Annotated in this window: 112 protein-coding genes and 1 other annotated feature (2 of these 113 running past the window's edge); of the genes, 77 read left to right on the top strand and 35 right to left on the bottom strand. The window is 42.1% G+C overall.

Translation table 11 applies throughout. The annotated features are described in order from the left end of the window. The 6 genes from MHB79_RS13645 to MHB79_RS13620 all read left to right on the top strand — a co-directional run. Nucleotides 1-74: the final stretch of a glycoside hydrolase family 88/105 protein gene (locus MHB79_RS13645; RefSeq protein ID WP_339160363.1), read on the top strand. It extends 1,039 nt beyond the left edge of the window; 74 of the gene's 1,113 nt are visible here — the last part of the coding sequence; its start codon lies beyond the left edge, outside the window; the stop codon is at nucleotides 72-74. Beyond that, nucleotides 71-595, top strand: a complete 525-nt coding sequence (locus MHB79_RS13640) for a lipoprotein YteS (protein WP_339160362.1) — start codon at nucleotides 71-73, stop codon at nucleotides 593-595. The genes MHB79_RS13645 and MHB79_RS13640 overlap by 4 nt, the downstream gene beginning before the upstream one ends. Before the next feature lie 17 nt (nucleotides 596-612). Next, nucleotides 613-1,905 (top strand): Gfo/Idh/MocA family protein, encoded by a 1,293-nt coding sequence (locus MHB79_RS13635; RefSeq protein WP_340989979.1) that lies wholly within the window; start codon nucleotides 613-615, stop codon nucleotides 1,903-1,905. Nucleotides 1,906-1,926: 21 nt separating this feature from the next. Then, nucleotides 1,927-2,610 (top strand): YesL family protein, encoded by a 684-nt coding sequence (locus MHB79_RS13630; RefSeq protein ID WP_340989977.1) that lies wholly within the window; start codon nucleotides 1,927-1,929, stop codon nucleotides 2,608-2,610. A 54-nt stretch (nucleotides 2,611-2,664) separates the two neighbouring features. After that, on the top strand, nucleotides 2,665-2,976 hold the full coding sequence (locus MHB79_RS13625; protein WP_003217560.1) for a rhodanese-like domain-containing protein: 312 nt from the start codon (nucleotides 2,665-2,667) through the stop codon (nucleotides 2,974-2,976). 101 nt (nucleotides 2,977-3,077) lie between these two features. After that, nucleotides 3,078-3,260 carry a sporulation protein Cse60 gene (locus MHB79_RS13620; RefSeq protein WP_003217582.1) on the top strand — a complete coding sequence of 61 codons (183 nt, stop codon included), beginning with the start codon at nucleotides 3,078-3,080 and terminating at the stop codon, nucleotides 3,258-3,260. Nucleotides 3,261-3,289: 29 nt separating this feature from the next. Here MHB79_RS13620 and MHB79_RS13615 read toward each other — a convergent pair whose 3' ends face one another. The 4 genes from MHB79_RS13615 to MHB79_RS13600 form a co-directional block, all read right to left on the bottom strand. Further along, complete coding sequence (locus MHB79_RS13615; protein WP_340989975.1) at nucleotides 3,290-3,814, bottom strand: CbrC family protein; 525 nt, start codon at nucleotides 3,812-3,814, stop codon at nucleotides 3,290-3,292. 326 nt (nucleotides 3,815-4,140) lie between these two features. After that, nucleotides 4,141-5,673 carry a glycine betaine transporter OpuD gene (gene opuD, locus MHB79_RS13610; protein WP_003217541.1) on the bottom strand — a complete coding sequence of 511 codons (1,533 nt, stop codon included), beginning with the start codon at nucleotides 5,671-5,673 and terminating at the stop codon, nucleotides 4,141-4,143. A gap of 139 nt (nucleotides 5,674-5,812) precedes the next feature. Next, complete coding sequence (locus tag MHB79_RS13605; RefSeq protein ID WP_050943538.1) at nucleotides 5,813-6,010, bottom strand: hypothetical protein; 198 nt, start codon at nucleotides 6,008-6,010, stop codon at nucleotides 5,813-5,815. Next, nucleotides 6,007-7,278, bottom strand: a complete 1,272-nt coding sequence (locus MHB79_RS13600; RefSeq protein ID WP_050943539.1) for a BaiN/RdsA family NAD(P)/FAD-dependent oxidoreductase — start codon at nucleotides 7,276-7,278, stop codon at nucleotides 6,007-6,009. Before MHB79_RS13600 ends, MHB79_RS13605 begins: the two co-directional genes overlap by 4 nt. Nucleotides 7,279-7,453: 175 nt before the next feature. On the opposite strand from MHB79_RS13600, the gene MHB79_RS13595 reads away from it, so the two are divergent. Together MHB79_RS13595 and MHB79_RS13590 are read left to right on the top strand one after the other, a co-directional pair. After that, the gene (locus tag MHB79_RS13595; RefSeq protein WP_340989973.1) at nucleotides 7,454-9,076 is read left to right on the top strand and encodes a putative polysaccharide biosynthesis protein; all 1,623 of its coding nucleotides are present in this window, start codon (nucleotides 7,454-7,456) and stop codon (nucleotides 9,074-9,076) included. A 16-nt stretch (nucleotides 9,077-9,092) separates the two neighbouring features. After that, nucleotides 9,093-9,809, top strand: a complete 717-nt coding sequence (locus MHB79_RS13590; protein WP_050943540.1) for a pseudouridine synthase — start codon at nucleotides 9,093-9,095, stop codon at nucleotides 9,807-9,809. An 84-nt stretch (nucleotides 9,810-9,893) separates the two neighbouring features. Here MHB79_RS13590 and MHB79_RS13585 read toward each other — a convergent pair whose 3' ends face one another. Both MHB79_RS13585 and MHB79_RS13580 read right to left on the bottom strand, forming a co-directional pair. Then, entirely contained in the window at nucleotides 9,894-10,115 is a 222-nt protein-coding gene (locus MHB79_RS13585; protein ID WP_008356419.1) for a DeoR family transcriptional regulator, read from the bottom strand. A 371-nt stretch (nucleotides 10,116-10,486) separates the two neighbouring features. Next, a complete protein-coding gene (locus MHB79_RS13580; protein ID WP_050943541.1) occupies nucleotides 10,487-11,785 on the bottom strand; it encodes an NCS2 family permease in 1,299 nt (432 codons plus the stop codon). A 94-nt stretch (nucleotides 11,786-11,879) separates the two neighbouring features. On the opposite strand from MHB79_RS13580, the gene pepV reads away from it, so the two are divergent. Both pepV and MHB79_RS13570 read left to right on the top strand, forming a co-directional pair. After that, nucleotides 11,880-13,280 (top strand): dipeptidase PepV, encoded by a 1,401-nt coding sequence (gene pepV / locus MHB79_RS13575; RefSeq protein ID WP_340989971.1) that lies wholly within the window; start codon nucleotides 11,880-11,882, stop codon nucleotides 13,278-13,280. Between the two features lie 22 nt (nucleotides 13,281-13,302). Next, a complete protein-coding gene (locus MHB79_RS13570; RefSeq protein ID WP_321999464.1) occupies nucleotides 13,303-13,929 on the top strand; it encodes a Type 1 glutamine amidotransferase-like domain-containing protein in 627 nt (208 codons plus the stop codon). A 217-nt stretch (nucleotides 13,930-14,146) separates the two neighbouring features. Here MHB79_RS13570 and cysK read toward each other — a convergent pair whose 3' ends face one another. Then, on the bottom strand, nucleotides 14,147-15,076 hold the full coding sequence (cysK, locus tag MHB79_RS13565) for a cysteine synthase A (RefSeq protein WP_412056545.1): 930 nt from the start codon (nucleotides 15,074-15,076) through the stop codon (nucleotides 14,147-14,149). A gap of 94 nt (nucleotides 15,077-15,170) precedes the next feature. Here cysK and thpR point away from each other — a divergent pair, with 94 nt between their 5' ends. From thpR to MHB79_RS13545, 4 genes are all read left to right on the top strand, one after another. After that, nucleotides 15,171-15,722 carry an RNA 2',3'-cyclic phosphodiesterase gene (thpR, locus tag MHB79_RS13560; RefSeq protein ID WP_340989968.1) on the top strand — a complete coding sequence of 184 codons (552 nt, stop codon included), beginning with the start codon at nucleotides 15,171-15,173 and terminating at the stop codon, nucleotides 15,720-15,722. Nucleotides 15,723-15,747: 25 nt separating this feature from the next. Next, nucleotides 15,748-16,683: a hypothetical protein gene (locus tag MHB79_RS13555; RefSeq protein WP_106033037.1), complete on the top strand. Its 936-nt coding sequence runs from the start codon at nucleotides 15,748-15,750 to the stop codon at nucleotides 16,681-16,683. Nucleotides 16,684-16,731: 48 nt separating this feature from the next. Next, nucleotides 16,732-17,661, top strand: coding sequence for a YegS/Rv2252/BmrU family lipid kinase (locus tag MHB79_RS13550; protein WP_340989966.1), 930 nt, complete (start codon nucleotides 16,732-16,734; stop codon nucleotides 17,659-17,661). Between the two features lie 285 nt (nucleotides 17,662-17,946). Beyond that, on the top strand, nucleotides 17,947-18,747 hold the full coding sequence (locus MHB79_RS13545; protein WP_340989964.1) for a phosphotransferase family protein: 801 nt from the start codon (nucleotides 17,947-17,949) through the stop codon (nucleotides 18,745-18,747). Here MHB79_RS13545 and MHB79_RS13540 read toward each other — a convergent pair. Continuing rightward, nucleotides 18,744-19,019, bottom strand: coding sequence for a YtzH-like family protein (locus MHB79_RS13540; protein WP_126740821.1), 276 nt, complete (start codon nucleotides 19,017-19,019; stop codon nucleotides 18,744-18,746). The two genes, MHB79_RS13545 and MHB79_RS13540, sit on opposite strands and share 4 nt — an antisense overlap. A gap of 188 nt (nucleotides 19,020-19,207) precedes the next feature. Here MHB79_RS13540 and trmB point away from each other — a divergent pair, with 188 nt between their 5' ends. The 3 genes from trmB (at nucleotide 19,208) to MHB79_RS13525 (ending at nucleotide 22,584) form a co-directional block, all read left to right on the top strand. After that, nucleotides 19,208-19,849: a tRNA (guanosine(46)-N7)-methyltransferase TrmB gene (trmB, locus tag MHB79_RS13535; RefSeq protein WP_050943547.1), complete on the top strand. Its 642-nt coding sequence runs from the start codon at nucleotides 19,208-19,210 to the stop codon at nucleotides 19,847-19,849. A gap of 115 nt (nucleotides 19,850-19,964) precedes the next feature. Then, nucleotides 19,965-20,813 (top strand): YtnP family quorum-quenching lactonase, encoded by an 849-nt coding sequence (locus MHB79_RS13530; protein WP_340989963.1) that lies wholly within the window; start codon nucleotides 19,965-19,967, stop codon nucleotides 20,811-20,813. A gap of 73 nt (nucleotides 20,814-20,886) precedes the next feature. Further along, nucleotides 20,887-22,584 carry an NAD-dependent malic enzyme gene (locus MHB79_RS13525; protein WP_340989962.1) on the top strand — a complete coding sequence of 566 codons (1,698 nt, stop codon included), beginning with the start codon at nucleotides 20,887-20,889 and terminating at the stop codon, nucleotides 22,582-22,584. Nucleotides 22,585-22,627: 43 nt separating this feature from the next. On the opposite strand, the gene MHB79_RS13520 is transcribed toward MHB79_RS13525, so the two are convergent. Then, on the bottom strand, nucleotides 22,628-22,942 hold the full coding sequence (locus MHB79_RS13520) for a PepSY domain-containing protein (RefSeq protein WP_003217759.1): 315 nt from the start codon (nucleotides 22,940-22,942) through the stop codon (nucleotides 22,628-22,630). Nucleotides 22,943-23,141: 199 nt separating this feature from the next. On the opposite strand from MHB79_RS13520, the gene MHB79_RS13515 reads away from it, so the two are divergent. Beyond that, nucleotides 23,142-24,215: a M42 family metallopeptidase gene (locus tag MHB79_RS13515; RefSeq protein WP_106029015.1), complete on the top strand. Its 1,074-nt coding sequence runs from the start codon at nucleotides 23,142-23,144 to the stop codon at nucleotides 24,213-24,215. A 42-nt stretch (nucleotides 24,216-24,257) separates the two neighbouring features. On the opposite strand, the gene MHB79_RS13510 is transcribed toward MHB79_RS13515, so the two are convergent. Beyond that, a complete protein-coding gene (locus tag MHB79_RS13510; protein ID WP_003217634.1) occupies nucleotides 24,258-24,704 on the bottom strand; it encodes a YtoQ family protein in 447 nt (148 codons plus the stop codon). A 200-nt stretch (nucleotides 24,705-24,904) separates the two neighbouring features. Between MHB79_RS13510 and MHB79_RS13505 the strand changes: the two genes are divergently transcribed. The 11 genes from MHB79_RS13505 to ccpA all read left to right on the top strand — a co-directional run bounded on the left by MHB79_RS13505 (nucleotide 24,905) and on the right by ccpA (nucleotide 36,688). Beyond that, on the top strand, nucleotides 24,905-25,933 hold the full coding sequence (locus MHB79_RS13505) for a PTS transporter subunit IIC (RefSeq protein ID WP_340866448.1): 1,029 nt from the start codon (nucleotides 24,905-24,907) through the stop codon (nucleotides 25,931-25,933). Beyond that, nucleotides 25,920-26,240: a thioredoxin family protein gene (locus tag MHB79_RS13500; RefSeq protein WP_003217665.1), complete on the top strand. Its 321-nt coding sequence runs from the start codon at nucleotides 25,920-25,922 to the stop codon at nucleotides 26,238-26,240. Before MHB79_RS13505 ends, MHB79_RS13500 begins: the two co-directional genes overlap by 14 nt. A 19-nt stretch (nucleotides 26,241-26,259) precedes the next feature. Beyond that, nucleotides 26,260-27,072 (top strand): DUF1444 domain-containing protein, encoded by an 813-nt coding sequence (locus MHB79_RS13495; RefSeq protein ID WP_340989959.1) that lies wholly within the window; start codon nucleotides 26,260-26,262, stop codon nucleotides 27,070-27,072. 16 nt (nucleotides 27,073-27,088) lie between these two features. Continuing rightward, nucleotides 27,089-27,694, top strand: coding sequence for a YtpR family tRNA-binding protein (gene ytpR, locus MHB79_RS13490; protein WP_212046410.1), 606 nt, complete (start codon nucleotides 27,089-27,091; stop codon nucleotides 27,692-27,694). A 196-nt stretch (nucleotides 27,695-27,890) separates the two neighbouring features. Next, complete coding sequence (locus MHB79_RS13485) at nucleotides 27,891-30,647, top strand: DNA translocase FtsK (RefSeq protein WP_284906101.1); 2,757 nt, start codon at nucleotides 27,891-27,893, stop codon at nucleotides 30,645-30,647. A 302-nt stretch (nucleotides 30,648-30,949) separates the two neighbouring features. Then, nucleotides 30,950-32,248: a UDP-N-acetylmuramate--L-alanine ligase gene (murC, locus tag MHB79_RS13480; protein ID WP_003217748.1), complete on the top strand. Its 1,299-nt coding sequence runs from the start codon at nucleotides 30,950-30,952 to the stop codon at nucleotides 32,246-32,248. A 225-nt stretch (nucleotides 32,249-32,473) separates the two neighbouring features. Beyond that, complete coding sequence (locus tag MHB79_RS13475) at nucleotides 32,474-32,893, top strand: DUF948 domain-containing protein (protein ID WP_024424855.1); 420 nt, start codon at nucleotides 32,474-32,476, stop codon at nucleotides 32,891-32,893. A 26-nt stretch (nucleotides 32,894-32,919) separates the two neighbouring features. After that, nucleotides 32,920-33,390, top strand: coding sequence for a YtxH domain-containing protein (locus tag MHB79_RS13470; RefSeq protein ID WP_003217681.1), 471 nt, complete (start codon nucleotides 32,920-32,922; stop codon nucleotides 33,388-33,390). Nucleotides 33,391-33,423: 33 nt separating this feature from the next. Continuing rightward, on the top strand, nucleotides 33,424-33,747 hold the full coding sequence (ytxJ, locus tag MHB79_RS13465) for a bacillithiol system redox-active protein YtxJ (RefSeq protein ID WP_003217729.1): 324 nt from the start codon (nucleotides 33,424-33,426) through the stop codon (nucleotides 33,745-33,747). 412 nt (nucleotides 33,748-34,159) lie between these two features. Next, on the top strand, nucleotides 34,160-35,236 hold the full coding sequence (locus MHB79_RS13460; RefSeq protein WP_003217626.1) for a bifunctional 3-deoxy-7-phosphoheptulonate synthase/chorismate mutase: 1,077 nt from the start codon (nucleotides 34,160-34,162) through the stop codon (nucleotides 35,234-35,236). A gap of 450 nt (nucleotides 35,237-35,686) precedes the next feature. After that, a complete protein-coding gene (ccpA, locus tag MHB79_RS13455) occupies nucleotides 35,687-36,688 on the top strand; it encodes a catabolite control protein A (RefSeq protein WP_003217727.1) in 1,002 nt (333 codons plus the stop codon). Nucleotides 36,689-36,730: 42 nt separating this feature from the next. On the opposite strand, the gene MHB79_RS13450 is transcribed toward ccpA, so the two are convergent. Genes MHB79_RS13450 through MHB79_RS13440 form a run of 3 tightly spaced genes read right to left on the bottom strand, consistent with a single transcriptional unit; the run spans nucleotide 36,731 to nucleotide 39,201 of the window. Beyond that, nucleotides 36,731-37,891, bottom strand: coding sequence for an acetoin utilization protein AcuC (locus tag MHB79_RS13450; RefSeq protein WP_003217659.1), 1,161 nt, complete (start codon nucleotides 37,889-37,891; stop codon nucleotides 36,731-36,733). Further along, a complete protein-coding gene (locus MHB79_RS13445; protein WP_003217690.1) occupies nucleotides 37,888-38,529 on the bottom strand; it encodes a CBS and ACT domain-containing protein in 642 nt (213 codons plus the stop codon). The genes MHB79_RS13450 and MHB79_RS13445 overlap by 4 nt, the downstream gene beginning before the upstream one ends. A gap of 39 nt (nucleotides 38,530-38,568) precedes the next feature. Then, nucleotides 38,569-39,201 (bottom strand): GNAT family N-acetyltransferase, encoded by a 633-nt coding sequence (locus MHB79_RS13440; RefSeq protein ID WP_003217598.1) that lies wholly within the window; start codon nucleotides 39,199-39,201, stop codon nucleotides 38,569-38,571. Nucleotides 39,202-39,356: 155 nt separating this feature from the next. On the opposite strand from MHB79_RS13440, the gene acsA reads away from it, so the two are divergent. Together acsA and tyrS are read left to right on the top strand one after the other, a co-directional pair. Next, nucleotides 39,357-41,081: an acetate--CoA ligase gene (acsA, locus tag MHB79_RS13435; protein WP_340989956.1), complete on the top strand. Its 1,725-nt coding sequence runs from the start codon at nucleotides 39,357-39,359 to the stop codon at nucleotides 41,079-41,081. A gap of 58 nt (nucleotides 41,082-41,139) precedes the next feature. Beyond that, nucleotides 41,140-41,378, top strand: a binding site (T-box leader). 53 nt (nucleotides 41,379-41,431) lie between these two features. Beyond that, on the top strand, nucleotides 41,432-42,700 hold the full coding sequence (tyrS, locus tag MHB79_RS13430) for a tyrosine--tRNA ligase (protein WP_340989954.1): 1,269 nt from the start codon (nucleotides 41,432-41,434) through the stop codon (nucleotides 42,698-42,700). A 190-nt stretch (nucleotides 42,701-42,890) separates the two neighbouring features. Here tyrS and MHB79_RS13425 read toward each other — a convergent pair whose 3' ends face one another. Next, a complete protein-coding gene (locus MHB79_RS13425) occupies nucleotides 42,891-43,247 on the bottom strand; it encodes an antibiotic biosynthesis monooxygenase family protein (RefSeq protein WP_003217612.1) in 357 nt (118 codons plus the stop codon). 271 nt (nucleotides 43,248-43,518) lie between these two features. On the opposite strand from MHB79_RS13425, the gene MHB79_RS13420 reads away from it, so the two are divergent. From MHB79_RS13420 to MHB79_RS13405, 4 genes are all read left to right on the top strand, one after another. Continuing rightward, nucleotides 43,519-44,097, top strand: a complete 579-nt coding sequence (locus MHB79_RS13420) for an esterase/lipase family protein (RefSeq protein WP_372706108.1) — start codon at nucleotides 43,519-43,521, stop codon at nucleotides 44,095-44,097. Nucleotides 44,098-44,375: 278 nt separating this feature from the next. After that, nucleotides 44,376-44,939 carry a cysteine hydrolase family protein gene (locus MHB79_RS13415; RefSeq protein ID WP_003217596.1) on the top strand — a complete coding sequence of 188 codons (564 nt, stop codon included), beginning with the start codon at nucleotides 44,376-44,378 and terminating at the stop codon, nucleotides 44,937-44,939. Between the two features lie 276 nt (nucleotides 44,940-45,215). After that, nucleotides 45,216-47,009, top strand: coding sequence for a hypothetical protein (locus MHB79_RS13410; protein ID WP_340989951.1), 1,794 nt, complete (start codon nucleotides 45,216-45,218; stop codon nucleotides 47,007-47,009). 52 nt (nucleotides 47,010-47,061) lie between these two features. Further along, nucleotides 47,062-47,409, top strand: coding sequence for a BclA C-terminal domain-containing protein (locus tag MHB79_RS13405; protein ID WP_185847302.1), 348 nt, complete (start codon nucleotides 47,062-47,064; stop codon nucleotides 47,407-47,409). Between the two features lie 180 nt (nucleotides 47,410-47,589). Here MHB79_RS13405 and rpsD read toward each other — a convergent pair whose 3' ends face one another. Further along, the gene (rpsD, locus tag MHB79_RS13400; protein ID WP_003216816.1) at nucleotides 47,590-48,192 is read right to left on the bottom strand and encodes a 30S ribosomal protein S4; all 603 of its coding nucleotides are present in this window, start codon (nucleotides 48,190-48,192) and stop codon (nucleotides 47,590-47,592) included. Nucleotides 48,193-48,491: 299 nt separating this feature from the next. Further along, the gene (locus tag MHB79_RS13395; protein WP_003216603.1) at nucleotides 48,492-48,989 is read right to left on the bottom strand and encodes a GAF domain-containing protein; all 498 of its coding nucleotides are present in this window, start codon (nucleotides 48,987-48,989) and stop codon (nucleotides 48,492-48,494) included. Nucleotides 48,990-49,115: 126 nt separating this feature from the next. Here MHB79_RS13395 and refZ point away from each other — a divergent pair, with 126 nt between their 5' ends. Beyond that, on the top strand, nucleotides 49,116-49,781 hold the full coding sequence (refZ, locus tag MHB79_RS13390) for a forespore capture DNA-binding protein RefZ (RefSeq protein WP_003216407.1): 666 nt from the start codon (nucleotides 49,116-49,118) through the stop codon (nucleotides 49,779-49,781). Here the strand turns inward: refZ and hisJ are convergent. Then, nucleotides 49,751-50,566, bottom strand: coding sequence for a histidinol-phosphatase HisJ (hisJ, locus tag MHB79_RS13385; protein WP_003216431.1), 816 nt, complete (start codon nucleotides 50,564-50,566; stop codon nucleotides 49,751-49,753). The genes refZ and hisJ overlap by 31 nt on opposite strands. A 340-nt stretch (nucleotides 50,567-50,906) precedes the next feature. On the opposite strand from hisJ, the gene ezrA reads away from it, so the two are divergent. Then, a complete protein-coding gene (gene ezrA / locus MHB79_RS13380) occupies nucleotides 50,907-52,610 on the top strand; it encodes a septation ring formation regulator EzrA (protein WP_340989949.1) in 1,704 nt (567 codons plus the stop codon). Between the two features lie 41 nt (nucleotides 52,611-52,651). Here ezrA and brnQ (MHB79_RS13375) read toward each other — a convergent pair whose 3' ends face one another. Next, nucleotides 52,652-53,995: a branched-chain amino acid transport system II carrier protein gene (brnQ, locus tag MHB79_RS13375; protein ID WP_003216733.1), complete on the bottom strand. Its 1,344-nt coding sequence runs from the start codon at nucleotides 53,993-53,995 to the stop codon at nucleotides 52,652-52,654. Nucleotides 53,996-54,205: 210 nt separating this feature from the next. After that, entirely contained in the window at nucleotides 54,206-55,549 is a 1,344-nt protein-coding gene (gene brnQ, locus MHB79_RS13370; RefSeq protein WP_050943561.1) for a branched-chain amino acid transport system II carrier protein, read from the bottom strand. 200 nt (nucleotides 55,550-55,749) lie between these two features. Here brnQ (MHB79_RS13370) and MHB79_RS13365 point away from each other — a divergent pair, with 200 nt between their 5' ends. The 5 genes from MHB79_RS13365 (at nucleotide 55,750) to MHB79_RS13345 (ending at nucleotide 60,955) form a co-directional block, all read left to right on the top strand. Beyond that, the gene (locus tag MHB79_RS13365) at nucleotides 55,750-56,892 is read left to right on the top strand and encodes a cysteine desulfurase family protein (RefSeq protein ID WP_340989947.1); all 1,143 of its coding nucleotides are present in this window, start codon (nucleotides 55,750-55,752) and stop codon (nucleotides 56,890-56,892) included. 4 nt (nucleotides 56,893-56,896) lie between these two features. Next, nucleotides 56,897-58,102 carry a tRNA uracil 4-sulfurtransferase ThiI gene (gene thiI / locus MHB79_RS13360; RefSeq protein ID WP_340989946.1) on the top strand — a complete coding sequence of 402 codons (1,206 nt, stop codon included), beginning with the start codon at nucleotides 56,897-56,899 and terminating at the stop codon, nucleotides 58,100-58,102. Nucleotides 58,103-58,191: 89 nt separating this feature from the next. Next, a complete protein-coding gene (locus MHB79_RS13355) occupies nucleotides 58,192-58,404 on the top strand; it encodes an alpha/beta-type small acid-soluble spore protein (RefSeq protein WP_003216385.1) in 213 nt (70 codons plus the stop codon). A gap of 225 nt (nucleotides 58,405-58,629) precedes the next feature. Then, complete coding sequence (mbcS, locus tag MHB79_RS13350) at nucleotides 58,630-60,210, top strand: acyl-CoA synthetase MbcS (RefSeq protein WP_003216281.1); 1,581 nt, start codon at nucleotides 58,630-58,632, stop codon at nucleotides 60,208-60,210. A 130-nt stretch (nucleotides 60,211-60,340) separates the two neighbouring features. Then, nucleotides 60,341-60,955 (top strand): LysE/ArgO family amino acid transporter, encoded by a 615-nt coding sequence (locus MHB79_RS13345; protein WP_310024154.1) that lies wholly within the window; start codon nucleotides 60,341-60,343, stop codon nucleotides 60,953-60,955. 111 nt (nucleotides 60,956-61,066) lie between these two features. Here the strand turns inward: MHB79_RS13345 and MHB79_RS13340 are convergent, their stop codons facing one another. Continuing rightward, the gene (locus MHB79_RS13340; RefSeq protein WP_340989945.1) at nucleotides 61,067-61,498 is read right to left on the bottom strand and encodes a MarR family winged helix-turn-helix transcriptional regulator; all 432 of its coding nucleotides are present in this window, start codon (nucleotides 61,496-61,498) and stop codon (nucleotides 61,067-61,069) included. Nucleotides 61,499-61,615: 117 nt separating this feature from the next. Between MHB79_RS13340 and MHB79_RS13335 the strand changes: the two genes are divergently transcribed. Both MHB79_RS13335 and MHB79_RS13330 read left to right on the top strand, forming a co-directional pair. After that, on the top strand, nucleotides 61,616-62,203 hold the full coding sequence (locus tag MHB79_RS13335) for an NAD(P)H-dependent oxidoreductase (RefSeq protein WP_050943566.1): 588 nt from the start codon (nucleotides 61,616-61,618) through the stop codon (nucleotides 62,201-62,203). A 104-nt stretch (nucleotides 62,204-62,307) separates the two neighbouring features. Continuing rightward, nucleotides 62,308-63,660 (top strand): amidohydrolase family protein, encoded by a 1,353-nt coding sequence (locus MHB79_RS13330; RefSeq protein ID WP_340989943.1) that lies wholly within the window; start codon nucleotides 62,308-62,310, stop codon nucleotides 63,658-63,660. 40 nt (nucleotides 63,661-63,700) lie between these two features. Here the strand turns inward: MHB79_RS13330 and MHB79_RS13325 are convergent, their stop codons facing one another. Both MHB79_RS13325 and MHB79_RS13320 read right to left on the bottom strand, forming a co-directional pair. Then, entirely contained in the window at nucleotides 63,701-65,638 is a 1,938-nt protein-coding gene (locus tag MHB79_RS13325) for an ABC transporter permease (RefSeq protein ID WP_137055343.1), read from the bottom strand. After that, complete coding sequence (locus MHB79_RS13320; RefSeq protein WP_003216695.1) at nucleotides 65,628-66,389, bottom strand: ABC transporter ATP-binding protein; 762 nt, start codon at nucleotides 66,387-66,389, stop codon at nucleotides 65,628-65,630. The genes MHB79_RS13325 and MHB79_RS13320 overlap by 11 nt, the downstream gene beginning before the upstream one ends. Before the next feature lie 322 nt (nucleotides 66,390-66,711). Between MHB79_RS13320 and MHB79_RS13315 the strand changes: the two genes are divergently transcribed. From MHB79_RS13315 to MHB79_RS13305, 3 genes are read left to right on the top strand one after another with little or no spacing between them, the layout of a single operon-like run. Beyond that, nucleotides 66,712-67,056, top strand: coding sequence for a PadR family transcriptional regulator (locus MHB79_RS13315; protein WP_003216467.1), 345 nt, complete (start codon nucleotides 66,712-66,714; stop codon nucleotides 67,054-67,056). Beyond that, complete coding sequence (locus tag MHB79_RS13310) at nucleotides 67,047-67,670, top strand: permease prefix domain 1-containing protein (protein WP_340989941.1); 624 nt, start codon at nucleotides 67,047-67,049, stop codon at nucleotides 67,668-67,670. Before MHB79_RS13315 ends, MHB79_RS13310 begins: the two co-directional genes overlap by 10 nt. A 15-nt stretch (nucleotides 67,671-67,685) precedes the next feature. Beyond that, a complete protein-coding gene (locus MHB79_RS13305) occupies nucleotides 67,686-68,294 on the top strand; it encodes an FtsW/RodA/SpoVE family cell cycle protein (RefSeq protein ID WP_340989940.1) in 609 nt (202 codons plus the stop codon). 69 nt (nucleotides 68,295-68,363) lie between these two features. Here MHB79_RS13305 and MHB79_RS13300 read toward each other — a convergent pair whose 3' ends face one another. The 8 genes from MHB79_RS13300 to MHB79_RS13265 all read right to left on the bottom strand — a co-directional run bounded on the left by MHB79_RS13300 (nucleotide 68,364) and on the right by MHB79_RS13265 (nucleotide 76,731). Continuing rightward, nucleotides 68,364-69,368 (bottom strand): sensor histidine kinase, encoded by a 1,005-nt coding sequence (locus MHB79_RS13300; RefSeq protein WP_251190223.1) that lies wholly within the window; start codon nucleotides 69,366-69,368, stop codon nucleotides 68,364-68,366. Next, on the bottom strand, nucleotides 69,368-70,057 hold the full coding sequence (locus tag MHB79_RS13295; RefSeq protein WP_226805363.1) for a response regulator transcription factor: 690 nt from the start codon (nucleotides 70,055-70,057) through the stop codon (nucleotides 69,368-69,370). Before MHB79_RS13295 ends, MHB79_RS13300 begins: the two co-directional genes overlap by 1 nt. A gap of 110 nt (nucleotides 70,058-70,167) precedes the next feature. Further along, nucleotides 70,168-71,088, bottom strand: coding sequence for an iron-hydroxamate ABC transporter substrate-binding protein (locus MHB79_RS13290; RefSeq protein WP_137055339.1), 921 nt, complete (start codon nucleotides 71,086-71,088; stop codon nucleotides 70,168-70,170). A gap of 202 nt (nucleotides 71,089-71,290) precedes the next feature. Further along, on the bottom strand, nucleotides 71,291-71,890 hold the full coding sequence (locus tag MHB79_RS13285) for a response regulator transcription factor (protein WP_050943572.1): 600 nt from the start codon (nucleotides 71,888-71,890) through the stop codon (nucleotides 71,291-71,293). Beyond that, the gene (locus MHB79_RS13280) at nucleotides 71,887-73,023 is read right to left on the bottom strand and encodes a sensor histidine kinase (protein ID WP_003216252.1); all 1,137 of its coding nucleotides are present in this window, start codon (nucleotides 73,021-73,023) and stop codon (nucleotides 71,887-71,889) included. Before MHB79_RS13280 ends, MHB79_RS13285 begins: the two co-directional genes overlap by 4 nt. A gap of 116 nt (nucleotides 73,024-73,139) precedes the next feature. Beyond that, nucleotides 73,140-74,195, bottom strand: a complete 1,056-nt coding sequence (locus MHB79_RS13275; RefSeq protein WP_050943573.1) for a fatty acid desaturase — start codon at nucleotides 74,193-74,195, stop codon at nucleotides 73,140-73,142. A 189-nt stretch (nucleotides 74,196-74,384) separates the two neighbouring features. Then, a complete protein-coding gene (locus tag MHB79_RS13270; RefSeq protein ID WP_340989939.1) occupies nucleotides 74,385-75,827 on the bottom strand; it encodes a DEAD/DEAH box helicase in 1,443 nt (480 codons plus the stop codon). Nucleotides 75,828-75,927: 100 nt separating this feature from the next. Continuing rightward, a complete protein-coding gene (locus MHB79_RS13265; protein WP_003216672.1) occupies nucleotides 75,928-76,731 on the bottom strand; it encodes an NAD kinase in 804 nt (267 codons plus the stop codon). A gap of 445 nt (nucleotides 76,732-77,176) precedes the next feature. Here MHB79_RS13265 and sppA point away from each other — a divergent pair, with 445 nt between their 5' ends. The 14 genes from sppA to MHB79_RS13195 all read left to right on the top strand — a co-directional run bounded on the left by sppA (nucleotide 77,177) and on the right by MHB79_RS13195 (nucleotide 90,755). Beyond that, nucleotides 77,177-78,178, top strand: coding sequence for a signal peptide peptidase SppA (sppA, locus tag MHB79_RS13260; RefSeq protein ID WP_012010881.1), 1,002 nt, complete (start codon nucleotides 77,177-77,179; stop codon nucleotides 78,176-78,178). A gap of 14 nt (nucleotides 78,179-78,192) precedes the next feature. Continuing rightward, nucleotides 78,193-78,714 (top strand): RDD family protein, encoded by a 522-nt coding sequence (locus MHB79_RS13255; RefSeq protein ID WP_137055335.1) that lies wholly within the window; start codon nucleotides 78,193-78,195, stop codon nucleotides 78,712-78,714. A 99-nt stretch (nucleotides 78,715-78,813) separates the two neighbouring features. Continuing rightward, nucleotides 78,814-79,521, top strand: coding sequence for a DUF2953 domain-containing protein (locus MHB79_RS13250; protein WP_106032619.1), 708 nt, complete (start codon nucleotides 78,814-78,816; stop codon nucleotides 79,519-79,521). 14 nt (nucleotides 79,522-79,535) lie between these two features. Continuing rightward, nucleotides 79,536-79,988, top strand: coding sequence for a GerW family sporulation protein (ytfJ, locus tag MHB79_RS13245; RefSeq protein WP_003216488.1), 453 nt, complete (start codon nucleotides 79,536-79,538; stop codon nucleotides 79,986-79,988). Between the two features lie 112 nt (nucleotides 79,989-80,100). Continuing rightward, a complete protein-coding gene (tpx, locus tag MHB79_RS13240; RefSeq protein ID WP_003216787.1) occupies nucleotides 80,101-80,601 on the top strand; it encodes a thiol peroxidase in 501 nt (166 codons plus the stop codon). A gap of 88 nt (nucleotides 80,602-80,689) precedes the next feature. After that, on the top strand, nucleotides 80,690-81,664 hold the full coding sequence (locus MHB79_RS13235) for a class I SAM-dependent methyltransferase (RefSeq protein ID WP_003216620.1): 975 nt from the start codon (nucleotides 80,690-80,692) through the stop codon (nucleotides 81,662-81,664). Nucleotides 81,665-81,893: 229 nt separating this feature from the next. Next, nucleotides 81,894-83,078, top strand: coding sequence for an acetate kinase (locus MHB79_RS13230; protein WP_003216471.1), 1,185 nt, complete (start codon nucleotides 81,894-81,896; stop codon nucleotides 83,076-83,078). A gap of 104 nt (nucleotides 83,079-83,182) precedes the next feature. Next, nucleotides 83,183-83,698 (top strand): MogA/MoaB family molybdenum cofactor biosynthesis protein, encoded by a 516-nt coding sequence (locus tag MHB79_RS13225; protein WP_340866680.1) that lies wholly within the window; start codon nucleotides 83,183-83,185, stop codon nucleotides 83,696-83,698. A gap of 173 nt (nucleotides 83,699-83,871) precedes the next feature. Next, nucleotides 83,872-85,083: an argininosuccinate synthase gene (locus MHB79_RS13220; RefSeq protein WP_340989936.1), complete on the top strand. Its 1,212-nt coding sequence runs from the start codon at nucleotides 83,872-83,874 to the stop codon at nucleotides 85,081-85,083. Beyond that, nucleotides 85,080-86,453, top strand: a complete 1,374-nt coding sequence (gene argH, locus MHB79_RS13215) for an argininosuccinate lyase (RefSeq protein WP_003216440.1) — start codon at nucleotides 85,080-85,082, stop codon at nucleotides 86,451-86,453. Before MHB79_RS13220 ends, argH begins: the two co-directional genes overlap by 4 nt. A 118-nt stretch (nucleotides 86,454-86,571) precedes the next feature. Further along, nucleotides 86,572-87,474: an aminoglycoside phosphotransferase family protein gene (locus MHB79_RS13210; RefSeq protein WP_340989934.1), complete on the top strand. Its 903-nt coding sequence runs from the start codon at nucleotides 86,572-86,574 to the stop codon at nucleotides 87,472-87,474. Between the two features lie 106 nt (nucleotides 87,475-87,580). Further along, nucleotides 87,581-88,336 (top strand): SDR family oxidoreductase, encoded by a 756-nt coding sequence (locus MHB79_RS13205; protein ID WP_050943582.1) that lies wholly within the window; start codon nucleotides 87,581-87,583, stop codon nucleotides 88,334-88,336. A gap of 66 nt (nucleotides 88,337-88,402) precedes the next feature. Next, nucleotides 88,403-89,086: a metal-dependent hydrolase gene (locus tag MHB79_RS13200; protein WP_321999455.1), complete on the top strand. Its 684-nt coding sequence runs from the start codon at nucleotides 88,403-88,405 to the stop codon at nucleotides 89,084-89,086. 346 nt (nucleotides 89,087-89,432) lie between these two features. Continuing rightward, nucleotides 89,433-90,755, top strand: coding sequence for a CBS domain-containing protein (locus tag MHB79_RS13195; RefSeq protein WP_003216834.1), 1,323 nt, complete (start codon nucleotides 89,433-89,435; stop codon nucleotides 90,753-90,755). Between the two features lie 55 nt (nucleotides 90,756-90,810). Here MHB79_RS13195 and MHB79_RS13190 read toward each other — a convergent pair whose 3' ends face one another. Further along, nucleotides 90,811-91,113, bottom strand: coding sequence for a YtpI family protein (locus tag MHB79_RS13190; RefSeq protein WP_003216665.1), 303 nt, complete (start codon nucleotides 91,111-91,113; stop codon nucleotides 90,811-90,813). Nucleotides 91,114-91,260: 147 nt separating this feature from the next. Between MHB79_RS13190 and MHB79_RS13185 the strand changes: the two genes are divergently transcribed. Further along, nucleotides 91,261-92,202 (top strand): DHH family phosphoesterase, encoded by a 942-nt coding sequence (locus MHB79_RS13185; protein ID WP_044139298.1) that lies wholly within the window; start codon nucleotides 91,261-91,263, stop codon nucleotides 92,200-92,202. 51 nt (nucleotides 92,203-92,253) lie between these two features. Here MHB79_RS13185 and MHB79_RS13180 read toward each other — a convergent pair whose 3' ends face one another. The 3 genes from MHB79_RS13180 to MHB79_RS13170 all read right to left on the bottom strand — a co-directional run bounded on the left by MHB79_RS13180 (nucleotide 92,254) and on the right by MHB79_RS13170 (nucleotide 93,390). Beyond that, nucleotides 92,254-92,439, bottom strand: coding sequence for a hypothetical protein (locus MHB79_RS13180; RefSeq protein ID WP_003216400.1), 186 nt, complete (start codon nucleotides 92,437-92,439; stop codon nucleotides 92,254-92,256). 109 nt (nucleotides 92,440-92,548) lie between these two features. Then, nucleotides 92,549-93,052, bottom strand: coding sequence for a sporulation membrane protein YtrI (gene ytrI, locus MHB79_RS13175; RefSeq protein ID WP_003216226.1), 504 nt, complete (start codon nucleotides 93,050-93,052; stop codon nucleotides 92,549-92,551). Continuing rightward, complete coding sequence (locus MHB79_RS13170; protein ID WP_034661856.1) at nucleotides 93,049-93,390, bottom strand: YtrH family sporulation protein; 342 nt, start codon at nucleotides 93,388-93,390, stop codon at nucleotides 93,049-93,051. The genes ytrI and MHB79_RS13170 overlap by 4 nt, the downstream gene beginning before the upstream one ends. Before the next feature lie 137 nt (nucleotides 93,391-93,527). On the opposite strand from MHB79_RS13170, the gene dnaE reads away from it, so the two are divergent. The 7 genes from dnaE (at nucleotide 93,528) to MHB79_RS13135 (ending at nucleotide 103,962) form a co-directional block, all read left to right on the top strand. Continuing rightward, the gene (dnaE, locus tag MHB79_RS13165; protein ID WP_340989932.1) at nucleotides 93,528-96,863 is read left to right on the top strand and encodes a DNA polymerase III subunit alpha; all 3,336 of its coding nucleotides are present in this window, start codon (nucleotides 93,528-93,530) and stop codon (nucleotides 96,861-96,863) included. Nucleotides 96,864-97,004: 141 nt separating this feature from the next. Then, nucleotides 97,005-98,237 carry an NAD(P)-dependent malic enzyme gene (locus MHB79_RS13160; protein WP_050943586.1) on the top strand — a complete coding sequence of 411 codons (1,233 nt, stop codon included), beginning with the start codon at nucleotides 97,005-97,007 and terminating at the stop codon, nucleotides 98,235-98,237. A 304-nt stretch (nucleotides 98,238-98,541) separates the two neighbouring features. Continuing rightward, nucleotides 98,542-99,417: an acetyl-CoA carboxylase, carboxyltransferase subunit beta gene (gene accD / locus MHB79_RS13155; protein ID WP_034661853.1), complete on the top strand. Its 876-nt coding sequence runs from the start codon at nucleotides 98,542-98,544 to the stop codon at nucleotides 99,415-99,417. Continuing rightward, the gene (accA, locus tag MHB79_RS13150) at nucleotides 99,402-100,379 is read left to right on the top strand and encodes an acetyl-CoA carboxylase carboxyl transferase subunit alpha (protein WP_003216264.1); all 978 of its coding nucleotides are present in this window, start codon (nucleotides 99,402-99,404) and stop codon (nucleotides 100,377-100,379) included. Before accD ends, accA begins: the two co-directional genes overlap by 16 nt. Nucleotides 100,380-100,721: 342 nt before the next feature. Then, nucleotides 100,722-101,681 carry a 6-phosphofructokinase gene (pfkA, locus tag MHB79_RS13145; RefSeq protein ID WP_012010865.1) on the top strand — a complete coding sequence of 320 codons (960 nt, stop codon included), beginning with the start codon at nucleotides 100,722-100,724 and terminating at the stop codon, nucleotides 101,679-101,681. 27 nt (nucleotides 101,682-101,708) lie between these two features. Beyond that, the gene (pyk, locus tag MHB79_RS13140; RefSeq protein WP_003216573.1) at nucleotides 101,709-103,469 is read left to right on the top strand and encodes a pyruvate kinase; all 1,761 of its coding nucleotides are present in this window, start codon (nucleotides 101,709-101,711) and stop codon (nucleotides 103,467-103,469) included. Nucleotides 103,470-103,572: 103 nt separating this feature from the next. Continuing rightward, a complete protein-coding gene (locus tag MHB79_RS13135) occupies nucleotides 103,573-103,962 on the top strand; it encodes an FxsA family protein (RefSeq protein WP_003216718.1) in 390 nt (129 codons plus the stop codon). A gap of 25 nt (nucleotides 103,963-103,987) precedes the next feature. Here MHB79_RS13135 and ytvI read toward each other — a convergent pair whose 3' ends face one another. Then, nucleotides 103,988-105,106 (bottom strand): sporulation integral membrane protein YtvI, encoded by a 1,119-nt coding sequence (gene ytvI, locus MHB79_RS13130; protein ID WP_212046207.1) that lies wholly within the window; start codon nucleotides 105,104-105,106, stop codon nucleotides 103,988-103,990. A gap of 100 nt (nucleotides 105,107-105,206) precedes the next feature. Here ytvI and MHB79_RS13125 point away from each other — a divergent pair, with 100 nt between their 5' ends. The 8 genes from MHB79_RS13125 to mutM all read left to right on the top strand — a co-directional run. Then, nucleotides 105,207-105,671 (top strand): DUF441 domain-containing protein, encoded by a 465-nt coding sequence (locus tag MHB79_RS13125; RefSeq protein ID WP_044139290.1) that lies wholly within the window; start codon nucleotides 105,207-105,209, stop codon nucleotides 105,669-105,671. 375 nt (nucleotides 105,672-106,046) lie between these two features. Then, nucleotides 106,047-107,165 (top strand): citrate synthase, encoded by a 1,119-nt coding sequence (gene citZ / locus MHB79_RS13120; RefSeq protein WP_008346063.1) that lies wholly within the window; start codon nucleotides 106,047-106,049, stop codon nucleotides 107,163-107,165. Between the two features lie 149 nt (nucleotides 107,166-107,314). Further along, nucleotides 107,315-108,586, top strand: a complete 1,272-nt coding sequence (icd, locus tag MHB79_RS13115) for an NADP-dependent isocitrate dehydrogenase (protein ID WP_003216780.1) — start codon at nucleotides 107,315-107,317, stop codon at nucleotides 108,584-108,586. Nucleotides 108,587-108,620: 34 nt separating this feature from the next. Further along, nucleotides 108,621-109,559 carry a malate dehydrogenase gene (gene mdh, locus MHB79_RS13110; RefSeq protein ID WP_003216833.1) on the top strand — a complete coding sequence of 313 codons (939 nt, stop codon included), beginning with the start codon at nucleotides 108,621-108,623 and terminating at the stop codon, nucleotides 109,557-109,559. Between the two features lie 187 nt (nucleotides 109,560-109,746). After that, a complete protein-coding gene (locus MHB79_RS13105; protein WP_050943592.1) occupies nucleotides 109,747-110,475 on the top strand; it encodes a response regulator transcription factor in 729 nt (242 codons plus the stop codon). Further along, nucleotides 110,468-112,210, top strand: a complete 1,743-nt coding sequence (gene pnpS / locus MHB79_RS13100; RefSeq protein ID WP_106029038.1) for a two-component system histidine kinase PnpS — start codon at nucleotides 110,468-110,470, stop codon at nucleotides 112,208-112,210. Before MHB79_RS13105 ends, pnpS begins: the two co-directional genes overlap by 8 nt. A gap of 254 nt (nucleotides 112,211-112,464) precedes the next feature. Continuing rightward, the gene (gene polA / locus MHB79_RS13095; RefSeq protein ID WP_050943594.1) at nucleotides 112,465-115,104 is read left to right on the top strand and encodes a DNA polymerase I; all 2,640 of its coding nucleotides are present in this window, start codon (nucleotides 112,465-112,467) and stop codon (nucleotides 115,102-115,104) included. A 28-nt stretch (nucleotides 115,105-115,132) separates the two neighbouring features. After that, nucleotides 115,133-115,343, top strand: the start of a protein-coding gene (mutM, locus tag MHB79_RS13090) for a DNA-formamidopyrimidine glycosylase (RefSeq protein WP_003216358.1). It continues 623 nt past the right edge of the window; the window shows 211 of its 834 coding nt (coding positions 1-211); it begins with the start codon at nucleotides 115,133-115,135; its stop codon lies off the right edge, out of view.

The following is a 115,343-nucleotide window of genomic DNA, read 5'->3' as shown; positions in this document are numbered from 1 at the left end:
ATTTACACGGGGCAGGCGCTTTTATTATGGCGTTAACTGAGCTAGAGAAGCTGCCTGTTTTTCAAAAGGCATGAAGAGGCAAAAAAGGGCTACAGCATGGCTCCTCAGCTTTATCGCTGCCTTTTGTTTGTCAGCCTGTCATGGGAAAACAAACGGTATCGATGTTCTGATTTTTTCTGACATGTCAAAGGGGATGAAGGATCAATTAGTCGAGAAGGCTTTTCAAACGGAACAAGAAACGTATAGCGTCCACATCTTCCCGGCGATTCCCGAAAAGCTTCTTGTTGAAATTACCGCCAAAGAGGGGGACATCATGCTTGTCCCGGAAGAAATGTTTCGAACATATGATGATCCTGAAAGCTTTCAGCTGCTTGAAGAGATGGGTATTGATGATCAAGCGGCAGGGCCATATACGATCGAGGATCAAAGGACAGGTGAAACGGTTGATTATGCGGTTCAAGTTAGTAAAGGCACGAAGAAGCTAAACGGCTATACCTTTCGATTACATCGAGATATGGTCGCTTTTATTCCCGTGTATGCAGACAAGTCCAAAGAGGCGCTGTCTCTCATGAAACAGCTTCGTGAAAATCGATAGAAATAGGGGTGGGGACTGTGAAACGGGTCGTAATTTGCGGACTCAGTCATCGTGCGTTCAATATGTTTATTAAACCGCTCACAGAGGATTTCAATGAGCATTACAGGATTACAGGGCTTTTAGATATAGATCATCATCGGTATACACTTTGTCAGGAGCGTTTTCCATCACTGCGGGGCGTCTCGTTTTTTCATGAAGAGGCATTTGACCAAATGGTGAAGGAAGCAAAGCCAGATATCGTCATTGTGGCAGGCAGGGATGACACACATGTCACCTATATTTTGCAAGCACTTGGCCATGATCTCGATGTCATCACTGAAAAGCCAATGGTCACAACAGCAAAAGACGCCAAAAAAGTAATGGAAAAAGAAAAGGAAAGTAAAGGAAAGGTCACAGTCACTTTCAATTATCGCTACAATCCATTTCATCGAAAGATCAAAGAACTCATTTTAGAAGGAAAGATTGGTAGGGTCACATCTGTTGAACTGAGCTGGCTCATTGATACGTATCATGGCGCTAGTTATTTCAAAAGGTGGAACCGCACGCGGCAATTCTCTGGCGGACTATCCATTCATAAATCGACGCATCATTTTGATTTGGTCAATTGGTGGATCAATCAAAAGCCGAAGCAAGTATTTGCCTACGGGGCGCTGAACTATTACGGAGATAAAAGTCCTTGGAATCCTTTGCAGGGGGAAGAAAACAGGTATTGCGGAACATGTCATGTGAAGGATACATGTCATTATGAAGCAAGGTGGAATCCGAGGGTAGTACGCTCAAATGTCGAGGACGATCATATTGAATCCGGTCAGGAGCAAACGCAGCAATACACCAATTATCGCCCAGACGCCTGTATTTTTGATGAGGAAATTGACATTGAGGATACATATGTGGCATCAGTGGCGTATGACCAAGGGGCTCTCTTCAGCTATTCGATTCAATTCTCAGCACCCTACGAAGGATACCGGCTTGCTATAAATGGGACGAAGGGGCGTATTGAAACAAATGAGTTTCATGTGCCATCCAGAATTCCTTTTCAATTCCCAGAACAGACGATTTCTTATTATCCGATGTTTGGGGCAAAAGAGACGATTGAAGTCGTGAAGCAGCCAGGAGGACATGGCGGCGGAGATCCTCTGCTTTTGGCCGATTTATTTATCGGGAAAGATCCTTTAATTCACTATGACATATCAGCAGGGGCAGAGGCTGGTGCTTATTCAATTGCACTTGGGGAAGGCATGTGGCGGTCTGTTGCAGAGAAGCGCCCAATTGACATAGAAGAGTTGCTTCAGAAAGAGACGGTGTCATAAAAAAGAGAGGAGGGGAAAGAGATGGATCATGATGGTTCAATGAGCAGAATGCTTCGAATGTGTGAGTGGGTGATGCGACTCGCCTATACAAATTTGCTATGGTTGCTGTTCACCATGCTGGGACTTGGGATCTTTGGATTGATGCCTGCGACCACTGCGTTATTTTCGGTGATGAGAAAGTGGATACAAGGGCATGAGCAAGTGAGCGTTTTCCGGACTTTTTGGAAGGTGTACCGTGAGGAGTTTGTACGCTCTAACTTGATTGGATTGGCGCTATTGATCATAGGAACGATTATATATGTAGACCTTGCGTATATTTATCCAACGAGCTGGTTTTTGCATGTGCTTCGTTTTGCCATTTATATCTTTGGATTTCTCTTTGTTGTGAGCTTGTTTTATATTTTTCCGCTGCTGGCTCATTATGATTGGAAAAAACGTCTCTATCTGAAATTCTCTCTTTTGCTTGGTATCTCATATTTGCAATATACACTCTGTATGCTCGTTTTCTCGGCTCTGCTGTTTGTTCTCTTTGCTTATTTGCCGGGAGTTGTGCCGTTCTTTAGTGTGAGTATACTCGCCTATGGTCATATGTGGCTCGCCTATCAAGTATTCAAAAAAGTAGAGTTTGAAAGTGAGCAGCAGACAGCCGAAGTAAAGAAACGCCTGCCGTCTTTCCTGCAATCGAAGCGGGTGAATACACAGTAATGGGGTTCATTTGCTATAATGGTGTCACTGTGATTAAAAGGAGAGATGAGCGTCGTGTCAGTAAAAGAAATCTCAATAGAAGAATTAAAACAAAAGCTAGAGCAAGAAGAAGCCATTCAGCTTGTTGATGTGCGTGAGGACGAGGAAGTAGCAGAAGGAATGATTCCAGAAGCTGTCCACATCCGAATGGGAGATATCCCTGAGAAACTGGATGCATTCGATCAAACGCAGGAGTATTATATTATTTGCCGCTCTGGTAAACGTAGTGAAAATGTCTGCTATTTCCTAGAAGACCAAGGCTATCAAGCGACCAATGTCGTTGGCGGAATGCTTGCTTGGACAGGAGAAACAAAACCGAAGCTGTAAACAGAAGTCCTTTCATCTCATAGATGAAAGGCTTTTTTTGTTCATATGTCCGCCCTCATGTGCATAAAGATAGAGTAGCGAGAGAAGGGAGAGTGGCATATGTGCTAAAGGTAGCTGTATTTGATGAAGAGCACGAAAAAGATTTGCAGAGCGAAATCAATCTTTTTTTAAAAGGAATGGATGACGACCAAATCATTGACATCAAGTACAATGTAGCAGTGATCTGTGAGCAAGGAGGAGAACAGCTCTACTGTTTTTCTGCCCTCATTTTATATAAAAAATAGGACCTATTTGAAGGGTCCTTTTACTTTGTTTAACTAGCGTCAATATATAAACGATGCTTGTTGCAGTGAACACATTGAAAGAGATAGCCTTGCAGATCTCCGCCGTTGACGAGCCATTGTTTTAGGTTTTCTTTCGTTAATCCTCCGCCGCTGCAAATGTCTTCGATATCTTCTGTGAGCTCTTCCTCTAAATGTTCTATCTCTTTCCAACCGACATACTGGACGATCGCGCAAAAATCTCCGCAATGGCTTAACCAATATTCCTGCTGCCAGCCGCGATAACCTGGCGTTCTAAAGATCAGTTCATCTATATATTCCTCTTGCTCAACGTCATCACAACTTGCATCGTCTTGAAAGGTGCCATCGTATTTTTTAGCGGCTGAACCATCTTTAATGCACCAAGGACAAATTCCTTTCACATCTTCAACAGAATAAAATGGACCATGATACACATATTCTCTTTCTTTTTCACAAACAGGACATGTCGTAGGCTCTTTTTTGATCACGTTTAACGAAACTGGATCTGGGTTGTACTTGAATGTAGGCAGCGTCATATAAACCTCCATTGTAGAAATGATTTCATTATTATTTTACAGGAATCCTCCTGCTTGCAACAATCTTAAATTGTCTATATAGAAAAAAGCCGTTCTTATGAGGAACGGCTTTCAGCGTGTAGACAAACCCTCGCATTCGGTGTCAGTCCTGCGCGTCGGTACTCACGAATGTTAAATTCGCTCCGTTCCGGTGCTCGTCCTTCCTAGACTGCAAAGGTTTTCTATCACGCTGAAAAGGAGACAAAGGGCTAAAATAAACATCATTTTAGCCCTTTGTCAACAATCTGAAAGCCGTTCTTATGAGGAACGGCTTTTTTCGCTTGAGATTATGCTTTTTTTACTCTTGGACTTCGTGGTTTACTGACTTTATTGGCTTGCTTGATGGCTCTTCGTTCATCATTCAATGACTTGTACAGTGAGACAATCATCAAAATAATGACAACGGAGAACGGCAAGGCTGCGAGCTTGGCTGTATTTTGCAGGGCTTCAAGTCCCCCTGAAAATAAAAGTACGGCAGCAACAGAAGATTGGATAATACCCCAGCTAACTTTGACACTGCCAGAAGGGTTCAATGATCCATAGGTTGTCTGCATTCCAAGCACAAATGTAGCTGAATCAGCCGATGTAATAAAGAATATAGCGATTAAAATAAGTGCTAGAATCGATGTGATCATCGCCAGCGGATATTCATTTAGTACACCGAAGAGCATTGTTTCTGTTGATAGACCCGCAACATCGACAATATTCTTTTGCTGTAAATCCATCGCAGATACACCGAAAATCGAGAACCATAGAAATACTAGGATAGAAGGAGCCACTAAGACACCTACTAAAAATTCTCGAATCGTTCGTCCGCGTGACACCCTTGCGATAAAGATTCCGACAAATGGTGCCCAAGAAATCCACCATGCCCAATAAAAGATTGTCCATCCATTAATCCATTCTCTCTTCTCAGGATCATTTGGAGATAGACGGAAGCTCATTTGAACGATGTTGGATAAGTATTGCCCAATTGAGTCAGTAAATGAATTTAAGATAAAAACAGTTGGACCTACCAAAAGTAAGAAAAACATCAGAACAGCTGCTAATACCATGTTGATATTACTTAAATATTTAATGCCTTTTCCAATTCCGCTTAGAGCAGATGCAAGGAAAAGCACCGTCACAATCATGATAATGATCAATTGTGTGCTAAAAGCATTCGGAATGTGAAACAGGTAATTCAATCCACCGTTTATTTGTGCTGCGCCTAATCCTAGGCTTGTCGCAACACCAACTACAGTTGCAAATACCGCAATACAATCGATGGTTTTTCCGATCCATCCATTCGTTTTATTTCCTAAAACCGGCTGCAACGTTGCACTGATTAAGCCAGGTGCATCTTTTCTAAATTTAAAGTAAGCAATACAAAGTGCAACAATGGCATAAATAGCCCATGCATGAAGCCCCCAATGGAAAAAAGTATATCGAAGGGAATCTCGGAATGCCTGCGCCGTTTCAGTATCACCCGTTGGTGACTGGATGGCATAGTGGCTGATCGGTTCAGCTGCTCCGTAAAAAACAAGACCAATTCCCATACCGGCACTAAATAGCATCGCAAACCAAGAAAATAAGCCGAATTCAGGCTCTTCCCCAGGTTTTCCTAGCGTAATCTTACCGATTGGGCTAAAAATAAAGAATAGACAAAAGCCGACGAGTAGTGACACCACTAACAAGTAATACCAGCCAAAGTCATTTGTAATGTATGTTTGAATTTGATCTGTGACATTTTGCAGTGTTTCTGGAGAAAAAGCTCCCCATATGACGGCAACAAATGTGATCGCAATCACAATCCAAAATACACTTGATACGTTTTTCACACCATCTCACTCTCCTGTTGTTCTACACGTTTAAGCAGAGGATTTACTTAATATCCCCTAACTCAACTAATTTCAAACAAAAAGAGGCGAGCTTCTCACTCGACCTCTACTTTACCGTAACATGTTTTGCTTCCATTAATCAACTATCGATATGTGAAGATGATTTTTCTTCAATACGTTTACGAAGACGGTAGACGTATTCTTTTAAACAAACAGCGAAGATGGTAAATGCCAACACAATGGCAACTTTTAATGGGGTAATGGACAGCTTTAAGAAAACAGCGGCTGTCAAACTAATCACAACTGCTAGGATAATCGGAAGTGCACGTCTTATCATGAAAATCTCTCCTTTGCTTCGAGTGCAGCATTCATGCCGGCAAGCCTGCCAGTCACAAGTGCTGACGTGATATTGTATCCGCCTGTATAACCATGAATGTCTAGAATTTCTCCGCAGAAATAAAGACCGGGCATTTTTTTAGACGCCATTTTCTTCGGTTCAATTTCTTTCACAGAAACGCCGCCTCCTGTAACAAACGCTTTGTCCAAGGAGAGCGTACCATTGGCATGAACGATAAAATGTTTGCAATCATGGGCGAATGCGCGCAGTTTGTCTTTAGCAAGACCAGAAAAAGTGTCTTGCGGATCTATACCGTTCCTCTCTAACAAAAACAATAAATAGCGTTCTTGCATCCAAGACTTTAGGACATTTTTAATGGCTTTTTTTGGTTCATCTTTTAGGTCTCGATGAAGCTTTTGGAAAAGCTCTTCGTCATTAAGCTTCGGATATAAGTCTATTTGCAGACGGACGACCTGCTGCTTTTTCAATTCTTTCACCACAAATCCGCTGCATCTAAGAACAGCTGGGCCGGATAAGCCAAAGTGTGTAAAGATCATATCCATGACATGTGTGACGACGGGTTTTCCTTTTTTATTTAAAACACTGACAGCCACACTTCTTAAAGAAAGCCCTTGGAGCACTTTTTCTTTTATAAAACGTTCATCCGATGTGACCGGTACTTCTGTTGGGAAGAGCTCTGTAATCGTATGACCAGCGGCTTCTGCCCATGCGTAGCCGTCACCAGTAGAACCAGTATGCGGCACACTTTTTCCGCCAACAGCAATCACAACGGATTTACTTGAAATTTTTTCATCATTATTTGTAACAATTCCGGCTGCTTGTCCGTCTTGATACAGAACTGTTTTAATCTTCTCATTCGTTCGAATGGTCACATTGAGGTTACGGAGCCTGTCTAAAAGGGCATCCACAACAGATTGTGCTTTGTTTGAGACAGGGAACATACGTCCATGGTCTTCTTCTTTAAGTTCAATGCCGAGGTTTTCAAAAAACGAAATAATATCCTCGTTATTGAACTCAGAAAATGCACTATATAAAAAACGGCCGTTTCCGGGAATATGCTTGATGATTTCTTCTACTGGAAGGCGATTGGTGACGTTACAGCGTCCACCGCCAGAAATGGCGAGCTTTCTGCCAAGCTTGGTTCCTTTGTCAATTAACAGAACAGTTGCACCGTGCTCTGCTGATGCAATAGCGGCCATCAGTCCAGAAGGTCCACCGCCAATGACAATGACATCATAATGTTTCATGTTACATTCCTCTTTCTACTTTCAGTCATTTATCTATTATAACGAAAATTGGGGAAGGCTGAAATATGAATTGATTGGTTTTGTGCCTTCTGTATTGGATTTGTTACCTGTGCGTCGAAATGATGTGGTAAAATAGTTGAGTTGAATATTCATTAGAAAAATGGTGGTTAAGCGCATGTCTAATAAACTGCTTCGTGGTACGTTGGTTTTAACGATAGGGACTTATCTCTCTCGTATTCTTGGTATGATTTATTTAATTCCATTTAGCGCAATGGTTGGAGCTACTGGTGGAGCGCTATTTCAATATGGATACAATCAGTATACGATCTTTTTAAGTATTGCTACGCTTGGTTTTCCAACAGCGGTATCAAAATTTGTTTCTAAATATAATGCAATTGGCGATTATGAGACAACGAGAAAAATGTTCAGGGCGGGTATGTCGGTCATGCTTGTCACCGGGATTATCGCTTTTTCTCTTTTATATTTGAGTGCACCAATTTTCGCCAAGATTCAGCTTGGCGGATCAAATGAAACAGGCGGTTTGACCGTCGACCAAGTGGTATATGTGATTCGGATGGTCAGTTTAGGTCTTTTGGTTGTACCAATTATGAGTCTCGTGCGAGGGTTCTTCCAAGGACACTCTATGATGGGACCGACAGCTGTTTCCCAAGTCATCGAGCAGCTTGTCAGAATCATCTTCCTATTAACAGCAACGTTTATTATTTTAAAAGTGCTTGACGGCGGTCTTGTCATCGCTGTCGGATATGCTACATTTGCAGCACTTATCGGCGCATTTGGCGGCTTATTCACGCTTTATTTATATTGGCTGAAGCGCAAGGATCGGCTCTTATCCATGCAGCCGAATACAGGTGCTTCCTCTGACTTATCTTATAAGCAAATGTTTACAGAGCTATTTAGCTATGCCGCACCGTATGTGTTTGTTGGACTGGCGATTCCAATTTATTCTTATATAGATACAAACACGATTAACAGAGCCATGATTGCATCAGGCCATCAGGATATTAGTACAGCGGTATTGTCTATTGTGACGTTATATTTACCGAAGCTCGTGATGATTCCTGTGTCCCTTGCAACAGCGTTTGGCTTAACCTTGATTCCAACGATTACGGAATCATTTACAGCTCGTAACTACAAGCTGCTCAATAGACAAATTGATCAGACGATGCAGGTCATATTATTTTTCGTGCTGCCTGCTTCATTTGGTATCTCGGCATTAGCTGGACCGGTTTATTGGTTTTTCTATCCGTCTGTTCATCCTGAGATTGGGATGTCAATTTTGTTCTGGTATGCACCTGTTGCGTTATTGTTTTCTTTATTCACCATTAATGCAGCGATTTTGCAGGGAATTAACAAACAAAAATTTGCCATCGTCAGTCTGTTGTTAGGGATCATCATTAAAACGGTTCTGAACATTCCGCTAATCAGCTGGCTGCAAGGAAATGGTTCTGTGCTTGCGACTGCGTTAGGCTATAGTGCGTCCATCTTGTATATGTTTATCATGATTAAGCGCCATGCCGGCTATTCGTTCCGCAGGATTTTCAAACGATTTATTCTCATTGGTATTTTGACTGCGATTATGGCTGTAGTGGCGTATACGACATGTCAGCTTGTGAGCCAAGTGATTTCGTATGAAGGTGGAATTATTAACGCGGGTATCGTCATTTTGATTTCAATGATCACTGGCGGCGGTGTGTATCTGTTCTTGTCATATAAGGTAGGATTACTTGAGCGTGTACTCGGCAGCCGTATGCCGAAATTTTTAAGAAAAAAGAGTTAAGAAGAGGTGGAGTTTCATGAGGCTTGATAAATTGCTTGCTAGCAGCGGCTTTGGTTCAAGAAAAGATGTAAAGAAGCTGGTCAAGGCACGGGCAGTCACCGTGAATGGAGAACTGGCGAAGCAGGTGAAAGATCATGTTGATCCATCGAATGATGAAGTGCTCGTACACGGAGAGCGTGTAGAATATAAAGAATTCATTTACTTAATGATGAACAAACCGGATGGGGTCATCTCAGCTACTGAAGATTTGCGGGATGAAACGGTCGTCGATTTACTTGAGCCGGAGGATATCGCAAGGGAGCCATTTCCTGTCGGGAGACTAGACAAGGATACAGTCGGTCTTCTCCTCCTCACAAATGATGGACAGCTTGCTCATCAATTACTTTCTCCAAAAAAGCATGTGCCAAAAACGTACGAGGTTCATTTGAAATATCCATTAGGAGATCAAGACATCAAGCGTCTTGAAGAGGGTGTTGTCATTTTAGATGATTACCGCACGAAGCCGGCAAAGGTTGAAGTAGATGCGAATGAAAGTGAAGATACACGCATCCGTTTAACAATTACTGAAGGAAAGTACCATCAAGTGAAGCTGATGGCGCAAGCAGTGGGAAATGAAGTCATCTTTTTAAAAAGACGCTCGATGGGAGCTATCTCTTTAGATGAAGATCTAGCGCCAGGGGAGTACCGTGAATTGACGGACGAAGAATTAGACAGCTTAATCAATCGACCATAAATGTAGAACAAAAGAAAAGAAGACAAAAGAAAAGAACCGGCATGTCGCCGGTTCTTTTTGTTATATGGACAGTTCATTATACGCTTAAGATGATATTTTTACTTTTTTTCTCGTTGTTTCCCATTTGCCTCTGCTTGGACTATGAACAAGATCGTTATAGGCAAGCACGTTTAAGTCTCTTTGAATGGTTCTAGGTGTGATCCCGAATTCATCAACCAGCTCTTGTGTCGTCACAAGACCTTTCTCTTGAATGAACATATAGACTGATTTTATTCGAGTCATCATACGGTTTGTTGAAGGTTTCAAAAAACCACTCCCTATCAATAAGATCGGATGGACTTGACTAACCACAACTTACTACACTAAAACTGCGAAATAAGGACATGCAACAATGGTAAATGTTCGTGTTTCTTAATGTTTTATTCTATTATACACGTTATTATGCATCTAGTTCCACCAAAAAGTCAACTTTACATGTTATTTAACTTGTCTTCATGAATCGAAACATGGTATATACCATGTTTTGAATTCGGTTACAACCCAATGGGCGTAAGGCGTATGGAGAATACTGTCACATTCAAACGTCCAAAAATGAAACACAGAAAATTTACAAAATAAAAAATTCACTCATCTTAAAAAGACACATCCCTTGTTAGAATGTGCCTTTATTGTTTCTGTTATCCTTCTAAGAAAAAGAGCTGAATGAAAAATAAAATGGCAAAGATGAGAACAAGTACATGTACTTCTCTCCATTTCCCTTTTGCCAGTTTCACAAGTGGATATGAAATAAATCCAAGTGAAATTCCGGTTGAAATACTAGATGTCAGCGGCATGGAAAGGATCACTAGAAAAGCAGGGAATGCTTCGTCTAGCTCGTTCCAGCGAATGCGTGACACGGAGTTCATCATCAAGCACCCGACAATGATGAGAACAGGTGATGTGATGGATGGTAAAGAAGAAATGGCCTGAACGAGCGGACCGAAAAACAATGCCACAATAAACAGTGCAGCGACCGTTAAAGAAGTGAGTCCAGTTCTTCCGCCAGCAGCAACCCCAGATGATGATTCAATATAAGCTGTCGTTGGGCTTGTTCCAAACATAGAACCGATCGTCGTTGCAGCAGAGTCAGCGAGCAGGGCTCTGCGTACCTTTGGCAGCTGCCCATTTTTCATGAGTCCTGCTTGTTCGGCCACTCCGATCATTGTGCCCGTTGTATCAAAAATCGTCACTAGTAAGAAGGAGAAGACGACAGCGTATAAATGATGAGAGAATACATCGCCGAAGGCAGCGAATGGGTTTGTAATCAGCATGCCTTCTGGTAGTGCAGGGATGTCCATCAGCATTTTCGGAAAATGAAGCTGGCCTGTTACGACCGCAATCAGTGTCGTCGCTAACATGCCGATAAACAGAGCGCCATTTACTTGAAGTACCATTAAAATAACAGAGATCATTAAGCCGACAAGCGTTAAAATGACAACAGGCGAGCTTAAGTTGCCAAGCTTCACTAAATTTTCCGGGTCAGCTGCGATAATCCCAGACTGACGGAGGCCGATAAATGCAATAAAAAGCCCGATTCCGGCTGTAATGCCGTATTTTAAATTATCTGGAATGGCTTGAATCAGTTGTTTTCTAAGGGATGTTAACGATAAAATAATAAAGAGTATTCCAGCAACAAATACCGCACTGAACGCTGTTTGATAGCTGATGCCGCCACCACCGACAACTGTAAAGGTGAAATAGACATTCAGCCCCATGCCTGGTGCAATCGCAATCGGATAGTTTGCAAATAGTGCCATCCAGAGCGTACCGACGACAGCAGCGATAATTGTTGCAGTAAAGACTTGGTCAAAAGGAATGCCTGCTTTTGAAAGAATTCCTGGGTTAACGGCAACAATATATACCATAGTAAAGAATGTCGTCATACCAGCGATTAATTCTCTCTTTATGTTGGTTTGGTTTTCTTTTAACTGAAACATAAAATCCTCCATTTACGAACATTATTACAAAACAATTAATATAATATTCGTTTTAAGGGTGGATTGCAACCTTTTTTCAAGGAGGAATGGAAAAATGAATTGGGAAGCTGAAGTCATACGAAAAAAAGACGATTTGATTGAGGACACACAATCTTTTTTACAAATTGAAAGTGTCCTTGATGAAGAAGGTGGAAAAGAAGGAAAGCCATTTGGTGAAAAAGTCGATCAGGCCCTTCAGTATATGCTGAAAAAAGGGGAAGACGAAGGATTCACAGTCAAGAATGTGGATGGCTATGCTGGTCATATTGAATATGGAGAAGGCGAAGACATTGTAGGTGTGCTATGCCATGTGGACGTTGTGCCTGCTGGTGACGGCTGGACAACCCCGCCATTTTCAGCGGACATAAGAGAAAATAAAATATTTGCACGAGGCGCCATTGATGATAAAGGGCCAACCATGGCGGCTTTCTACGCACTGAAGATGTTAAAAGATACAGGGATGAAGCTGTCAAAAAAGATTCGAATGATCATTGGAACAGATGAAGAAAGTGATTGGCGCTGTGTGGACCATTATTTCAAGCACGAGGCGATGCCGCAAATTGGATTTGCACCAGATGCTGATTTTCCGATTATTCATGCTGAAAAAGGGATCATTGATGCCATTGTGTCATTTACATATCAACATACAGAACAACATCAGCGCTATACGCTCAAGCAATTCACATCGGGTATGCGGCTGAATATGGTGCCGGATGAGGCAACTGCCACTGTGACAGCGGCACAAGAACACGATGCTGAATCATTAAAAACAACTTTTGAAGCTTATCTTGCTGACAATCAATTATCAGGTGAGGTAAAGAATGTAGCGGATGGACTGCATTTCACATTAAAAGGTGAATCAGTTCATGCTATGGAGCCGGCGCATGGCATCAATGCGGGCATTCATATGGCCAATTTCCTATGTGGACAAGAATTAGATGAAGACGGGCTTGCTTTTACCTCTCAAATCAATGCTTTATTTGATCAGGATACAAGAGGGAAAAAGCTGGGGATTGCTTGCAAAGATGACATTAGCGGAGATTTGACCTTGAATGTTGGCACGATCCGCTATACACAAAGCGAGGAAGCGAAGCTAGGATTAAATGTCCGCTATCCAGTGACAGCAGACGGCAAGGACGTTAAAAAAGGGATCGAAGGCATCAAAGGGGCTACCCTTCTAAAATTTGATGACAGCCCCCCGCATCACGTCTCAAAAGATCACCCACTTGTCAAAACATTGCAGCGGGTATATGAGGAACAAACGGGAGATCCAGCTCACCTGATTGCCATTGGTGGAGGAACGTATGCGAGATCTTTAGAAGCAGGCGTTGCCTTTGGTCCTCTCTTCCCTGGCAGACCAGATTGCGCACACCAGAAGGATGAATATATCGAAATCGATGATCTACTAAGAGCAACCGCTCTATATGCACAAGCCATGTATGAATTGGCAAAATAGAAAAAGAGAAGAGGGATTCACAGTGAAAAAAATGTTCTTATGCTCTTCATTCAAAGACAGCTATTCTCTCTTATCTGACTTTACGGGTGAATCATTAAAAGGAAAACGTGTGACATTTTTTCCAACAGCAAGTGCTGTGGAAGAAGTCACTCACTATGTGGAGGCAGCGAAAGAAGCCTTTCATCAACTCGGTATGCAGCTAGAAATCGTTCAAATAGCTGAGCAGTCTGCCGAAGAAATCATAAAGATGATAAAACAAAATGATGTGGTGTACGTATCAGGAGGCAACACCTTCTATTTGCTGCAGGAATTGAGAAATCACGGTCTCGATGACGTGCTAAAAGAAGAAATCAATAAAGGCAAGTTGTACATTGGCGAATCCGCAGGGAGTATCATCATGGCGCCAAGCATTGAATATATCTCCGTGATGGATGATCGGCAGAAGGCACCAGAGCTTTCATCTTATCAAGGATTCAATGAGATAAGCTACTGTCCGGTACCGCATATGTACAATACCTATTTAGGCGAGGCTGCGCAGCAAATCATGGAGCAGTATGAGCAGACGCTCGATTTATGCCCGCTTACTGATGAGCAGGCTTTACTCATCACAGGGGAGCAGGCTGAGGTGAAGTCCGACAAATCGTCCTAACCTTGAAACAGCATGTAGACAAACCCTCGCATTCGGTGTCAGTCCTGCGCACCGGTACTCACGAATGTCAAATTCGCTCCGTTCCGGTGCTCGTCCTTCCTAGGGCTGCAAAGGTTTTCTATCACGCTGAAAAGAAGACAAAGGGCTAAAATCAAGATCATTTTAGCCCTTTGTCAACAATCTGAAAGGAACAGGGATTCATGACCCTGTTCCTTTTTTAATCTTGAAAAACATCACTTGATAAGTATCGTTCGCCTGTATCTGCTGTCATACAGATCACAATTTGATCTACCGGCAATTGCTTGGCTGTTTCAATCGCAGCATAGCAGGCTGCTCCAGAGGATGGACCAACTAAAATTCCTTCAAGACGGGCAAGCTGACGTGTGATATTGTACGCATCTTCATCGCTTACTTGCACGATCTCATCATAGACATGCTCGTTTAAAATTTTGGGAATAAATCCTGGGCTTGTGCCAACAAGTTTATGTTTGCCAGGTGTCCCGCCAGATAAGACTGGAGATCCCTTCGGCTCTGCCACACGTATGGTCATATGAGGGAAAGCCTTCTTTAATTCCTCTCCAGTGCCTGTAATGGTTCCGCCAGTTCCTGCTGTTGCGACAAAGGCTCCAAGGGGCTTTCCAAGTTGTTTGACAGCTTCCATGATTTCAACAGCCGTTGTGCCTCTATGGGCATCTGGATTCGCTCTATTATCAAATTGCATCGGGATAAAGCTATGAGGAATTTGAGCTGCCAGCTCCTCTGCCTTGCGAATACAGCCTGGCATTTTTTCTTCTCCTGGGGTTAAAACGACCTGCGCCCCGTAAGCCTTCAAAATATTGATTCGTTCCTTTGTCATCGTATCAGGCATCACAAGGATGGCTTGATACCCTCTAGCTGCTGCATTCATAGCTAAACCAATCCCTGTATTCCCACTCGTCGGTTCAATAATGGTCGCTCCTTTTGTAAGCTTCCCTTGCCTTTCAGCCTCGACGATCATATTGTAAGCAGCGCGGTCCTTCACACTGCCGCTAGGATTAAACGATTCCAGCTTTAAATAAACAGCTGCCGCATTGTCTGGCTGAAGCCGCTGTAATTGAACAAGTGGTGTATCGCCAATCAGCTCCGCTATATTTTGTGCAACCTTCATCATGTGACACCCTTTCTTCTCATTCCGCATTTCTTTAGTTATACTATCATCAATGGGGATTCGTAAAGTTTGTTATAAAAGGACAGGTGATATTGTGTTAGAAAACCGTCATTATTTTATTGGGGTTCACATCCCTGAACAACTTGCGCATCAAATCAAAAAAGACATTGATCAAAGAAGCGGACTGTCTTTTCAAAAGTGGACAGCACCACATGATTATCATGTGACCTTGATCTTTTTAGGTGCCATTCCAGATGAGCGCTTAAAGAAGATCATCGAGCTGCTTGAGATCCTCTCAAAGGAAGCCACTGCATTTTCACTAGAGCTGAATGAGGTCGGACAGTTTGGCACGAAGGAACGCCCGAGAGTCTTTTTTGCAAAACCTGATGAAAGTGAACCACTCATGCAATTAAGAGAAAAGGTGAGAGAAGCCGTATTGTCAACAGGACATCCTGTTGAAAAGAGACCGTTTCATCCGCATATGACGATTGCGCGCAAATGGAACGCGGACCACTCTTTTGCAGAACAAGCGCCTTTACGCAAAGAGCCATACGTGATAGAGGTTTCTTGTATGACTCTATATGAAATACGCCCGAGAGAAACCCCGCGTTATCACGCAATCAAACAATTTGCACTACATAAATGATTCTAAAAGTTGGAGTGAGCAGCAGATGGCGCAAATTATCAAAATTCAAGATTATATATCACGATATGAACAAGACCCGCATCACTACATCAATCAATTCATTCGATTGAAAAAGCAAAGGTGGGACGAGTTAAAAAAAGCTTCAAAAGAGAAGACGCAGCATTCATTTGACCAAATCTCTGAACAAGCGCCTGAACAAGAGGAGGAAAAGAGAAAGAAATTCTCCTTAAAGAGAAAGCAAAAAGAAGCCGATATGAAGAAGGAACGGGACCTGAGTCTTTTTAACGAGCCGACAGATATAGAGCAAGGTGTCTTTACAAACGTTCCTACAGATGAAACGAAGCTCATTCATTTTTTTAAGGATCATCTATATGATGTTCAATTAAAATGGGCGAGCTCGACGATTTCCAACATTTCGACCGTTTCCCACCACATTCGGTATGACGAAAAGCTGCGCATGCTTGCTAGGCAGCTTCCGGATTCATATTTTGTGATGTACAAACCGGTGCTGCTCATTCAAAAAGCAGAGATGGAATTATGTCCAGTCCTCATTACGCCGCTGGAAGTGATTTGTTTATCCTTCTTAGAGGCAGAGCCTGACAGTGTATATATCGGAACGAAGGAACGTTTTTGGGAAAAGCGGGCGAATGGGAAAGCGGTTCAGTCCGTTTTGAATCCTTGCGCAAGCCTTCTACGCTCTGGCACCGTCGTGTCAAAAATCTTACAGCAAAGCGGTGTCCATCTTCCTGTGAAAAAAATCCTGATCAGCCGTACCTCTTATATTGACTTACCGGAAGTTCCATACGGGATGGAGGTTGTCGATAAGAAGAAGGCGGAAGATTGGTTTGAAAAGCAGCGGAAAAATACTGCGCCGACAAAGCATCAGCAATTTAAGGCGACAAAAGCATTGCTTGCTTATGGTGAATCAGACAGCAAAAGAAGGCAGGAATGGCTCGATTAAAGGCATAATGGAAGGTCACGAAAAATGAGACCTGAGTGGAGCTAATATATGAATGAATGGTACTTTATCGTTAATCCAGCAGCAGGACATGGAAAAGGACTTCGTACATGGAAGAGTATAGAGAAAGAACTACAAAGGATGGAGATCTCATATCGATCGTTTCTCACCCAGCATGAAGGTCATGCAGAAGTATTGGCAAGACAAATTAGCGCCATGCAAGATGACAGGCTAAAGCGCCTGATTGTCATTGGCGGTGACGGAACCATTCATGAAGTCCTAAATGGCTTAAAGGAAATGGATCATGTGCAGCTAAGCTTTGTCCCCGCCGGTCATTGGAATGATGCGGCGAAGGGCCTTGGCATCCATCGTCAAGATGTCCTAAAAGAAGTGAGAAAGCAAAAAAGAATGCTCACCAAAACATTTTCACTCGGCTCCTTTCAAGATCACGCAGAAAGCGCACAATCCGTTCTCTTTATCAATCATATCGGTGCTGGGTTTGATGCGCATGTGCTAAGGAAAACAGTGCATTTCAGAGGAAAAAAGTGGCTGAAACGACTGGGGCTTGGGTTTATCATCTACCCGCTGTCATTTCTCCATTCTTTATGGTCCTTTAAGCCGTTCGACCTTGCACTGTTTATTGAAAACGAGAAGAAGGTCTTTCGCCAAGTGTGGTTTGTGATTGTTTGTAATCAACCCTATTACGGAGGTGGGCTGGAAGCAGCGCCAGAAGTAAGCGCAAGGCAGCCAGGCTTTCAAACACTCGTTGTCACAGATTTGAATCCATTTAAAGTGCTCTTGTTTCTAAGTGCGATGGTGTTTCGCAAGCACCTTGGAATGAAGGGCGTTACCCTGTTTCAGCACGAAGAAGCGTACTTGGAGGCAGATGGAAAAATCTTATTTCATGCAGATGGAGAAGTGATCGGCGCAACGCCTGTTTTTGTGAAGGCGAGTGAATACTCCTTAAAATTACGTGCTTAAATCACTTATCGTGAATGTCTTAGTCAAAGAACCATGAAAAAAGCCTTTCTTTTCATAAGGTTCTTGTCCTGATTTTCTAGTTTTGCTTGACGAGTATAAGAAGGTAACGATAAAATCTATAGGACGGCTATTGTTTAGCATCTCATTCTCAATAGCTGTCCTTTTTGTTTTTATGATCATATAAATAAAAAAAGAAACAGCCTATTGACCTTCAATCGGCTGAATTTTGTCGACTAAAAAAGCACGATTTAAAATATTTTAAGAAATGATGGGTTGAAAATTGATATGAACTGGTTGGGACAAATATTAGGTAGCGAATGGCACATCTCTCCTGCTGGAGGCGCTACGGGAGATGCGTACTTCGCAACACACAATGACCAAAAGCTATTTTTAAAACGCAATACGTCACCGTTTCTTGCGGTTTTGTCAGCTGAAGGCATTGTGCCGAAGCTTGTCTGGACAAAACGGATGGAAAATGGGGATGTCATCACTGCGCAGCACTGGCTGAGCGGCAGAGAGCTGAAGCCAAAGGACATGAATGACCGTCCTGTCGCAGAGCAGCTAAGAAAAATTCATACATCGAAAGAATTGCTTGATATGCTGAAACGATTAGAGAAGCACTCTCTAGACCCAGCATCCATTCTGAAGCATTTAAAACAGTCCATATTTAAAGAGCAAATTGATTCGCGCGACGTCACACGTGCTATCCAGTACTTAGAGAAGCATGTGGAGGCAGTTCAATTTGAAGACAAGGTCGTGTGTCATTGTGACCTGAATCATAATAATTGGCTGCTGACAGATGAAAACCAGCTTTACTTGATCGATTGGGATGGGGCGATGATTGCTGACCCAGCCATTGATCTTGGACCACTTTTATACCATTATGTTGAAGAAGAGAACTGGGAAAGCTGGCTCTCAATGTACGGTGCCCAGCTGACGGACAATTTGCGAAAACGCATGGCTTGGTACGTCCTCGCTGAAACCGTATCGTTTGTCGTGTGGCATAAAAGAAAAGGGAATGAAAAAGCGCAGCAAGAAGTGCAAGCGGAGCTGTGCGCACTCTTACAGCGGTTAAATATTCATTAAGACAGAGGAATATTCTCGACCCACTCTGACAAATGCGATTGATGCGCCTCAATATGTGCATCGATTGAACTGACAGAAGTGCCCTTTTGGCTGTAATCATAAATATCAGTTAATAATTGACGAATGTCGGCATCAAGGTCTTCTTTTGCCAGCATGAATTGAATCACGCGTCCCACCTGTTCATATTCTGCAACAGTCCCGCAGCAATCCAACTGGTGATCGGTTAAAATATCTTTGATTAATTGAAGCTGATGTTGACGGTTTAATCCCATACGTATGCTCCTTTTCTGCGTGTCATTTATGTGGTTAAACTGTGCATTCAGCACCCAATTTATACATGCGGCAGACCAGCTCAAGCGAAGGGCTGGTCTTTTTCATATGCGCATAAAGATGCTGTCTTGCGGGTCTTTATGTTTCATGGTATCTTGATAAAATGTAAAGAAAATAGAGGTGTATCAAATTGAGAATGCGACATAAACCATGGGCTGATGATTACTTAGCTGAAAATGCTCATATTGCCTTAGCTAACCCAGAGCAATATAAAGGGAAATGGCATGAGCTGTTTGGAAATGATCATCCAATCCATATTGAAGTTGGCACAGGAAAAGGGAGCTTTATCGCTGGAATGGGCAAGCTTCATCCTGATACCAACTATATTGGCATTGAATTATTTAAAAGTGTCATTGTGACAGCAGTAGATAAAATCAAAGAGACAGATGTTGAAAATGTAAAGCTCTTGAACATTAATGCGGAAACGCTGACAGATGTGTTTGCGGAAAATGAGATTGACCGAGTGTATTTGAATTTCTCTGATCCGTGGCCAAAAGCAAGACATGAAAAGCGCAGATTGACGTTTAAGGCCTTTTTAGAGCGATATGAACATATTCTCCGTCCAGGCGGTGAATTGCATTTCAAAACAGATAACCGCGGGTTATTTGAATATTCCTTAAAGAGCTTTTCTGCATATGGCCTTCTTTTAACGTATGTAAGCTTAGATTTACATAAGGACGGACTAGAAGGAAATGTGATGACGGAATACGAAGAGAAATTCTCGTCTATGGGACAACCTATCTATCGATCAGAAGTGAAATTTTCAGAATAACAAGTGACATCAAGCTGGCTGCAAAAAGAATTGCAGTCAGCTTTTTTCATGAAAAGATTGATGCATGCGATTTTCAGCTGTATTTGCTACGATAGAAAAAGGAGGGATGACAGCAATGGAGACAATGAACATAGGTGACATGGAACTTTTCTGGTTAAACGGGGGAGATACACACATGGACGGCGGTGCGATGTTTGGTGTGGTGCCAAAGCCGTTATGGTCAAAAAAATACCCGGTGAACGATCGCAATCAAATTGAACTGCGGTGTGACCCAATCCTCATACGGTGGAATGGTCTCCATTTTTTAGTGGATTCTGGCATCGGATCAGGGAAGCTGACGGATAAACAAAAACGCAATTACGGCGTAACAGAAGAGACAAAATTGGAAGAGTCACTCGCGGCACTCGGCCTGCAAACAGCAGATATTGATTACGTCTTAATGACGCATCTTCACTTTGATCATGCAAGCGGATTAACAAAACTCGAAGGAGAAAAGCTCGTGTCTGTTTTTCCGCAAGCAAAAATCATCACATCCAAAATCGAATGGGATGAAATGAGGGCGCCTAACATCCGCTCAAGAAATACATATTGGAAAGAAAACTGGGAGCCTGTAGCAGATCAAGTGGTGCCATTTGAAAAAAGCATCGAAGTAATAGAAGGCATTGAGCTGCATCATACAGGCGGTCATAGCAATGGTCATAGCATCTTAACGCTCACAAGTCAGGGTGAAACAGCGATTCATTTAGCTGACATTATGCCAACGCACGCTCATAAAAATCCATTATGGGTCTTGGCATATGATGATTATCCAATGACCTCAATTCCAGCTAAGCAAAAATGGCAGGCATTTGCAGAAGAAAAAAATGCGTGGTACTTGTTTTATCATGATGCGATTTACCGCGCTGTTAAGTGGGATGAAGATGGGCAAATCACACATGAAGTCAAAAGAGAAACAGGAAGATAAAAGATCATCTGCATGTTTTTTCGCCTTTCACACAAAATAACGACAAAATGAACTTGTGAAAGGAAGAGTGCAGGTGAACCAATTTTATCGTGTACATGGTGATGTCATTGAAACACCATTAAGAGGGATGGAAGTCATGTCCGTCCCTTATTTAAACAAAGGGGTTGCATTTACGAAGGAAGAGCGGGAAGAGCTTGGTTTAAAGGGCTTTCTACCACCTAAGGTTTTAACATTAGAGGATCAGGCAAAGCGTGCATATGAGCAGTTCAAGGCACAGCCAGATGAACTGGGGAAAAATGTGTATTTAACATCACTTCATGACAGAAACGAAGTGCTTTTTTACAAATTACTAAATGAGCACTTGGCAGAGATGCTGCCGATTGTCTATACACCGACGGTTGGAACAGCCATTCAGCGTTATAGCCACGAGTATCGAAAGCCAAGGGGGCTTTATTTATCAATTGATGACTTGGAAGGCATGGAAGAGATCTTTGCCTCTTACGGTGTGGATGAATCCATTGACTTAATCGTTGCGACAGATGCAGAAGGTATTTTAGGTATTGGAGACTGGGGTGTTGGCGGTATTGCCATTTCAGTCGGGAAACTTGCTGTTTATACAGCCGCAGCAGGCATTGATCCTAGCCGCGTGCTGGCCGTAGTACTTGATGCGGGGACGAACCAAGAAAGTCTCTTGAATGATCCGCTTTATGTTGGAAATCAGCATTCTCGCGTTCGAGGCGAGCGTTATGATCAGTTTATCGATCAATATGTAGAGCTTGCCCGCGCAACCTTTCCAAATGCCCTCCTTCACTGGGAAGACTTTGGGACAAAAAATGCACGAGCCATATTGGAAAAATATAAGGAACGGATTTGTACATTTAATGATGACATTCAAGGGACTGGAGCTGTTTCACTTGCTGCGGTTATGGCATGTGCAAAAGCTTCGAAGGTTCCGCTGAAAGATCACCGAATCGTCATTTTCGGAGCGGGTACGGCAGGGATTGGCATAGCGGAGCAGATCCGTGATGCGATTGTCAGAGACGGAGTCAAAGAAGAGGAATCATATGATCATTTCTGGTGTATTGATAAAACAGGTTTACTTACAGATGATTCGCCTGACATTCAGCCATTTCAAAAGCCATATGCAAGACGTTCTGACGAAGTAAAGGATTATGCCCGTAATGGTCCTAGGCATTCCATTGATTTATTAGAGGTCGTCAAACAGGCTAAACCAACCATCTTAATTGGCACCTCGACAGTAGGAGGAGCATTTACAGAGGAAATTGTGAAAGAAATGGCGTCACACGTAGAGCGCCCAGCGATTTTACCGATGTCGAACCCGACACCTCTTTCAGAAGCAAAGCCTGAAGATCTCATTGAGTGGACAGAAGGACGCGCCCTCGTGACAACAGGAAGCCCATTTGATCCTGTCGAATATGGCGGCGTCACATATGAAATTGGGCAAGCAAATAATGCTCTTGTGTTCCCAGGGCTTGGCCTTGGAACGATTGTGTCTAAAGCACGCCTCATGACAGACAGCATGTTTGTTGCGAGTGCTGAAGCGATTGCCAGCATGGTCAATGTCGGAAAGCCGGGTGCAGCGATGCTGCCAAGTGTTGATCAGCTTCGAACCGTTTCAGCAACAGTAGCTGTTCGTGTGGCGCAAGCAGCGATCGATGAAGGAATTGCAGAGGAAACGCCTGAGGACCTTATTCAGGCTGTACAGGACGCTATGTGGCATCCTGTGTACAAAAAAATCAAAGCCATATAAAAAAGAAGCTTCGCAAGGACACAACTTTGCGAAGCTTTCTTTATCAAGCCACAGAATCAATGACATCCACAATCATGCCTGTTTTGGCATCAATCATGACTTCGTACTGTTCAAGCTCGCCAAAGGCTGAGCGAGTAATGCCAGATTTGTACACATCAATCGTTTCACCATTTACGGTATACGGTTCTGGTACAGTATAAATCCAAGAGCCATCAATCGGGCCGCGCTGTTTAAAAGCGGATTTCACAATTTTTAATGCTTTTTCAGACGAGATATACGTAGGGAAAAATACTTTCTTTGCAACAATTGCAGCGGCTACGCCAATACTCGCACCAATCAGAACATGTTTTAACTTCAACGTGCTGCACCTCCGTATTGCTGTTTTTTCCATTATACAAAACTTGTCCATTGATGTTAAGGAATCCGAATAGTTGAAAGCATATTCAAAATTTCTGGAGAGATACTTGGAAAACCGAAAGAATTCTTATAGTATAAAGTGAGTGTTATTTTTATAGGAATATATATGGTCATTACATAGAAACGAGGTAAATCGTAGAATGAATGAAGAAACATTGTCGCTTTTCCGAAATTTAACAGAATTACAAGGCACCCCAGGTAATGAACACCATGTGCGTGCTTTTATGAAAAAGGAACTTGAGAAATATTCTGACGAACTCATTCAGGATCGTCTTGGCGGTGTGTTTGGGGTACGCAAGGGACCAGAGAACGCACCTAAAATCATGGTGGCTGGTCATATGGATGAAGTGGGATTCATGGTTTCATCCATTACGAAAAACGGGATGATCCGCTTCCAAACACTCGGCGGCTGGTGGAGTCAAGTCATGCTGGCGCAGCGTGTCGATGTTCATACCGATCACGGGCCAATTCCTGGTGTCGTCTCTAGTACACCACCTCATCTTCTAACACCAGAACAAAAAAGCAAACCTGTTAAACCATCAGACATGCTCATTGATATTGGGGCAGACAGTGAAGAAGAGGCAAAAGAGCTTGGCATTCGTCCAGGACAGCAAATCGTGCCTGCAACAGTCTTTACCCCAATGGCGAATCCTAAAAAGATTTTAGCGAAGGCTTGGGATAACCGCTATGGCTGCGGACTTGCGATTGAATTATTAAAAGAAATAAAAGACGAACCACTTTCATGTCATCTGTATTCTGGTGCAACGGTTCAGGAAGAAGTAGGTCTTAGAGGGGCAGAAGTAGCTGCGAATATGATTCAGCCAGATCTGTTCTTTGCTTTAGATGCAAGCCCTGCAAACGATGTGACAGGTGACAAAACCCAATTCGGCCAGCTAGGAAAAGGTGCACTTCTGCGTATTTTTGATCGAACCATGATTACGCACCGCGGCATGAGAGATTTTGTGCTCGATACAGCTGAGTCAAACAGTATTCCATACCAATACTTCGTATCACCAGGTGGTACGGACGCTGGACGTGTGCATATTTCAAACCAAGGCGTGCCTTCTGCTGTCATTGGAGTGTGTGCTCGCTACATTCACACAAGTCATTCAGTATTGCATGTGGATGACTATGCAGCGGCAAAAGAATTAATCGTCCGTCTTGTGAAAAGCTGTGATCAAAGTACAGTGGATTCTATTTATCAACAGGTGTAAATGTAAACAAAAGGCTGCCTCTTTCAAGAGAGCAGCCTTTTTTTATTGCTGTTCAAACACGTAAGATAACGCTTTGATCGCTTGGTTTACGGTTTCCACAGTGATATTCGCTTTGTTTGATAGCTCCTTTAACGGATGGTGCAGTTCTTTTGGGCGGATCAAAATGAGAGGTTTCCCTTTAGCGATGGCAGCAGATGCATCCATTGCCGTGTTCCACTGTTTATATTTCTCACCAAAGCGGGCAATGACGACGTCTGCTTTGTTTAATAGGATCTCAGTACGGAAATTATTCAAATCAGAAGCAGCATCATCTTTGAAAATGGCATTTGGCTGCTCACCTAAAATGTCCTCACCAATGTGATCGGAGCGGTCATGATTCTCCATTGGACCAACAAATGTTACTGGCAGTTTCAATGATTGGCTTTTCTCCTTGATTTCATCGCGCCACTGGCTATGAATTTCTCCTGCTAAATAGACGGTTAGTTGCATAACAATCTCCTCCTTTTGTACAAACTTAGTAAAGGTTTGCCCTGTTTCTTTTCATGTTACACAAGAAGTGCTTGATAAAGCAAAAAAAATATGATTATGATATTCATGGTAGAGACTATTTTTCATCGTAAGAATACTACATATAATGGGAAGGACAGGCCTCTTCGTCTTTCCTATGAGAAAGCAGGAAGACGACGTTGATGACTTATTTGAAAAGAAAGGGAATCTCCCTTTCGCCAAAAGTGTACTTCATTGATGCACTCTCTTATATGGCTTTAGGTCTATTTGCTACACTAGTAGTAGGTCTGATTTTAAAAACAGCAGGCGGTCTGTTATCACTTCCGCTCATCATCAAAATGGGAACACTCGCCATGGGGCTCATGGGACCAGCGATCGGTGTAGCCGTTGCGTACCGGTTACAGGCATCTCCTTTGATCATTTTTGCAAGTGTTGTCTCAGGTGCTGCAGGAGCAGAGCTTGGTGGACCTGCTGGAAGCTTTGCCGCAGCATTAATTGGTGTGGAAATCGGTAAGCTGGTCAGTGGTGAGACAAAAATTGATATCATTTTGACACCGCTTGTTACTATCATCACTGGTTTTTCCACCGCCGCTTTGATCGGTCCTGGGATTGAAGCCATGATGACAGGGCTTGGCAGGCTCATTATGTGGGGGACTGACCAAAGTCCGCTCATCATGGGCATGCTAGTAGCAACCATTGTTGGACTTGCTCTCAGCTCACCGATTTCAAGTGCTGCGCTTGCGCTCATGCTTGACTTAAGCGGAACAGCTGCTGGTGCTGCAACGATTGGCTGCTGCGCTCAAATGGTCGGTTTTGCCGCTGCAGGCTTTAGAGAAAATCGTTTTGGCGGACTTGCCGCTGTCGGTATTGGCACGTCAAAATTGCAGCTGCCGAACATTGTGAAAAATCCCCTTATCCTTATTCCGCCGACGATAGCGGGCCTCATTCTCGCGCCAATTGGTATTATTGGCTTTGGGATGGTCAATAATGCGGCAGGGGCAGGAATGGGAACGAGTGGCCTTGTTGGACAGCTCATGACACTGACCGTTATGGGATTTCATCCATCCGTTTTTCTGGCGATTGCTCTTTTGCATATCGTTGGCCCGGCAGTGATTAGTTTGGTAGTATCAGAATGGATGAGAAAGAAAGGCTATATACAATTCGGAGATTTAACCATACAAACTGGAGGAATGAAACATGAAAAAAATTGAATCTAACGAAGAATTACAAAAAGTAATTCAAGAAGACTTAACAGTATTGCTATTTTCAGCGGACTGGTGCCCGGACTGCACCTTTATCGAACCATTCTTACCAGAGCTTGAAGCAAACTACCCAGAATTTGAGTACTTCTATGTGGATAGAGATCAATTTATTGACACTTGCGCAGAGTGGGAAATTTACGGCATTCCAAGCTTTTTAGTTTTTAAAAATGGGCAAGAGATTAACCGCTTTGTCAGCAAGGATCGTAAAACGAAGGAAGAGATTGAAGCATTTTTAACAGATTCTCTTTCTAAATAATGAAAGGAGAGTCTAAATCATGGCAAAAATGACATCAAGACAGCTTGCGAACGAACTCAAAAGCCGTCTGACAAATGACAGCTGGTCACACCAGTTTGACCGAGAAAAAGATACGCTTCGTATTGAAGATAAACAAACAGGCAAAGGGATCACACTAGAGCTCCCGCCAATCATTGCAAAGTGGGAAGTAAAGCCTGATGAAACATTGGATGAGATCGTTTATTATGTGAAAGAGGCGCTAAGTGCTATGAAAGGCGAAGCGCAGCACATCTCAGGAAAAGAAAAGCAAATTTATCCGGTCATTCGATCCACTTCCTTTCCTAAGACATCAAGTGACGAGATTCCGCTTGTTTTTGATGAGCATACAGCTGAAACGAGAATCTACTATGCACTTGACCTTGGAAGCACCTACAGATTAATTGATGAAAAGATGCTTCAAAAGGAAAACTGGACAAAAGAACGAATCAGGGAAACTGCAAGCTTCAATGTCCGCTCACTTGAAACTGTAGTGAAAATGGATGAAGTGGCAGGCAACCGGTTTTATTTCTTCCGTGCAAATGACGGATATGATGCCAGCAGACTTTTAAATGAATCGATTTTACAAGAATACGCGCAAAAAATAGAAGGACAGATGGCCATCTCTGTCCCCCATCAAGATGTATTCATCATTGCAGATGTTCGCAATGAATCAGGCTATGATATTTTAGGACAGATGTCGATGAGCTTCTTCGCCAGCGGCACGGTTCCGATTACCGCATTGTCATTTTTATATGATGAAGGCAAGCTTGAACCGATCTTTATTCTTGCTAAAAGCAGACCAAAACAGCAGTAGAAGGGAATTTTGAAGAATGAACGTTTTTTATAATGCAGAAGGTGTAGGCGACACACTCCTTATTTCATTGAAAGATGTGACGAGAGAAGAAGTAGGTCATGAGACGTTTGGAGATGTCGTAAGAATCTTCAATCAAGAAACAAAAGAAACAACAGGCTTTAATATCTTCAACGCATCCACTTACATGAAAATTGAAGAAAACGGATCTGTACCGCTTTCTGAAACACTTGTTCAAGATATGAACGAAATTTTAAACCGCAACGGTGTCAGTGAAACGTTGACTGTCGATCTATCACCAAAATTTGTTGTCGGTTATGTAAAGGAAAAAGAAAAGCATCCGAATGCAGATAAATTAAACATTTGCCAAGTGGATGTTGGCGATGAAACATTACAAATCGTGTGCGGTGCACCAAATGTTGATCAAGGGCAATATGTCGTGGTTGCGAAGGTTGGGGCAGTGATGCCAAGCGGTTTAATCATCAAAGATGCTGAGCTAAGAGGTGTTCCATCAAGCGGAATGATTTGTTCAGCAAAAGAACTAGATCTTCCAGACGCGCCTGCTGAAAAAGGGATTCTTGTTCTAGAAGGAAGCCATCAAGCTGGCGAAGCCTTTCAAGCATAACCTCCCATAAACGGGCACATCAGAGCGAAGATTGTGTTATACCAAAAGTCACTAAGTACGTACTTAGTGACTTTTTTTCATCTACAGACAGCACAAATAGCAAAGAGCGGCACTTTTCTCGCTTTTCTGCATGAAAAAGCAATGGTATACTAAAAATCGCCCAAGAAAACGTAAGGGGAGTTAAAGTGAGTGATAAATGATGAGTTGGTTAGATAAATTTTTTAGTGTATTTTTAGGAGAAGAAAAGAAAGAAGAAAAAGCTGTGAGACCTGAGGAAGGTCCAGTTGCACCAAAGCAGCCAGTTTTTGAACAGCATAAAGAATATAAAAAAATTGAAGATACAAAAGTCTATTATGAATATCCGACAGGCAACTTCCGCTTTCCGCTCGTTCCAGATGAACCTCAGCGTGACGGAGTAAAGCAGGAAAGAAGACGCCCGAAGCAAGGCCAGCCAAAGGCTAAGCAGAAGACCTATGAGTCAAAACAAACGGTTCAGCCTGACATTCATAAAAAGCCATTCAAACCAGAGCAAATTCCATCACCGATCTATGGCTATCATCAGGATATGCGTCCGAAACGAACAGAGTCGAAAGAAGAATCATCTTCTGTTCAAATGAAAGCAGCAGAAACAGCGCAGCGCGTCACCCTGTTATCAGAAGAGGCAGAGCGTGAACGAAATGTCAGACAGCAAATGAACATTCCATCAATACGGAAAGAAAATCGTATGGAAGAAACAGTTTCAGCGCCAGCAGAAGAAAGAGTGGACATGCAAACAGACGTGACCCCGCTTACTTTGCAAGAGGAGCTCGCTTATCACGATCACGTTCAATCAACGATGGAGCGTTTAAATGACGAGCCTTTCATTCAAACAGAGGAAAAAGAGCCAGCCTTTTCTGAGCCTCAAGACCATATTGAAGCTGACTTACATCATCAGCAAGCCGAAGTATATCACAAGCCGCCGGTAGAGTCTGAGCCTGTACCTGTACAGGATGTTTCCAGTGAAAACGAAGAAATACAGGACGAGCCGGTAGAACAGTTTGTAGATCATACGAAGGAAATAGAACCGTTGACATTCGAAACAGCGGAAGACACGCATTTCGCAATTGAAATGGAAGTAGACATGCCGGCAGAAGAAGTAGAGGTACTAGACGTCATCTCAGCAGAACCAGTCGAGGAAATAGAAGCTGATTCCTTAGAAGACCATCAAGAAGAAGAGCCAGCGGCGGCAGCATTAGAAGAAACAGAGCCAGTTGCCGAGCTTGATCTGCAAGAAGAGCAATCGATAGAAGAAGCGGAAATAGTAGAAGATCAAGTGATGCCAATAGAACAAGTAGCAGACGAACAGACCGCTACTGAACGAGTAGAACCTGTCATAGAGCAGCAAGAAAAGCAAGAACAAGTGCATGAAGTGATCGAAGAAAAACCGAAACAGGTATCTCCTCAGCCACAACGTGCAAGTGGACAAACCTCAACGGTTCCTTTTAACGTCATGATGTTAAAAAGTGATCAGCGCGTGCAAGGACAAAAGAAAGCAGCAGATGCCCAAGGATATGTGTTTCCAAGCCTCGCCCTTTTAGACGTACCTCCAGCTCAAAAAGAAGAGGACGGGACATGGGTGAAAGAGCGAGCAGAGCTACTCAATGCCACGCTGAAAAATTTCAATGTCAGAGCAAGTGTGGTTCATGTCACGCAAGGCCCTTCTGTGACAAGGTTTGAAGTACATCCAGAACCAGGGGTCAAAGTGAACAAAATCACGAACCTGTCAGATGATATTAAACTTAGTTTGTCCGCAAAGGATATTCGAATTGAAGCACCGATACCAGGAAAGAACACGATCGGGATCGAAGTGCCGAACCTTCACAGCAAAATGGTTTTCTTACGAGAGATGATCAGAAGCAGTGCATTTAGAGATAATCCATCTCCTTTAACAGCAGCACTCGGATTAGATATCTCAGGACAACCTGTTGTCGTTGATTTGCAAAAAATGCCGCATGGCTTAATTGCTGGAGCAACAGGTTCAGGAAAAAGTGTCTGCATCAATACCATTTTAGTGAGCTTAATGTTTAAAGCATCACCAGATGAAGTGAAAATGCTTTTAATCGACCCTAAAATGGTCGAATTAGCGCCGTATAATCATATTCCGCATCTCGTGAGTCCTGTTATTACCGATGCGAAGACAGCGACAGCTGCTCTGAAATGGGTAGTGGATGAAATGGAAAGACGCTACGAGCTGTTTGCGCACTCTGGTGTGAGAGAAATCAAACGATTCAATGAGCTTGTCAAAGAAAAACAAATGGGTGAAAAACTACCTTATCTTGTCGTGGTGATCGATGAGCTTGCTGATTTAATGATGGTCGCACCAAATGAAGTCGAAGAAAGCATTTGCCGAATCGCGCAAAAAGCAAGAGCGTGCGGCATTCACTTATTGATTGCCACACAAAGACCTTCTGTTGATGTCATCACAGGTCTGATTAAAGCCAATATTCCAACAAGAATTGCATTCTCTGTCTCAAGTCAGGTAGATTCTAGAACGATCATCGACATGGCAGGTGCAGAAAAGCTTCTCGGAAAAGGAGACATGCTTTTCTTAGAAAATGGCTCCGGCAAGCCGACGAGGCTGCAAGGGAACTTTGTATCAGACCGCGAGATCGATCAAGTGGTGGCACATGTTAGAAAACAGCGTAAGCCGGTGTTCCTTTTCGAACAGGAGGAATTAATGCTCCAAGGCTCTGCGATTACAGATGAAGACGAATTGTTTATGGATGCCTGCCGTTTTGCCATTGAGCAGAATAGCGCTAGTACATCAAGTTTGCAGAGAAGATTTAGAATTGGCTACAATCGTGCAGCCAGATTGATCGACATGATGGAACGCGAGGGCATGATCTCTGGTGCAAAAGGCAGTAAGCCAAGGGAAGTCCTCATGACACTGAGTGACTTAGAACAGCTGATCTAAACAAACCACTTCATTTTTTTCATAAACATGGTATGATAGCACATAGGTGCAATTTTGGAATTGGACGCTTTTCGCATGCCTGTCAGAACGCTTTTTTATGTAAAATGAGCGAAAGCAGGTGTTAGAAATAGGAAAGTTGTCGGATACTAATCATAGTTAATATTGATTAGAATAGGAAGATCGGAAAAAATCTTTATTTGGAGCTGCGATCTGTGAGCCGCTAGAGGCGAAAATCACAAGTTGCAAATTGAAATGAGCGTCATATACTGTAAGTCAGATAGACGTTTGTTGGAGGTACAATTATGACTGTTTATCATTTTGTTGGAATAAAAGGGACAGGTATGAGTCCACTGGCCCAAATTCTTCATGATACTGGGTATACTGTCCAAGGATCGGATATCGAAAAACATATCTTTACACAAAAAGCATTAGAAGAACGAAATATTAAAATTCTTCCATTTGACCCAGATAATATTCAGCCAGGGATGACCGTCATTGCAGGTAATGCATTTCCTGATACACACCCTGAGATTGAACGTGCCCTTTCTGAAGGGATTCCTGTCATTCGTTACCATAAATTCCTTGGAGAATACATGGATACATTCACAAACGTTGCGATTACTGGTGCTCATGGTAAAACGTCAACAACAGGACTGCTTGCCCATGTGATGCAATCAGCGAAACCAACTTCATACTTAATCGGTGATGGATCTGGTATGGGGAAAGAAAACAGCGAGTATTTTGTATTTGAAGCATGCGAATACCGCAGACACTTCCTCAGCTATCATCCAGACTATGCGATCATGACCAATATTGATTTTGATCATCCTGATTACTTCTCGGATATTGACGACGTGTTTGATGCGTTTCAAAACATGGCGCTACAAGTGAAAAAGGCCATTATCGCTTGCGGTGATGACGAGCATCTGCCTAAAATTCAAGCGAAGGTACCTGTTGTATACTACGGTTTCAATGAAGAAAATGATTTCCAAGCACGCAATGTTGTGAAGAACACGGAAGGCACTACATTTGATGTATTTGTACGTAATACGTTTTATGATACCTTCTACATTCCTGCCTACGGAAATCACAATGTCCTTAATTCATTAGCTGTGATTGCATTATGTCACTATGAAGCCATTGATGTAGAGCTCATCAAAGGGGCACTAACGACATTTGGTGGAGTCAAACGCCGCTTTAATGAAAAAGTAGTCGGTGAGCAGGTTTTAATTGACGACTATGCCCATCACCCAACGGAGATTGAAGTCACAATTGAAGCAGCACGCCAAAAGTATCCAGACCGTGAGATTGTCGCTGTCTTCCAGCCGCATACCTTCACACGTACACAGCAATTCTTAAGTGAATTTGCTGACAGTTTGAAAAAAGCGGACTATGTATACCTATGTGATATTTTCGGTTCAGCCCGTGAAAACATCGGGAAGCTGAGTATCGAAGACTTACGAGAAAAAATCCCGCAGGCCCAATTGATTGCAGAAGAAGATACATCTGTGCTGAAAGCGCACAAAGATGGGATTCTGGTCTTTATGGGAGCAGGAGACATTCAAAAATATTTGCGTGCTTATGAAAAAGTCGCTGTATAAATACTTAAACGAAAAGTGCCGTTTTGATCGGCACTTTTTTTATTTTGAATAAAATGTGACAAAGCGGCTAATTGTGTCAACATCTTCCGCTTTTTTTCGTTCGCTGTGGACAGGAATCAGCGAATAAGTGTAGAATTATTATTCAATCGGTCATTCTACGCGATGTTTGAATGATACAACGAGAGGGTAATGAATTGAATATGCCCGCAGCAAAGGAGGTATCAGATGATTATTATTCTATATCTAAGCGTTGCACTGATTGCAATTGCTTTCCTCATTCTTGTCATCTACTTGTCCAAAACATTAAAATCCTTACAGCTGACATTAAAGAATGTCGCATCAACTTTAGAAGGTCTTGAAGGTCAGATGCAGGGGATCACCACAGAGACAGCACAGTTGCTACATAAGACGAATCAGCTTGCTGAAGATATTCAAGACAAATCGGCAAAACTCAACACAGTTGTGGATGCGGTGCAGGGAATTGGCGGCTCGATCAACCAATTTAATACAAGCATAAAGCAGGCAGCTGGTGCGGTTTCTTCATCCGTTGAACGAAATCAAGAAAAAGTCACGGATGTGGTAAGCTGGAGTAACGCAGCACTTGAAATTTATAAAAAATGGAAACAACGAAAACACCAAAAATAAACCATTTTCGCATAGGAGGAATAATCATGAGCAAAGACGGAATCAATAGCAAAGACTTTTTGATCGGAACACTTATTGGTGGAATTGTGGGTGCAACAACAGCTTTATTTTTAGCACCGAAGTCAGGGAAAGAGCTTCGCGATGATTTGAACACCCAAGCGAATGTTTTAAAAGAAAAAACAGATCGACTCACAACAGATGCAAAAGAAAGAGGCACTGAATATGTGACGATTGCGAAAGATAAAACGTCTGAATTGTCTCAAATGGTGGCAGAACAGTCAAACCAAATTTTAGACAAAGTGAAAGACATAAAAGAACGTGCAGCTGGAAAAGCTAATCATGTGAAAAGTGAAGCAGAAGATGCGGCAGCTGACATAGCAAGTGAAGCATCAGATGTAGCGGATGAAGCCAAAGTACGAGCACAAGAAGCGAAATCAGAAATTGAAGATGGCATTAAAGATGTCAAAGAAAAAGTAGAACAATCGACTAAAGGCTAACTCTTACTGCACAGAGTGAAGAAGGAGAACATCATGTCAAAACAACTCATTGAAACAGAAGAACAGTTTGATCAACTAACGAATCAAGATGGGACCTTTGTCTTTTTTAAGCACAGTTTGACATGTCCGATCAGTCAAGCGGCTTTTCAAGAGTTTGAAGCATTTGCGTCTGCACATGAAGACGTGCCAACTTATTTCTTGCAAATTCAAAACACAAGAGAGCTTTCATCCTATGTGACAGAAAAGTCAGGGGTAAAGCACGAAAGTCCCCAGGCACTCGTCTTTAGCGGTGGAAAAGTAAAATGGCATGCATCCCACTCAAGCATTACAAAAGAAGCGCTTGAACATAATGTGTAAAAGAAACGTCAGCAACTGCTGACGTTTCAGCGTGTAGACAAACCCTCGCATTCTTTGTCAGGACTGTGCTCCGGTGCTCACGAATGTCAAATTCGCTCCGCTCCTGTGCTCGCCCTTCCTAGACTGCAAAGGTTTTCTATCACGCTGAAAAGAAGACAAAGGGCTAAAATAAAGATCATTTTAGCCCTTTGTCAACAATCTGAACGTCAGCAACTGCTGACGTTTTTTTTATAAAAAAGGTTTACTTCAATCAAAACTATGCTATAATCTTACACATAATACTTTATCGCTTAAAAGCGTTTGGGTAATAAAGAAAATTTTCGTGACAATTCCGAAATCTTTGTTTATAATAAACCCTATCATGAGAGAATGAAAAAAAAAGCGAGAACAGGCAGAGGAAAGGATGACAAAAATGAGCAACAATGAACTAGAACAATTGAGACAGCAGGCAGATGAACTAAATCTTCAAATCTTAAAACTGATCAATGAAAGAGGAAGCATTGTAAAAGAAATTGGAAAGGCGAAAGAAGCGCAAGGTGTCAACCGTTATGATCCTGTCAGAGAGCGCACAATGCTGAACCAAATTCTTGAAGCAAATGATGGACCATTCGAAAACTCAACAATTCAGCATATTTTCAAAGAGATTTTCAAAGCAGGCCTAGAGCTTCAAGAAGATGACCACAGCAAAGCACTTCTTGTTTCTCGTAAGAAAAAATCGGAAAATACAATCGTGAACATCAATGGAGAAGCGATCGGTGATGGGAAACAGCGCTTCATCGTTGGACCATGTGCTGTTGAAAGCTACGAGCAAGTCGCAGAAGTGGCGGCAGCAGCGAAACAGCAAGGACTAAAACTACTTCGCGGAGGTGCATTTAAACCTCGCACAAGTCCATACGATTTCCAAGGACTCGGTGTAGACGGTCTTAAAATTCTAAAGCGTGTAGCGGATGAATACGGTCTTGCTGTCATTAGTGAAATCGTCAATCCTGCTCATATTGAAGAAGCGATTGAGCATATCGATGTCATCCAAATTGGTGCACGGAACATGCAAAACTTCGAGCTATTAAAAGCAGCCGGATCTGTGAAGAAACCAGTTCTTTTAAAACGTGGTCTTGCAGCGACTATTTCAGAATTCATCAATGCAGCTGAATACATCATCGCCCAAGGAAATGACCAAATCATCCTTTGCGAGCGCGGTATCCGCACATATGAAACAGCGACAAGAAATACACTAGATATTTCTGCTGTGCCAATCTTGAAACAAGAAACACATTTACCAGTCTTTGTTGATGTGACGCACTCAACTGGACGTAGAGATCTTCTCCTTCCAACAGCGAAAGCAGCTCTTGCGATTGGAGCAGACGGTGTCATGGCAGAAGTGCATCCAGATCCATCTGTTGCTCTATCTGACTCAGCGCAGCAAATGGACATTCCTCAATTCGAAAAATGGTTAGATGCGTTAAGACCACTTGTTAACATTCACGCGTAATCATAGATAGAAAGCCGCCGGATGACTGCCCGGCGGTTTTTCTATGGATAAAACATGATGGATATTGGGAATGAAAGGAAAAGAGCACATTGCAAGCTTTAAAAGTGCTTGTTCACAATGTTTTCATTTTTAAAATTCAATAGAATCTGCTAAGATCATTGTCATAGCTGACGTTCTCGACGGTTTTTCATGAAATATGATTCAATTTACAGGTAACAAGCTCATTAAAGTTTGTTTAATTTAGTTATAAAAAGAAAGGGAACGTTTTCATATGGTGAAAAAACGTGTATAATTTCATAAAAGAATGTCATTTTGATGTAGATTGAAAAATTATGTGTCTCTTTTCATCGTTTTAATGACAAATAGGATATTATTTTCCTCGTATCTGACATGTCTCTATCCAATTGGTGAATGCTATAGATATGAAGTGTATTTGAAGGAGTGATTTATGTGAATAATGTTACAATATATGATGTAGCAAGAGAAGCAAATGTAAGTATGGCAACGGTATCACGCGTAGTGAATGGGAATCCGAATGTAAAACCAACAACAAGAAAAAAGGTACTTGAAGCGATTGATCGCCTTGGCTATCGCCCGAATGCTGTGGCACGAGGCCTTGCAAGTAAAAAAACAACGACGGTTGGGGTTATCATCCCTGATATTTCGAGTATCTTCTATTCAGAGCTTGCTCGCGGAATTGAAGATATCGCCACGATGTATAAGTACAACATCATTTTGAGCAACTCAGATCAAAATACCGATAAAGAGCTTCATCTTTTAAATACAATGCTAGGTAAACAAGTAGATGGGATTGTCTTTATGGGTGGAAATATCACAGATGTGCTTGTTGAAGAATTTAAGCGCTCTCCTGTGCCAATTGTTCTTGCTGCATCTGTTGAAGAGCAAGCTCAAACACCGTCTGTCAACATCAACTACGAGCAAGCGATTTATGATTCAGTTCAGCTTTTAGTTGAAAAAGGACATAAGCGAATTGCCTTCGTATCTGGCCCAATGTCAGAACCGATTAACTCTATGAGAAAGCTTGCAGGCTATAAGCGTGCGCTCGAAGAAGCGGGCATCGCATTTGACGATGCGCTCGTCGCTGAAGGCGATTATTCGTATGATTCTGGAATTGAATCACTTGCTCACTTGCTTGAGCAGTCTGACAAGCCGACAGCTGTTATTGCGGCTACGGATGAAATGGCGCTAGGTGTCATTCATGGAGCACAAGATAGAGGCGTATCCATTCCTGATGATTTAGAAGTGATTGGCTTTGATAACACGAGACTTTCTCTCATGGTGCGTCCTCAGCTGACAACTGTTGTTCAGCCGACGTATGATATTGGTGCTGTCGCAATGAGACTGCTGACAAAGCTGATGAACAAAGAACAAGTAGATGACCAAATTGTGGAACTTCCACACAGAATTGAAGAAAGACAATCAACAAAATAAAACGAAAAAGCAGGCTTACACATCAGTGAATGCCTGCTTTTCTTATGCATTTTTCTTTTCTCTTCTAACGGGCATCAGTGCTTTTTCTACAGTTTGAGCATTTTTTTCTGTGATTTCTGCTTTTCTTGGGATCGGTGGATATAAATCGTCAGGGTCTCTCCATGTGGATGGCAGGGTGACAGGAGATTGTTTATGCCAAGCCTGAACCCAGTCCTGAGGCAGTTCATTAGGCGGTGTAATACCTTTCATTTCAAGCCAAATTCGGCTCCACGCCCTTGGCACGACACGCCAAATATCATATCCTCCTCCGCCGACAGCGATCCATTTGCCATCACAATATTGATGCGCTAATTCATGGGCAAGTCTAGGAATTTCCTCATATATTTTCATGGTGGCAGATAAATGGGTTAACGGATCATAGTAGTGTGCGTCTGCGCCGTTTTGCGTCAAAATCACATCTGGTTTAAAAAAAGCAGCAATTTCCGTCACTGCTGTTCGGTATGCTTCAAGGAACGATTCGTCTTCTGTAAATGCATCAAGCGGAATATTGTAGGCGTAGCCATAGCCTTTATCATGACCTCTTTCCTGTACTTGTCCAGTTCCAGGGAACAAATAGCGTCCCGTTTCATGAATCGAGACCGTACATACCTCAGGGTCGTCATAGAAGCTGAATTGTACACCATCTCCATGATGGGCATCCGTATCAATATATAAAATTCTTGCACCATATGTCTTTTGAATATATTGAATCGCCACTGAGCTGTCATTATAAATACAGAAGCCAGATGCACGCCCTTTAAACCCGTGATGAAGTCCACCGCCAAGATTCAGTGCATGCTGCGAGTGTCCCATCATTACTTGGTCAACGGCTGTGAGTGTCCCGCCAACAAGGAGAGAAGCTGCCTCATGCATACCTGCAAACATCGGTGTATCCTCCGTGCCAAGACCGTAGCGTTCCCCCTCTGCTGTAGAGAGCTTTCCTTGACTAGCCCGCTGCACAGCTTGAATATAATCGGCTGTATGGACGAGCTTTAATTCCTCGAGGGTCGCCATACGCGGTGCGACGATCTCATCATCTGTTAACGCCTTCATTTTTTGAAGCAGGTCATATGTTAAGTAGACACGAAGCTGATTGAAGGGATGGTCTTGGTGAAACTGGTACGTTTGAAAAGAGGGTGAAAAAACAAAGGTCGCTTCCTTCATTTGATCGTCTGCTCCATAGGCCACAGCACCTTATAGCCTTTTGCACGAATCAGCTTCGTCACATGATCTGCATGCATGGTTTGAAGGCGGAAGACGAGCACTTTAGACGATTCATTTGCATGCGGATACACAAGCACACTCAGCATTTGAATATGCTGCTCTTTTAAAATGGTCGTAATGTCTGCAAGACCTTCTGTCATTTGGTCCACTTCAACCTCTAAGTGTGACCCAGGCTGATCTGCACCTGTCAGTCTGACAAACGTACGAAGCAAATCAGTCTTTGTGATAATGCCTACAAGCTTGCCGCGTCTCACCACTGGAAGGCAGCCAATTCCGTGTTCAAAAAAGACACTAGAAATCTCTTCAACGAAATCAAGCGGATGAGCAGTAATCGTCTCTAATACCATGATCTCTTCAACAGGCCGCTGAATAAAGAGCTTCCTTTTTTCTGTTTCAAATATACTTGGACTGGCATTTTTAATATCTCGATCTGTCACCATCCCAATGACAGAATCTTGATCAGATACGATTGGAATATGCCGAATGTGATGTGCACTCATTTTTTTTATGGCTTCTTCAATCGTATCGGTTTTTCGCAGCGTGATCACATCACGCTCCATAATTTGTTCAATCATCATTGTTTACCAATCCCCTTTGCCAAAAAAACGAATTGAACGTTAATACATAAAGCGTTGATGGAAGCGAAGACGATCGAAACGCTCAATCGAATCAGGACTCACGTTTTTCCCGATTCTGGCCATTAAACAATTGGCTGGATGTGAGCTGATCTCTGGCTCGTCTGTTGCAAACCAAACAAGACCGCCTGCGTTCATCATTTTCTCCATCATCTTGCGGTACTCCCACACGTTTTTCTTTGTCCCCTTTAAATCCCAATGCCAGTAATATTCAGTTGTAATGACGATATAATTCTCCATTTGCTCATCCATCATGCTCACATCAAGTAAATGCTTACCAAGTGAGCAGCCTCTAAATGGAGGAGCGACCTCAATCGCGCCAAGCTCGATTAAATTGTCCATGTTGCCCTCTGACCAGCGCTCAAGCGGATCAGGATACAAATACGTGACATAGCCGACAACAAGCTCATCCACTCTTGCAATGATAATACGTCCTTCTGGAAGGTCTGCTATTTCAACAAGTGCTTGTTTCTGTTCCTCTGGCGTGCGAAATGCCGTTAGGCCTTCATGAAACGTATAGTTCGCAAGCTCTGATGCAGGTACCGGACCTTCAATCAGGATGGTACCTGTTTCTCGCTTAATGGTTTTTGAATAATAAGTTTTAGGATGCTCCACGTATCCACCGCCTCAAATTCTAGTGAGTCGTCTCTATTTTATCTTAAAACTTGCAAGAATTAAAACGGTTTCACTATAAGTTTTTTAAAAATTGAGAAAAAAAGTCATCTATACTATAATGGTCATTGTAAACGTATGCAAAGGGGGACTGTTTGATGAAAGTGGAAACGCTACCATCAGTAAAAGGGGACTATCATTTAAATGATTATGAGCAGGCATACAAAGAATTTTCATGGGAAGAAGCAAGAAAAAACTTCTCATGGTATGAAACAGGAAACATAAATGCAGCCTATGAAGCGATTGACAGACATGCGGACTCGTTTCGTAAGAACAAGGTGGCGCTTCACTACAAAGATTCACAGCGGGATGAAAAATATACGTTCAGAGATATGAAAATCAACACAAATAAAGCGGGAAATCTATTCAGAGAAAATGCGAATGTGCAAAAAGGGGATCGCGTATTTATCTTTATGCCAAGATCACCTGAGCTCTATTTTCTTCTGCTTGGCGCAGTCAAAATTGGTGCGATCGTTGGCCCGTTATTTGAGGCATTTATGGAAGGTGCGGTCAAAGACCGTTTAGAAAATAGCGAGGCGAAGGTCATTGTGACAACGCCGGATCTGCTTGAACGAATTCCATTTGCAGAGCTTCCGAAACTTGAATCTGTCATCATTGTCGGCGGTGAAAAGGAAGACGTCGATGGCGTTCGGACAATCCATTATGAAGAGGCTTTTGCGCAGGCGGCGAAGGACCTTGAAATCGAATGGATGGATGAAAAAGACGGCTTTCTGCTTCATTACACGTCAGGGTCGACAGGTACGCCAAAAGGTGTGCTGCATGTCCATGGCGCAATGGTTCAGCAAGACCAGACTGGTAAATGGGTGCTTGATCTGAAAGAAGACGATGTCTACTGGTGTACAGCTGACCCAGGCTGGGTAACAGGCACAGTGTACGGCATTTTTTCACCGTGGTTAAATGGGGCGACGAATGTCATTTTAGGCGGCAGATTTAACCCTGATACGTGGTATGAAACGATTGAATCACTAGGTGTGACCGTTTGGTACAGTGCACCGACCGCCTTTAGAATGCTAATGGGGGCAGGAGATGACCTCATTCAAAAATATGATCTCAGATCGCTCCGTCATGTGTTAAGTGTAGGTGAGCCTCTTAATCCAGAAGTCATCCGCTGGGGAGACGCTGTATTTGGCAAACGAATTCATGATACTTGGTGGATGACGGAAACCGGTGCACAGCTGATTTGTAATTATCCATGCATGGACATTAAACCAGGTTCAATGGGGAAACCGATTCCAGGCGTAGAAGCTGCGATTGTGGATAATGCCGGAAATGAACTTCCGCCATATCGGATGGGCAACCTCGCCATCAAAAAAGGCTGGCCGTCTATGATGCATACGATCTGGAACAATCCTGAAAAATATGAATCTTACTTTATGCCGGGAGATTGGTATGTTTCAGGAGATTCAGCTTATATGGACGAAGACGGATACTTTTGGTTCCAGGGACGTGTCGATGATGTGATCATGACATCAGGAGAGCGGGTTGGTCCTTTTGAGGTGGAAAGCAAACTGGTCGAACATCCGGCCATTGCAGAGGCTGGTGTCATTGGAAAACCAGATCCGGTCCGCGGCGAAATTATTAAAGCATTCATTGCGCTTAGAAGTGGATATGAGCCGACAGATGAGCTGAAAGAAGAGATCCGTACGTTTGTGAAAAAAGGACTCGCTGCACATGCGGCACCGAGAGAAATCGAGTTTAAGGACAAACTGCCTAAGACGCGAAGCGGAAAAATTATGAGACGTGTGCTAAAGGCGTGGGAGCTGAATTTACCGGCTGGCGACCTATCGACAATGGAAGATTAATTTTTTCATCAGTTGACTTGATATCAAAAATATGTTTAAAATGACATTAGTTGAATATGTAAAGGTTTTGACTGAGATTCAGTAGAATCATCTTTCCCTGTCCAAGAGAGCTGACGGCTGGTGCGAGTCAGTACAAAGAGATATTCGAATTACCCTCACGAACCGCTTTTACGAAAAGGAGCATGTATGCTGTCCTGATTAGTGAAAGAACGGATCTATCCGTTATCAGTGTAAGTGAAAAGGCGTGATTTATTGTCTTTTAAGCAGGGTGGTACCGCGATATATATCGTCCCTTCGTTCATTCGAAGGGGCGTTTTTTATGTTGAATTGTAAAAAAAGGAGAATTGGATATGAGTCAATTGATGGAAGAGTTATCGTTCAGAGGATTAATTCAGCAGCAAACAGATGAAGAAGGTTTAACAAAATTATTATCGGAAGAAAAAATCAAGCTTTACTCCGGTTTTGACCCAACAGCGGACAGCTTACACATTGGTCACCTATTGCCAATTTTAACATTACGCAGATTCCAGGAAGCAGGCCATCATCCGATTGCTCTTGTTGGCGGCGCAACTGGACTAATCGGCGACCCTAGCTTCAAAAAAGCAGAACGTTCACTAAACCCAGCAGAAATCGTCGAACAGTGGTCAGATAAAATCAAAGGACAGCTCTCTCAATTTCTTGATTTTGAAGCAGGCGAGAATCCAGCCGTTATCGTGAATAACTACGACTGGATCAGCCAAATGAATGTCATCACGTTCCTTCGTGATATTGGAAAGAATTTCGGTGTGAACTTCATGCTGGCAAAAGATATCGTCAGCTCACGGATTGAGACAGGCATTTCGTACACAGAGTTTAGCTACGTCATCCTGCAATCTTTAGACTTCTTAAATCTTTACAGAAATGAAAACTGTAAGCTGCAAATTGGCGGAAGCGACCAGTGGGGAAATATCACATCTGGACTTGAACTGATCCGTAAGTCTGAAGCAGAAGGGGCAAAAGCATTCGGTTTAACGATGCCGCTCGTCACGAAAGCAGACGGTACGAAATTTGGTAAAACAGAAGGCGGCGCCATCTGGTTAGATAAAGAAAAAACATCTCCATATGAGTTCTACCAATTCTGGATCAACACAGATGACCGTGACGTCGTGAAATACTTAAAATACTTTACGTTCTTATCAAAAGAAGAGATCGCATCGTACGAAGAAAAAGTGCAAACAGCACCTGAAAAACGTGAAGCACAGCGCCGTCTAGCAGAGGAAGTGACGACACTTGTACATGGCCGTGAATCACTAGAACAGGCGGTCAACATCTCAAATGCGCTATTCAAAGGCGAGATTAAATCTCTTTCAGCAGAAGAAGTCAAAGTAGGCTTTAAAGATGTTCCATCAATGGAGAAAAGCAGCACAGAAGAGTTAACACTTGTCGATGTCCTTGTGGAATCAAAGCTGTCACCATCAAAACGTCAAGCGCGTGAAGACATCACAAATGGTGCAGTTTCCATCAACGGAGAGAGACAAACCGATAAAGACTATGTTCTGTCAACTGAAGACCGAATTGAAAACCAATTTACTGTCTTAAGAAGAGGGAAAAAGAAATACTTCCTCGTCACGTATAAATAAATCTTAAAGAAACAGCAAGTGCACCTCAAATGTTAGGATACATTGAGGTGCTTTTCTTTTTGAGAAGTAGGAATCAACATGAAGACTACTGCAAGTTCTTTGACTTCTTCATCCATATCACTCATCACGAGAAAGATGATGCTGGCTGATTCAATAAAAGAGGCTCACCATTTTACAGGGGCGTTTTCTCTCATTCGCTTGCTTCTTGTTCAAGGAGTGAATCTTCGTTTGTATAAGCATGTTCTACTTTGCAAATTCGGGTGGTATAGGCTTCATACCAATCTGCTTTCCCCTTTTTTTGAACACGCTGATGTGCTGTATGTGCTTTCCATTCTTTGATTGCTGTTAATGAATCCCAGTAAGATACAGTGATCCCAACACCGTGTTCATCTCGTACACTTTCGATTCCAAGAAACCCGTCTAGATCTTTTGCTAATTCGTCCATTTTTTGAGCAGCAGCAGCGTATTCTTTCTGCTCGATATTTGTTCGTTTTGATGTAAAAATCACGGCATAGTAGGGTGGAGCAGGTGTTTGCGTCAATAGCATCTAGTAGAACCTCCTTTTGTCTATTCATATTATATATGAAAGAAAATAGATCTCGTAGTCTTTTAGTTTTGATTTACAAGAGACCAAGGTGCTTTTTGATTATTTATAGGGCTGTGAAATCATCTCATAAACATTACCTTGTTCACTTTTCTGACATATTTTTCTTGTATAAAATAGAGTTGTATAAGATGAATAAGGGGGAATGAAAGTGATTCTTTTTAAGAAAAGGAGTTTGCAAATTCTCGTTGCGCTTGCATTGGTGATTGGTTCAATGGCTTTTATCCAGCCGAAAGAGGTGAAGGCGGCTGAGCATAATCCGGTTGTGATGGTGCATGGCATTGGCGGTGCCTCTTATAACTTTGCTTCAATTAAAAGTTACTTGGTCACACAAGGCTGGGATCGAAACCAATTATATGCTATCGATTTCATAGACAAAACAGGTAATAACCGCAACAATGGTCCACGTCTATCCAGATTTGTCCAAGATGTGTTAGACAAAACGGGTGCCAAAAAAGTAGATATTGTAGGTCATAGTATGGGCGGGGCGAACACGTTATACTATATTAAGAATCTTGATGGCGGAGATAAAATTGAAAACGTTGTCACGATTGGTGGAGCAAACGGACTCGTTTCAAGCAGAGCATTACCAGGCACAGATCCAAATCAAAAAATTCTTTACACATCCGTCTACAGCTCAGCCGATCTCATTGTCGTCAACAGCCTCTCTCGTTTAATTGGTGCAAGAAACGTCCTGATCCATGGTGTTGGCCATATCGGTCTATTAACCTCAAGCCAAGTGAAAGGCTATATTAAAGAAGGGCTGAACGGCGGAGGACAGAATACGAATTAAAAAATGAAAAAAGGCAGCAGGTATATGCTGTCTTTTTTGATGTCACGCGATATATGACAGCTGCTAGATGAAGATGATCAAATCAGTTCAAATAGGCGAGGTGCTGTCTAACTGTACATCGATTATTGGTATCTATTACATCATGACCAGTGTGTGATTTGTCTTTTTGATGCAAAAACAGACAAAACATTGTGCATAGCCGAATAAAAACATGTACAAAACGAATACCATTCCTTACACTACATGTAGTGAGTAAGAATTTTTGGAGGTGGGCGTTTGTGCAAACGAACCAAAAGGCTTTGATCATTGTTGATGTACAAAAGGCGTTTGAGCATGAAAAATGGGGAGAACGGAATAATCTAGAGGCAGAGAAGAATATCAACCGCCTATTAACATGTTGGAGAGAAGAAGGCTGGAAAGTGATTCATATTCAGCATACAGCTGACAATCCGGACTCTGTATTTCATCCGGCAAATGAAGGGCATCTTTTCAAAGAGATTGCCAGACCGCTAGAGGAAGAAACGGTCATCCAAAAGAAAGTCAACAGCAGCTTTATAGGCACAAACTTAGAGGAACAACTAAGATCAAACGAGATCGACACTGTTGTGATCGCAGGACTTACAACACCGCACTGCGTATCTACAACAACAAGAATGAGCGGAAACCTTGGCTTTGATACGTACCTAGTCTCAGATGCAACAGCCGCCTTTGGACTAACAGATCAAACCGGTACATATTTTGACCCAGAAACGATCCATCGGCTCTCACTTGCAACACTGCACGATGAATTTGCGACTGTCCTGACAACAGAGCAGTTGATTAGTGATTTGATGGAAAAATAAAAAATCACACTTGAGAGAAACATGGAACAAAAGATCCTCTAGAATTCTAGGGGATTTTTTTTATGATAGATTTTATGGATTTGAACAGTTTCTAGTCATCATGAAAAAAATAGACAAATTTAGCGCAAAATTCAATCAAATTTTCATAAAAGGCTTTTGTCTGAGTCTAGCAAATTATGTTTATTCTACGCTTATCTTTATTCTTTGGATATTTAACTTATCTGCACGTATTTATAGATGTAACATATCTATAATGATAAAGGAGATGAATAACTGATGGGTTGTGATAAGTATAAAAAATGCCCTAAATGTAAACAGAAACTATCAAAATCAAATTGTTGCATCATTTGTGAAACAAAAGTAATTGTAGGACGAAGAGGATTACGGGGATTACGAGGGGTTCGAGGAGCCACAGGAGCGACCGGTCCAACAGGTGCAACAGGCACGGGCACAGGAGCAACGGGAGCAACGGGTGCCGCAGGAGCTACAGGAGCCACAGGTCCAACAGGTGCAACGGGAGCCACAGGAGCGACCGGTGCAACAGGAGCAACGGGTGCCGCAGGAGCTACAGGTCCAACAGGTGTAACAGGAGATACGGGAGCCACAGGAGCAACCGGTCCAACGGGTGCAACAGGAGATACGGGAGCCACAGGAGCGACCGGTGCAACAGGAGCAACGGGTGCCGCAGGAGCTACAGGAGCCACAGGTCCAACAGGTGTAACAGGAGATACGGGAGCCACAGGAGCAACCGGTCCAACGGGTGCAACAGGAGATACGGGAGCCACAGGAGCGACCGGTGCAACAGGAGCAACGGGTGCCGCAGGAGCTATAGGAGCGACCGGTCCAACGGGTGCAACAGGAGATACGGGAGCCACAGGAGCAACCGGTGCAACCGGTGCCGCAGGAGCAACAGGCGCAACCGGTGCAACAGGAGCAAGGGGAGATACGGGAGCAACAGGAGCGACCGGTGCAACAGGAGCAACGGGTGCCGCAGGAGCTACAGGAGCCACAGGTCCAACAGGTGTAACAGGAGATACGGGAGCCACAGGAGCAACCGGTCCAACAGGTGTAACAGGAGATACGGGAGCTACAGGAGCAACCGGTCCAACGGGTGCAACAGGAGATACGGGAGCCACAGGAGCGACCGGTGCAACAGGAGCAACGGGTGCCGCAGGAGCCACAGGTCCAACAGGTGTAACAGGAGATACGGGAGCTACAGGAGCAACGGGTGCCGCAGGAGCTACAGGAGCCACAGGTCCAACAGGTGTAACAGGAGATACGGGAGCCACAGGAGCAACCGGTCCAACAGGTGTAACAGGAGATACGGGAGCCACAGGAGCGACCGGTGCAACAGGAGCAACGGGTGCCACGGGAGCCACAGGAGCAACCGGTCCAACGGGTGCAACAGGAGATACGGGAGCCACAGGAGCGACCGGTGCAACAGGTGCAACAGGAGCAACGGGTGCCGTAGGAGCCACAGGTCCAACAGGTGCAACAGGAGATACGGGAGCTACAGGAGCAACGGGTGCCGCAGGAGCAACAGGCGCAACCGGTCCAACAGGTGTAACAGGAGATACGGGAGCAACAGGCGCAACCGGTGCAACGGGTGCAACAGGAGATACGGGAGCTACAGGAGCGACCGGTGCAACGGGTGCCGCAGGAGCAACAGGCGCAACCGGTCCAACAGGTGTAACAGGAGATACGGGAGCAACAGGCGCAACCGGTGCAACGGGTGCAACAGGAGATACGGGAGCTACAGGAGCGACCGGTGCAACGGGTGCCGCAGGAGCAACAGGCGCAACCGGTCCAACAGGAGATACGGGGGCTACAGGAGCGACCGGTGCAACAGGTGCAACAGGAGCAACGGGTGCCGCAGGAGCAACAGGCGCAACCGGTCCAACAGGTGCAACAGGAGATACGGGAGCTACAGGAGCGACCGGTGCAACGGGCCGCAGGAGCAACAGGCGCAACCGGTCCAACAGGTGTAACAGGAGATACGGGAGCAACAGGAGTAACCGGTCCAACAGGTGCAACAGGTGCAACGGGAGCAACAGGAGCAGGGCTAGCTGAATTTGCATATGTATACAATCTAAGTGCTGAAACAGTAGCTTTAGAGGCCCCGGTGATTTTTGACTCTACTGGAATTATTACTTCTGGTATTACACATGCCCCTGGAACTTCTCAAATTATAGTCACCAATCCAGGAAACTACGAGGTTACTTTTTCAGTTTCTGGCGTAGAGCCAAATCAATTTACCCTATTTGTAAATGGAGGTCCTGTGACGAACACAGTTTATGGGTCAGGAGCTGGTACTCAACAGAATAACGGTCAGGCAATCCTCGCTCTAGCAGCGGGTGACACGCTTACTCTTGTAAACCATACTTCCGCAGCAGCAGTTACTCTTCAAACCCTAGCAGGAGGGACTCAAACAAACGTGAATGCTTCTATTATTATTAAAAAATTAGACTAACTTCAATGTGTAGAAATGCTTTTAGAAGTTTTGTCTGGTGCTCGTCTTGTGTATAGTCTGTTTTCTATATATGTTTTAAATTCATTTGTTCATAGGAGAATGCAAACAAAAAACCCTAGACCACCTTGAACAATCAAGGGATCTAGGGTTTGTTTGACCTCTCTTTGGAGAGTCATGAAATTAACGAGAGTAGAACTCAACGATTAGTTGTTCGCTGATTTCAGGCGCTAATTCAGAACGCTCTGGAAGACGAGTGAAAGTTCCTTCAAGCTTTTCAGCATCGAAAGTAAGGTATTCAGGAACGAAGCTGTTCACTTCAACTGATTCTTTCACAACTGCAAGGTTTTGAGATTTCTCACGAAGAGCTATCGTTTGACCTGGTTTCACAGAGAAAGATGGGATGTCTACACGGCTTCCATCAACAAGGATGTGACCATGGTTGACTAGCTGACGAGCTTGGCGGCGAGTACGAGCAAGGCCAAGACGGTATACTAGGTTGTCAAGGCGAGTTTCAAGAAGGATCATGAAGTTTTCACCTTGTTTACCAGGAAGTTTATCAGCTTTGTCAAATAGTGTACGGAATTGACGTTCGTTGACACCGTACATGTGACGAAGCTTTTGCTTCTCTTGTAATTGTAAACCGTATTCAGATAGTTTTTTGCGTTGTCCTGGACCATGTGGGCCTGGAGCATAAGGGCGTTTTTCAAGTTCCTTACCTGTTCCGCTTAATGAAATGCCTAAACGGCGGGAAATCTTCCAACTTGGACCTGTATAGCGAGCCATAATGTGACTCCTCCTTATTTGTTTTTATTTGTGAAAAATAAAAACCGTCTGTTCTTTGTCTTTTCCGTCATTATGTTTTCATGCATCCTCGCTCCAGCAGCAGGGAGTTACAAGATGCACCTTCATATAGAAGGAACAAAATGATACAAAAAAGCCGAACAAAAAGGCTGCCATATTTCACACAAATTCTATTATATGACGCTGGATAGGAGAAGTCAACCTATTTAGAGGCAATGGCGATGCTTCGCGTCTGCGAAGAAAAATAAAAAAGCAGACAATTTGCCTGCTTTTTTGTAAGGTTACGCATTTGTAGAAGCGGATAATGCCTTTTGGAGTACCTCGGTAAATTGAATTAAGTAGGTTTCATCTACTTCACTGAAACGGTCTTTCACGGGGCTGTCAATGTCGAGCACCCCAATGATCTCTCCATTTACTTTGAGCGGCACGACAATTTCAGATTGTGATGCTGCATCACATGCGATATGTCCAGGGAATGCGTGCACATCAGCGATACGCTGGACGTCACCTGTTGCAAACGCAGTACCGCAAACGCCTTTTCCAGATGGGATACGCACACATGCAGGCAGTCCGTTAAACGGTCCGAGCACAAGCTCGCCGCCTTTAGCCAAATAAAACCCTGCCCAATTGACCTCTGGGAGTGAATGATACAATAGCGCCGCCGCATTTGCTAGGTTGGCAATTAGATCAGGCTCACCATCTGTAATGGCTTCGACCTGTTTAACGAGCAATTGATAGTTTTTTGATGGATCGCCAGACTGTTTTTCGACATGAAACATGAAAATCTCCTACTTTCTATCTCAAAAATACATAACTTGCGTCTCACATGTGGGATTTGTCGAGCAATTGTAAAAGGAACTTCCGCCTTCATCTTGAAGTATGTACACATGAAGAGGGGTGAGCGGATGAAAGCATCAACAACCGTGCAAACAAAAGACCGTATTATTGAAGCTGCCATCAGACTTTTTAACCAAAAAGGATTTTCTGGAACCTCTGTCCGTGAGATTGCGAAGGAAGCAAACGTCAACGTTGCCCACATTTCTTATTACTTTCAAGGAAAAGGAGGGCTGCTTGAGCAGCTCGTATCCGATTTTTATGAAGGCTATATTCACATGATTGAATCACATATCCATCACATGGAAACTCGTCATGCAAAAGAATGCTTACTACATGTGGTTTTTGATATTTTATCTTATCAGCACAAGCACCGTCAATTAACCCGTTTCGTTTATCGAGAGGTGACGATTGATTCGACGCTCATTAGAGAAATTATGTCGACCTATTTAACGAAAGAAAAATATTTGTTTCAGCTCATCATTGAAAAAGGAAAAAGCACCCATGTGATTTGTGAGCAGCTCTCCATCTCCTCTTTTATGATTCAGCTAAAATCACTACTCATGATGCCCTATTTACAGCCGCAATATTTAATGGAGGTGCTTTATTTAAATCCAAATGAGCCTTATTTCTATCAAATGTATTTTAAGGAACTGAGCCGCTCGCTTCATCATTTACTAGAACCCAAAAAGCCGGCATTAGATTCTCATTTAAAACTCATGATGTCTTCGAATTGATCATAAGCATATCCGAGATCTTCCGCTTGATGGGCATCAGACCCAAAAATGAGCGGAATTTTTTTCTGTTTTGCAAGATCAATCATCCATTGATCTAAATAGATACTTCTGGCATATGTTTTACGAAGACCTGATGTATTAAAATCTAAGGACATGCCTTTTTTTGCCGTTTCTTCAAGACAAAGGGTGATCTTTTGACAAAGTGCAGATGTCATCTCAAATGGGAAAAGCTGTTTGAATTTCTGCACAAGGGTGATATGACCGATTCTATTTGGCTTATAGCGACCTAAAGATGATAGAATAGAAGAATGAATTTGGTCATAGTAGCTTTGATAGACCTTTTCGATGCTGCCATAGAGGCTTATTAGCTGCTGGAAGGCATGCTCGTCAAAATCAAGGCAAATATAATCATCTCCAGCAGGAAGAAAGTGAACAGATAAAATGCTATCGTCTAGTTCTGGACCATAGCAGTCTAAAAAGGCACTTGTTTCCTCTTCATACTCTTTGATATAGTCAACCTCAAGCCCAGTTTTTACTATTAATTGGCCTTTGTATTCCTGTTTCAACTGATCCAATTTCGTTATATACGAGTCAAGTTCTTGGAGCTTCATGGCACTATCCTGCTCTGGTGTTGGATCTTGAAACGATGGAGGCAGAGGGGCATGCTCGGTAAAGGTTATGGAATCAAATCCCTTTTTGATGGCTTTTTCAATATAAGAATGAAAAGAATCAAGCGAGCCGTGCGGGCAAAACGGTGTATGTAGATGTGCATCTTGCTTCAGCATGTCGTCACCTCTTGTCGATATTTTGAAAAACGTCATGTTTATCAGCGAAAATAATGAAAAATCATGACCAAAAATGCTGGTTACATGGTATCATAATAACAATGAAAACGACAGCTTCCGCATACATAAAAGCAGGTCACATGGATACGTGTGATCAAATGATAGAAAGCGATCAAATACTTTCTTGAAAAACATACATACAACCGTGAATGGATGGTATTGGAAAACATACGATCCTGTTTATAAAAAGACAAATGCAAAGCGGACACGAAAGGGTTCTCAGGTCTACTCGGGACACTTTTACCCTGACATCACTTAGATCACAACAAGGGGGCTCATTATGGAGTTTATCATCGGTTTAATTGTCATTTTGCTTGCTTTGTTTTCAGTCGGTTATTTCCTCAGAAAAAATATATATAAAGAGATTGACCGATTGGAAGCATGGAAAATTGAAATTTTAAACAGATCAATTGTAGAAGAAATTTCAAAAATCAAACACTTAAAAATGACCGGAGAAACAGAGCAGTTTTTTGAAAGATGGCGTGCAGAGTGGGACGATATCGTCACAGCCCATCTTCCAAAGGTAGAGGAGCTATTATATGACGCAGAAGAGTATTCTGATAAATATCGATTCTCCAAAGCCAAGCAGGTTCTAACGCACATTGAGGACTTGCTGAGTGCTGCTGATTCGAACATTGAAGACATTTTAAAAGAAATTGCAGACCTTGTCACAAGCGAGGAGCAAAATCGCAAGGACATTGAAAAGGTCAAGGAGCAATATCAAACGGTTCGAAAAAATCTGCTTGCGTACAGCCATTTATATGGCACCCTCTATGACAAAATGGAGCAGGACTTAGATGAGGCCTGGGAAGGGATTAAGCAGTACGAGGAAGAAACAGAAAACGGAAACTACATGAAAGCAAGAAAGATTTTGCTTGAGCAAGACCGCAGACTCGACCAGCTTCAACTATATATCAATGATGTACCAAAGCTTATTGCAGACTGCAAACAAACCGTACCAGGTCAGCTGACGAAGCTGAAAGACGGATATCAAGAAATGTCGGAAAAAGGCTACAAGCTGGAGCACATCCAGATCACGAAAGAGCTGGAGACTTTAAACAAACAGCTTGCGAGAGCGGAAAAATTGCTCATTGATGAACTCAATTTAGAAGAGGCATCAAGCATTCTGCAAATGATTGATGATGCGATTGAGACGCTGTATGATCAGCTAGAGGCGGAAGTAGAGGCAGGTCAGGAAATTAAAAGCAGAATGCCTGAGCTCACAGAAGCATTCGAAAAGCTCGAGCAAGATCACACACAAACAAAGGCAGAAACGGCTCTTGTGAAAGAAAGCTACAAGCTGACAGCAGGAGAACTCGATCAACAGAAGGCATTTGAAAAACGTTTAGAAGAGATTGAAAAGCTGATGAAACAAATCCGTGAGAAGCTTGATCGTGATCACGTGGCATATTCATTATTAATGGATGAAATCAATCAGCTGGACACCTTTATCGAGGATGCAAAAGCATTGCATGACACATTTAAAGGTCATCTCCAATCGTTAAGAAAAGAAGAATTACAAGCGAGAGAAACACTGACTGACCTCAAAACCATGCTGACAGATACAGTACGCCAGCTGCATAAAAGCAATATTCCAGGTGTACCTGCTGAGATGAAAGAGCGGGCTGAAAAAGCGCAGGAGATGATTCATCAAGTGCACGAGCAGCTGGAAAACCTGCCACTCAACATGCCGGCAGTAAATCAGCAATTAAAAGATGCTTCTGACACAGTCAAAAATGTTGTGGATGAGACAGAAGAAATACTTGGTAAAGTGGATCAAATTGAACGAATCATTCAATATGGCAATCGCTTTAGAAGTCAAAACCACATTCTTTCAGAACAATTGAAAGAGGCTGAACGAAGATTTTACGCCTATGATTACAACGGATCATTTGATATAGCAGCAGCGGCTGTTGAAAAAGCATCACCCGGAGCTGTTCAAAAGCTGTTAGCTCAGCAAGAAAAAGAGTATCAGCATCAATAAAAAAGCTGAAGTCCTATCAATGGACTTCAGCTTTTTTTATATTATGACGCTTGTTTTTGACGCTCTTCTGAAGCAGAAGAAGTGAAAAGAGAGATTACAAATCCGATCACGATTCCAAGTATTGCAGGGACAATCCAGCCTATGCCAAGGTCATATAAAGGCAGTATTGATTGGAAGACGTCTTTTATTGGATCGATTGGAAGTTTCGCTGCTGCTAAGCCGTCAAATAAGCTAACGCAGCCTGTTAAAATTAAAGAGAGAGCATATACAGGTCTTCTATGTCCAAGCCACTTATCAGCAAGTGACAAAACAATGATCACAATCGCTAGCGGATAAATCGCAGTTAAAACTGGTACAGAGAAAGCGATAATATGAGCAAGTCCAAAATTCGAAATGATAAAACTGAATAATGTCACGAGTGTAACGACCATTTTATACGAAAGCTTAGGTAGTAACTTCGAGAAATACTCTCCGCATGATGTAACGAGGCCGATACTTGTTGTTAAACAAGCAACCGTAATCGCAGCACCCAACACAATATTTCCTAAACTGCCAAATAGGAATTGAGAAGACTGAGCCAAGATTTTACTGCCATCTCCAACAAAACCAATGGCGTGTGTACTTGAAGCGCCTAAATAAGCAAGAGATAGATAAACAAACGTTAATCCGCAAGCTGCAATCAGACCTGCTTTGATACAAGCAGAGGTCAGTGCCTTTTTACTTGTCACACCGCGTCCTTTAATGGCGTTGATGACAACAACCCCAAACACTATAGAAGCAAGAGCATCCATGGTTTTATAGCCCTCTAAAAATCCTTTGAAAAATGATCCGTTGCTATAGGATACATCAGGTGTGCCAATGACGCCCATAGGCGTTAAAATGGCTTTGACAATAATAATAAGAATGATCGTAAATTTAATCGGTGTTAACACTTTCCCTACACGATCTACAATCTTCGTTGGATTTAGAGCAAGATAATACGTAATACCAAAAAAGACAAGTGTGAATAAAAGAAGGGAGAGCCAAGCTGGTACACCTGCTAAAAAGGGTAATGCACCAATTTCATATGAAACCGTTCCTGTACGAGGAATAGCGAAAAGCGGCCCAATAGATAAATATAAAATGACGGTAAACGCTGTTCCAAAAGCTGGGTGAGCTTTATCAGCTAATCCTTTCGCATCTCGACCTGTTAAAGCGATCGCAATAATCCCTAGAAGAGGTAAACCGACACCTGTTAATAAAAATCCGCCCATTGCTTTCCATACATTTGTGCCAGCATATTGCCCAAGTTCTGGTGGATAAATCATATTTCCGGCGCCGAAGAATAGAGCAAATAACATAAAACCGATAATAACTGTATCTTTCGTCGACAATGTTGCCTTCATTGAATATAAAGCCTCCAATATTATGTTGAAATATTCTGTTAATTAGTTGCTAGGTAACCGTTCATCATTAACAATCACTAATTATAAAGGATGTGCGTCTGATGTCAACATGTGTTTTCGTACAAAAGTCATGAATTTTTCTATTTTAGTATATGGAGGACAATAAAAAAACATCCCCTTCATCTTTGGAAGGGGATGTTTGAAGCATGATTATGATGCGAGCTGTTTAGGCGGGCTAGTCAACATAGAGATGAGTACGCCAATACCTGCGCCGATAATTGCTGGTACGACCCATCCAATGCCCAAATCGTAAAATGGAATGAATGCATCTAAGAAGGCAGGCAACCCACCGAGATTGATTTTGGCAGCTAATAATCCATCAATGATGGCAAAGAAACCAGTAAAGATGAGGGATACTACATAAATCACTCGTCTACCGTTAATCCAGCGGTCAAGGAATGACAATAAAATAATGACAATTGCCAGTGGATATATCGCTACGAGTACAGGGACCGATAGAGAGATGATTTGTGCCAGTCCAAGGTTTGCAACCAATGTGCTAAATAAAGAAACAATGAGTACGACTGTGCGATAAGAAAGTGCTGGGAAAAGCTTTGAAAAATATTCGCCGCATGATGAGACAAGCCCAACACTTGTTGTGAGACAAGCAAATAAAATGGCTACACCAAGGACAATGTTACCAGCAGAACCAAATAAAAAGTTTGCTGATAGTGAAAGCAGTTTGCCGCCTTCATTTGCCCCAACCATTCCGGTTGTATCAGGACTTGAAGCACCGACATAAGCAAGCGAGATATACACTAGTGCTAGTCCAGCTGCTGCAACAAGGCCAGCTTTTATACAGGCCGCCGCAAGAGATTTGCGCTCTGTGATGCCTCTTTCTTTAACAGCTGTCACAACAACGATTCCAAATACGAGAGAAGCGAGAGCATCCATTGTTTTATAGCCCTCTAAAAACCCAGTGAAGAGAGGGTTTGCTTTATAAGTCGCATCAGGCGCACCGATTATTCCCATCGGTGTAGCTATGGCTTTAAATACAATAATTGCAATGACCGTTAATAAGATAGGTGTCAACACTTTGCCGATTCGATCAACAAGCTTTGAAGGGTTCAAAGCGAGCAGATACGTAATCGTGAAAAACACAAGGGTGAATAAGAAAAGCGGTACCCATGAAGAGGTTTGTGTTTCAGACAGAAACGGTGCTAAACCAATCTCGTAAGAAACCGTACCTGTTCGCGGGATAGCAAAAAATGGTCCTATGGATAAATACAGAATGACAGTGAAAATGGTTCCAAATATAGGATGGGCTTTATCCGCAAGGCCTTTTGCACCGGTACCTGTAAGGGCAATAGCAATAACTCCTAGAAGCGGAAGACCAACTCCTGTGAGTAAAAATCCACCGATAGCAAGCCAAACATTCTCACCTGCATATTGTCCAAGGACAGGCGGGAAAATCATATTTCCTGCGCCAAAGAATAATGCAAAAAGCATTAAACCAATGGCTAATGTCTCTTTTATACTTAAACTATTTTTCAAAATAGTTCCTCCTTATCCAATGTAATGTGCTAAATTTAAATATTCTGACAATTTAGGTGTTTATGTGCCAATTGCACTATGCATGATATAGTGAAAATGAAAAGTTGTCAACTGCCATTTTCAGAAAATTCTCTGTCTGACTTCATTATGGTAACATATAAATGCATTTATTTTTAAAGCTTTTTGTAAGGAGTCCAAGTATGATTTATCTCGATAATAGTGCAACAACAAAACCGTACCCTGAGGTTTTACAAGTATATCAGCAAGTGAGTGAACGTTTTTTTGGGAATCCGTCTTCGCTACATCAGCTTGGAATTGATGCGAGCCGCTTGCTAAGTGAAACGAGAAAACAAATCCTTCACTATACAGGTTTGAAACAATATGAGGTTATTTTTACTTCTGGTGCAACAGAAGCAAATAACATCGCCATTAAAGGAGCAGCTCTCGCCAAAATGAATCGGGGGAAACATATTGTGACAACAGTAATTGAACACCCGTCTGTCATCGAATCGTTTGAACAGCTGAAGGCTTTATTTGGTTTTGACATCTCCTATATTCAAGTAAATGAGCATGGCCATGCAGATATGAATCATTTAAAAGAAGTGCTTCGCCCTGATACAGTGCTTATCAGCATGATGCACGTCAATAACGAAACGGGTGCCACCCAGCCAATTGAAGAAGCTGCTGGCATGATTCGTGAGCATGCTGAAAATGCCCTATTTCATGTCGACGGGGTGCAGGGAATGTGCAGAGTAGCACTTAATAAACAACTGGATGTGGATCTTTTGACGATATCTGGCCATAAAATTCATGGCTTAAAAGGCACAGGAGCGCTCTTTTTAAAGAAAGGTGTAGTGCTTGCCCCTTTTATCACAGGAGGAGAGCAGGAATTAGGCCTACGTTCAGGTACCGAAAACCCTGCTGGTGCTGTCAGCTTAGCAAAAGCCATGAAACAATCATTCGAGCTGCAAAAAAAACATCATGATGAAATGCTAAACTTAAAAACGCAGCTGCAAAAGCAGCTTGGAGAAATAGAAGGTATTGTCATCAACACACCGCTAACCCAAAGTGCGCCGCATATTGTGAATTTTTCAGTACCAGGTATTCAAATTGAGGTCCTTCTTCATATGCTTGAAAAAGAAGGCATGTATGTTTCGACAACATCTGCCTGTTCAGCCAAGAAAAAAGAACCAAGCCAAGTTCTTTTAGCGATGGGGAGGCCGGAAGAAGTGGCAAAAAGCAGTATGAGAATCAGTTTGACGTATGGACAAGGACCCGAACTAGCGCCGCAAATCATCACATCGATCGCACAAAGTGTGAAAAAATTAAAAGGAATGAGATAACAGCATGAAATATGATCATATTTTAGTCCGTTTTGGTGAAATTTCAACAAAAGGAAAAAATAGAAAGAAATTTATTGAAAAACTAAGGCAGCATATCCGGTTTGTATTAAAAGACTTTGAAGCATTAAAGTATGCATCTGACAGAGACCGCATCACGATCATGCTGAACGGGGAAGACCCTGAACCGATTTCAGAACAGCTTAAAGGTGTATTTGGCATTCAGAGCTTTAGTCTGGCAGTGAAATGTGAGACAAACCTCGATGCCATCAAAGAAGCGGCACTCACAGCGGTACAGGAAGTATATGAACAAGGAGATACATTTAAGGTCTCAACGAAACGCTCTTATAAGCAATTTGAACTTGATTCAAATGAAATGAACCGGGAAATTGGCGGACATGTGCTGAAGAATACGGAAAACTTAACGGTCAATGTCAAACAGCCGGATGTACATTTGCGCATTGAAATAAGAGAACATGCGACATACATTACATTTAAAGATGTCAAGGGTGCAGGCGGACTGCCAGTGGGTTCAAGCGGAAGAGCGATGCTCATGCTTTCAGGCGGCTTTGACAGCCCAGTTGCCGGCTACCAAGCGATGAAACGCGGAATTCAAATTGAGGCCGTCCATTTCTTTAGTCCCCCATATACAAGTGAACGTGCCAAACAAAAGGTCATTGATCTTACAGAATGCTTAGCTGCATATGGGGGCGAAGTGAAGCTTCACATCGTACCTTTCACAAAAATTCAAGAGCTGATTCACAAACAAGTACCTGAAAACTATACGATGACATCAACAAGAAGAATGATGCTGAAAATCGCAGATAAAATAAGAGAGAAGCGTGATGCTCTTGCGATTATTACCGGTGAAAGCCTTGGACAAGTCGCAAGTCAGACACTTGAAAGCATGTATGCCATTAACCATGTAACCAATACACCAATCATTCGCCCGCTTATTGCGGTTGATAAGAATGACATTATTAAAGAAGCGAGACGAATTGGCACATACGATACAAGTATTCAACCTTTCGAGGATTGCTGTACGATCTTTACGCCGCCGTCTCCTAAAACAAAACCAAAGCTTGAGAAAGTAGAACGCTACGAAAGCTTTGCTGATTTCGAGCCAATGCTTGATGAGGCAGTGGATCAAATCGAAACGATTATCGTCACAAATGAGAAGAAAGCGGCTGACGAATTCGCTGATTTATTCTAAAATAAAAATTTCATAATAATTACCATAAAATCGATCGCATGAAGTCATGTGTTTCTACACATTCTATATTCACAAGGAGGTGAGAACACATGGCTCAACAAAACAGACAAAGCAGTTCTAATCAATTAGTCGTTCCAGGCGCTGCACAAGCGATCGACCAAATGAAGTATGAAATCGCTTCAGAATTTGGTGTAAACCTTGGACCAGAAACAACAGCTCGCGCTAACGGATCAGTTGGTGGAGAAATCACTAAACGTCTTGTATCTTACGCTCAACAACATATGGGTGGTGGATCTTTCTAAGACACACAATTAAAAAGCTATGGCTTAGGAGCGGGATCATTCCCGCTCTTTTCTTTTTGTACATAAAAATAGTTTGAATATTTACAAAAAAGAAGACGGAATGAAAAAATCATGGCATAATACTAGGAGTAGGTCCTAATTCAAGCATTTTTCAGTTATGAATGTTAGAATAGGTAAATTGAAACATGTTTCGTTTCATAGAAAGAGGCTAAAAGGAGCTGTACCATGAAAAGAGAAGACTTAATTGCACCAGAACAATATAACTTAGTCAGTGAGATTGAAGCGTTCAGTCATGACAAGGAGAAAAAGGCCCTGCACTGGCAGGATGGAAATGGCTACGAAGCACATGTGACGTATGCATCTTTAGTGGAAGAAGCAAATAAAATTGGTCATGTATTATTAAATGCAGGCTTTAAAAAAGGCGATAAAATCATTGTGATGGTGCCGCGCATGCTAGAGGCATACAGCATTTATTTAGCGATCTTGAAAACAGGAATGGTCGTCATTCCTTGTTCAGAAATGCTGCGTGCAAAAGATTTAGATTACCGAATTGAACATGCAGAAGCAAAGGGCGCGATCGTTTACTCTTCATTCATTCAATCGTTCGACGGAACCAATCAGCCAAACGATTTTAAAACATTCTCAATCGGTGAAAACGATCATGGCTGGACAAATATTCTTGCGGAAAAGGATCACCAATCAAGCGAGCTTCCAATGGCTCCAACAACACGCACAGACATGGCGTTCTTATCCTATACATCTGGTACAACAGGCAACCCAAAAGGGGTTGTTCATACACATGGCTGGGCATATGCACATTTACGCACCGCTGCCAAAGCATGGCTCTCCATTAATGAAGGAGATAAAGTATGGGCGACAGCAGGACCAGGCTGGCAAAAATGGGTGTGGAGCCCACTCTTATCTGTGTTAGGAAGTGGCGCAGAAGGCTTTGTATACGGAGGAAAATTCAATCCAAATACGTACTTAGAGCTGCTTCAAAAAAATGAAATCAATGTCCTATGCTGTACGCCGACAGAATACCGATTTATGGCGAAAGTAGATGACTTAAGTCAGTACGAGCTGCCAAAATTGCATAGTGCCGTTTCTGCGGGAGAGCCACTGAACCGTGAAGTCATTGATACATTCAAAAAGCATTTCGATATAGAAGTACGAGATGGCTATGGCCAAACAGAAAGCACACTGCTCGTAGGGGTTCTAAAAGGAATGGACATCAAGCCAGGCAGTATGGGAAAACCAACACCTGGAAACGAAGTCGAGATCATTGATGAGGACGGCAGCGTATGCGCTCCTGGAGAAATTGGTGATATTGCGGTTCATCTTGAAACGCCGGCTTTATTTAAGGAATACTACAAAGATGAAGAGCGTACAAAGGCGCAGCGCCGCGGGAATTACTTTATTACGGGTGACCGCGCGAAAAAAGACGAAGATGGGTACTTCTGGTTTGAAAGCCGTAGAGATGATATCATCGTCAGCTCAGGCTATACCATTGGACCGTTTGAAGTAGAAGATGCACTGATCAAACACGCAGCAGTCAAAGAATGTGCGGTCGTGGCTAGCCCTGATGAAATCAGAGGATCAATCGTCAAAGCATATGTCGTCCTACGTGATGGAACTGCACAAAGTGACGAGCTAATCAAAGAGCTGCAAACGCATGTGAAAAACACAACAGCACCTTACAAATACCCAAGAGAAATCGAATTCATCGACGAGCTGCCAAAAACACCGTCAGCGAAAATTCGCCGTGTCGAGCTGAGAGAAAGAGAACTTGCACGAAAAGGATCTTGATGAATAAACGAAAAGCGTTTGGATGAAAGCATCCAGCGCTTTTTTTATGGAAAATCAAATCTGCTGGAAGCGATCATGATGTTTTATGTTAAAATGTGAAGAAATTGCTGGAAAAGGAGAATGTTAGAAGATGTTCATTGCCATCATTCATGGAATCGTGCTTGCTTTTGGCCTCATCTTACCATTGGGCGCACAAAATGTATTTGTGTTTCAGCAAGGAGCGCTTCAGCCGCGATTATATCAGGCTTTACCTGTCGTTATCACTGCTGCTCTTTGTGATACACTATTAATTGCATTAGCTGTCATTGGTGTTTCTGTTGTGGTGTTCACCATTCCTGTACTGCAAATCGGTCTTTATATCATTGGGTTTTGTTTTTTAGTTTATATGGGATGGTCCGTGTGGAACACAAGCTCATCAACAGATGCTAAAGAGAAGCAGGAATTCATGCCTGCGAGAAAACAAATTGTCTTTGCCTGTTCAGTTTCACTTTTAAATCCCCACGCCATTCTCGATACCATTGGTGTGATTGGAACAAATTCGCTTCAATATAACGGGGCAGAAAAATGGGCATTTACACTCGCTTGTATCATCGTGTCCTGGTTATGGTTTATTGGGCTCGCTCTTTTAGGGAAAATGCTAGGGAAGTTAGATACAAACGGTAAGTGGATGAACCGTATCAATAAAGCTTCAGCGGTCATGATCTGGCTTGTCGCGTTATACATTGCCTATCAATTGATTGTATAAAAGTACATAGAGAAAAAAGCGAGAAGCGTTTGGGTAGATGAGAGCCCGCGCTTTTTTGTATTTTGACGTTTAGCCACCTTTGCATGAGCGTATCGCTCATGCCTTTTTAGGTTATTTTTTGAAAATCGTTTGATTTAAAAGACGGAAAGCTTGTACGATATCATCCATTTGTTCTATATCCGAGGAAGTTAGGCTGTCTAATACCATCCCTTCGATATGCTGAAAGGCTTCGTTCATACAGGCACGGCCTTTGTCAGACAGCATAATGACATGTTTTCGTTTGTCATCACGGTCTTCTTCTCTATCAATGAATTGTTTCTCGTGCAGTTTTTTAAGTTCTCTGCTGACATTCGGAAGAGACATGTGCTGACAGTCGGCAATTTCACTAGGCGTAAGCGGCTCGCTGACAGCTAGTTGCTCTAGTATTAAGTATTGTAAGGTCGTTAAGTTAGCTGGTTTGACTTTGTTCATCAGGTCATGTTTTAGTTCTGAAAAAGTAGAAGCAAATGTTACGAATTCCTTGAAGAAATGGGGATGTTTCATGTTTATCACCTCCTACGTAACATACCAAAATTATTATCAAAAAACAATTATCATTTGACAACTATTTAACGGAGGTATATCATTTTGTTATCAAATGATAATAAAAGGAGATCATACATGAATGTACTCATTATTTATACTCACCCCCATCACAATAGTTTAAATGGTGCTTTTTTAAAAGAAATCATGAAAGGCAGTGAAGAAAATCCACTAGTTCATGAAGTGAAAATCATCGATTTATACAAAGAAGAATTTGATCCTGTGCTGATTTTTAATAAAGAGAAAAAAAGGCGTGACATGCATAAAGACCCTGACATTCGGATGTATCAGGAGAAGATCAAATGGGCGGACAAAATCGTGTTCGTATATCCTATTTGGTGGGGAAGACCTCCAGCCATGCTGCTTGGCTTTATTGACCGCATGTTTGCTGCGAATTTTGCTTATCGTCAAACAGGCGGGCTGTTTCCAGAAGGACTGTTAAAAGGAAAAAGTGCTGTTTGTGTATCGACGATGCAAGGGCCAACCAACTACCCTTTGTTCTTTTTGCAAAATGCACACAAGATCTTAATGAAACGAGCCCTTTTACACTATGTCGGAATCAAACCTGTGAAGTTCTTTGAGTTCGGCATGATGGAAAGCCCAAAAGGAAAACATGACGTCAAATTAAAACGTATCTACAACTATTTCAGAAAAATCAGCTCATAAAATAGTTAGCGAAGTCACTTTTCTTCTAATTCAATCCTTTTATGTTTTAAAATAACAGTGAGGGTGGGAGAACTCTTCCTCGTCATTTGAAAAGGGGGATATGGATGAAGAAAACATTGTTTAAAGATGCAGCGCTTTTAACACTTGATCCAACTTTAGGTTTTTTAGAAAAAGGAGATTTATTAATTGAAGGGACACACATTTTAGAGGTCGGACCTTTCATTGAAGCAAATGATGCTGACACCGTCGATGCGTCCGATATGGTGATCATGCCAGGGCTTGTGGATACACATCGTCATGTGTGGCAGTCTGTTATCAGAGGCATAGGCACAGATTGGTCGTTGCAGACATATTTGAGCAAAATCTATTATGGAAACTATGGTGCGATGAGACGCCCATCCGATGATCGAATCGCAAATTATTTAGGGGCATTAGAGGCATTAGATGCCGGAGTGACCACATTTCTAGACTGGACGATGATCAATTCAATGGATCATACAGAAGAACTCATCAGAGGTTTGAAAGATGCGGGCATTCGAGCTGTTTTTGCTTTCGGTTCCTCTGGAGATGCTGAGTATTGGGATAGGGAGAGCACGCTCACCAATATGGAGGACGCAGCACGCGTGAAAAAAGCGCATTTTCAATCATCAGATCAGCTTTTGACGATGGGGCTTGCGATTCGTGGACCAGAGTTTTCTTCATGGGAAACTTCAGTATTTGAAATTGAAACAGCCCGGTCTCTAGATGCTTTATGCAGTATGCATATTGGCTTTGGGAACTGGGGAGCGGAGGATCGTTCAATTGAGCGACTTCACAAAGCGGGATTACTTGGACCTGATCTCAACATGGTGCATATCAATGCAATCGATGCGGATCAAATGAAGATGCTGGCAGACAGCGGAAGCTCCATATCCATTACACCTGAAATTGAGATGATGATGGGTCACGGTTATCCTGTCACAGGACTTGCGATCGAACAAGGTGTTCTTCCAACACTCGGTGTAGACGTGGTCACAGCGACAGGCGGTGATTTGTTTGCTCAAATGAAATTTGGACTTCAGGCAGAGCGCGCGCTCCAAAATCAATCATTGCTGATGGAGGGCATTATGCCAGGACCTGAACTTGGGATTTCTGCTCATCAAATGCTTGAAGCTGCGACGATCAATGGAGCTCGTGCATTACAGCTTGATCATAAAATTGGCTCGCTCACACCTGGAAAAGAAGCTGATTTCATCCTGATCGACCGGACAAGCATGAATCTTCTGCCGATGACAGATCCGGCTGGAGCAGTTGTCCAAACGGCACATCCTTCAAATGTTGATTCTGTCTATGTGGCTGGAAAAGCAGTGAAACGAAACGGAAAGCTTGTCGGTGTGAACCTAGAAGAGGTCAAACGGAAAGCTTATGCGGCAAGAGATCATATTCTATCGCATAAGTTTGAATCAACTCCATCATAAACAAACATATCCCCATAGGCAGCGGCCTATGGGGAATAAATTACAAGGATTCTTTAATGACCTTTTTGTAATACTGGACAGATAGGAATCCGAAGATAGAATATAACACCGTATAAATCGACATGACGATGAGCATTGGTGTCCACAGTTCACCGCCGAATAAAAACCAGCCTGACTGTACGGCAAAGTAGCTGTGCAGCAATCCGATGATGAGCGGAATCCCAAAGTTAAATAGCTGTTTGAGTCGTATGCCTTTTAATAGATCTTTCTCTGTAAAGCCAAGCTTACGTAAGATCGTGTACGAGCTTTGTTCTTCTTCACTTTCATTCATCTGTTTGAAGTATAAAATACAGCCTGATGTGACAAGGAAGCTTAAACCTAAAAATCCAACCACAAACATCATCAGTCCCATTGTTTGCTTTTGCTGCTGAGCTGAAGCTAATTGAGACATGCTGTTGTCACTTAGTTTTAAAGATGTAAACACATCATTGGCTTGTTCAAGATTTTGATCATCTTTTATATTGATTGCGTTATATTGGTTATTCTCAAGCTGCAGTTTAGGATCTTTCTGCTGGTCAAGCTGCTCAAAAACACTTTGACTTACGACGGCAACAGGCAGACCGCCAAAAGTGAACTTGTAAGAGATGATGTAATCTTTCTTCATATCAATGACTTTTAAATCAAGCGGTTTCTTGATAAGAAGTTTCACATCACCTGAGCTTTGAATCGGCATGAATTTCTTCAATATATCACTGTAGCCGCTTAAAATGACTTCGTTGTTCTCCACATGAATATTAGGTGCATTTTTCTCACTGATCACAGACAGTGTCAAGACTCCTGGATCCTTCTTCAAACTATCTAATTCCGAATCCATGATCTTCTTTGCGTCAAAATCCGCTTGAATGACCTTGAACTGCTTTTTTTCATATGCAATATGTTTGTCAGAAAGTGCACGAGCGAAGGTATTGGCTTCTTTCTCTGAGCCCATGACAAAATGTGATGGAATCTGTTGTTCAGCCGTTTTTTCTGCTGAGTAATAGGAAATGTAGCTTAAAGATAACAACCCGATGGCAAGAGCAGATACGGTTGTAATAATCGTTAAAAGCAGTGCATTTGATTTTAATCGGAACATAATAGATGACAAAGACAGGACTTCATGAATGGCGAGATAGCCATTTTTTCTTTTACGTACAATATTGGCAATGAAAGAAACAGAGCCTTTATAAAAAAGAAAGGTACCGATAATGACAGAGGCTAGAATATAAATCATGGCTAAAAATAATTCAAGTATAGACGTATATGAGCCGCTAAAAAGCTGAGAAGAAATATAATAGCCTGAGCTGATCAAGGCAATACCGAAAACCCCAATGATGATTTCAAACACAGAGATCTTTTTCACACGCTGCTCTGTAGAAGACGTGGTTCGAAACAAAGATAAAATTGTCTGTTTACTAATAAACCGTCTATTTCTTAGCATAATTAATCCATAGATGATGAAAAAGACGATAAGTGTCTGCAAAAGGGCCATGCCTGAAAAATGCAGGTTGGCGATGGCGTTCACGCCGGTTACTTTAAATAACACCATCAGCATGAGCTTTGAACCAATAAATCCAGCTATGATGCCAACAGCCATTGAGAACACGTAGAGGATAAAATTTTCTGCATTGAGCAGTTTGGCAATTTTTTGTTTCGTCATGCCAATGAGTTGCAGGAGACCTATTTCTTTCCCTCGGCGTTTAATAAAAATGCTGTTCGCATATAACAGGAAGATCCCAACGATGGCAATGAGCAGCACCGAAGCGGCTTTAATCGACGCACCGCCTTTAATGGACCCTTTTACATCATCAAGTGCTGGTGAGTACTGCAAGGTGACAAAAGAAAAATAGAGCGCCACACTAAACACGAGAGCAAACACATATAAATAGTAATTCTTCAAATTTTTCTTCAGGTTACGGAGAATGAGCTGATTAATGTTCATGCTTCACACCGCCTAAAACACCTTGCGTTTTCATAATATCCTCGAAAAACATCTTTCTCTCTAAAGCACCTTTATTCAACTGAGTATAAATTTGTCCGTCCTTGATAAAAATGACGCGTCTTGAATAGCTGGCTGCAACAGGATCATGTGTCACCATAACAATGGTCGCTTTTCGTTTTCGATTGAAATCTTGCAGTTTATTGAGTAAATCAGATGCAGATTTGGAATCAAGCGCTCCAGTAGGTTCATCTGCGAAAATCAGACTTGGCTCATGAATGAAGGCACGAACCGCTGAAGTCCGCTGCTTTTGTCCACCAGAGAGTTCATTCGGATATTTGTCTCTTAGTTCATAGATGCCCATGTCCTCCGCAAGCTGTTGAAAACGTTCGAAAGCTTCTTTCTTCGGCGTTTTGGAGATGGATAATGGCAAGAGGATGTTCTCTTTGACCGTGAGTGTATCAAGTAAGTTATAATCCTGAAAAACAAAGCCAAGCTGCTTTTTTCTGAATTCTGCGAGCTGCTGATCTTTCATTTGTGTCATCTCAACATCTGCGATACGAATTGATCCGCTGGACACATGATCAATAGAGGACAATACGTTCAGAAGGGTTGTTTTCCCCGAGCCTGATGGCCCCATAATACTGACAAATTCTCCGGCTTCAATGGTCAAATCAATGCCACTCAGCACCTCTTGTTTGTTGAATTTATTTCCGTAGCTTTTATATATTTTGCGAGCTTCTAAAATGTTCATTTGTCGATCCCCTTTTCTATTTAATTGATAACTCTAGTATAAAAAGAAGCCCGCCGGACTTCCTTCGATTTGGCGAACAAAACAGACGAGCATGTGACATTGTTGTCACATGCTTGTTTTTTTAAACGGTTCATATGTTTTGTTTAAGTTTGTTTCTGATCATCACACATTCATTTTATCTGTTTTTCATTCTTATGTATCAATCTTCTTGGATTTTTCTTGGTATTATGACGTTTTGGAGCTTTACATGGTCATTTTATTCATGTAAGATATGCATATCAAATATATGCATAGTAAATCTATGTATTGGGAGTGATCAGGAATGAAAGTAAGTAAAGAGCTTTTAAAGGGAAGTACAGCTACCCTGATTTTAAGTTTGTTAAATGAAAAGCCAATGTATGGATATGAAATGATCAAAGCATTGGAGGAGAAGTCTGAAGGTATTTTCAGCTTTAAAGAAGGAACAATCTATCCGATTTTGCACAACTTGGAGGGGAAAGAATTCATTATCTCTTACTGGGGCGAAGGGAATGGCAATCGGAAAAGAAAATATTACAAAATAAATGAACAAGGAAAAGCATTTATGCAAGAAAAGAAAGAAGAATGGGATGTTTTCAAAAATGCAGTCGATGGCGTGTTGAACGGAGTGAAAATCGCATGGGATTAGAAAAAAAGTTTGAAAAATATATGAAGAATGTATGTAAACGAGTCAAAAATAAAGATGTCCATTTGGAAATCAAGCTTGAACTTATGGATCATCTATACACGCTAAAAGAGGAAGCGATGAATGCTGGGATGTCTGAAGAAGAGGCGGTGGATCAAGCGCTAGAGCAAATTGGGGATGCGACCATTCTTGGAGCGCAGCTTCATGAAACACATAAAACCGAAATGGATCTTAAAATGTTTCTTCTTGTATTAGCCGCTTGTTCTTTTGGACTGCTTATCATGTACTTTTTGCAGTTTCATTCGGAGTTTACAAATCTACAAGACATGAATATTTTTTATAAAAGTCTCGCCTTTTATTTAGTTGGACTAGTGCTTATGTTTGTTTTATTTTCCTTCGATTATCGGCGCTTATTGAAATACTCCTGGCATTTATATATAGGGACGCTTGGAATGGTGCTTCTGACGATGATTTTTGGCATAAGAGTAAACGGTGTTCTGTTTTTAAGATTAAGCGATATCTCAATCAATTTGACGGAGGTCGTACCATTTCTTGTGGCTGTTTCTTTAGCAGGTATCTTTCACTCTTGGAATTGGGAGAATGGTCTCAAAGCTTAGCTTGGAGTAGGGATTATGGTTTTACCAGTTATTCTAATCAGTGCGATTGGTTTTCTTCCTGCGACCGTTATCTGTTTTGTCATGTGTTTAACGATGATGTGTGTGTCTAGTGCTAGTTTAAGGCAAATCATTCCGCTGGCAGCAGCAGGCGGTATATATCTAATGTTTGAAATGTTTTCTCTTTTTCAAGCAGGTAGACAACTTTACACAGTCCATCAATTTAGTTCAAACGGACTTCAAATCATTCCTTCTGCAATGTCCGAGGTTCACACTGATTGGATGTTTACATATATCATTTTTTCATTTGGCTGGCTAGCAGGAGTCGTTGTACTTATGTTGTTTGTCATTTTTATTTACCGAATCTTTCATACAACAAAACGCGTAAAAATGGCTTATGGAAAAATGCTGATGACAGGTTTTGCAGCTGTGTTTGCAGCAAAATTGATTTTAAGCATTGTTACTAATTTCGGCTTTCTGCCTTTTTCTGGATTGTCCATGCCTTTCATGAGCTATGGCGGTTCTCATATTCTGCTTGAATTGATGGCTGTTGGGATGATTTTAAGTATTTATAGACGTAGAAAGATGGGAGATATTGTGCGTCAAGAGGCAGAGAGCATTTCTTAAATAAAAGAATGAAATCTCTTCGCACTAGCTTGCAGCCGTATGCGAAGAGATTTTGATTCGTCTGTTTTGTTACATGCTCGCAATATGCACAAAATCATTCTTTTTCGGAAAGATGAAGGTGAAGGTTGTGCCTTGATCTATCGTGGAGTTGACCTCGATCTTGATATGAAGAGCGTCTGCTCCTTTTTTTGTTAAATAGAGTCCCATTCCTGTTGAGGCTGTGTCATTGTGATGTCTAGTTGAGGTAAAGCCTTTTTCAAAAATACGTGGAAGGTCTCTTGGGTCAATTCCTCTGCCTTGATCTGTAATCGTCAGCATCACTTGGTCATCCATTTTCTTGCTTTCAATGGCAATATCGGACGATTGGCTGTACTTGACTGCATTTGTGAGTACCTGTCTGATCATAAAGGATAACCATTTTGTATCACTTAATACGTGACGTTCTTCTAGCGTGAGTTCAAAGCCGATCCCTTTTTGCATGCACCATGATTGGAGCGCTTTGATTTCCTTCGCTATGATGCTTTGCAGGTCCAGCTGTTCAATAAATAAATCATTTTCGATATGACGTATTCTGCTTTGATGCAGCTGGGCATCGAGTAATAAATGAATTCTGAGCCATTCGTACGTCATATTTGATTTTAGCGGCTGCTCTGTTAAGCGGTCAATCATCAAGTGCATCGCTGTGAGAGGTGTCTTCACTTCATGTATCCATGAGAGTAATTCATCCTTCTCTTCTTCAAGGGCAATTTGCTGTTCTGCTGCCATTTTTCGGTAGCGGGCAATTTGCTCAGACGTCGCATCATGTACAAGCTGTTCAAATGGGGAAGATGGCGTGAGCCGCATTTGATGATCAATATGATCATCCCATTCTTTCAGCCGCTCATAATACGCCGTTTCTTTACGGTATCGGAAAAAGAGAAAGACGATCATGAAAAACGTAGATAATAACACAATATAAAAAAGAGATGCCATTGGAATGGTCGTATCCAAATAAGCAACAAACAGAATGAGGAGCTGCAAACTAAGAAAGAACAGAATCCAGCTTCTTCGTTCTTTTAAAAATGCGTGCAGCATCATTGATCATCCTTTTCCTTTGCAAGATAGCCTTGGCCCACTTTTGTTTCAATGTAGGTGCCAAGGGAGATCTCATCTAGTTTTTTTCTAAGGCGATTGACGTTCACAGTAAGTGTATTGTCACTGACAAACCGTTCATCCTCCCACAGTGCTTGAATGAGTGATTCCCGGCTGACAATATGATTTTTATGCTGAATCAATTCCTTGAGAATAAATAACTCATTTTTCGTTAATTCAACTTCACCGTGATCATTTGTGACGGTGTTTTTTTCTAGATCAATCGTAGCGCCGCACCATAACTTTAAGCTAGCCGGTTCTGCATTATAATCATGCACGCGGCGAAGGACAGCACTGACTTTGGCAATAAGCACGTCAAAGTGAAAGGGCTTTTGTACAAAATCATCGGCACCGAGCTGCATTGACATGACCATATCAGCAGGGTGGTCACGTGAGGAGAGGAAGATGATTGGTACATTTGAATGATGCCGAATCATCCGGCACCAATGAAAGCCATCGTATTTTGGGAGCTGTATATCGATAATGACGAGATCAGGCTGAACAGAAGTGAATTCCTGCATCACCTGTTGAAAATCGTGAATCCCATAAACATCATAGGACCAGTTGACTAAACGTTCTTTGATTTCTTGGAAGAGGGTTGTATCATCCTCAATGAGTAAAATTTTAAACAAAACCAGCACCACACTTTTTGTATTCGCTTGTATGTCATTGTAGCGGAAAAAAGATGCTGCCGCTAGAAGCATATAAGAAAAAAGCAAGGGAAGGGCTCCCTTGCTTCAGTTTATTTACCTAAAAAGTGCTTTTTAAAGAATGATAGTTGATACTCAAGTGTGAGCGGATCATTAAAATAGAATTCTTCTGCATTTGCCACATACACACGATGTTTTTTCACAGCTGGGATGGACTTGTAAATTTCACTGTTTTGATAGGAATTGTCCATTTCGCTGTTTTTACTAATGATCATATAGTCTCCAGCAAATTCAGGAATAACTTCTTGTGAAACCGCATAGTAGCCAGCCTTTAATGCTTTTTCTTTCACTTTTTCAGGCATTTTTAGTTTCATTGCTTGGTAAAGAATTTCTGTGCCCCGGCCCCATGCATCTCCGAACACGTAAAGATCTTTTGTGCCACTTTCAAACACAGAAACCGTCGCATCCTCGCCGATTTTTGCTTTAATTTCTTTTCCAGCTTCAGCTGCGCGTTCTTTAAAATCTTTTACCCATGCTTTGGCTTCTTTTTCTTTGTTTAATACTTTTCCAATTTCAATATGCTGCTGTAGGTAATCGACTTTGTTATACGTAAACAAGACGGTTGGTGCAATTTTTTTTAGTTTTTCTACATTTTTTGTATTGCTTAAGCCAATGATGACATCAGGCTTTAACTTCATGATTTTTTCGACATTGGCATCCGACACTTCTTCCACATTTTTTAATTCCTTTTGGAAGCGAGGGTTCTTTTTTGACCAAGAGTCGACGCCGACCAGGTTCACACCAAGTGACATAACATTACCAGTGTAAGAACCAAGTACAACGACACGTTTTGGGTGCGCTGGCAGCTTCACAGGGCCATTTTCAGATTCATATGTAATTTTGTCTGATGCTGTTGATTGATTTCCTTTATTTGAGGAAGAGCTGCTGCTATTGCCACATGCGCTCAATGCAAGTACAAAGATGAGCATCAGAGGGAACAATATTTTCTTCATGAATGTAGACTCCTTTGAAATCGGCACATTAGCCGGGTATTTGATTGTATGAGTGATAATGATAATTATTATCACTTGGATATCATATCATAGAAGTGCGGTCTGTTGTCAATTACATTTTGATAGTTGGTGATAAAAAATAGGAGAGGAGATTTTTGGTAGAAAAAAAAGATCAAGGCAGCATGTGTCCTGATCTTTTTTCTTATTTAAACCAGCCTTTTTCTTTTGAGCGTGTAATGGCTTCAATGCGGTTTTTCACTTCTAGCTTATCTAAAATAATGGAAATGTAGTTTCGGACAGTGCCGCTTTTAATGCTGAGCTCCTTCGCAATTTCTTTTGTGTTTTTGCCGTCGGCAACGAGTTCAAGGACTGATTTCTCTCGATCTGTTAAAGGGTTTTCGTCACTATATAAGTCTTCCATTAATTCAGGGGCGTACACCTTTTTCCCTTTCATCACACTGCGAATGGCACTTGCCAGATCTTCACTTGGACTATCTTTCAGCATATAGCCGCTGACGCCAGCTTTGAGCGCCCTTTGGAAATAACCAGAGCGGGCAAAGGTCGTTAAAATGATGATTTTTACATTTGTTCCTTTGAGCTCTTCCGCTGCATCAAGTCCCGTTTTTCCTGGCATTTCAATATCCATTAAGCAAATATCAACAGGGTGTTTTTTGGCAAAATCGATGGCGTCCTGACCGTTCGTACCTTTTCCAACAACCGTCATATCGTCTTCTAAATCAAGAAGTGAACCGAGCGCACCGAGCAGCATTTGCTGATCTTCTGCGATAAAGATGTTGATCATTTCATCCCCTCCTTGTCTTTTGCTGCTGAATCATTTGGAATGCTCATGATCAGCTTTGTTCCGTCCTTTGTCTCAATACGCAGGCGCCCATTTGCAAATTCCAATCTTTCTCTAATTCCTAAAAGGCCATGCCCCTTCATTGGAGAGAGTGGATCATCGCCTTTAAATGTCCCGTCATCCTCAACGGTGATGATAGCTTCCTTTGATTTTTGATGAATGGTGACTTTGCAAACGGTCGCATCACTATGTTTGACGACATTTGTCACGGCCTCTTTGATGCACATGCTTACAATGTTTTCGTTAAGAAGAGAGATGTGTTTTGGCGCTTCCTTTTCATCATAAATCAATTCAATCCCCGCTGCTTCGAGAATTTGCTCGATGTTCGACATTTCATCCTTGATCCGAATACCTTTCATGGAGGAAACAATTTTCCGCACTTCATTGAGAGACGTTCTGGCTGTTTGCTGGATGCTTTTCAGTTCGGCGCGTGCCTGCTCTGGGTCTTTATAAACCAGTTTTCGGGCAAGATCACTCTTTAAACCGATGAGGGAAAGCTTTTGTCCAAGGGTATCATGCAGATCACGTGCAATGCGCTGCCTTTCTTCAATTTTTACAAGGTCAGCGATCCGTTCATTGGCATCTTCTAATTTCTCTTCGAGCCGTTCACGTTCCTTCCTGCTTCGAATGCTGAGAGGGAGGAGAATGGCACTAATGAGTGTAATGAGAACCAAGGGGATTTGCGTGAGAAACCAGCCCTTTTTTAAGATCAGACTGAAGTTTACAGCAATGGCGGCGCTCCCGACATGAATATAGTATAAGATATAGAAAGGTACTTTTCTTTTAATATGCCCATTGAAATAGGCGATGCAAAAAGCGAAATAAATGTAGCTGTAGAGCATGACATAGCCAGTAGAAATCGCAATCAAGAGAAGGCCTAATACATATAAAGACCAGCCTTTTGCGATAAAGGCAAAACGATAGACAGCGAAAAAGACAACGTTCAAAATAATGCCGATTACAATGCCTAAAGTCGAAGGAGCCTTAATGATAAAATAAAAGGGAAGGATGAAAAAAATGGCCCATATATAGGGAGAAATCCCATGTAATTTTTGAATTTTTAACTGTTTTTTCATCCGTGTGCCACCTTTTCCGTTTTCGTTCTTTTTCCTTACTTTATCAAATTCAACTTATGGTTGCATCCTGTAAATGACAACAAGCTCCTTCTAGTGTAAGAAAGAGCTTGCACCAATTATGCATTTTTCTTTAGAATGTCTCCTTTAATGACAGGTGCGGGCATCTTCTTAGATTGCCGTGCTTCTTTAAAGGTAACGAATGCTTTCGTTTCTTCATCCCAAAGTCTAAATTTCATTGATTCGATACTTGTTTTTAAAGTGATGGTTGGAACATTTTGAAGCGGCTCACTATGATCATGTGCATGTTCCAAGTGATAATTCGGTACCCTCGGACTTAAATGATGAACATGGTGATAGCCGATATTGCCTGTTAACCACTGAAGAAGCTTTGGCAATTTGTAAAAAGAACTGCCTTCTACTGCCGCCTGCACATAATTCCAATGTTCATCTTCTTCAAAGTAAGAATCCTCAAATGTATGCTGCACATAAAACAGCCATACACCGATTGATCCTGAGATCAGGAAGATTGGACCTTGGACAAGCAGGAACTCCTGCCAGCCAAAAAGTAGACACGTTGCAGCTGCTAGCGCAATGATGCTCACATTTGTGAAATACGTGTTCCAGCGCTCTTTTTTACGAGCATTTTTGACGTTGAAACGGTTTTTTAAGAGAAAAACAAAGATCGGTCCTAAAATAAACATCACAAAAGGATTACGATAAAATCTGTAGCGGAATTTCGTCCATGCAGATGCTTCTTGATATTCTTTGACTGTCAGGAGCCAAATGTCACCAGTACCTCGTTTGTCTAAATTACTGCTTGTGGCATGGTGAATTGAATGATCTCTTTGCCATTGAAGATAAGGGAAAAGGGTGAGTACACCCGTTATGAAACCAAACAGGTGATTCAGCGGCTTCTGTTTAAAAAAGGATTGGTGGCAGCAGTCGTGAAAAATAATAAAGACACGTACTAAAAAACCAGCTGCAATAACCGCAAAGAAGAGGGTTAAAAGGTAGGAGATGTTCAGGCTATAATAGGCAAGAAACCAAAGCCCCAAAAATGGAATAAATGTATTAATGAGTTGCATGATACTTTTTTTTGAATCAGCACCAGAGAATTGGCCAACTTGTTTTCTTAAAGTGGCTTGCTGCTGTGTGTTTGTTGAAGTCGTCATGAACGTTCAAGTCCTTTCCGTTTCTTTCTACTTCAAAGTATAGAAGGAAAGGTGTCATGCTCATAGTAGCACCCATCATGTATTTAATATGACATTTGTCATGTTGATTGCAGGAAAGGCTGACGGTATCAGGGTTTGTAAGCTTATTTTATTTTAAATAAAAAAGTAAAGGCGCTTAGCCTTCACTTTTTATGAACGTGCTTCATGAACTTTTAACTGCTTGCCTTTAATGGTTGTGTGGCGCATAGCATTTAGCACAAGAGGGCCTTTGCCGTTTAAAATATCGACATATGTTTTCGTATCTTGAATGGTAATAATCCCAATGTCATCAAAGGCAACGCCTTCTATTTTGGCAATGGTCCCAACGAAATCAACGGCCCGCAGCTTTTTTTTCTTCCCGCCGTTAAAATAAAGCTTCATAATATCTTTCTCAACGCCCGCCTGTTTATTTTCCTTTTGAATTGGCGTTTCAATCTTTTCTTCAAAGCCTTCTACATGCTGCTCTGCATCTTCCTTTGTTGGATAAGGCTGCGTTTTGAAATCAATACCTGCTTCCTCTTTTAATTCATCAATCAGAGGTTTTGCATTTTTCGTCATAAACGCAATGGTTTTTCCGCTTTTTCCCGCTCTGCCTGTTCTTCCTGTTCGGTGAATATAGCGCTCTTTTTCATAGGGGAGGTCATAATGAATCACATGTGTCATGTCACTGACATCAATGCCCCGGGCTGCTATATCGGTTGCGATCAAATAACGGAATTCCCCGTTTTTGAATTCATCCATAACAGCGAAACGGTCTTCCTGTCTCATGCCTCCATGAATTTTGTCACAAGGCACATCCCAATCATCCAGCTTCATCGTGAGTTCATTGACTCGATCCTGTGTATTACAGAAAATAATGCAGCTATCTGGATTTTCAATGACGATCGTACGCTGAAGAAGAGAGAATTTCGCTTCTTCTTCCGTTTCAATCACGGTGTGGGTGATTTGTGGTACAGACGTTTCCGCGCGTGCAATTTCAATTACTTTTGGTGATTGTAAAAACTGTTCACTTAATTTCTTCATCTCATCAGACATGGTCGCTGAAAAGAGCATTGACATGCGCTTTGGCGGCAGATACTCAATAATAGAAGAAACTTGCTCAATAAATCCCATGTTCAGCATTTCATCCGCTTCATCTAACACGAAAAATTTAAGGTTTTCTAAGGAAAGAGTACCTTTCTCAAGGTGATCCAAGACTCGTCCTGGTGTTCCGCACACAATGTGGTTTTTTTGTGCAAGCTCTACTTTTTGGGCTTGAAAAGGGGCTTTTCCATAAATGGCTGCGGCTTTAATTCGTTTCAATCGTCCAAGGCTTGTAAGGTCCTGTTTTACCTGCATGGCGAGTTCTCGCGTTGGAACGAGGATGAGGGCTTGAGGTTTATTTTCAGCCCAATCGACCATTTCACAAATCGGCAGACCATAGGCTGCGGTCTTGCCACTGCCAGTCTGAGATTTGACGATCAGATCCTGCCTTGAAAAAGCAACGGATAATGTCTCGTGCTGAACAGGTGTAGGTGTATGGAAGTGAAGTGCTTTTAGCGCTTGTTTTAAATCATCGCTTAATGGATATTGATCAAATTGTTGTAATGTCATCGTGTTCTCCTTTTCGTACATTCATACTTGTGACATCATACCATAATCATGACCGTGAATGAAAAGACATGAAAAAAAGCCCCATAAAGGAGCTTTTTGATTAAAGGAATCTGCGTTTTACTTTTTCCCAGTAGGAGTTGTCTTTTAATTTTACCGTTTTAATGACTTTTCCTGAAAGGCCGATGTCGATTTGTTTGACGTGTTTTGTGCCAAGCGCTTCGTTATCAAGCCCGATAATCGGATGGTCGTTTCCGTCCTGCACAACCTTCAGCGTTAGCTTGCGGTCACTGCTTAAGATGAAAGGAGCGCCCAGTGTACGGTACGAGTTGTTGTTTAGCGATGCAAGCTCTGTGACTTGCATACAAGGGAGCATCGGATCAACCACGGCGCCGTTTACCGATTTATTGTAGGCTGTTGAGCCAGTCGGAGTAGAAATAATCATTCCGTCTCCTCTAAATGTTTCAAAGTGGAAATCATCTATATACACATCGATCACAAATGTTTTAATAATGCTTGAGCGGATCGACAGTTCATTTAAGCAATGAAATTGATTGGTACTGTCAACGCTTACATCAATGATCGGATATTTTCTCACTTCAATCTGTTCAGTGTTCATGGCATCAATCATTTTATCAAAATGTTCTAATGAAAAATCGCAGTATAGATGCGAATTCTCTGTTTTTGATACCCCTACATATAAGCAGTCATCCCGGAAGTTCGTTTTGCGGACTGCTTGAAGAAATGTGCCATCTCCGCCAATTGAAGCAATAATATGGGCATCCTCTGCACGCTTGACGACTTGAAAGCCTTGATCAGTAGCGAGCTTCTCCAGAGAAGAAATGTGTCCATCCAATTCATGATCTTTTTTGTAAAAGAAAAATACATTGCGACGATTGTCTGTCATTGACGTTCTCCCCTTCGTTGTCAAAAGTAGATTTAGAGTAATAAAGGGCTTACATATGAAGCCTTGCTCACATTTTACACTTTTTTCATATGAAAGTAAAAACATTAGAAAAACCTTCATGATGGTGGCATTCATTTTTAGAAATGAGTCAATGTAAGGGATTTGAAAAGGGCAGAATTTGAGCATAATTGAATAGCTGTTTTCTTATGAAAGAGTGGATTAGGTGTTTTGTTGTGGTGAAGACCTAGCCTAATAGGTGCAGAGAGAGGATAAAAAAGCCAATTTTTCGTCACACGTATCTCTTGGCAGACGATGTAAAGTTGATCGTGAAAGAAGAGAGGTGCTATCATATGATGAAATGAAATGTAAAAAAACCACAATTCCTGTGAAACATTTCATGTGAATATTCGTATCAATGAAGAGAGACAAAAAGGAGGAGAAAAAGATGAATGCGAAAAGATGGGTAGCGTTAATCATTGCACTTGGAGTTTTCGGATTTTCAATTGTGATTAGTGTCACGACGGCTTTGTATGAAAGCTTCAATGACAATAAAATGAGCTATCAATTTGGGGATGAAATAGAAGAAAAGGTACTAGAGGATGGAAGCGGTGCTGGAAAAATAGCGGTTCTTGAGATTAATGGAACCATCCAAGATAATGGCGGCGCATCGAGTCTATTAGGCGGAGAAGGTTACGATCATCGTGCATTCCTCAAGGAACTAGAAAAAGCGAAAGATGATGCTTCAGTAAAAGGTGTACTGCTACGCGTCAACTCTCCTGGCGGCGGTGTCTATGAAAGTGCAGAAATACATAAAAAATTAGAAGAAGTGAAAAAAGCGAAGAAGCCGATTTACGTCTCCATGGGCTCTATGGCAGCTTCTGGCGGCTACTACGTATCAACTCCAGCCAAAAAAATCTTTGCTTCACCTGAAACATTAACAGGATCGTTAGGTGTGATCATGCAAAGCTTGAACTATTCAAAGCTGGCAGATAATTTAGGTATTAAATACGAAACAATTAAGAGCGGAAAATTCAAAGACATCATGTCGCCAAATCGTGACATGACAAAAGATGAGCGCGACATCATGCAAAGCATGGTGGATAACTCGTATGAAGGATTTGTCAAAGTCATCTCTGAAGGACGCGGCATGTCAAAACAAGACGTGAAGAAAATTGCTGACGGCCGGGTCTATGACGGAACACAGGCGAAATCGAACGGATTAGTCGATGAGCTTGGATATTATGAAGATGCAATCAAAGCAATGAAGAAAAATGAAAAAGGGTTAAAAGGAGCGACAGTGATCAGCTATTCTCAAAGTTTTGGCTGGAACTCTCTCTTCAATATGAGCGCAAGCAAACTCTTTAAAAGTGAAATTGATTTTCTCAATCTAAAAGAAACACTGGCTGGCTCAAATGGGTCTAAACCGATGTATCTCTATTCAAAATAAAGGAGGGATCATAGATGGATTCTACATTCGATGAAGTAACCGAAAGCCGTAGCCAAGAAGAATCGAATCCGGCTCTTGCGAAACATGCAGTGATTGAAGCACAGGCGTTTGCAGGCTTTTGGATTAGGTTTTGGGCGTTTATTCTTGATTGGCTCGTCGTCTGGGGTGTCAACCATTTGACGGTTTCTCCAATCTTTAGTCTGTTCGGCTGGTCCAAAGGAGGAGGATGGTTTTCTCCATTCTCCGTCACAACGACGATTGTATTCCTGCTTTATTTCGCCATCATGACGAAATTCTTTCAGCAAACACTTGGGAAAATGGTGTTTGGAATCAAAGTGGTCTCACTTCAGCCTGAGAAGAAGCTGGCATGGGATGTCATTTTCTTTAGAGAGATTGTAGGACGCTATATCAATACGCTCTTTGTTCTCTATGCTGTTGTTGGATTCACACCGAAAAAGCAAGGGGTTCATGATTACTTTGCTGATACGGTGGTCGTCCATGAACACCTATATGAAAAAACAGAAGCAAACGTATAATCAGAGGAGTTTGGCCGGGTACCGGTCAAACTCTTTTTTTTATGATTGGGTATAAAATCCAGAATGAGAGCCATAATCGTAGAGGAAGCATCATTTGTTATGAAGGAAGTGAGCACAGTGCTTTACGTTTGGATCGCAGCTTTTTTGTTCCTTGGAATCTTATTAATCTTCATGAAAGTGACCATTTCACTGGATTATTCACATGCAAATGACGATGATCATCTTGCACTGAAGATCATCACCTTATATGGAATCATCAGACTCAAAAAAGACATTCCGATGGTGAGGGTCAATCCAGAGGATCAAACGATTGATATACGTGAAAAGAAAATGGCGAGCGCCAAAACCCCTAGTCACGAAAAAGAATCCATACATAAAAAAGTGGGAAAACGTGATATGAAGCAGATCCTTCATCAAATGGAGCGCATCACAAAAGAGATCGTCGATTTAAACCGGATCATGCGTAAATTCTTCATTCGCATGAGAATTGTCTCGTTTCACTGGTCAACATGGATCGGCTTTCATGACGCTGCTTTGACAGGTGTAGCAGCCGGCGGTGTATGGTCAGTGAAAGGAGCACTACTTGCCTTTATGCAGGAGCATCTCACCTTTAAGCATAAACCGGTATATGAAGTCATTCCTGCCTTTCAGCACAATGTGTCACAGACCCAGTTTACATGTATAGCTTATTTTCGTATTGGACATGCTATGCTTGCAGCCATTCGTTTACTTGTTCATTGGTTAAAAGGAAGAAAGGCGAGAAAAAGTGCCTCTCTTCAAGCAACGAAGAATGAATCATCTGTTTAAGGAGGAACCCGAAAATGGCAGATCATCCAATCCAAGGTCTTATGAAGACAGCGATGGAAAACTTAAAAGAAATGATAGATGTGAATACGATCATCGGCGATCCAGTCGAAACCCCTGACGGCAGTGTCATCCTTACTGTGTCGAAGGTTGGTTTTGGATTTGCAGCCGGCGGCAGTGAATTTAACGGAAACCAAAAGAAAGAAAAACGTTCTGATGATCAAGAACGAAAAGAACCGCGACTCCCATTTGGCGGAGGAAGCGGCGGAGGTGTGTCTATTACACCAATCGCCTTCTTAATTGTCGGAACAAACGGCGTTCGAATGCTTCATTTGGATGAACATACACATCTGCTTGATAAAATATTGGATTCTGCTCCTCAAGCAATTGAACGTCTTCAGCACATGTTTAAGAAGGATGAACGGGAGAACCGTCATAAAGAACGAAAACTAGATGACATAGACCTTTAAAAAGTTAGCTGCGCTGCAGTTAACTTTTTTTTCAAAAGCGAAGATTAGGCTTTGCAGTTTTTTGCTTTCTCTACTATGATAGAACCATACATTTGATAAGGGAGGAATTGTTTTGGCATCGATCACATTTAAAGGGAGTTCTGTCACGCTTGTAGGAAATGAAGTAAAAGTAGGCGAGCAGGCTCCGGATTTCACGGTATTAACGAACTCACTAGGGGAAGTTTCACTTTCTGATTTAACAGGAAAAGTGACGATCATCTCAGTGATTCCTTCTATTGATACAGGTGTGTGTGACGCACAAACAAGACGTTTCAATGAAGAGGCAGCCGGTTTAGGTCCGGTCAATATCTATACAATTAGTGCAGACCTTCCATTTGCACAAGCACGCTGGTGCGGAGCAAACGGAATTGAAAATGTCGAAACATTATCTGATCACAGAGATATGTCATTTGGTGAAGCATTCGGTGTGTATATGAAAGAATTGCGTTTATTGGCGCGTGCAGTTTTCGTATTAGACCCTAATGGGAAAGTGGTTTACACTGAATACGTAAGCGAAGCAACGAATCACCCAAATTATGAAAAAGCCATTGAAGCTGCAAAATCACTGTTATAAAAGCAGCATCGACAAGAGCTCCGGCTTCATACTGGGGCTCTTTTCAATGAGAACATATAGCTTTTAACAAAGCGAGGAGAGAAAAGCATTGCAGAAAGATCAAGTAAGTACGATTTTCGAGCTGCTCGATACAGCTTCTATTCGATTAAAAAAGGACCAAAGCATTTCCTATATTGAGGCATTAGCTGAAGCAGGAGAAGCCTTTTTCCAAGCAAATGATCGAGACGGTTTACTAAAGGATTTAATAGAGAAAGCAGATTTTGCCTCTTATGATCATGAGCAGATTCGTAAAGCGTTTCAGCTCGCCGTATTGAAAGGACAAAAGGATATTTCCCATCCAAATCGTCAGATGACACCAGATACGATCGGGCTGTTTGTCAGCTACTTGGTGAATAAATTTTTAGAAGGACAAAAAGAGCTAGTTGTCTTTGATCCAGCAGCAGGAACAGGGAACTTACTGCTTGCTGTCTTAAATAATCTGACTGCAGAAACAAAGCGCGGCTTTGCGTCTGAAATTGATGATGTCCTCATTAAAATTGCATGGGCACAGGCGAACTTGGAAGAGAAGGAAGTCGAGCTTTTCCATCAAGACAGTCTTGAGCCGCTTTTGATCTCTCCAGTAGATGTCACTGTATGCAGTCTGCCAGTTGGTTATTATCCAAATGATGAGCGTGCAGCAGACTATGAATTAAAGGCAAAAGAAGGACATGCCTTTGCGCATTATTTATTTATTGAACAAAGCCTTCGTTATACAAAAGAAGGCGGCTTCTTGTTCTTCATCATTCCAAACGATTTGTTTGAAGGAAAAGAAAGCGTGCAATTAAAGGACTTTATCAAAGATCATGCATATATGAATGCATTAATTCAGCTGCCGGTCTCCATGTTCAAGGACAAAAAGCACGCCAAAAGCTTGTTTGTGATGCAAAAGAAAAAGGAAGGGCTCGAAGCACCAAAACGGATGCTGTTTGCCAATCTACCGTCTTTCTCACAAAAAGAATCAATGTTGGGTGTAATGAGAAAATTAGACCAATGGTTTATAGAAGAAAAAGAAACGAAAGAATAGCCAGAGTGATGTCTGGCTTTTTTATTATTCAGAAAATATCGACTTATCGATGTAAGCGATAACAGTTCGAAGGTGCACTTGAAATGCAAAGTTTTCAATGTTTAAATGAAAAAGTCAGATATTTTTCGGACTTATCGTTAAACTATAAAAGACCCGTCATACAGGTTGAATATAGCACCGGAAAAAACGTGAAACCTTATATAACAACTGAGTAAAAGGAGCGACAAGAATGTCTAAAATTATTGCAATCAACGCAGGAAGCTCATCTCTTAAATTCCAATTGTTCGACATGCCAGAAGAAACCGTTTTAACAAAAGGTCTTGTTGAAAGAATCGGAATGGACAACAGTATCTTCACGATTTCTGTAGATGGAGAAAAGAAAACAGAAGTCACAGATATTCCAGATCATGCAGTAGCGGTTAAAATGCTACTTGAAAAACTAATTGAATTTAACATCATCAAAGACTTTAATGAAATTGATGGCGTAGGACACCGTGTTGTTCACGGTGGAGAGAAATTCAGCGACTCTGTTCTTTTAACTGATGAAGTCATCAATGACATTGATCAGCTTTCAGAGCTAGCACCACTGCACAACCCTGCAAACGTTGTAGGAATCAAAGCATTCAAACAAATTCTGCCTGACGTACCAGCGATTGCTGTGTTCGATACAGCTTTCCACCAAACAATGCCAGAGCAGTCTTACCTATACAGCCTTCCGTACGACTACTACAAAAACTTTGGTATTCGTAAATACGGATTCCACGGGACAAGCCATAAGTTCGTAACAGAGCGTGCATCAGAGCTATTAGGCCGTCCTCTTGAAGAGCTTCGTCTGATCTCTTGTCACCTTGGAAATGGTGCGAGTATCGCAGCAGTTGAAGGCGGAAGATCAATCGATACTTCAATGGGCTTCACGCCGCTTGCGGGTGTTGCAATGGGAACACGTTCAGGTAACATTGACCCTGCCCTTATTCCATTTATTATGGAGAAAACAGGACATACAGCTGAAGAAGTACTTTCAACTTTGAATAAGAAGAGTGGTCTTTTAGGTGTGTCTGGTCTATCAAGTGACCTTCGTGATATTGAAGAAGCAACAGAAGAAGGAAACGACCGTGCAGAAGTAGCTCTTGATATTTTTGCAAGCCGTATTCATAAATATATCGGTTCTTATGCAGCGAGAATGAATGGCGTAGATGCGATCATCTTCACAGCTGGAATCGGTGAAAACAGTTCAGAAGTAAGAGCACGTGTCCTTCGTGGTCTAGAATTCATGGGCGTTTACTGGGATCCTTCTCTTAACAACATGAGAGGCGAAGAAGCATTCATCAGCTACCCGCACTCTCCTGTAAAAGTGATCGTTATTCCAACGAACGAAGAAGTCATGATTGCAAGAGACGTTATGCGCTTAGCGTAATCAAAATGAAGAAGCTCTTTTCCAATAAGGAAAAGAGCTTTTTTCTGTTAAAAGCAGCATGCTATAATGTTGTCCAATACGAAGCAAAAGGGAGCGGTGCGAAAATGGGCGTGACAGAACATAAACGTGAGGCGAAAGCGAGGCTTTATGTGAAAGTCATTACGGTCAGTGATACAAGAATGAAAGAAACAGATAAAAGCGGCCGTCTGATGATTGATTTGCTTAAAGAACAGGGACATCTCATTCTTGCATATGATATTGTAAAAGATGACATTGGAGCGATCCAAGACGCTGTGCTAGAGGGAACAAGCGAACCAAAAATAGATGCCGTCTTGTTAAACGGAGGCACAGGAATTGCCGCAAGGGATGTCACCATTGAAGCGATCACCCCGCTTTTCTCCAAGGAGCTGCCTGGCTTTGGCGAAATTTTCCGCATGCTAAGCTATACAGAAGACATCGGTTCAGCCGCTATGTTGTCCCGGGCAGCGGCAGGGGTCGTCAATCAAAAAGCCGTCTTTGCCACACCAGGCTCTACTGGAGCTGTTCGTTTAGCCATGACAAAACTCATCATTCCAGAGCTTCCTCACGTCTTACGAGAGCTTGAAAAGGATCAAAAATAGCCCAAAATGACTCTGCCAAGAAAATTTGGCGGAGTTTTTTTCATAAAGGGGTTGAAAAAACAATTTTTCCTTGTTACAGTGTATACATACTAAATGCATGTTTATAAATTAAAACTTATTTTTATGCAAAAAACATTCGCAGAATCAAAACAAGTGAGAGGAGCTTTTCAATCATGTCACAAAATAAAAAAGTCGTATTAGCATATTCCGGAGGTCTTGATACCTCTGTTGCAGTTAAATGGTTACAAGAGCAAGGATACGAAGTCGTCGCTTGCTGCCTAGACGTAGGTGAAGGAAAAGACTTAGCATTCGTTCAACAAAAAGCACTTCAAGTCGGAGCGGTTCAGTCTTACATGATTGACGCAAAAGATGAATTCGCAGAGGAATTTGCACTAACTGCCTTACAAGCACACACGATGTATGAAGGGAAATATCCGCTTGTATCTGCATTATCTCGTCCACTTATTGCAAAAAAACTAGTGGAAGTCGCAGAGAAAGAAAATGCAGTAGCGGTTGCGCACGGATGTACTGGAAAAGGAAACGACCAAGTCCGTTTTGAAGTATCCATTAAAGCATTGAATCCAGACCTAGAAGTTCTTGCACCAGTGCGTGAGTGGAAATGGTCTCGCGATGAAGAAATCGATTATGCACAAAAACATGGTATTCCAATTCCGATTAACTTAGACAGCCCATATTCAATCGACCAAAACCTTTGGGGCAGAAGTAACGAGTGCGGCATTTTAGAAGATCCTTGGGCTGCACCGCCAGAAGGAGCGTATGATTTAACGACGCCACTTGAAAAAACACCTGACACACCTGAAATCATTGAAATCACGTTTGAAAAAGGAAAACCAACAGCTATTGATGGTATTCAGTATTCCTTATCAGATCTTATTCTTCATTTAAATGAAGTCGCTGGTCAGCATGGGGTTGGCAGAATCGACCACGTTGAAAACCGTCTTGTAGGCATTAAATCTCGTGAAGTGTACGAATGCCCAGGTGCTGTCACACTTCTAAAAGCACATAAAGAGCTTGAAGACTTAACGCTAGTGAAGGAAGTCGCACACTTTAAGCCAATCGTTGAACAAAAAATGGCTGAATTAATATACAACGGATTATGGTTCTCACCTCTTAAAGGAGCACTAGATGCTTTCTTACAAGAAACACAACAGAACGTAACAGGTGTCGTACGTGTAAAACTATTTAAAGGCCATGCCATTGTTGAAGGACGTAAATCACCATATTCACTTTATGATGAAAATTTAGCAACTTACACAAAAGCAGATGAATTCGATCATGATGCAGCGGTAGGATTTATTAACCTTTGGGGCTTACCAACAAAAGTGAACAGCATCGTGAATAAAAAGGAGCAGGTTAAAGCATGAAAAAGCTTTGGGGAGGCCGATTTCAAAAAACACCAGAAAAATGGGTCGATGAGTTTGGCGCGTCCATTCATTTCGACAAACAATTAGTCAAAGAAGATCTGACCGGCTCCCTTGCTCATGCAAGTATGCTGAATACATGCGGTATCCTGGGCGATGACGAGGCCGCTGCCATTAAAGATGGATTGAATACGCTCATGAAAAAGGCAGAGGCAAATGAACTCGAATTCTCAGTGGATTATGAGGACATCCATTTAAACCTTGAAAAAATGCTCATTGATGAGATTGGTCCGCTTGGCGGCAAATTGCATACAGCGAGAAGCCGGAATGATCAGGTTGCCACTGATATGCATTTATATTTGAATAACCAAGTAGAGCATATCATTGAACTGATCTCTTCCTTTCAAACAGTGCTTGTGGAAAAAGCAGAACAGCACGTTGAAACAATCTTTCCAGGTTATACGCACTTACAGCGTGCACAGCCTATTTCCTTTGCGCATCATATGCTCGCCTATTTCTGGATGCTAGAGCGTGACAAAGCGCGTTTTCAAGATTCTTTGAAACGAATTAACGTGTCTCCACTTGGATGCGGGGCGTTAGCAGGAACGACATTCCCAATTGATCGTGAATATACAGCGGAGCTGCTTGGTTTTGATCATATTTACGAAAACAGCCTTGATGGCGTAAGTGATCGGGATTTCATTTTAGAGTTCTTGTCTAACAGCAGCCTTGTCATGATGCACCTCTCGCGTCTTTGTGAGGAAATCATTTTATGGTGCTCTCAAGAATTCAAATTCATTGAGCTTGATGACACATATGCAACAGGGAGCAGCATGATGCCGCAAAAGAAAAACCCGGATATGGCAGAATTGATCCGCGGGAAAACAGGCCGTGTGTATGGCAACCTGATGGGGCTTCTCACCATTATGAAAGGCTTGCCGCTTACGTATAACAAAGACCTGCAAGAAGATAAAGAAGGCATGTTTGATACAGTCAAAACCATCGCCGGCAGCCTGCAAATCTTCACAGGCATGATTCAAACAATGACAGTGAACGAAGATGTCATGAAAAAAGCAACGAAAGAAGATTTCTCAAATGCGACCGAAGTGGCAGACTACCTTGCGAAAAAAGGCATGCCATTCCGTGAAGCACACGAAATCGTTGGCAAGCTCGTGTATACATGCATTCAAAAAGGCATCTACTTAAGTGATCTTCCGTTTGAGACATTTACAGAAGCGAGCGATCTTTTTGAAGAAGACATTTACACCGTTCTTGATCCTTATGTTGCTGTTGAAAAAAGAACAAGCGCAGGTGGAACTGGATTTAAACAAATTCAGCTCGCTTTAGAAAAAGCAAAAGCCTGCCTAGCATAACTGACCAAAACCATTCGTTTATACGGATGGTTTTTTGTAATGGAACAAGGAAATTGATCATCATTAGAGAAGTTGAAAGCATACCAGTGCCAAGCTAAAGAGGGAATGACAGCAGTTCATGAAGAAAACGCTTCAGGCTTTGTTTGACCAGCCCATCGTCTCAGTTAAGACGTTAGGAGAACAGTACGACGGACGGGCCAATGATGTGTGGCTGATCTCCTTACAAGACAAAACGGAATATGTGGTGAAATCTCCTAAAATGACAAAAGCAGAAAGTGAATTTGTATATGGGATCAACATGATCTATGGGGTCAATGCCGATATGGGACAAGAGCATCTCGATCAAATCAATGAAAAGCTGGCTCTGACGAATTCCTTTCATATTCCGGAAGTTGTTCGTAAAGTGAAGATGGCGGGGAGACATTATGATGTCATGGAAAAAGTAGAAGGAACACCTTTAACATCTTTTAAGGGACGTTCATCAGATTTCTATATGGATTACGGGAGGAAACTAGCACATCTTCATTCACATCGAACTCACTCCTTCGGTACTATATACGGAGCAGAAAAGAGACATTTGAGTGAATTCCATGCTCTTTTAAAAAGGGCTGTGCCTAAACTTATAAGCCGCTATTACGCTGATCAGCCTGAATTTCAGTGCTATGGAGAAATGGTGCAGCAAAAGCTAGACCACCTCAGTCCTCCTGATTCAGCCAGTCTCATTTTAATTGATTTAGATCCGTCGCAATATATTGAAAAGTATGATCAAGTGACGAGTCTAGTTGATACGGAATACGTCGTATTTGGACCAGCTGCGTTTGATTTTATTGCATTGGAATACCTTTTGACGAAAGAAGCTGCACACGATGTTCAGTTGGGCTATGAAGAGATTTGCCCGCTTCCTCGCCAGCTTTATGAGGTGAGAGAATGCTACCGTTTTGTTTCGCTGCTTCTTGATATTCATGGCTCGTGGGATATCCAAAAGTGGATGAATCATCCTTCATTTTTTCATTCTAAATAGAAATAGCAGAAAGGGTTCATAAGTGCGCCAGATGCTGGTTTATAGTAAAGTAAAGATAACAAAAGAAACACATGAACTTGCAACCTTTGTTTTAGGAGGAGATTGTGTGCGACACGCATTAATAACAGCGGGTTCTAAGGGACTTGGCAGGAAAGTCACCGAGTCTTTACTGAATATGGGGTATTCTGTGACAGTAAATTATCGAAGTGATGATGAAGCTGTGCGCCAGATGAAAGAAGAATTGCAGCAATATGAAGAGAAGCTTCAATTTGTCCAAGGTGACGTGACAAACAAAGAAGATTTAAAAAATATGGTCGAGCTGGCAGCCGAGCGATTTGGGCGGATCGATGCCTTGATTAACAATGCCGGACCTTATATTTTTGAACGAAAAAAACTAGCGGATTATTCCGAAGATGAATGGTATCAAATGATGGAAGGCAACCTATCTGCTGTGTTCCATTTGTTCCGTATGGTCATCCCAATGATGAGAAAGCAAAGCTTCGGCCGAATTGTCACATATGGCTTTCAAGGCGCAGACCATGCGCCGGGATGGATGCACAGATCAGCCTTCGGAGCAGCAAAAGTGGGGCTGGCGTCACTGACGAAAACCATTGCGATTGAAGAAGCCGAAAATGGCATCACAGCCAATATGGTTTGTCCAGGCAAAATCGTTGGAGACATGAAAGAATCGACAATAGAAGAAGCGCGCCAGATGAAAGACGATGAAACGCCGATTGGCAGGTCTGGTACTGGAGAAGATATCGGGCGCATCATTTCCTTTTTATGCGATGACCGCTCTGATCTGATTACAGGAACCGTTATTGAAGCAACAGGTGGTCTTAACGTCATTCACAGACATTAAGTTTTTCAGTTTTTTATACAGGGAATAGATGAAATGAGATCAAATTCGAAAGGTGGATATACTCACATGAAAGCTACATATCACGGACATTCAGTCGTACACATTGAAACAAACGGATACCATATTTGGATTGATCCATTTTTAAATGGAAATAAGCACACAGATATCAAACCGCAAGATGTCAAAGCGGATGTCATTTTGCTCACGCACGGGCATGGAGATCACGTCGGTGACACCATTGAAATCGCTAAAAACAATGATGCGCTCGTTATTGCGCCATTCGAGCTTGCCACTTATTTAAGCTGGCAGGGGGTGAAAACGCACCCGCTTTCGATTGGAGGCGGACGTGAGTTTGAATTTGGTAAAGTGAAGCTCACTCAAGCGTTCCATGGTTCTGCTATCATTGATGAAGATGCCAAAACGATTACGTATACAGGCATGCCATCAGGTATTCTATTTACCGCAGAGGGCAAAACGATTTATCATGCCGGAGACACTGCACTCTTTTCAGATATGAAGCTGATCGGTGAGCTGAATCATATTGAGCTTGCATTCCTTCCGATCGGTGATAACTTCACGATGGGACCGGACGATGCAAGAATCGCAGCCGAATGGCTTCGGGCGAAGCAAGTCGTGCCAATTCACTACAGCACATTCCCGCCGATTGAGCAGGACCCACATGCATTTGCAGACAGCCTCCATGGCGGCGTCGGTCATGTGTTAAACAGCGGAGAATCGATAGAGATTTAATCAACATAGCAAAAGGTCGGCACTCAAATGCCGGCTTTCAGCGTGTAGACAAACCCTCGCATTCATTGTCAGTCCTGCGTGCTGGTGCTCACGAATGTCAAATTCGCTCCGCGCCAGTACTCGTCCTTCCTAGACTGCAAAGGTTTTCTATCACGCTGAAAAGAAGACAAAGGGCTAAAATAAAAATCATTTTAGCCCTTTGTCAACAATCTGAAAGCCGGCACTCAAATGCCGGCTTTTTTGTTTACATGTATCGCGCTGAAAAAAGACAAATTGCTATTAAAAGCCTCCTGCCCTTATAATGAAAGTTAGATGAAAACGCTGAAAACAAAAAGGGTGAACGGGATTGGCGACAAAGCATGAACAAATTTTATCGTATATTGATTCATTAGAAGTCGGAGAGAAAATTTCTGTCCGGCGTATTGCGAAAGAAATGAAAGTGAGTGAAGGGACCGCTTACCGGGCCATCAAGGATGCTGAAAATAAAGGATTCGTCAGTACCATTGAACGAGTTGGTACCATTCGAATTGAACAGAAGAAAAAAGAAAATATTGAAAAACTGACATATGCAGAAGTGGTCAATGTGATTGACGGACAGGTGCTTGGAGGACGAGCGGGCTTACATAAAACATTAAACAAATTTGTCATCGGAGCGATGGAGCTTGATGCGATGATGCGCTATACGGCAGCTGGAAACCTGCTAATTGTCGGAAACCGGATCAATGCCCACAGACAAGCATTAGAGGCAGGAGCAGCTGTGCTGGTCACGGGCGGCTTCTCAACAGATGATGAAATCATTCAGCTCGCAGATGAGCTTGAGCTGCCGATCTTATCGACAAGCTACGATACATTTACCGTAGCAGCTCTCATTAACCGGGCCATTTATGACCAACTCATAAAAAAAGAGATTGTGCTTGTGGAAGATATTTTAACGCCGATAGAACGAACAGTGTATTTATCACCAGAGGATAAGCTTGAAAAATGGTATGAAAAGAACTATGAAACTGGCCACGGACGCTTTCCGGTCGCAGACGACCAAATGAAAATTCACGGCATTCTCACCTCAAAGGATATCGCGGGGCATGACCGCTCCACACCGATTGAAAAGGTCATGACGAAAAACCCACTGACAGTCATTGGCAAAACCTCTGTCGCTTCTGCTGCTCAAATGATGGTATGGGAAGGCATTGAGGTGCTGCCTGTTGTAGATGATTATGCGAAACTGATTGGAATGATCAGTCGTCAGGACGTGCTGAAGGCGCTTCAAATGATTCAAAAGCAGCCGCAGGTCGGAGAAAAACTGGATGATGTTGTCTCAAGAGGGTTTAAAGAGACCGATACAGAAAAACCAAAGGCAGATGCCGTGTATCAATATGAGGTCACACCACAAATGACAAACCAGCTCGGAAACATTTCATATGGCGTGTTCACGCAAATTTTAATTGAATCCGCCAACCGCTTCTTGAAGTCTCATAAAAAAGGGGAGCTGATTGTCGAAAGTCTCTCTGTCTACTTCTTAAAACCGGTTCAAATGGAATCCACGATACAGATCAAGCCAAATATTTTAGAAGTAGGACGCAAGTTTGGAAAGCTGGAAGTGGAAGTTTATCATCAATCGAATATCGTCGGTAAAGCCATGCTGATGGTGCAGCTCATGGAGAGAGGATAATCTGCTGAAAAAGACAAAGGGCTAAAATAAACATCATTTTAGCCCTTCTCTCTTATTATGCGTGATCTTTTTCGCCTTCCTTTAAAAAGAGCGGAAGGTAATGCTTGTAGGCTTTATATCCAGCCCACGTACTGCCGATACCGACAGCAACAAAAATAAATCCAATGACAAATGCGAGTGACGAGCGGTTTAAAAATAATTGATTCACACCGAAGAGCAGGACAAAGCAGCCAAGTGCCATACTGGATTTCGCCGACCAGAATTTCTTTTCGACTGGGCGGTTCGTACGTACATTCTTTGCTTTGTAGTATAAATAAAACATGGCAGAACAAATAATAAACACAATCAAAACAAGCATGTGCCAAGCCTCCATTGTAAGTGGTTACAACCCTATTTTAAACGTAAATAGGCTTGCTTACTAGAATAAATTGTCTATTCCACACTTTTCCGTCAGGATAGATTATGATTTAATAATAAAAAGAGTATCGGATAAGAAGGAGTTTTTATGAAAAAAGAACTGATTAGAACCATATCATTATATGACACCATCATCATTCATAGACATGTAAGACCAGATCCTGATGCGTATGGATCGCAGTGCGGCCTTACGGAAATCTTGCGTGCCACCTATCCAGAAAAAAATATTTATGCAACAGGAACCCCGGAGCCAACCCTTTCATTTTTGTATGAACTTGATGAAGTGCCGGATGACGTGTACAAAGATGCCCTTGTCATTGTCTGTGATACAGCCAATCAAGCAAGAATTGACGATCAGCGCTATTCAATGGGCGACAAGCTGATGAAAATTGATCATCATCCAAATGAAGATCCTTATGGTGATTTGCTTTGGGTAGATACAGAGGCAAGCTCTGTGAGCGAGATGATTTATGAATTGTATTTAGAGGGGAAAGAAGAAGGATATCAGCTGAATACAAAGGCGGCAGAGCTCATTTATGCCGGCATTGTAGGAGACACAGGCCGCTTCCTTTTCCCAAACACGACGAAAAAGACGCTCAAATATGCTGGTGAACTGATCGAATATCCATTTTCATCTTCAGACCTTTTCAATCAATTGTATGAGACGGATCTGAATGTCGTGAAATTAAATGGCTATATTTTTCAACATATTTCTTTGTCAGAGAATGGAGTCGCTTCTGTTTTCATTAAGCAGGATATTTTGGAATCGTTCCAAACGACAGCCCAGCAAGCCTCACAGCTTGTTGGAACACTTGGAAATATTGCAGGGATTAAGGCATGGGTCTTTTTTGTGGAAGAAAATGATCAGATTCGTGTTAGATTCCGTTCGAAAGGCGTCGTCATTAATACCATTGCGAAAAAATATCATGGCGGCGGCCACCCGCTTGCAGCTGGTGCGTCTATTTATGATTGGGCCGTGGCAGATGAGATTTTGCGTGATTTAGAAGAAGTATGTAAATCATCATCATGAGAGAGGGGGGCTTCAAGTCCCCTCTCTCTTTTTTTGTCATGGAGAAGAGGGTTACTTGCATACAGGGATAAACCAGCAGCCGATGTCAGTTGAATCTTCATAGGCTTGGAGATTTTGATGCTTTAATTCTTTTTTAATTAAATGAGCCATCATTTCTGTCTCAGCATAAGCACACATGCCGTCCTTGATCCGGCTTGCTTTGTCTCGTGCCATTTGACGATAGCTATAAACCTCCATTGTCCTCACCTCTTTCTGTTTTAGATCTCGTTCTACTTTTAGTGTATAAAAATTAAGGGGGAAAAGCGATCATTGAGGGCAGAAATTCATAAAAATTCCACATGATCACTTATTCAGCAAATGAAATGCGCACTTCAAGTGAAAGCTTTGTATAAATTGTCAGCTCTGTCACTTTGGCGCGGTAAGCCTTTTCCCGAATGGTATATTCTTTGTTTTCGACCGTGCGTTTTAATAATTCCTTTGTTTTATAGACACTTTCAATATCCTTTGTAATAACCTCTGAGATATCCTCCTTGACCTGATCTTCAAATTTTAGCGTATCTGGCTCTGGGATTTTATATTGCTCACGATTGACGAGATGGACATCTACGCTTTGGATCAGCAGCCGCTTCTTATTATCCTCATTTAACTTATGCAAATCTTCCCGATAGAGTGTGATTTGTTCTTTCAGACTGTCCATATGGTGCTGCTGGCTTCTCAGCAGTGTCACCTGCTTTTCCTGAAAGGTTCCGTATGTAAAGAGGAAAATGAGCCAGCTCACAATCGCGCCAAACATCATCCCCGCAAAAAAACGCTGCCAGCCTGGACGTTTGTACAGCTCCGGCACCCTCATGATGACACATGCTCCTGTGTGAGCCACGTGATAATAAGATAACCCGTTTGCGCACCGCCCATGGCAGAGACAATTAATAAAATCTGCTTGAAAATATCACGCGTGTTCCCTTCAAAAATACCTCGTTCAAAGCTATAAACAGCATCAAACGTTCCGCCGATAGCTGCGACAAGCGCCCAAATCTTTAAACGGTTGGCAAGACTCGTAATAATGGATAAAGGCGGCTGACCAGACAAATAAGCACCAACACCGCCTATAATGGCACCACCCAAAATGACCCCAAGTGCAATAAAATAACAGCTAATAAAATTTGGAATAAAAGCTTCCTTCACATCCATTTTGTCCACCTCACTCTATTCAATATATGGTGCGTGCGGGACAAGTATGAACGGACAGAAAAGAAAGAACATTTGTTTCTCATCGCATCGCGTTTTATAATGAAAGAATGACTTTAGACGAAAGGAGTGGATTAAGCATGTCTTATGTTCATCTTCAGGTCCACAGTGGATACAGCTTATTAAGCAGCGCAGCAAAAGTAAAGGAGCTTGTGCTGAAAGCAAAAGAACTTGGCTGCAAGGCGCTCGCTCTTACCGATGACCATGTGATGTATGGAACGGTTGAATTTTATAAGGAATGTAAAAAACATGGCATCAAGCCGGTCATCGGTTTAACAGCTTCTGTCTTCATAGATGAACAAGAGACAGAGGCTTATCCCTTGGTGCTCCTTGCCAAAAACAATGAAGGCTACCAAAACTTGATCAAAATCAGCAGTGTGCTGAAATCAAAATCAAAAGCTGGACTGAAAGAGAAATGGCTGAAAAGCTACCACCGCGGGCTCATTGCCATCACACCAGGCGTTTCTGGTTACATTGAAACGCTGCTTCAGCATGATCAGCTAGAAGAAGCGCATGATGCGGCGAAACAATTGAAACATATTTTCGGTGAGGGACATGTATACATCGCACTTCAGCCATTTCAGCAAGACGAATCGCTTGCCGGTAAACTGAGGGACGTCTCAAAAAGTGCCGACATTCCTCTTGTTGCGACAGGAGATGTCCACTACATCAACCTGGAAGACAAAACGGCCTATATGTGTTTAAAGGCCATTAAGGCAGGGCAGCAGTTGTCCGAAATTGAGGAAGACCGAGCAGAAAAGCATTTCAGAACCTTTGAAGAAATGAAGGAATGGTATACGCAGGATACGGAGCTGCTATCTAGAACGGTGGAGATCGCAGACCGCTGTGAAGTCGATTTAAATCTTGGGCAGACAAAACTCCCATCCTATCCGACCCCTGATCAATCAACAGCAGATCAGTTTTTACGCAAAGTGTGTGTAGAAGGGATGAAGCAAAGAAAGATTGCTTCAAATGACGCGTATGTGAAAAGACTTGAGTACGAACTGAGCATTATCCAAAAAATGAATTTCAGTGATTATTTTCTCATCGTGTGGGATTTTATGAAGTATGCCCATGACCAAGGCATTGTCACAGGGCCGGGCCGGGGATCGGCAGCAGGCTCACTTGTTGCCTATGTACTGTTTATTACGGATGTTGATCCGCTCCGTCACGGTTTGTTATTTGAACGTTTCTTAAATCCTGAGCGAATCAGTATGCCTGATATTGATATAGATTTCCCCGATACGAGAAGAGATGAAATCATTTCTTATGTAAAAGACAAATACGGAGACATGCATGTGGCGCAAATTGTCACGTTTGGAACCCTTGCAGCAAAAGCAGCCTTAAGAGATGTCGGACGTGTGATGGGGATTGATTCAAAGGCAGCGGACCGTCTCGCAAAGCTGATTCCATCAAAGCCAGGAACGACGCTGAAAGAAGCGCTAGCTGCATCTCCTGAATTAAAAACAATGCTCCAGCAGTCCGAAGAGCTCAGGCAAGTCTTTCAAACTGCTTTAAAGGTAGAAGGCTTGCCAAGACATACCTCGACACATGCAGCCGGCGTTGTGCTGAGCGAGGAGCCGCTGACAGAGATTGTTCCTATTCAAGACGGCCATGATGGTGTGTATTTAACGCAGTATGCGATGAATTATTTAGAAGATCTCGGGCTTTTAAAGATGGATTTCTTAGGACTAAGGAACTTAACCTTAATTGAATCCATTAAAAACCAGATTGAAAGACAGGAAAACGTCCACATTAACTTTAGTGACATTTCATATGAAGATCAGAAAACATTTGAATTGTTATCAGCGGGAGATACAACTGGGATTTTCCAGCTTGAATCACAAGGGATGCGTCAGGTGCTGAGACGCCTTAAGCCCTCTAGTTTAGAAGACATCGTGGCAGTCAATGCCCTCTATCGCCCAGGTCCAATGGAGAATATCCCGCTTTTTATCGATCGAAAGCACGGCAGAGTCAAGGTCTCTTACCCGCATCCTGATTTGTATGACATTTTAAAAGACACATATGGGGTCATCGTCTATCAGGAGCAAATTATGCTGATTGCAGCGAAGATGGCAGGCTTTCAGCTTGGCGAGGCAGATCTATTAAGAAGAGCTGTTTCGAAGAAGGATAAAAAGGTCCTTGATGAAGAGCGGAGCCATTTTGTTGAAGGATGCCTAAAAAAGGAGTATCCTGTTAACATTGCAAATGACGTTTATGACTTAATCGTCAAATTTGCAAACTATGGTTTTAATAGAAGCCATGCTGTTGCATATAGCATGATTGGCTTTCAGCTTGCTTACTTAAAAGCGCATTATCCGTTATATTTTATGTGCGGACTTTTAACGAGTGTGATTGGAAATGAAGACAAAGTCGCTCAATATTTCTATGAGGCAAAGGAAAAAGGGATATCTGTGTTGAAGCCTTCTATTAATAAGAGTGAATTTCCATTTACGGTTGAAAAAGGGGAGATCCGCTACAGCTTAAGAGCGATCAAAAATGTCGGAGTGTCAGCTGTAAAGGATATATACAGGGCAAGACAGGAAAAGCCGTTTGAAGATTTATTTGATTTTTGCGCAAGAGTATCAGCAAAGAGTGTCAACCGAAAAACGATTGAAGCGCTCATTTTTTCAGGGGCGATGGATGAGCTTTATCCAAATCGTGCTTCGTTATTGGCATCAATAGATATTGCATTAGACCACGTGTCATTTTTAAATCCAGATGATCAGCTCGACTTTCTGGGGGATACAACCTTCTCCATTAAGCCAAAATATGCGGAGATAGAAGAATTGCCGCTTGTCGATCTCCTGCAATTTGAAAAAGAGGCACTTGGACTATATTTATCAAATCATCCTGTACAAGCGTACCGAGATCGCTTAAGAGAGAATGGTGCAGTGGACATCATCAGACTTTCTTCCTATATAAAGCGAAAGGTCTCAATGGGTGGTCTTTTGACAAAAGTGAAATCGATTCGAACAAAAAATGGACAATCGATGGCATTTATCACATTTGGGGATGAAACGGGAGAAATGGAAGGCGTCGTCTTTCCAGAGCAATTTAGAAAGCTGTCCCCCTTACTTGAGGAGGGCGCCATGCTTTATGTTGAAGGCAGAATAGATGTCAGAAATGACAGCAGCCAGATCATCGTGCAAGAAGCCGTTCTGCTTGAAGAGATGGGCACACAAAGAAAAGAGTCTGTCTACATTCGAGTGAAAGAAGAAAATCATACGCAGGAGCTGCTAGAGCAAGTAAAGCGGGTGATCTCGATGCACAGCGGAGAAGCAGATGTCTATTTGTATTATGAGAAGCAAAAAAAGACAGTGAGACTTCCAGATGCATACAAAGTTCATGCAGATCATGCTGTCATTTTCCAGTTAAAAGAGCTGCTCGGTGAACAAAACGTTGTGATTAAATGATGACAAATCGCCTGAATATGTTTTACAAATTCACCTATTGTGTTATCATTTTAAAGATTCTGTGTATTTAAAACTGCCAGTATGTGCTTATCAACTTAGCAATTCATTAAATCATTTTCCACTTGAAGGAGTGTTCATCACATGTCATTAAGAGAAGAAGCATTACATATGCACAAAGAGAATCAAGGCAAACTTGAATCAAAATCAAAAGTACAAGTGAAAAATGCGAAAGACTTGAGCTTGGCTTACTCACCTGGTGTTGCAGAACCATGTAAAGATATTTATGACGACACAAGCAAAGTGTATGATTATACAATGAAAGGCAACATGGTCGCTGTTGTCACAGACGGAAGTGCTGTTTTAGGGCTTGGAAATATTGGTGCAGAAGCATCTCTTCCAGTCATGGAAGGAAAAGCTGTATTATTCAAAAGCTTCGCTGGCGTTGATGCCTTCCCAATCGCGCTTGCGACAAACGATGTAGACAAAATCGTTGAAACAGTAAAGCTTCTTGAGCCAACGTTTGGCGGTGTCAACCTTGAAGATATTGCAGCTCCAAACTGCTTCATTATCGAAGAGCGCTTGAAAAAAGAGACAAACATTCCAGTGTTCCACGATGATCAGCACGGAACAGCGATTGTGACAGTAGCTGGACTTGTAAATGCACTGAAACTGTCTGGAAAATCAATGTCCTCTATCAAAGTGGTGGCAAACGGCGCTGGAGCAGCGGGAATTGCGATTATCAAGCTTCTATATCATTTCGGTGTACGTGATATCATCATGTGTGATACAAAAGGCGCAATTTACGAAGGCCGCCCGAACGGTATGAATGCAGTGAAAAACGAAGTGGCTAAATTCACGAACCAAGACCGTAAAGAAGGTTCATTAGAAGAAGTGATTGAAGGCGCTGACGTCTTCATTGGGGTTTCAGCAGCAGGCGCTCTAACAAAAGAAATGGTTGGCAAAATGGCAAAAGATCCTGTCATCTTCGCAATGGCGAATCCTAATCCAGAGATCATGCCAGAAGATGCACATGCAGCAGGCGCAAGTGTTGTAGGAACTGGCCGTTCTGACTTCCCGAACCAAGTAAACAACGTACTGGCATTCCCAGGAATTTTCCGCGGAGCATTAGATGTACGAGCAACTCACATTAACGAAGAAATGAAAATTGCAGCCGTTGAAGCAATTGCTTCTCTTGTTTCAGATGATAAATTGTCAGCTGAATACGTCATCCCTGAACCATTTGATGCACGTGTAGCACCAGCGGTAGCAAAAGCAGTAGCAAAAGCAGCAATGGAAACTGGTGTTGCAAGAATCAAAGTCGACCCAGAAGAAGTCGCTGAAAAAACAAGAAAATTAACGATTATCGGCGAATAATCAATTGGAAAAGTGTGCACGTTCTTTCTGAAATTGGAGGAAAGACGTGCACCATTTCCTCTCATACGCGAAAATTTTTTCATCCGGAATGATATTTTTTTGTAGACGTTCACAATTCACATATATCAACTGCTCAGCGCCCCAAACACATACTCATTTCTCATCAATTCCCCACTGAAAAAATTGAATGAAGGATGACAGCGTTTGACAAAAAAAGTACAATAGTTTCGGTACAGTTATGACATGTCCTATAATAGTGGATGTGCGTGTAAAGAAAAAACCCTTCAAAAAGGGAGGTAGTCATTTGTCAATCAAAAATATTTTCAGTAAAAAGAAAAAATATGCATCTGTACCCTCTGAACAGGCAAGTCAAGATGTGCCTGAAGGCATCATGACCAAATGTCCGCAATGTAAAAAAATAATGCTCACCAAAGAACTAGATAAAAATTTACGTGTTTGCATGAATTGCGGTAGACATTTGCAAATGAATGCAAAACAGCGTATTGACAGCCTTGTTGACGAAGGCACATTTGAAGAATTTAACGGGCACCTGATCTCAGAAAACCCGCTCGGATTCCCAGGCTACGAAGAAAAGCTTGAGAAAGACAGAGAAAAAACGTCTTTGAATGAAGCCATTGTCACAGGTCAAGGTGAAATTGAAGGCCAGCGTGCTGTGATCGCTGTCATGGATGCCACATTCCGTATGGGCAGCATGGGCTCAGTTGTTGGTGAAAAGATCACACTTGCGATCGAGAAAGCAAAAGCGGACAAGGTGCCATTTATCATCTTTACTGCATCAGGCGGAGCGAGAATGCAAGAGGGGATCCTCAGTCTTATGCAGATGGCAAAAACAAGCTCAGCATTAAAGCTGTTCAGCGAGGATCAAGGTTTGATTATCTCTGTGATGACGAACCCAACAACTGGCGGTGTATCAGCTAGTTTCGCGTCTCTTGGTGATTACAACTTTGCAGAACCTGGTGCTTTAATTGGGTTTGCAGGTCGTAGAATCATTGAACAAACCATTCGTGAAGACCTGCCAGAGGACTTCCAAACGGCTGAATTTTTAATGAAGCATGGTCAATTGGATGCTGTCATTCATCGTGCAGAGATGAAAGAAACACTAGGCCGAATCTTAGCATTACACAGCACAGGAGGTGAACGAGAGTGGCTGGAGAACTAGAATTTGAAAAACCTGTCATTGAACTTCGAGCGAAAATTGATGAACTGAAAAAGTTCACACAAAACTCAGAAATGGATTTAAGTGCAGAAATTGAGCGTCTTGAAACACGTCTGAGCAAACTTGAAGCAGACATTTATACAAATTTAAAACCATGGGACAGAGTACAGATTGCTCGTCATGCGATGCGCCCAACAACTCTCGATTACATTCAAGAGCTGTTTGACAACTTTTTCGAGTGTCACGGTGACCGTTTTTATGGCGATGATGAAGCGATCGTTGGAGGAATTGCCACGTTTAAAGGGCTTCCTGTCACGGTGATTGGCCATCAGCGCGGTAAAGATACAAAAGAAAACTTGCGCCGTAATTTCGGAATGCCTCATCCAGAAGGCTACCGTAAAGCGCTGCGCTTGATGAAACAAGCAGATAAATTTAATCGCCCGATCATTTGCTTTATTGATACAAAAGGAGCTTATCCTGGTAAAGCAGCTGAAGAACGCGGGCAAAGTGAAGCAATTGCGAAAAACCTATTCGAAATGGCAGGACTTCGTGTACCGGTTGTCTGTATTGTCATTGGAGAAGGCGGAAGTGGCGGCGCACTAGGCTTAGGCGTAGGAAACCACCTATACATGCTAGAGAATTCAACGTATTCAGTGATTTCACCTGAAGGTGCAGCAGCACTGCTCTGGAAGGACTCATCACTTGCGAAAAAAGCTGCAGAATCAATGAAAATTACGGCTCCAGACCTAAAAGAATTAGATATTATAGATGATGTTATTAAAGAAGTGCAAGGTGGAGCACACCGAGACGTGAAACAACAAGCAGCCTACATTGAAAAAACATTAAAACAGTCACTTACATCTTTGCTCAAACTAACACCTGAAGAACTAGTCGAACAAAGATATCAAAAATACAAAGCAATCGGGAAAGTATCGGTTGAAAATCAATATATTGGGGTAAACTAAATAAACGTACAGCCTTTTTGGCTGGCGTTTATTTTTTTTCATCCTTTTTCATGAAAACCGACCTCATGTAAGCGCTATTTGAAAATAATTTTCTTTTGTTTTCATAAAGTTTGAAACGTCTGAAAACCCTGATACGGTGGGCTTTAGAAGGCTGGATCTTCCTCGCTTTTGAAAGAATTGCTTTCATGACTTTCTTAACTTTTGTTTAAAAACGGTTTATTTAATTGTATAATAAGTACGGTTTTAGAAATACGTATTGAAAACATCTGGTTTTGCTCATGATTGTTTTCAAGCAGTGGAAATGGTATGTTTAATTCATATATGGTCTCTGAGGTGAAAAAGATGAAGCGTATAGGAGTTTTAACGAGCGGTGGGGATTCCCCAGGAATGAATGCAGCTGTGCGCGCAGTTGTAAGGAAAGCGATTTACCATAATGTTGAAGTTTACGGTATTTATAATGGATATTCAGGTCTAATTAACGGTAAAATTGAGAAACTTGAAATAGGTTCAGTTGGCGATATCATTCATCGTGGAGGAACAAAACTTTACACGGCAAGATGCCCTGAATTCAAGACAGTTGAAGGTCGTGAAAAAGGCATTGAGAACTTAAAAAAATTCGGTATTGAAGGACTTGTTGTGATTGGCGGAGACGGTTCATTCATGGGAGCGAAGAAATTAACTGAGCTCGGTTTTCCATGTGTAGGTGTCCCGGGTACAATCGACAACGATATCCCAGGTACTGATTTCACTATTGGCTTTGATACAGCACTGAATACAGTCATTGACGCCATTGATAAAATTCGTGATACAGCCACATCTCATGAACGTACATACGTAGTGGAAGTAATGGGAAGACATGCTGGTGATATTGCTCTTTGGTCAGGTCTTGCAGGCGGAGCCGAATCTATTTTGATTCCTGAAGCAGACTATGACATGGATGAAATTATCGCGAGATTAAGAAGAGGGCACGAGCGCGGCAAGAAGCACAGTATCATCATCGTCGCAGAAGGCGTAGGCAGCGGTGTTGAATTTGGTAAGCGGATTGAAGAGGAGACAAGCCTTGAAACCCGTGTATCTGTCTTAGGACATATTCAGCGCGGAGGTTCTCCAAGCGCATTTGACCGAGTACTCGCAAGCCGTTTAGGAGCATACGCAGTAGAACTTCTTCTTGAAGGAAAAGGCGGACGCTGTGTGGGCATTCAAAGCAACGAACTCGTTCACCACGATATTTTAGATATCTTAGATAAAAAACATACAGTCGATCAAAATATGTACCGACTTTCACAAGAGCTCTCTATATAATACGAGAAGACCTTAGGAGGAACAGTAATGAGAAAGACAAAAATCGTTTGTACAATCGGTCCAGCAAGTGAAACTATTGAAAAGCTGACTGAATTGATTGAAGCAGGAATGAATGTAGCCAGACTAAACTTCTCTCATGGAGATTTTGAAGAGCATGGTGCACGCATTGAAAACATTCGTAAAGCAGGTAAAACATTAGGCAAGGACATTGCGATCCTTCTTGATACAAAAGGTCCAGAGATCCGTACACGCACAGTTGAAAACGGCTCAATTGAGCTAGTCGCTGGTGCAGATCTTATCGTAAGTATGGAAGACATTGTTGGAAATACGGAAAAAATTAGTGTGACGTATGAAGAGTTAATTCATGATGTAGAAGTAGGCTCAACGATTCTATTAGATGATGGTCTTATTGGTTTAGAAGTGAAAGAAATTAACATGGACCGCAAAGAAATCGTCACAAAGGTCATGAATACAGGCACGCTCAAAAACAAAAAAGGTGTAAACGTACCAGGTGTAAGTGTGAACCTGCCAGGTATTACAGAAAAGGATGCCAATGATATTCTGTTCGGAGTTGAACAAGGCGTCGATTTCATCGCAGCTTCTTTTGTGAGACGAGCTTCTGATGTTCTTGAAATTCGTGAGCTTCTTGAAAAGAATAACGCGGCTGACATTCAAATCATTCCTAAGATTGAAAACCAAGAGGGTGTTGATAACATCGATGAAATCCTTGAGGTATCAGACGGTTTGATGGTTGCACGTGGAGATCTTGGTGTAGAGATCCCGGCAGAAGAAGTACCACTTGTTCAAAAAATGCTGATCAAAAAATGCAATCGCTTAGGCAAACCAGTCATCACAGCGACCCAAATGCTTGATAGCATGCAGCGTAATCCTCGTCCAACTCGTGCGGAAGCAAGTGACGTGGCAAATGCCATTTTTGATGGCACAGATGCGATTATGCTTTCTGGTGAAACAGCAGCAGGAACATATCCAGTAGAAGCTGTACAAACGATGCATAACATTGCATCACGTTCAGAAGATGCACTCAACTATAAAGCCATTCTTTCTCGCAGAAGCGAAGAAGTAGATGTCAGCATTACAGATGCCATCGGTCAATCTGTTGCACATACAGCGATGAAGCTTGACGTTGCAGCGATTGTGACACCTACGGAAAGCGGTCATACAGCGAGAATGATTTCAAAATATAGACCAAAAGCACCAATCGTAGCAGTTACAGCAAACGAATCAGTTGCGAGAAAGCTATCTCTTGTATTCGGTGTATTTGCAAAGAGCGGCTCAAAAACGACGTCTACTGATGAAATGCTTGAGAATGCAGTCGAGAAATCGATTGAAACAGGCTACGTGAGACATGGCGATTTAATCGTTATTACAGCTGGTGTGCCAGTTGGTGAAACAGGTACAACAAACTTAATGAAAGTTTATGTTGTCGGTGACATCATTGCGAAAGGTCAAGGAATTGGCCGTAAATCTGCATTTGGACCGGTTGTCATTGCGCAAAGCGGAAAAGAAGCAGAGGAAAAAATGTATGATGGTGCAATTCTTGTTGCAAACTGTACAGACCGTGATATGATGGGTGCTTTAGAAAAAGCATCTGCCCTGATCACTGAAGAAGGCGGACTAACAAGCCATGCAGCAGTCGTTGGACTTAGCCTTGGCATTCCAGTGATTGTAGGTCTTGACAGCGCAACAACACTGCTAAAAGAAGGCGAAGAGATTACAGTAGATCCGGCACGCGGAGCGATCTACAAAGGCCGTGCAAGCGTCCTTTAATTGATACACACGAGGGGAGTTGTCTGACTCCTCTCTTTTTTTATGTTACACTAAAAAAGTAAAACAGCTTTCGGGTGAAAGATACCCCATGAGGTGATATGGCTTGAAAAAATATTTGCTACTATTATTGATCCTGTTCCCTGCCGTGGAAATCAGTTTATTTTTAATATCAAGTAAAATCATTGGCATTTTGCCAACGATGCTGATGATCGTACTCACGAGTGCATTAGGTGCTTATTTTGCAAGAAAACAAGGAATCGAAGCTTTTCAAAAAGTGCAAAGAGATTTACAATATGGCAAAATGCCAGGGGTAGCGATTGTCGATGGTTTTTGCATTCTAATCGGCGGTCTGCTGCTACTCATTCCCGGCTTCTTATCAGATATCATCGGTGCGCTGCTGCTCATTCCGATGACGAGAAAGCAAATCAAGCCGCTTTTTGAACGCTGGCTTAGAAACATGTCTAATCGCAGTCGCTATACAATTATTCGCTAAAGAGACCTTGAGCTGAAGGTCTCTTTTACTTTTGCATGCCGTACCGAATGTACTGATAGATATCCCTGAAAACACCTGCATTACGAAATGCTTGCCACACGACAAGGGAAGCAGGGCCAATGACGAGTCCGAGGAAACCCAACCATTTTAACCCGACAAATAGCGCCACAAGCGTGGCTAAAGGATTAAGCCCAATGGATTTGCTTAAGACTTTTGGCTCTGATATTTGTCTTTGAATGAGCACGACAATATACAAAATGCCGAGCCCGATGGCGAGTGAAAGGTTTCCTGTCATGGCGGAGTAAATGATCCACGGCAGAAAAACGGTGCCGCTCCCGATATAAGGAAGTAAATCGACAAACCCAATACATAAAGCAATGACAAGGGCGTGCTCGACTTTTAAGATGATCAGTCCAATGATGACGAGGCCGATGGTCATCGCAACAAGCAAAAGCTGCGCCTTCATAAAACCGGTAATGGCTTTTTTGATTTCAGATAAAATGGCTCGTGTATGCTGCATCCATTTTGCGGGAAAGATACGAGAGCCATATTTTTTTAATGTAAACCAATCTTTCGTGATAAAAAAAGTCGCCAGTGCAGAAAACAAAAGGGTTGCGGCTGCATCAGGCAAAAGACCTAAAAAAGCCGGGATGAGCTCGAGTGTTTTTGAAAGAAAAGTCCCTATTTTTGCGGCAGCTTCATCGCCTAGCGCTTGGATTTGTCCCAAAATCGATTCCTTTTGACCAGCTTGAAGTGTATTAAATTGGGCGGTTACATCATGGTACAAAGGCAGGATCTTATCTGTAAAAAACTGTTCCACAATCCCAATCATGCGATCAAGGTGACCAGGCAGAACCTTTGCCAAATAAGCACTTCCTGAAATGATTTCTGCTACTAAGAGTGTGATGAAACCGGCTGCTACTACTAAAAAGAGCAGTAGTACAATGACGACAACAAATCCTCTCGGCATTCCGGTGATCTCTTCTATTTTGCATACAGCAGGGTGAATCAGGCAGGATACAATAAGTGCAATCCAAAAAGGATATAAAAAAGGAAAAGACTGATATAAAAAGACAACCGCAAATACAGCAATGCTGATCATCATCAAACTTCGTAGAAAAATGGCCATATAGGTGTGATTCACACAATCCCCTCCAAAAAACAAGCATGTCCGATACTTCATTTTATTCAAAAAGATTAGTAATATGAAAAGGTCGCAATAAAAAGAAAGGAAGGGGCGGCGTATGTTTACTCAAGCAAATTTATTTTTGGTTCTTTTACTCGTTATTGCACTTATTGCAAAAAACAATTCATTAATTTTAGCGGTTTCTGTGCTCATTGGGATTAAGCTGATTGGTTTGGATCAAAAAATTTTCCCAGTTCTTCAATCGAAGGGCATCAATTGGGGCGTCACCGTCATTACAATTGCTGTGCTTGTTCCTATTGCAACAGGTGACATTGGATTTAAGCAGCTTGGAGAAGCCATGAAATCTTCTTATGCTTGGATTGCACTTGGAGCGGGTATATTAGTAGCATTAATCGCAAAAAATGGTATTGTGCTACTCGAAAATGATCCGCATATCACAGCAGCGCTTGTGTTCGGGACGATTTTGGCAGTCAGCTTATTTAAAGGGGTAGCTGTCGGTCCGCTGATCGGAGCAGGAATTGCTTATTTGGCGATGCAGGCTGTGAAATTTTTCAGCGGTTGAAAAGAGAGTGGTTCATGCCACTTTCTTTTTTATTTTTTTCTTGCGTGAGCTTTTGCAAAAAAACATAATTAAATATAATAAAAGAAGCAAAATCCCTTTATTCCATGCCTGATATGGAAGACTGGAAAAAAAAATATCAAAAAAAATTATAGTTAAACATTTAACAAATGTCTGATTATTGTTTATAATGGGAATAGGCTTAATTTTGAACTCATTGATCACACAAGAGATATGAGGCTAAAAGCGCTCTAACCGTATAGGTAAATGTAAGCATTTTCTTTTTTGAACCTGCCGACTTATTCGGATTGGATAGCGCTTTCAAAAAGCGAGAATTCTGCAACGAAGGGGAATCTTTTTAAAAAGGGGAGATTGAACATGACAGCAACAAGAGGTCTTGAAGGTATCGTGGCAACAACTTCATCCGTAAGCTCAATTATTGATGATACTCTTACTTATGTAGGGTACAATATCGATGATTTAACTGAAAAAGCTACATTCGAAGAAATTGTCTACCTGTTATGGCACTTAAAGCTGCCGAATGAGCAAGAGCTGAGTGAGTTAAAACAGCAGCTCAACGAAAATGCTCACATTCCGCAAGAAATCATTGAGCACTTTAAATCGTATTCGCTGGATGGGGTTCATCCAATGTCTGCGATTCGTACAGCGGTATCCTTACTAGGATTACTTGATGACGAATCAGAGATTATGGACAAAGAAGCAAATTACAGAAAAGCCATTCGCTTACAGGCGAAAATTTCTGGACTAGTCGCTGCGTTTTCACGCATTCGTAAGGGACTTGAGCCTGTACAGCCAAAAGAAGAATACAGCTATGCTGCGAACTTCTTGTATATGCTAAATGGCGAAGAGCCGTCACCAGTAGAAATTGAGGCAATTGATAAGGCACTCATTCTACATGCGGATCATGAATTAAACGCATCGACATTTACAGCGCGTGTATGTGTTGCTACACTATCAGATATCTACTCTGGTGTAACAGCGGCTATCGGTGCGCTGAAAGGACCACTTCATGGCGGAGCCAACGAAGGCGTGATGAAGATGCTTTCAGAAATTGGCGAAGTTGAAAACGTAGATTCCTATATTCATGGTAAGCTAGAGAAGAAAGAAAAAATTATGGGCTTTGGCCACCGCGTATACCGTCAAGGTGACCCGCGTGCAAAGCATCTTAAAGAAATGAGCCAGCGTTTAACAAACCTGACTGGCGAGCCGAAATGGTATGAAATGTCTGTTCGCGCAGAGGAAATCGTGACATCAGAGAAAAATCTTCCACCAAATGTTGATTTTTATTCTGCATCTGTATATCACAGTCTTGGGATTGATCATGACTTGTTTACACCAATTTTCGTGATCAGCCGATTCTCTGGATGGATTGCTCACATTTTAGAGCAGTATGACAACAATCGTCTCATCCGTCCAAGAGCTGACTACATTGGACCTGATCTTCAAACGTTTGTTCCGATCAGTGAAAGAGACTAATGTTTATAGAATAAGCGGGGGCTGATCCTCACGAAGGCCAATCAGCCTCTAGATCAACAAAAAACGAATCACGTGAAAAACTTCTTCGCTTGCAGACATCAAGCCAAGAAGTTTCAAATATTCACTACATAACCTGGGAGGTAATATCATTGTCACAAGGCGAAAAAATTACAGTTACTGGCGGCGTATTGAATGTACCAAATAATCCAATCATCCCGTTTATCGAAGGGGACGGAATCGGTCCTGACATTTGGAAAGCAGCATCAAGAGTACTTGAAGCCGCTGTAGAAAAAGCATATAAAGGTGAAAAGCAAATCACTTGGAAAGAAGTATATGCCGGTGAGAAAGCTTACAATAAAACTGGAGAATGGCTTCCTGAGCAAACACTTGAAGACATTCGTGAATACTTAATCGCAATCAAAGGACCACTGACAACACCAATCGGCGGAGGAATCCGTTCATTAAACGTGGCACTTAGACAAGAGCTTGATCTATTCACATGCTTACGTCCAGTTCGCTGGTTCAAAGGCGTACCGTCTCCTGTGAAACGTCCAGAAGACACAGATATGGTCATCTTCCGTGAGAATACAGAAGATATCTATGCTGGTATCGAGTATGCACAAGGATCAGACGAAGTGAAGAAGTTAATTGACTTCTTGAAAAACGAATTAGGTGTAAACAAAATCCGTTTCCCAGAAACATCAGGTATCGGAATCAAGCCAGTTTCTGAAGAAGGAACTTCTCGCCTTGTCAGAGCGGCTATCCAATATGCAATCGACCAAGGCCGTAAGTCTGTGACACTTGTTCACAAAGGAAACATCATGAAATTCACAGAAGGTGCCTTCAAAAACTGGGGCTACGAAGTGGCTGAAAAAGAGTTTGGCGACAAGGTCTTTACATGGGCACAATATGATCGTATTGTAGAACAAGATGGAAAAGATGCGGCAAATAAAGCGCAAAGTGAAGCAGAAGCTGCTGGCAAAATTATTGTCAAAGACAGCATTGCAGATATTTTCCTTCAACAAATCCTAACTCGTCCAGCTGAGTTCGATGTTGTGGCAACAATGAACTTAAACGGAGATTACATCTCTGATGCTCTTGCAGCACAAGTAGGTGGAATTGGTATCGCACCAGGTGCGAACATCAACTACGAAACAGGACACGCTATTTTTGAAGCGACTCACGGAACAGCACCAAAATATGCTGGTCTTGATAAAGTGAACCCATCTTCTGTTCTTCTATCAGGCGTGCTTTTACTTGAGCACCTTGGCTGGCAGGAAGCAGCTGATCTAGTGATTCAATCTGTTGAAAATACAATTGCATCAAAAGTCGTCACTTACGATTTTGCTAGATTAATGGATGGCGCAACAGAAGTGAAATGTTCTGAGTTTGCTGACGAGCTCATCAAAAACTTGTCTTGATTCTTAAACTTTAAAGTTAAAGGGGAAAAAGGAAATGGCAAACAAGCGTAAAAAAGTATCTGTTATCGGAGCAGGCTTTACTGGAGCAACTACAGCATTTCTAACGGCTCAAAAAGAATTAGCGGACGTCGTATTAGTCGATATCCCGCAGCTTGAGAACCCAACAAAAGGGAAAGCACTTGATATGCTGGAAGCAAGTCCTGTTCAAGGCTTCGATGCAAACATTACAGGAACTTCTAACTACGAAGATACAGCCGGTTCTGATGTCGTGGTCATTACGGCGGGAATTGCAAGAAAGCCGGGAATGAGCCGTGACGATCTCGTGTCAACAAATGAAAAAATCATGCGCAGTGTGACACGCGAAATCGTTAAATATTCTCCAGAAACAATCATTGTTGTATTAACAAACCCTGTTGATGCAATGACGTATGCAGTTTATAAAGAATCAGGATTACCAAAAGAAAAAGTCATTGGACAATCGGGCATTCTTGATACAGCACGTTTCCGTACGTTCGTTGCTCAAGAATTAAACCTATCTGTTAAAGACGTGACGGGCTTTGTGCTTGGTGGACATGGCGATGACATGGTTCCTCTTGTTCGTTACTCTTATGCAGGCGGTATCCCGCTTGAAACTTTGATTCCTAAAGAGCGAATTGATGCAATTGTTGAAAGAACAAGAAAAGGCGGCGGCGAAATCGTGAACCTATTAGGTAACGGTAGTGCATATTATGCTCCTGCTGCTTCACTAGTTGAAATGGTTGAGGCGATCCTTAAAGATCAGCGCCGCGTCATGCCGACGATTGCTTACCTTGAAGGTGAATATGGCTACGAAGGCATTTACCTAGGTGTACCAACAATCGTAGGTGGAAACGGCCTTGAGCAGATCATCGAGCTTGAGCTGACAGAAGAAGAAAGAAGTCAGCTTGACCGTTCTGTTGAATCTGTTAAGAATGTCATGAAAGTATTGTCTTAATATGAATAAAAAAGAAGGCTTCTCTGATGAGGAGTCTTCTTTTTGTTTACAAAACAAATCTTGTCGAAATTTTAAATTGTTCTCTTGTTAAGCTTTAGTTAAAATGAAAGAGAAAGCATGACTTCTCGCTTTTCACATAAGATACAAAAAAACGGATGCAGGGGAAATCACTAATTGGAGGCACAACATGAATAAAAAAATATTAGTTGTGGATGATGAAGAATCGATTGTAACACTTCTAAGCTATAACCTCGAAAGAGCGGGCTATGATGTCGTCACAGCAAGAGACGGGGAAGAAGCACTTGAAAAAGCAGCAAGTGAACAGCCTGATCTCATTGTATTAGATTTAATGCTTCCGAAGATGGACGGCATTGAAGTGTGCAAACAACTGAGAATTCAAAAAATGATGTTCCCTATTTTAATGCTGACAGCAAAGGACGATGAATTTGATAAGGTGCTAGGTCTTGAGCTTGGGGCCGATGATTACATGACAAAGCCATTCAGTCCTAGAGAAGTGGGTGCTCGGGTAAAAGCCATCTTGAGAAGAGCACAGCAATCTCAGCCTACCCCCACGCAAGAGGAGAAGGAAGAGATCATTGCAGATCAAATCAAAATTGGTGAACTGCGTATTTTACCAGAACACTACGAAGTCTATTTCCAGGAAGAACGTCTAGAGCTGACGCCAAAAGAATTTGAACTGCTGCTTTATTTGGCGAAGCATAAAGGACGTGTCCTCACGCGTGATTTATTGCTAAGTGCCGTTTGGAATTATGACTTTGCAGGTGACACTCGTATTGTGGATGTCCATATTAGCCACTTGCGGGACAAAATTGAAAAGAACACGAAAAAACCAACATACATTAAAACGATTCGCGGCTTAGGCTACAAATTGGAGGAGCCAAAGTCAAATGAGTAAAATTAGAACCCGTCTGTTTTCGGGACTCATTTTTCTCCTTTTTATTGTGTTTGTGGCACTTGGTCTTTTCCTGGATCACATGTTCCATGTTTTCTATGAAACAAAATTAACGGAACGAATGGAAAAGGAATCGAGCTTTCTCCTGTCTTCTATGAATGGTGATGATTTAAAGGCGAAGCAAAACAAAGAGGTCCTCAATCAGGCAAAGCAGCATTTTGATATGAATGCGTCGATTGTGGATTTAAAGGGGAAGATCATACATACAACGGGTCAAGCAGAACAAAAGGCCGTCATTCAAAACACACTAAACAATGAACGTCTCCAAACAAAAGGGGTCGTTATTGACGATGAGAAGGATGCGCTGTTCCATTATGCTGTCCCGATCTTAAAACAAAACGAACCGGCGGGTTATTTATTTCTCCATGCGTCATACGAGCCTTTAAATGAAATTGACGGCCAGCTTTGGCTTGCCTTAGCCTTTTGTCTTGGCTCGGCGATTATCATTATCGTTTTCTTTGGGTACCGCATGTCGATGAAATATGTGAAACCAATTGATTATGCGACAAAGGTAGCTAAACAGCTAGAACGCGGGAACTATGATACGAATAATTATGAAGAGCTGATGATTGAAACAAGTGAACTGAATACTTCCATGAAGCGTTTGGCAGAAAGTCTTCAAGAAATGACAAGTGCTGGTGAAATGCAGAGAGACCGGCTGCAAACGGTCATTGAAAATATTGGAGCGGGGATTATATTGATTGATAAGATGGGGTATATCCACCTCGTCAATCGAACCTTCCGCAAGCAGTTTAAGGTGCAAAAGCACATTTACATGCACAAGCTGTATCACGAAGCGTTTACCCATGAAGAGATTATCGAATTAATTGACGAAATTTTCATGACAGAAACGAAGGTGCGGAAGTTTTTACGTCTAGCCGTTGACATTGAACGACGCTACTTCCAAGTGGATGGTGTACCCATTTTAAGTACAGACGATGAATGGAAAGGAATTGTCCTCGTGTTTCATGACGTGACAGAAACGAAGCAACTGGAGCAGATGCGAAAAGACTTTGTTGCCAATGTGTCTCATGAGTTAAAAACACCGATTACGTCGATTAAAGGATTTTCTGAAACCCTTCTTGATGGCGCGATTGATGACAAAGAAGCACTGACAGAATTCCTTTCTATCATTTTAAAAGAGAGTGTCCGTCTAGAAACATTGATTCAAGACTTACTTGATCTTTCTAAAATTGAGCAGCAGCAATTCAAGCTGAATATTCAAGAAGCCAATGCGACAGAAATCATCCAAGAGATTCAAGTGCTGTTAAAACAAAAGGCTACAGAAAAAGGCATTCAATTACACGTGCGTGTCCCGAAAGAACCGGTCTATGTCATGGCAGACCCGCTAAGGTTAAAGCAAATCTTCCTCAATCTCGTTAATAATGCCCTGACCTATACACCAGAGGGAGGAAGTGTCACCATCTCAGCAAGACCGAGAAAAGGTGCCTATGAATTTGATGTAGCAGATACAGGGATCGGTATGAAGAAAAGTGAGATTCCAAGAATATTTGAGAGATTTTATCGAATTGATAAAGATAGAAGCAGGAATTCAGGCGGTACAGGTCTTGGCCTTGCCATTGTCAAACACCTTGTGGAAGCGCATGAAGGAACAATTTCTGTCCGCAGCAAACAAGGTAAAGGAACGACTTTTACAGTGAGCCTGAAATCGACATAGAGAAAAAAGGAAAGTCACGTTAAAATTTACATGATCTTTACAATGAATTCATGTTTTGTTAAACATTCATTGATAGGATGAATAGGAACCCCTTCATCCAAGGAGCCAATTTTGGAAGGACGAAAACACTTGTTGTTTTCGTCCCTTTTTTATGCAGGCTCGACTATTTTCTTTTCAAAATAAACTTTGATAAAATGAAGATACAATGTGTGAAAGAGACGGCTGAGATGGCTCAGCCGATGGAGGATTAAAACATGACAGACAAAAAGAAATTAGTGTTAGTGGATGGAAACAGCCTCGCATATCGAGCCTTCTTTGCTTTGCCGCTATTATCAAATGATAAAGGCGTACATACAAATGCTATTTATGGCTTTGCGATGATTTTAATGAAAATGCTGGAGGACGAGAAGCCAACCCATATGCTCGTCGCATTTGATGCGGGAAAAACAACCTTCCGCCACGAGACATTTAAAGAATATAAAGGCGGAAGACAAAAAACCCCGCCAGAGCTATCAGAACAAATGCCATTCATCCGTGAACTATTAGATGCCTATCAGGTGAAAAGGTACGAGCTTCCTCAATATGAGGCAGATGATATTATCGGTACATTGGCTGTCGAGGCAGAAAAAAACGGCTTTGAAGTCAAAATTTTCTCAGGAGATAAAGACTTAACCCAGCTCTCAACAGATCATACGACAGTGGCTATTACGAAAAAAGGCATCACAGAAGTAGAATACTACACACCTGCTCATATTGAAGAGAAATATGGCCTGCGACCAGATCAAATCATTGATATGAAAGGGCTGATGGGAGATTCCTCAGATAATATCCCAGGCGTCCCAGGTGTAGGGGAAAAAACAGCCATTAAATTGTTAAAGCAGTTTGAAACAGTTGAGAACCTGCTTGAACATATTGATGAAGTGAGCGGGAAAAAGCTCAAAGAAAAGCTTGAAGAATATAAAGAACAAGCAGTCATGAGTAAAGAGCTGGCGACCATTCTCGTAGAAGCACCTATTGATGTGTCGAGCAAAGATCTTGCCTACGAAGGTCCACACATGGATCAAGTGATCTCTCTTTATAAAGAACTAGGCTTTCAAACCCTGCTAGAGCGTCTAGGAGAAGCACCAGAAACAGATGAACAGGTTGAAGTAGACGCATTAGAAGTGAAAAAAATGACAGCTGCAGGAGGCGACATGCTGACAGATCATGCAGCCCTTGTGGTAGAACAGCTTGGAGATAATTATCACGAAGCAGATTTGATCGGTTTTGCGATCCATAATGAAAATGGTGCGTTTTTTATGACGAAAGAAGATGCGCTTCAATCAGATGCATTTAAAGAATGGGTACAGGATGAAACGAAGAAAAAATGGGTCTTTGATTCAAAAAGAGCAGTTGTCGCTCTCAGATGGCATGATGTCGACCTAAAAGGTGTCGACAATGATGTTCTGCTCGCTTCCTACGTCGTCAACCCGCAGAAATCATACGAAGACGTCGCAAGTGTAGCGAAGGAATATGGTCTGAATATCGCTCTTTCTGATGAAAAAGTATACGGAAAAGGAGCAAAACAGGCGATTCCACCTGAAGATGAACTGAAAGGACATCTCGGACGAAAAGCAGCGGCGATCTCAGCCTTGCATGATTTAACACTAGAAGCATTAGAAAAAAATGATCAGCATGAACTATATGAAGATTTAGAGCTGCCGCTAGCACTCATCTTAGGCGAAATGGAATCTCTTGGAGTAAAGGTAGATATAAAGCGCCTAGAGAAAATGGGTGAAGAATTAACGAAAAAGCTCAAAGAATATGAAGAAACCATTCACCGCTTAGCAGGAGAAACGTTTAACATCAATTCTCCTAAACAGCTTGGTGTCATCCTTTTTGAAAAATTGGGTCTCCCGATTATCAAGAAGACAAAAACAGGCTATTCAACGTCTGCAGATGTGCTCGAAAAGCTTGAAGATAAGCATGAAATCATTCGATCCATTCTGCACTACAGACAAATTGGAAAGCTGCAATCGACCTATGTAGAAGGGTTAATGAAAGTAACGCGCAAGGATACCCATAAAGTGCATACAAGATTTAATCAAGCACTCACCCAAACAGGAAGATTAAGCTCAACAGATCCAAACCTTCAAAACATCCCGATTCGTTTAGAAGAAGGACGGAAAATTCGTCAAGCATTCGTTCCTTCAAAAGAAGGCTGGCTCATGTTTGCAGCTGACTATTCACAAATCGAGCTGCGTGTACTCGCTCATATTTCACAAGATGAGAATTTGATCGAAGCATTTACGAGGGACATGGACATTCACACGAAAACAGCGATGGATGTGTTCCATGTCTCAGAAGAAGAAGTGACTTCCGCTATGAGAAGACAAGCCAAGGCGGTAAATTTCGGTATTGTATACGGAATCAGCGACTATGGACTTTCTCAAAACCTTGGGATCACAAGAAAAGAAGCCGCCGCATTTATCGAGCGCTATTTAACAAGCTTTAAAGGCGTGAAAACCTATATGGAAGAAATCGTTCAGGAAGCGAAACAAAAAGGCTACGTCACGACGCTTCTTAAACGCAGACGGTATATCCCAGATATCACAAGCCGAAATTTTAATATCAAAAGCTTTGCAGAACGAACAGCCATGAACACACCGATCCAAGGCAGCGCAGCCGATATTATTAAAAAAGCGATGATTGATATGGCGCGAAGGCTCAAAGAAGAAAACCTGCAGACAAATCTTTTATTACAGGTGCACGATGAATTGATCTTTGAAGCGCCGAAAGAAGAAATCGCCATTCTTGAAAAGATTGTTCCTGAAGTCATGGAAAATGCACTTCAGCTTGATGTGCCGCTAAAAGTTGATTTTGCTTCAGGTCCATCTTGGTACGATGCGAAATAAATAATAGAGAGAAAAAGGAGCGAGGAGCATGCCGGAATTACCAGAAGTTGAAACCGTCCGGCGCACTCTCAAGCGGTTAGTCGAAGGAAAGACGATTGAAACGGTCGATATCAAATGGCCAAACATCATCAAACGTCCTGGGGAGCCGGAAGAGTTCGCAAGAAGATTGGTTGGAGAAACCATACAAACCATTGAAAGAAGAGGAAAGTTCCTCCTCTTTCATTTAGACCATTATGTGA

Source organism: Bacillus sp. FSL M7-0558 (assembly GCF_038003245.1).
GTDB lineage: Bacteria > Bacillota > Bacilli > Bacillales > Bacillaceae > Bacillus > Bacillus pumilus.
This window is presented reverse-complemented; position numbering and strand designations above follow the sequence as displayed.

Excerpts from the sequence above, each read along its gene's own strand:
- MHB79_RS13185 (WP_044139298.1), top strand. The coding sequence starts at position 91,261 with ATGAAAAAAGAACTGATTAGAACCATATCATTATATGACACCATCATC.
- ytxJ (WP_003217729.1), top strand. The coding sequence starts at position 33,424 with ATGTCAAAACAACTCATTGAAACAGAAGAACAGTTTGATCAACTAACG.
- MHB79_RS13190 (WP_003216665.1), bottom strand. The coding sequence starts at position 91,113 with ATGCTTGTTTTGATTGTGTTTATTATTTGTTCTGCCATGTTTTATTTA.
- pepV (WP_340989971.1), top strand. The coding sequence starts at position 11,880 with ATGAATTGGGAAGCTGAAGTCATACGAAAAAAAGACGATTTGATTGAG.
- MHB79_RS13285 (WP_050943572.1), bottom strand. The coding sequence starts at position 71,890 with ATGATCAACATCTTTATCGCAGAAGATCAGCAAATGCTGCTCGGTGCG.
- MHB79_RS13555 (WP_106033037.1), top strand. The coding sequence starts at position 15,748 with ATGGCGCAAATTATCAAAATTCAAGATTATATATCACGATATGAACAA.
- MHB79_RS13305 (WP_340989940.1), top strand. The coding sequence starts at position 67,686 with ATGGTTTTACCAGTTATTCTAATCAGTGCGATTGGTTTTCTTCCTGCG.
- MHB79_RS13320 (WP_003216695.1), bottom strand. The coding sequence starts at position 66,389 with ATGAACATTTTAGAAGCTCGCAAAATATATAAAAGCTACGGAAATAAA.
- MHB79_RS13630 (WP_340989977.1), top strand. The coding sequence starts at position 1,927 with ATGGATCATGATGGTTCAATGAGCAGAATGCTTCGAATGTGTGAGTGG.
- ezrA (WP_340989949.1), top strand. The coding sequence starts at position 50,907 with ATGGAGTTTATCATCGGTTTAATTGTCATTTTGCTTGCTTTGTTTTCA.
- acsA (WP_340989956.1), top strand. The coding sequence starts at position 39,357 with ATGAAAGTGGAAACGCTACCATCAGTAAAAGGGGACTATCATTTAAAT.
- citZ (WP_008346063.1), top strand. The coding sequence starts at position 106,047 with ATGACAGCAACAAGAGGTCTTGAAGGTATCGTGGCAACAACTTCATCC.
- MHB79_RS13540 (WP_126740821.1), bottom strand. The coding sequence starts at position 19,019 with ATGGGATTAAACCGTCAACATCAGCTTCAATTAATCAAAGATATTTTA.
- pyk (WP_003216573.1), top strand. The coding sequence starts at position 101,709 with ATGAGAAAGACAAAAATCGTTTGTACAATCGGTCCAGCAAGTGAAACT.
- tyrS (WP_340989954.1), top strand. The coding sequence starts at position 41,432 with ATGAGTCAATTGATGGAAGAGTTATCGTTCAGAGGATTAATTCAGCAG.
- MHB79_RS13640 (WP_339160362.1), top strand. The coding sequence starts at position 71 with ATGAAGAGGCAAAAAAGGGCTACAGCATGGCTCCTCAGCTTTATCGCT.
- MHB79_RS13200 (WP_321999455.1), top strand. The coding sequence starts at position 88,403 with ATGAAAGCTACATATCACGGACATTCAGTCGTACACATTGAAACAAAC.
- MHB79_RS13500 (WP_003217665.1), top strand. The coding sequence starts at position 25,920 with ATGAAAAAAATTGAATCTAACGAAGAATTACAAAAAGTAATTCAAGAA.
- MHB79_RS13125 (WP_044139290.1), top strand. The coding sequence starts at position 105,207 with ATGTTTACTCAAGCAAATTTATTTTTGGTTCTTTTACTCGTTATTGCA.
- murC (WP_003217748.1), top strand. The coding sequence starts at position 30,950 with ATGACTGTTTATCATTTTGTTGGAATAAAAGGGACAGGTATGAGTCCA.
- MHB79_RS13600 (WP_050943539.1), bottom strand. The coding sequence starts at position 7,278 with ATGAAACATTATGATGTCATTGTCATTGGCGGTGGACCTTCTGGACTG.
- MHB79_RS13265 (WP_003216672.1), bottom strand. The coding sequence starts at position 76,731 with ATGACAGACAATCGTCGCAATGTATTTTTCTTTTACAAAAAAGATCAT.
- MHB79_RS13330 (WP_340989943.1), top strand. The coding sequence starts at position 62,308 with ATGAAGAAAACATTGTTTAAAGATGCAGCGCTTTTAACACTTGATCCA.
- MHB79_RS13300 (WP_251190223.1), bottom strand. The coding sequence starts at position 69,368 with ATGCTGCACGCATTTTTAAAAGAACGAAGAAGCTGGATTCTGTTCTTT.
- MHB79_RS13355 (WP_003216385.1), top strand. The coding sequence starts at position 58,192 with ATGGCTCAACAAAACAGACAAAGCAGTTCTAATCAATTAGTCGTTCCA.
- MHB79_RS13180 (WP_003216400.1), bottom strand. The coding sequence starts at position 92,439 with ATGGAGGTTTATAGCTATCGTCAAATGGCACGAGACAAAGCAAGCCGG.
- MHB79_RS13470 (WP_003217681.1), top strand. The coding sequence starts at position 32,920 with ATGAGCAAAGACGGAATCAATAGCAAAGACTTTTTGATCGGAACACTT.
- MHB79_RS13580 (WP_050943541.1), bottom strand. The coding sequence starts at position 11,785 with ATGTTTCAGTTAAAAGAAAACCAAACCAACATAAAGAGAGAATTAATC.
- MHB79_RS13530 (WP_340989963.1), top strand. The coding sequence starts at position 19,965 with ATGGAGACAATGAACATAGGTGACATGGAACTTTTCTGGTTAAACGGG.
- MHB79_RS13605 (WP_050943538.1), bottom strand. The coding sequence starts at position 6,010 with ATGATAAGACGTGCACTTCCGATTATCCTAGCAGTTGTGATTAGTTTG.
- MHB79_RS13230 (WP_003216471.1), top strand. The coding sequence starts at position 81,894 with ATGTCTAAAATTATTGCAATCAACGCAGGAAGCTCATCTCTTAAATTC.
- MHB79_RS13365 (WP_340989947.1), top strand. The coding sequence starts at position 55,750 with ATGATTTATCTCGATAATAGTGCAACAACAAAACCGTACCCTGAGGTT.
- MHB79_RS13495 (WP_340989959.1), top strand. The coding sequence starts at position 26,260 with ATGGCAAAAATGACATCAAGACAGCTTGCGAACGAACTCAAAAGCCGT.
- MHB79_RS13170 (WP_034661856.1), bottom strand. The coding sequence starts at position 93,390 with ATGGATGTGAAGGAAGCTTTTATTCCAAATTTTATTAGCTGTTATTTT.
- MHB79_RS13450 (WP_003217659.1), bottom strand. The coding sequence starts at position 37,891 with ATGAAGGAAGCGACCTTTGTTTTTTCACCCTCTTTTCAAACGTACCAG.
- MHB79_RS13160 (WP_050943586.1), top strand. The coding sequence starts at position 97,005 with ATGTCATTAAGAGAAGAAGCATTACATATGCACAAAGAGAATCAAGGC.
- MHB79_RS13290 (WP_137055339.1), bottom strand. The coding sequence starts at position 71,088 with ATGAAGAAAATATTGTTCCCTCTGATGCTCATCTTTGTACTTGCATTG.
- MHB79_RS13515 (WP_106029015.1), top strand. The coding sequence starts at position 23,142 with ATGAATGAAGAAACATTGTCGCTTTTCCGAAATTTAACAGAATTACAA.
- MHB79_RS13275 (WP_050943573.1), bottom strand. The coding sequence starts at position 74,195 with ATGACGACTTCAACAAACACACAGCAGCAAGCCACTTTAAGAAAACAA.
- sppA (WP_012010881.1), top strand. The coding sequence starts at position 77,177 with ATGAATGCGAAAAGATGGGTAGCGTTAATCATTGCACTTGGAGTTTTC.
- ytfJ (WP_003216488.1), top strand. The coding sequence starts at position 79,536 with ATGGCAGATCATCCAATCCAAGGTCTTATGAAGACAGCGATGGAAAAC.
- mbcS (WP_003216281.1), top strand. The coding sequence starts at position 58,630 with ATGAAAAGAGAAGACTTAATTGCACCAGAACAATATAACTTAGTCAGT.
- MHB79_RS13310 (WP_340989941.1), top strand. The coding sequence starts at position 67,047 with ATGGGATTAGAAAAAAAGTTTGAAAAATATATGAAGAATGTATGTAAA.
- MHB79_RS13615 (WP_340989975.1), bottom strand. The coding sequence starts at position 3,814 with ATGACGCTGCCTACATTCAAGTACAACCCAGATCCAGTTTCGTTAAAC.
- MHB79_RS13595 (WP_340989973.1), top strand. The coding sequence starts at position 7,454 with ATGTCTAATAAACTGCTTCGTGGTACGTTGGTTTTAACGATAGGGACT.
- MHB79_RS13460 (WP_003217626.1), top strand. The coding sequence starts at position 34,160 with ATGAGCAACAATGAACTAGAACAATTGAGACAGCAGGCAGATGAACTA.
- thiI (WP_340989946.1), top strand. The coding sequence starts at position 56,897 with ATGAAATATGATCATATTTTAGTCCGTTTTGGTGAAATTTCAACAAAA.
- pfkA (WP_012010865.1), top strand. The coding sequence starts at position 100,722 with ATGAAGCGTATAGGAGTTTTAACGAGCGGTGGGGATTCCCCAGGAATG.
- mdh (WP_003216833.1), top strand. The coding sequence starts at position 108,621 with ATGGCAAACAAGCGTAAAAAAGTATCTGTTATCGGAGCAGGCTTTACT.
- MHB79_RS13425 (WP_003217612.1), bottom strand. The coding sequence starts at position 43,247 with ATGCTATTGACGCAAACACCTGCTCCACCCTACTATGCCGTGATTTTT.
- MHB79_RS13505 (WP_340866448.1), top strand. The coding sequence starts at position 24,905 with ATGACTTATTTGAAAAGAAAGGGAATCTCCCTTTCGCCAAAAGTGTAC.
- ytpR (WP_212046410.1), top strand. The coding sequence starts at position 27,089 with ATGAACGTTTTTTATAATGCAGAAGGTGTAGGCGACACACTCCTTATT.
- ytrI (WP_003216226.1), bottom strand. The coding sequence starts at position 93,052 with ATGAGGGTGCCGGAGCTGTACAAACGTCCAGGCTGGCAGCGTTTTTTT.
- MHB79_RS13395 (WP_003216603.1), bottom strand. The coding sequence starts at position 48,989 with ATGTTTCATGTCGAAAAACAGTCTGGCGATCCATCAAAAAACTATCAA.
- MHB79_RS13550 (WP_340989966.1), top strand. The coding sequence starts at position 16,732 with ATGAATGAATGGTACTTTATCGTTAATCCAGCAGCAGGACATGGAAAA.
- MHB79_RS13340 (WP_340989945.1), bottom strand. The coding sequence starts at position 61,498 with ATGAAACATCCCCATTTCTTCAAGGAATTCGTAACATTTGCTTCTACT.
- MHB79_RS13590 (WP_050943540.1), top strand. The coding sequence starts at position 9,093 with ATGAGGCTTGATAAATTGCTTGCTAGCAGCGGCTTTGGTTCAAGAAAA.
- MHB79_RS13410 (WP_340989951.1), top strand. The coding sequence starts at position 45,216 with ATGGGTTGTGATAAGTATAAAAAATGCCCTAAATGTAAACAGAAACTA.
- refZ (WP_003216407.1), top strand. The coding sequence starts at position 49,116 with ATGAAAGCATCAACAACCGTGCAAACAAAAGACCGTATTATTGAAGCT.
- MHB79_RS13445 (WP_003217690.1), bottom strand. The coding sequence starts at position 38,529 with ATGATGATTGAACAAATTATGGAGCGTGATGTGATCACGCTGCGAAAA.
- MHB79_RS13220 (WP_340989936.1), top strand. The coding sequence starts at position 83,872 with ATGTCACAAAATAAAAAAGTCGTATTAGCATATTCCGGAGGTCTTGAT.
- hisJ (WP_003216431.1), bottom strand. The coding sequence starts at position 50,566 with ATGCTGAAGCAAGATGCACATCTACATACACCGTTTTGCCCGCACGGC.
- MHB79_RS13315 (WP_003216467.1), top strand. The coding sequence starts at position 66,712 with ATGAAAGTAAGTAAAGAGCTTTTAAAGGGAAGTACAGCTACCCTGATT.
- MHB79_RS13420 (WP_372706108.1), top strand. The coding sequence starts at position 43,519 with ATGGCTTTTATCCAGCCGAAAGAGGTGAAGGCGGCTGAGCATAATCCG.
- argH (WP_003216440.1), top strand. The coding sequence starts at position 85,080 with ATGAAAAAGCTTTGGGGAGGCCGATTTCAAAAAACACCAGAAAAATGG.
- MHB79_RS13250 (WP_106032619.1), top strand. The coding sequence starts at position 78,814 with ATGAAGGAAGTGAGCACAGTGCTTTACGTTTGGATCGCAGCTTTTTTG.
- MHB79_RS13510 (WP_003217634.1), bottom strand. The coding sequence starts at position 24,704 with ATGCAACTAACCGTCTATTTAGCAGGAGAAATTCATAGCCAGTGGCGC.
- MHB79_RS13545 (WP_340989964.1), top strand. The coding sequence starts at position 17,947 with ATGAACTGGTTGGGACAAATATTAGGTAGCGAATGGCACATCTCTCCT.
- rpsD (WP_003216816.1), bottom strand. The coding sequence starts at position 48,192 with ATGGCTCGCTATACAGGTCCAAGTTGGAAGATTTCCCGCCGTTTAGGC.
- MHB79_RS13210 (WP_340989934.1), top strand. The coding sequence starts at position 86,572 with ATGAAGAAAACGCTTCAGGCTTTGTTTGACCAGCCCATCGTCTCAGTT.
- MHB79_RS13105 (WP_050943592.1), top strand. The coding sequence starts at position 109,747 with ATGAATAAAAAAATATTAGTTGTGGATGATGAAGAATCGATTGTAACA.
- MHB79_RS13475 (WP_024424855.1), top strand. The coding sequence starts at position 32,474 with ATGATTATTATTCTATATCTAAGCGTTGCACTGATTGCAATTGCTTTC.
- MHB79_RS13225 (WP_340866680.1), top strand. The coding sequence starts at position 83,183 with ATGGGCGTGACAGAACATAAACGTGAGGCGAAAGCGAGGCTTTATGTG.
- MHB79_RS13270 (WP_340989939.1), bottom strand. The coding sequence starts at position 75,827 with ATGACATTACAACAATTTGATCAATATCCATTAAGCGATGATTTAAAA.
- brnQ (WP_003216733.1), bottom strand. The coding sequence starts at position 53,995 with ATGAAGGCAACATTGTCGACGAAAGATACAGTTATTATCGGTTTTATG.
- dnaE (WP_340989932.1), top strand. The coding sequence starts at position 93,528 with ATGTCTTATGTTCATCTTCAGGTCCACAGTGGATACAGCTTATTAAGC.
- MHB79_RS13345 (WP_310024154.1), top strand. The coding sequence starts at position 60,341 with ATGTTCATTGCCATCATTCATGGAATCGTGCTTGCTTTTGGCCTCATC.
- pnpS (WP_106029038.1), top strand. The coding sequence starts at position 110,468 with ATGAGTAAAATTAGAACCCGTCTGTTTTCGGGACTCATTTTTCTCCTT.
- MHB79_RS13335 (WP_050943566.1), top strand. The coding sequence starts at position 61,616 with ATGAATGTACTCATTATTTATACTCACCCCCATCACAATAGTTTAAAT.
- MHB79_RS13280 (WP_003216252.1), bottom strand. The coding sequence starts at position 73,023 with ATGAAAAAACAGTTAAAAATTCAAAAATTACATGGGATTTCTCCCTAT.
- MHB79_RS13325 (WP_137055343.1), bottom strand. The coding sequence starts at position 65,638 with ATGAACATTAATCAGCTCATTCTCCGTAACCTGAAGAAAAATTTGAAG.
- MHB79_RS13255 (WP_137055335.1), top strand. The coding sequence starts at position 78,193 with ATGGATTCTACATTCGATGAAGTAACCGAAAGCCGTAGCCAAGAAGAA.
- MHB79_RS13485 (WP_284906101.1), top strand. The coding sequence starts at position 27,891 with ATGATGAGTTGGTTAGATAAATTTTTTAGTGTATTTTTAGGAGAAGAA.
- cysK (WP_412056545.1), bottom strand. The coding sequence starts at position 15,076 with ATGAAGGTTGCACAAAATATAGCGGAGCTGATTGGCGATACACCACTT.
- polA (WP_050943594.1), top strand. The coding sequence starts at position 112,465 with ATGACAGACAAAAAGAAATTAGTGTTAGTGGATGGAAACAGCCTCGCA.